Genomic DNA, 109,537 nt, shown 5'->3' on the forward strand with positions numbered 1-109,537 from the left:
AAACCCTTGGGCGTGTGGATGTGCGCGGCGCTGGTCGTGGGCAACATGATCGGCTCGGGCGTGTTCATGCTGCCCGCCTCGCTGGCGCCCTACGGCTGGAACGCGGTGATCGCCTGGCTGCTGACCATCGGCGGGGCCCTGTGCGTGGCCTATGTGTTCGCGCGCCTGGCCCAGGCCTTTCCGCGCGCTGGCGGGCCGTTCGCCTATACCGAGGAGGCGTTCGGCCGGCCGGCGGGGTTCCTGGTGGCGTGGTCCTACTGGATCTCGGTCTGGGTCGCGAACGCGGCCATCGCCATCGCGGCCGTCAGCTATTTCAGCGTCTTCGTCCCCGTGCTGGCCAAGACCCAGGGCCTGGCCGCCCTGCTGACCGTGGCGGTGGTCTGGGTCGCCACCGCCATCAACTGCCTGGGCGCGCGCTCGGCCGGCTGGACCCAGCTGGTGACCACGGTCCTGAAGCTGGTCCCGCTGGTCGCCGTGGCCGGCCTGGCCGCCGGCGTGCTGTTGCAAAAGGGGCCGGCGGCGGTCACGCCGTTCCACCCCTCGGCCCTGTCGGGCAGCGCGATCACGGCCGCCGCGGCCCTGACCCTGTGGGCCTTGCTGGGCGTCGAGACGGCGACCATCCCGGCCGACAAGGTCGTGGACCCCGCCCGCACCATCCCCCGCGCCACCCTGGCCGGCACGGCCTTCGCGGGCCTGATTTATCTGCTGGTGTCGTCGGGCGTTCTGCTGCTGACCCCGCCCTCGGTGCTGACCGGCTCCAACGCGCCGTTCGTCGACTTCGTGGCGTTCCACGTCGGCGGCGACTTCAAGCTGGTCCTGGCCGCCTTCGCCTCGATCAGCGCGCTGGGGGCCCTGAACGGCTGGATCCTGGTGCAGGGCGAGATGCCCGCCGCCATGGCCCGCGAGGGCGTGTTCCCCGCCTGGTTCGGCAAGCTGTCCGCCAACGGCACGCCGGTGCGCGCCCACCTGGCCTCGAGCGGCCTGGTCACCGTCCTGGTGCTGATGAACTACGCCAAGTCGATGGCCGACACCTTCACCTTCATGGCCTTGCTGGCCACGGCCGCGACCCTGTTCGCCTATCTGTTCTGCGCGCTGGCGGTGCTGCGCCTGCAGGCCCAGGGCCGCCTGGACCGCTCGCGGACCCTCGGCGTCATCGCCGCGATCGCCGCGGTCTATTCGGTCTGGACCTTCTACGGCGCCGGCTGGTCGGTGACCTTTTGGGGCCTGGTGCTGATGGCCGCCGGGGCCCCCGTCTACGGGCTGGTCAGAAGAGCCGCGCGATCGTGAGGTCCAGCCAAGCCTTACAGGTTAAGGAAAAGGGTGAAGAACCGCACAGACCGCCCTGGCCCGGCTTATGCATTGTGCATCGCAGCGCAATTTGATTGTGCGATAGCGAAACAACTGTCATGTCAGCGTGGTTAGTCTCACGTTGAGTACGTCCAAGGAGGTCGCCATGACCGAGAATCACTACTACGTCCGCCCGGTCTCCGGCGTGTGGCACGTGACCTGGAACGACTCGGCCGAGCTGATCGGCTGCTATTCCTCGCAACATGAAGCCGAAGCCCTGGCCCAACTGCTGGCGCGTCACATGCGCGAGCAGGGCCGCAAGGCAGAAATCCACGTTTTCGACCCCGAGCTTCGTACGCCTTCTTGGGGCCGCAATCGCGCGGCTCATCAGGCGGCGGCGTAACGGTTTGACGAATCGAGCGCGGTGATCGCCGCGCTCTCGCCCAAGGGGGCGTCCGGTCTTCCCGGCGAAAGCCGGTTCGAAACGCGGGGTGGTGGGATTGGCGCTGCAACGACAGCGCGCCCCGGCGTCCTTCGTCCCAGGCATCGCCGGGAAGGCCGGAGTTCTCTCAAGCCAGCCAACTTTCGAGCGCGCGGGCGACGATTCGTGTCGCCGCGTCCGGGCCGAAGGTCGCCGGATCCAGGCACAGCTCCAGCCATAGTCCGTCCACGGTCGCCGTCAGGGCGATGGCCGCCAAGCGCGTCTCCCGCGCCCCGGCGTCGGCCAGCAGCGTCTCCAGCCGGATCCGGAAGGCCGCGTAGGACGCCGCGTGGATCGCCGCCATGCGCGGCTTGGTCTTCACCAGGCTCCAGAAGCCGATCCAGGCGGCCAGCAGGCGCGGGTCCAGCACCGGCGGCGCGAAGCTGGCGGTGAGATAGGCCAGCAGGCGGTCGCGCGGGCCGGGTCCAGCGGCCTCGATCGCCGCCTCCAGCGCCGCGTCGATCCGCTGGCCGACGGCCTCGTAGGCGGCGGCGATGAGGTCGTCGACGCCCTCGAAATAGTGCCGCAGCAGGCCGGGCGAGACGCCGGCCTCGGCGCAGATGGCCCGCACGCTGGTTCCCCCGACCCCCTCGCGGGCCAGGACGGCCTCGGCGGCGGCCACCAGCGCCTGGCGCCGGACGTCGGGATGCTCGCGGGTGAAGGCGGCGCGCCTGGACGCCCCCTCCGTCACGACGCGTATCCGCGCCGCGCCACCTCGCCCGCTTCGCGAGGGAGGAGAGGCGGCATCCTCCCCCGTGCAGCGGGGGAGGTGGATCGCTGCGGATACGCAGCGAGACGGAGGGGGCGCTCAGCCAGGCTCACCACCCCTCCGGCGGCCGCTCCAGCCGGCTTTCCGGAACCAGGGCCCGCATCTTTCGACCGAAGCTGCGCAAGCTGACCTCGCTGGTCGCCAGCGGTCCGGCCGTGAACGTCCGCGAAGCCATGCCCTGCTGCACGCGGGCCACCAGCTCGGTGTCCTCGGCGTTGACCTGCCGGTTGATGCGCCAGTTCAGATAGCGCGCCGCCTTCATCTCGCGGCGGTCGTCGGGCAGGGCGTAGGCGATCTCGCGGATCATCGTCCGGGTCGCCGAGACCGGGATGAACTGCATGAAGTCCACCTGGTCCGGATAGATGTCGAAGGCGAAGTTCGGCCAGAGCTTGAAATAGGTCCACAGCCGCTTGCGATCGTCCGGCAGGTGCGGGACGTCGGGCAGCAGGTCCTGGTACAGCCGCTCGGACGGGTTGCGCGACGGCTCGTCGATCAGCTGGCCCCACATCTTGTCGACGAAGGTCTTGGCCTCGACGCCGTAGCCCTTGCCGAACAGCCGGGTCAGGCCGGGATGGGCGACCGGGATGTGCAGGCCGTCGGAATAGTTGTCGCTGATGTTCTTCCAGTTGACCTCGCGCGGCCGCAGGGTGACGCGGCCGAACGGCTGCAGGTCCTCGAAGCGGTAATGGGCGACCTCGTCCTCGTAGGGGGCCATCATGGTCGCGACGCTGGGGCCTTCACCCTCGATCCGCACGAAGACGAAGCCGCGCCAGATCTCGGTCTCGATCTTGGCCAGGCCCTGCTCATGCATCTGCAAAGCGGGATAGTCGTCGCACATCGGCACGCCGATCAGCCGGCCCTCCAGGTCGTAGGTCCAGGCATGGTAGGGGCAGACGATCCGGCCGCAGTGGCCCACCGGGCCGTCCAGAAGCCGCGCGCCCCGGTGGCGGCAGACATTGGCGAAGGCCCGCGCCCCGCCGTCCTTGCCGCGCACGACCACCAGGCTCTCGCCGACGAAGTCGAAGGTGTGGAAGTCGCCCGGCTTGGGGATGTCGTTCAGATGGCAGACGATCTGCCACGACGGCCGGAAGATCTTCGCCTGCTCCTCGCGGAAGAAGCGCTCGGAGCCGTAGATCCAGCCCGGCAGGCCCCAGTCGGACTGGGGGTCTTCGTTGGAGATCTGGGTCACCGGCCCCCTCCGCGCTTCGCGCTCCTCCCCCAGAGGGGGAAGAGGGGCGTTGTTCTGCCCCCTCCGGGGGCGGACGGCCGCGCAGCGGCCAGGTGGGGGCAAGTGCTGGCCGTCATCACCGCCCCGCCACCGACAGCTTCACCGCCGTGGCGAAGTCCTTGTCGCGCAGGATCTCGCGCGCCGCGTTGCGCCCCGGATTGCCCGAAACCCCGCCGCCGGGGTGCGTACCGGCGCCGCACATGTAGAGGCCCTTGATCGGCGCGCGGTGGCTGGCGTTACCCAGGAACGGTCGCGCCGCCCACAGCTGATCCAGCGACATGTGGCCGTGCATGATGTCGCCGCCGATCAGGCCGAACTTCCGCTCCAGGTCCAGCGGCGACAGGATCATCCGGCCCAGCACCGAGGCCTTGAAGTTCGGGGCCCATCTGTCGACCGTGGCGATGATCAGGTCGGCGGCGGCCTCGCGCGCGTCGTCCCAAGACGCGCCGTTCGGCAAGGTCGGGGCGAACTGCTGGCAGAACAGGCTGGCCACGTGCTGACCGGGCGGGGCCAGGCTGGTGTCGATGGTCGAGGGGATCAGGATCTCGACGATCGGCGCGCTGCTGATGCCACCCGCCTTGGCGTCCCGATAGGCCGCGTCCATGTAGTCCAGGCTGGGGGCGATCACGATGCCCGACTGGTGGTGTTCGGCCATCGCCTTGCCCGGCAGGCAGGTGAAGTCCGGCAGCTCCGACAGGGCCACGTTCATCCGGAAGGTGCCCGAGCCGTTCTTGTAGCCGTCGACCCGCTTGCGGAAGTCGCCGGTCAGGGCGGAGGGCGGCACCAGCTTCTTGTAGAGCAGGGCCGGGTTGACGTTGGCGCTGACGATTGGGGCCATGATCTGGCGGCCGTCGGCCAGCTGCACGCCCACGGCCTTCGATCCGTCGACATGGACGCCCTCGACCGGGGCGTTCAGCAGGATCTCGACCCCGGCCGCCTCGCACGCCTTGCCCATGGCCTGGGTGATCGCGCCCATGCCGCCGACCGCGTGGCCCCAGGCGCCCTTCTTGCCGTTCACCTCGCCGAAGGTGTGATGCAGCAGGACATAGGCCGAGCCGGGGGTGTCAGGGCTGGCGAAGTTGCCGACCACGGCGTCGAAGCCGAAGGCGGCCTTGACCGGATCGCTCTCGAACCAGCCGTCCAGCACGTCGCGGGCGCTCTTGGTGAACAGGTCCAGCAGGTCGCGCTTACGCTCGCGCGACAGCATGGCCAGCCGCCCGCCCTGGCGCAGGGCCCGCAGCAGGCCGGCCAGGCCGTCGCCCAGGTTCGGCGGCGTCTCTTGCGCGAGATCCCGCAGCACGTCGCCGATGTCGTCCAGCATGGCGTAGTAGGCCGGCAGCACCTCGGCGTCGCGGCGGCTGAACTTGCGGAACTCGTCCTGGGTGCGCGCCAGTCCGCCGCCCAGCTTGATGTATTTGTCGTCCGACAGCGGCAGGAAGTTGGAGATCGGCCGCTCCAGGAAGGTCAGGCCATAGTCGCGCAGGCCCATGTCGGCGATGACCTTGGGATTGAGCAGGCTGACCGTGTAGCTGGCGACGGAGTTGCGGAAGCCGGGATGGAACTCCTCGGTCACCGCCGCCCCGCCGACCACGCCGCGCGCTTCGCAGACCGTGACCTTCAGCCCGGCCTTGGCCAGGTAGAAGGCGCAGACCAGCCCGTTATGCCCCCCGCCGATAATCACCGCGTCGCGGGTTTGGGTGGTGGCCATGGTCGCTCTCCCCGGAGTGTGGGGCGAGGTTGCTATACGATCGTATAATAGGCAAGGGCGGATGCTTTGAAGCACTGTCATCCCGGCCAAGCGCGTAGCGCGCCGAGCCGAGACCGCCACAGGCTCGGCGTTTCCGGCGGTCCCTGCTCTCCACTTCGCTACGGCCGGGATGACAGATTCGGATTTCTACGCCGCCTTGACGCTGGGTCGGTCGCTGACCCGCGCCTTCCAGTCGGCCAGCGCGGTACAGTCCTCCGGCACGTCGATCTTGGCGAAGCCGGCGAAGACCAGGCCGCCCAGCACGGTGATGTCGGCCATCGAGAACTGGTCGCCGGCGACATAGGGACGATCGCGCAGCACCTGGTCGAAATAGCGCATGCCGGCCACCGCGCGTTCGCCCTGGCGGCGGCCGAACGCGTCGCGGCCGGTCCATTGGGCCTTCTTGCCATCCTCGATCTTCGCGCCCAGGCCCGGGGTGGCATAGTGGAAGTAGTCGGCGACCGCGTCGATCAGCTCGGCCTCGGCCCGCTTCTGCATCATGTGGATCACCGCCTTGTCGCGCGGGGTCGCGCCGGTCAGCACCGGCTTGCCGTCGAGATTGTCGACATATTCGGTGATGGCCGTGCATTCGGCGATGAACACGCCGTCTTCCAGTTCCAGCACCGGCACGGTTCCGGAGGGGTTCTTGGCCAGGAAGGCGTCTTCCTTGTGCTCGCCGCCCGGCAGGTCGACCTTCACGAACTGGACCTGGTCGGTCAGGCCCTTCTCGGCCAGGGCGATGCGGACGCGCAGTGGGTTCGGGAAGCCGGGGACATCATAGATCTTCATGGGTCTCTCCTCAATGTCTACCTATCGATAGGTAGGCGGTCGATTGGTAGAGGCTTCCATCGCCCGGAGTCAACGTCTATCTACCGATAGGCAGGAGCGCTGATGACCACGACCGACACCCGCGAGACGATCATGAAAGCGGCCCAGGCCGCCGTGCAGGCCAAGGGCTACAACGCCCTGAGCTTTCGCGAGCTGGCCAAGGCGGTCGGCATCAAGAGCGCCAGCATCCACTACCATTTCCCGACCAAGGGCGACCTGGGCGCGGCCTTGGCGCGGCGCTATACCGACAACGCGGTCGGCTATTTCGAGCAGCTGATCACGGCCCCCGCGCCAGTCGAGGCGATCTTCGCCGACTATGTCGCGGTGTTCCGCGCCGCGCTGCTCAACGACAACCGCATGTGCCTCTATGGGATCATGGCGGCCGAGTACGGCGACCTGCCGCCTGAGGTGCGGGTCGCGGTCGACGCGTTCAGCGCGGCCAATGTCGACTGGCTGGTCCGCCTGCTAGGCCCGCGCCACCCGACGCTGTCGGACGCCGCCCTGCGCGACCGGGCCCTGGCCATCTTCGCGGCGATCGAGGGCGCCCAGCTGGTGGCCCGCGGGCGGGGCGACATCACGCTGTTCGACCAGATGATCGCGGCCTATCGGGCGGCGGGGCTGATGCCGTAGCCCACCAAAATCCCCCTCTCTGAGAGAGAGGGATTTTAAGCGACATCCGCCTTCCCGCGCGCCGTCAGCCAGTACATCACGGGCGTCGCCACCCGGCTGAGCAGCGTCGAGGTGATCAGCCCGCCGATGATGGCGATGGCCAGGGGCGAGTAGAGGCCCGAATGCTCCACGGCCAGCGGCAGGAGCCCGCCGATCGCCGTCACCGAGGTCAGCAGCACGGGCAGGAAGCGGACCTCGCCGGCCTTCTCGATGGCGTCGTGCAGGGTCATGCCCTCGCGGCGCAGCTGTTCGGTGAAGTCGACGAGCAGGATCGAATTCTTGATCTCGATGCCGATCAGGGCGACCACGCCGATCGTGGCGGTGAACGACAGCGAATTACCGGTCAGGGCCAAGGCCAGCACCGCCCCGAACACCCCGAACGGGATGATGCCGGCGACCACCAGCGCGGTCTTGAACTTCTGGAACTCTAGAACCAGCACCGCCAGGATCCCAAACACCGCCACCAGCACCGCCGCGCCGAGGCCGGCGAAGCTTTCCGACGCGGCCTCGGCCTCGCCGCCCAGCGTCATCCGGTAGCCGGGTGGCAAGGGCAGGTCCCGGTTCAGCCGCGCCACGGCGTCACGCGTGACGCCCGACGCCAGGAAGCCCGTCTTGACGTAGGCGCTGATGGTCACCGTCCGCTCACGGTCGAAGCGGTCGATGCGCGAAGGGCTCGACTTGAGCTTCGGCGTGGCGATGGCGTCCAGCGGCGCGGCCAGGCCGTCGGCGGTGGGGACATAGACGCCCTTCAGGGCCGACAGCGGATTGCGCGCGGCGCCGTCGGCCTGGACCATCGGCAGCCGCACCCTGACCGCGTAGTCGTCGCCGTCCGGGTCGCGGAAGCGGGCGGTCTCTTCGCCGGACAGGGCCAGGCGGGCGATGCGGCGCGGCGCGCCGGCCGGCACGCCGAGGGCCGCGGCCTTGGTCTCGTCGACGCCCAGGTCGAGGTCGGTGCGGTCCAGGCGGATCGGGTTGGTGACGTCGCGCGCGCCTGGCGTGGCCTTCAGGATGGCTTCCGCCCGTCCGGCCAGGGCCTTCAGCACGTCGAGGTTCTGCCCCGTCAGGCGCACGGCGACCGGCGCGTCGATCGGCGGGCCGTTCTCGAAGGTCAGGACGCTGATCCGCGCGCCCGGGAAATTGGCGAAGTCCTTGCGCAGCCGGTCCAGCACCTTCTCGCTCCTGCCCGGCTCCCAGCGCTTGAGGCTGACGAACACCTCGGCGAAGGTCGTCGAGCTCTCGCGTTGCGACCGGTTGTAGAAGATCTGCGGATTGCCGCGCCCCAGATTGGCGGCCTGCCAGACGACGTCGGGCTCGGCCTTCACCCGCTGTTCGACATAGCGCAGCGCCCGGTCGGTGCGCGCCAGGGACGAGCCGTCGGGCGTCTCGACGCGGATCAGGAACTGCGGGGTCTCGGCCGACGGGAACAGGCTGGAGCCGATCAGCTTCACCAGCGGCAGGGTGGTCAGACACAGGGTCAGCAGGATCGCCAGGGTCAGCCATGGCCGCGCCAGGGCCCGGTGCAGCACGGGACGGTAGAAGCGATGGATGCCGTCATTGACCGCCCGCAGCAGGACGTTGCCCTCGGGGTCTGAGTGTTTGTCCAGAACTCGGCTGGCCAGGAACGGAATGATGGTCATCGAGACCAGCAGCGAGGCGGCGATGGTGCACAGCACCGTTACCGGCAGCGACCGGATATAGGCGCCCGAGCCGGCCGGCAGGGCCATCAGCGGCAGGAAGGCCAGCATCAGGGTCGCGGTGCAGCCCAGGACGGCCAAGCTGATCTGGCGCGTGCCGTTGATCGCCGCGTCGACCCGGTCCTCGCCCTCGCGCACCCGGCGGGCGATGTTCTCGGTGATGACGATGCTGTCGTCGACCAAGAGGCCCAGGGCCAGCACGAAGCCAGCGATCGACAGCTGGTTCAGGGTGAAGCCGAACGCCTGCAGCATGGAGAGACCGATCAGCAGGCTCAGCGGGATCGAGACCATGACCACGACCCCCGCGCGCGGCCCCAGCGGCAGCAGGGTGATCAGCACCAGCGCCAGGGCGATGCCGAAGTCGCGGAACAGGTTGTTCAGGCGGTGCTTGACGTTTTCGGCCTGGACGAAGCCACGCTGCAGCTTCACCCCGGCGGGCAGGGTCTTCTCGTAGTCGTCCAGCACCGACTGCACGGCCTTGGTGATCCGGGCGACGTCCTGGCCGTCCTTCTGGGTCACGGTCAGGAACACGGCGCGCTGGCCGTTGAAGCGGGTCAGGTGCGAGGGCTCAGCCTGCGCCCAGGCGACCTTGGCGACGTCGCGGACGCGGGTGACCTGGCCGCCGACCGCGCGGACGGGGGTGTCGCCTATGGTCTCCAGGGCGTGGAAGGCCCCGCCGGACTTGACGTTGAAGCGTCGTTCCCCTGCTTGAACGGCGCCGATCGGCGCCTCGGCTCCGGCCTGGCGCAGCGCGTCGGCGACGGCGGTGGCGGGCAGGCGCAGGGCCGACAGGCGGGCCAGGTCCAGCGTGACCTGCACCTCGGACGGCGGCGCGCCCCAGTACTTGGCTTCGCGCACGCCCGGTACGCGGTCCAGCCGCTCGCGCAGGCGGTCGGCGGTCTTTTCCAGGCGGCGCATCGGCATGATGTCCGAGGTCAGGGCGACCTGGACGATGGCCACTTCCGAGGTCCGCACCCGTTGGATGTCGAGCAAGGTCAGGCCGGCGGGCAGGTTTCCGCGAATGGCGTTCACCTCGCGGACCACCTGGTCGTACTTGCGCTCGGCGTCGACGTCCCAGGTGAAGTGGACGCGGATCGAGGCCGAACCGTCCAGGCTGGTCGACTCGACCTTGTCGATGTTGTCGAGGCCGTCGACGGCGTCCTCGATCGGGTCGACGACCAGCTGCTCCATCTCGGAAGGCTCGGCGCCGGGCAGGACGGCGCGGATCACCACGATCGGAGTCGGGAAGTGCGGGTCCTCGGACCGGGGCACGGTGTTGAGGGCATTGATCCCCAGCATCACCAGCAGGCCGAAGGCCACAAGGGTGAACTGCCAGCGACGGACGGCGAAGGTCGCGAGGTCGAACTTCACGGCTACTGGCCCAAAGGCCCGGCGAGCCGGGTGGGGTCGATGACGCGAACGGCCTCGCCGTCCGCGACGAAGCCGGCCCCGGCGGTGATCACCTGGGTCCCGTCGGTCAGGCCCGCGACCAGGGCGTCGTCGCCGTCGAAGCCGCCGAAGGTCACCGGCGTGCGCCGCGCCTTGCCGCGGTCGAAACGGAAGACGAAGGCGCGCTGGCCGCTGGCCTCCAGGACGGCCTCGGCTGGGATGCGAGCATAGGCCGTGGCCTGGCCGGGCGCGGCGCGGACCGCCAGGCTGGCGTGGGCGATCTGGCCGCTGCGCAGGGCCGGCGGCGGAGCCGAGAGCTCGATCTCGACGGTGATCGCGCCGGTGCGGGTGTCGGCGGCTTCGCCGACCCGGGTGACGCGGCCGGAGAGGGCCTGGCCGTTCAGATCCTCGACCGTGACCTGGGCGCTATCGCCGACCCGGACGCGGGCGGCGTCGCGGGCGGCCAGCGGCAGGCGCAAAACGAGCGGGCTGGAAAGATCGGCGACCCGCGCCACCACCTGGCCGGCGGCCACCACCTCGCCCGCCTGGGCGCGGCGCTCCAGCACCACGCCCGAGACCGGTGAGGCCAGGCTGGCCCAGCGGCGGTCGAAGCGGGCGGCGTCATAGGCGGCCTGGGCGGCCTTCAAGGCGCTGGTCCGGTCGTCGAGGCGCTGGCGGCTGACATAGCCCTTGTCGAACAGGGTGCGGTCGCGCTCGACGTCGCGCCGGGCGCGCTCCAGGTCGGCGGCGGTCTGCTGCTGGCGGGCGTCGACGCCCGCCGGATCGATGGACGCGATGGCCTGGCCGGCGCGGATGCTGTCGCCGGCCTCGACCCGCATCGCGGTCAGGACGCCGGGAATGCGGAACGACAGCGCCATCTCGCGACGGCGCTCCAGCGTCCCCGCGCCGCTGACCGAACCGGCCGCGCCGGGCGCGGCGACGCGCGCGGCCTCGACCGGCGTGGGAGCGGTTGGCGCGTCGGTCTTGGGCTTGCCGCCACAGGCGCTCAAGCTTGCCGCCAGAAGCAACACCGCCAGGGGAGAAAGCGGGGTCCGCCACATAAGCTGTTCCAAATCGATCAGTGATAAGTTATCAGTGATCGACAATGCTCTCTTGTCAAGCTCGGACAGCGATGGTCAAGGACGTTCGATGAAGTCGCCGCCCATGCGTTCCACACCTATGCGTACCGTCACGGCTCCGAAGACCCGTTCGCCCCGCAAGCCCAAGGGCCAGGGCGGCGAGCGTCGCGAGGAGATCCTCGACGCCGCCCAGAGCCTGTTCGCGCAGAAGGGCGTCCATGCGGTGTCTACCCGCCAGATCGCCGAAATCGCCGGCATCTCGCAGCCGGCCCTCTACGCCTATTTCGCCACCAAGGACGACATCGCCGCCGAGCTGTGCGTACGGGCCTTCGCGATCCTGGGCCAGCGGATGGCCGCCGCCCGCGTGGGCTACACCCCGACGCCGGAGAACTTCGAGCGCTGCCTGCGGGTCTATATCGACTTCGGCCTGGACCATCCCGATGCGTACCGCGTGGCGTTCATGCTGGAGAAGAGCGTCGACGGGTCGTTTCTGGAAAAGACCGGCCATAAGCCAATGATCGCCGGCAAGGAGGTCTTCCACGTGTTCGTCGAGATGGTCGGCGAGCTGCACGCGGCGGGCCTGATGGCCGGCGACGACGTGCTGGCCGCGACCCAGAGCCTGTGGGCCGGCCTGCACGGCCTGGTCTCGCTGCTGATCGCCCGGCCCGAGTTCCCGTGGATCGACCGCGAGCAACTGATCGCGACCCATGTGGCCATGCTCCGCCGAGGCGCGTTGAAATAAGGTCCCTGGACCTCTAGATCAGCGCCTCGTCTTTCCGGGAAGGATCCCCCATGGCCACGCTCCTGCCGCTCCAATCGTTCAGCCTGCAGGAGACCGACGACGGCTATCGCCTGCTGGTCTCGGCCATCGGCGGCGAGTCGCTCTACGTCTCGATCACCCCCGACCAGATGGACGACATCATCGACAGCCTCGAGAACGCCATGGGCGGCGAGGGTGAGGTCGAGGGCGAAGAGGACGACGTCGAGTTCTAGGCCGTAGAACCTGTCATCCCGGCCAAGCGCGCGGCGCGCCGAGCCGGGACCACGGGAAGCTCTGGGTTCTTTGCGGTCCCGGCTCTCCGCTACGCTGCGGCCGGGATGACAGTCATTTATCCTCGCCGTCTAAGAACACGTAGATCGCCGCGATCTTCCCGTCGCGGACCAGGATGAAATCGTGGCCCGCATAGCGCGGCGGCTCGTCGGGCGGGCCCGAGACCCACGACAGGCGGCCGGCGTCGTGGCTGGCCTGGGCCGGCGAGGTCTCGGTGTAGCGGAAGGTCGGATGGCCGGCCCGGATGATCCCGGCGATCCTGTCGATCGCCTCGCGGCCCTGGTGAGCCTCGCCGCCGGGGCCGTAGAACACCGCGTCCTCGGCGTAGAGGTCGTCGATCGCGGCTCGGCGGCGGGCCGGATCGCCCTCGCCGAACACCTCGTGCAGATTGCGGGTCAGCAGTTGTTCGATGGTCATGGCGCTGCTCCTCAGACCTGGGTCATGCCGCCGTCGACGAACAGCTCGGCGCCGGCGATGAAGCTGGCGTCGCTGGACGCCAGGAAGGTGACGGCCTTGGCGATCTCCGACGGGTCGGCGACGCGGCCCAGCGGGATTTGGCTGGCCATGAAGTCTAGCAGGCCCTGCTGGGCGGCGGCGTCCGGTCCGGCCAGTTCGACCAGGCCCGGCGTCTTCACCGGTCCGGGCGAGACGACGTTGACGCGGATCTGGCGGTCCTTGAGGTCGGCGGTCCAGCCGCGCGCCAGGTTGCGGACCGCGGCCTTGCTGGCGCTGTAGACGCTGAAGGCGGGCGTGCCCTGCACCGCGGCCGTCGAGCCCATCAGCACGATCGCGCCGCCGTCGCGCAGGAGCGGTAGAGCCTTCTGCACGGTGAAGATCACGCCCTTCACGTTGCGGCCGAAGATGTCCTCGTAGTGCTCTTCGGTGATCGCGCCCAGCGGGAGCATCGAGCCGCCGCCGGCGTTGGGGACCAGGATGTCGATGTGGGCGTGGCGCCGCTGGATGACGTCGTAGAGCGTGTCGAGGTCGGCCAGCTTCGAGGCGTCGCCACGGACGCCGGTCACGTCGCCGCCGATCGCCTTCACGGCCGCGGCCAGTTCAGCCTCTCTTCGACCCGTCACATAGACCGAGGCGCCGAGGTCGGCGAAGCGCTTGGCCGTGGCCAGGCCGATGCCGCTGGCGCCGCCGGTCACCACGACCACCTTGCCGTCGAAAGTCTTGCTCATCGTCTGTCTCCTTGGGTTGGCCGGCGGGTGTCCGTCGGTGACAAAGGAGATGCATCCGGAACGAAAACCGGAGTAGACGGGTAAATCGGCTCTCAGCGTTCCATTAGTGAGACAATCGTGACCGTCGACCTCAACGACTATGTCCTGTTCGCCGAGGTGGTGGCCCATGGCGGCTTCGCGGCGGCGGGCCGGGCGCTGCGGCAGCCGAAGTCGACGATCAGCCGCAGGATCGCCGCCCTCGAAGCACGCCTTGGCGTGCGCCTGATCGAGCGTTCGACGCGCCGCTTCCGGGTGACCGAGGTGGGAGAGGCATTCCACGAGCGCTGCCGCACCCTGGTGCTCGACGCCCAGCAGGCCGACGCCGTCGTCGCCGAGGCGCTATCCGAGCCGCACGGCCTGGTGCGATGCAGCTGTCCCGTTGGCCTGGTCGAGGCGCTGTCGGCGACCTTCCAGGGCTACATGGCGCGCTATCCGAAGGTGCGGTTGCAGATCGTCGCCGTCGACCGGCCGGTGGATCTGATCGCCGAGCGGATCGACGTCGCTATCCGCGTGCGTCTGGCCCTGGACACCGACGCGGCGCTGACCCTGCGCACCCTCGGCCGTTCGACGCGGGTCCTGGTGGCGGCGCCGGCGGTGGCGGTCCGCTGCGCCGGCTGGCCGCTGGATCGTCTCGCCGAGCTGCCGACGATCAGCCCGACCGACCAGATCGGCGAACTGGAGTGGGAGTTACTGGACGGCGAGGGGCGAGCGCGCCTTATCCGGCATTCCCCCCGCCTGACCTGCGGCGACTTCGGCGCGCTGCGCGACGCGGCGGCGGCCGGGCTGGGCGTGGCCTTTCTGCCCGATCACGTCTGCCGCGAGGACCTGGAGCGTGGCCGATTGGTGCGGGTTTTCCCCGACTGGGGTTCGCGACCGGGGATCGTCCACGCGGTCTTCACCACCCGGCGCGGCCTGCCGCCGGCCGTGCGCGCGCTGATCGACCAGTTGGCCGAGGCGTTCCGGCGCGGCGGGCTTACGGACTAGCCAGCATGCGCAGGGCCGTCAGCGCCCTGGCCAAGGTCGCGCGCTTTCCCGCCGCGCCCAGCGAGATCCGCAAGCCGTCTCCCGAGGCGCCCGGCGCGCGAAAGGCGCCGGCGTCGACGAGGGCAAGGCCCTTGTCCTTCGCGATCGGCGTCGCCACGACCCCCGGCAGCCAGACGTGCAGGCTCTCGGGCCCGCCGACCGCCGCCGGCAGCAGCTCGGCCGCCAGCGCGCGCCGCGCCGCCGCCTCCTCCCGCACCCCCGCCAACACCCGAGCGGCCGTTCCGTCGCGGATCCAGCCGGTGACCACGGCCGCCATCAGCGGCGCGGGCATCTGGGCGATGGCGTGCAGCGTGGCCGCCAGGCCCTCGGCCCGTCCCGGCGGCGCGACGACATAGGCCAGGCGCAGGCCAGGCGAGAGCGTCTTGGCGGTCGTGGCGACGTGGAACACCCCCTCGGGCCAGAGGCTGGCCAGGGCGGGTAGGGGCGTGGCCGGCAGCAGGCCGTAGGCGTCGTCCTCGATGATGGCTGCCCCCGCCGCCCGAGCGACCTCGACGATCGCCCGCCGCCGCGTCAGGTCCATGGTCGCCGCGGTCGGGTTCTGGAAGGTCGGGGTGCAGCAGATCAGGCGCGGCCGATGCTCGGCGACCCGGCGAGCCAGGGCCTGCGGTTCCAGGCCCGGGCCGTCCAGCGGACAGGCCACGACCTTCAGCCCGCGCCGGGCGGCGGTGGCCAGCAGGCCCGGATAGGCGAAGGCCTCGGCGATGATCGTGTCGCCCGGCGCGGTCAGGTGGTCCAGCAGGGCCGACAGCGCCGTCTGGGCCCCGCTGGCGACGATCACCCTCGTGGGATCGACCTCGCCCAGGGTCGGCGCCAGCCAGGCCGCGCCAGCCGCCCGCTGGGCCAGGGAGCCGGCGCCGGGGTGATAGTAGGCCATCAAGGTCGCGGGATCGGTGCGGGCCAGGATCGCGCCGGTCGTCTCGCGCAACAGGGCGGCCAGGTTCAGCCCCGCTGGCGGAGGCGGCAGGTTCATCGACAGGTCGACCAGCCCGGCCTCGTCCTCGTTCGTCCGGAGGCGGATGAAGGTGCCGCGCCCGGTCGTTCCCTCGATCAGGCCGCGCTCGTGGGCCAGGGCGTAGGCGCGGGTGACGGTGGTGAAGTCGACGCCGACCAGCCGGGCGACCTCGCGCTGGGCCGGGATCTGGTCGCCGGCCTGCAGCTCGCCCTCGGCTGTCGCGTTCTCAAGAGCCTGGGCGATCCGGCGGTAGGCGGGGCCGTCCAGGGCGTCGATCCGGCGCAGCCAGGCGGCGGCGGGATTCGGTGATCCCTTAGTTGTCGTCACGGTCCGATATCCATACATTGTCTTCATAATGTATGGATCAATCGCGCGATTGTAGGAAGGGGGCTTCGATGCCCGACAAATTCCCGAAGATGGCCCACGAACCTGTCTACGACTCCCCGACCCCCATCGAGGCGGGCCTGAAGTGCTGCTGCCCGCGTTGCGGCGAGGGTAGGCTGTACCAGGGCTTCCTGAAGCTGGCGCCCAAGTGCAACCGGTGCGGCCTGGACTACGGCTTCGCCGACCCGGCCGACGGTCCGGCCTTCTTCGTGATGAGCGGAGTCGGCATCGTGGTCACCGCCGCCTTCGCCTGGGTCGAGGTGATGTACCAGCCGCCGATCTGGGTGCATCTGCTGACGACGTTCCCGGCCCTGATCATCGGCTGCCTAGCGACCCTGCGGCCCGTGAAGGCCTGGCTGGTCGCCGCCCAGTACATCAACAAGGCCGAGGAAGGCCGCTTCGCGAGCCTGGGGCGGCATGAGTATGATTCGAGGCGGCTGTAGCTAAAAAATCCGCTCTTCCCGGCGAAAGCCGGGATCCAGATCTCATGCATCTTGGATGATGAGATGGGCTCTGAGGTTTAAGAACCCACCCCGGCGCTCTTCCATCTGGACCCCGGCTTTCGCCGGGGAGAGCGGGTTGGAACTAAACCCCCAGCGACCCCGCCACCTGCCGCGTCGCCGCGTTGAGCCGGTTCCAGACATTGATCGCCGAGATGCTGATCAGCAGCCCGGCCAGGGCCTTTTCGTCGTAGTGCTTGGCGGCTTCGTTCCAGACGTCGTCCGGCACCGCGTCGGGCTTGTCGGCGACGCGGGTGACGGCCTCGGCCAGGGCCAGGGCGGCGCGTTCGGCGTCGGTGAAGTAGGGGGTGTCGCGCCAGCCGGCGACGGTGGCCAGGCGCTCGGGGCTCTCGCCCGACTTGGCCGCGGCGCGGGCGTGCATTTCCAGGCAGACGCCGCAGCCGTTGATCTGGCTGACGCGCAGATGCAGCAGCTCGTGCAGGGTCTCGGGCACGCCGTCGACATGAGCGGACTTGCTCAGAGCGACCAGGGCCTTCATGGCGTCGGGCAGCAGGAAGGCGGGTTGGGTCATACGGGCTTGCATGGGGCTCTCCATGGGGTTTGTTGCATCTCGACGCCCGTCGCCGGTCACATCCGGCGGTTTGCGTTCGTCGAAGGTGTGACGAAGCCCGACGGAGCGATGTGACCGAATGTCCGAGAAAAATTATCTGGCCGACAAGTTCGAGGCCGACCGGGGCCGCCTGCGGGGCGTGGCCTACCGCATGCTGGGCTCGCTGCCGGAGGCCGAGGACGCGGTGCAGGAGGCTTGGCTGCGCCTCTCCCGCGCCGACACCAGCGGCGTCGACAACCTGTCGGCCTGGCTGACCACCGTCACCTCGCGCGTGTGCCTGGACATGCTGCGCTCCAAGAAATCGCGCCGCGAGGACGCCCTGCTGGACGGCGGGCCAGAACCCTCGGTCAGCGGCGAGGAAGCCATCGAGCGCGAGACCATTCTCGCCGACTCCGTCGGCCTGGCCTTGCTGGTCGTACTGCAGGCCCTGAGCCCTGCCGAGCGCATCGCCTTCGTGCTGCACGACCTGTTCGACATGCCGTTCGACGAGATCGCCCCGATCGTCGAGCGCACGCCGGACGCCGCCCGCCAGCTGGCCAGCCGGGCTCGCCGCCGGGTGCGCGGCGGCGAGGCGCCGCTGGACGCCGCCCAGGTCGCCCAGAAGAGCGTGGTCGACGCCTTCCTGACCGCCTCGCGCACGGGCGACATGCAGGGGCTGCTGGCGGTGCTGGATCCGAACGTCGTCGTCCGCGCCGACGTTTACGCCGGCGGCGGCCAGACCCGCGAACTGCGTGGCGCCGAGAAGGTCGCCAACTTCTACGACGGCCTGGCCAAGGCCGCGCGCACGGCCCTGGTCGACGGCAAGATCGGCGCGGTCGTGGCGCCACGCGGCAAGCTCTATCTGGTGCTCGACATCAAGGTGGAAAACGGCAAGGTCGTCGAGATCACGGCCGTCGGCGATCCCGAGCGCCTGGCGATGATGGCGTTCGGCCTCACCGATCTGTGAGGCAAACCTTCCGGCATGCTCGCTCCGCGCGTAGAGTGCGGAGCGAGATGGTCAGGAGCGGATCATGCCGAAACCCGCCAAACCCGCGCCGGCGGACTGGGTCGACCGGTTCGGCGGCAAGCTCGTCCTGGTCCTGCTGGACAACAAGTTCACGCCGTCGATCAAGCAGGGGCGCAGCCTTTGGGGGCTGCACGACACGCTACGCTACACGCCCAGCGACGCCGACCATTCGATCACCGTCCCCAAGGGCTTCGTGACCGACCTGGCGTCCATTCCCCGCGCGGTCTGGATCCTGCTGCCGCCGGACGGACCGTGGGTGAAGGGCGCGGTGATCCACGACTTTCTCTACGCCACGCGCGGGACCGGGATCTGGAAGACCCACCCTTCCGGCAATACGCGTCCCGAGCCCTACAGCCGCCGCGAGGCCGACTGGATCCTGCGCGACGCCATGAGGAACCGGGGCGTCGACGTCGTCCGCCGCAACATCATCTGGCTGGCCGTGCGGATCGGCGGCGGAGGCGGCTGGGGCAAGGACGACTCGCGCCAGAAAAAGGTGACGCCAGCGGACGAGGCGTTCGTCACGGAGTAGGGGCGCTGCGGCCGATCGACATTAGCCGAAGACCACCAAAACCTTACGTCATTCCCGCCCTTGTGGCGGAAACCCCTCTGTCGGCCGCAGGTGCGGGAGGGGCGAACCGCTGGCGGTTCGCTTGCGCCTCACGTGCCAGCTGAACCAGGGGTTCCCGCCACAGGGGCGGGAATGACGGAGCTATAATATCTGAATGCTGATCGGTCGTTGATCCCTACTTCAGCAGCAGCTGTCCCCGGCGGTTCAGCTCGTCCTTGATCTTGCCCGCCGCCATGCCCAGCAAGCCGGGCAGGCTGAGGTCGAGGCGGGCGTGGTCGTCCAGCACCTGGACGAGGCCGGTGATGGTCTGGCCCATGGCCACGGCCGAGAAGTTCAGCACGTCGCCGGCCCAGCTCTGCGAGAAGCGGCTGGGGTCGCCGCCGGGGATCTGGCCGGCCAGCTGCGAGAGGCCGCTTTCCAGGCGGCGCTTGGCCTCGGCCGCGCCCAACTGGTGTGGGATGTTGATGCTGACGGTCTTGGCCATGGGCGATCCTTCGAGAAAGCGCACCGGCGAAACGCGGCCGGTGTTGATGCAGTTCTATACGTCCGATTCTGGCGCATGGCGCGGTCAAGGTCGCGTCCATCAGATGAGGACGCCGACATGACCGACTTCGCCATGACCCAGCCGTTTGTCCAGCCCCGCCGTTTTGTCCGTCCCCGTTTCGTGCGTCCGGGCCGCCCGGGCGGCGTGCTCGGCGCGATCCATTATGCTGGCGTGTTGCTGGTCTGGCTGGCCCTGTTCGTCGTCGACCGCCCCCTGGCCCTGAAGGTGATGGCCGAGCGCCGGGCCGACTCGCCGATTCCGCGTCGCTGGGGGTGGTGATCCCCGACGAACGGTGACAAGCCTTCGGGCATGTCGATCGTCGTTTCCGCCCGCCCGGTCTCGCATCCGCTGAAGGCCCCGTTCCGCATCTCGCGCGGGGTCAAGACGACCGCCGACGTGGTCGAGGTGCTCGCCTCGGCCGACGGCCATGTCGGGCGCGGCGAGAGCGTGCCGTATGGCCGCTACGGCGAGACGGTCGACAGCGTGTTGGCCCAGCTTGTACCGGCGCTGGTGTCGGGCGATCCGGACGCCGCGTGCGCGGCCCTGCCGCCCGGCGCGGCCCGCAACGCGCTCGACTTGGCGCTCTGGGACCTGCGCGCCAAGCGCACCGGGGTCAGCGTCGCGACGGCCACCGGCCTGGCCGTTCCGCCGGCCCTGGTCACCGCCGTCACCGTCAGCCTCGACACGCCCGAGGCGATGGCCGAGGCCGCCCGCGCTGTCTCCGACGCGCCGCTGATCAAGATCAAGCTGTCGGCCGAGGACCCCGCCGCTCGCCTGCGCGCCGTGGCCGCCGCCGCGCCGAATGCCCGCTTCATCGTCGACCCCAACGAGGGCTGGACCTTCGCGATCCTGAAAGACCTCAAGCCCCTGCTGGCCGACCTGCCGATCGCGCTGGTGGAGCAACCGCTGCCGGCCGACGCCGACCATGAGCTCGAGGGCTGGGACCCGCCGTTCACGGTCTGCGCCGACGAGTCCGTCCATGTCGGCGGCGATCTGGCGGCTCTGCGCGGCCGCTACCAGGCGGTGAACCTGAAACTCGACAAGACCGGCGGCCTGACCGAGGCGGTGGCGATGCTGCGAGCGGCCAAGGGGCTGGGCTTCCAGCTGATGACCGGCTGCATGGTCGCCTCGTCCCTGGGCGTCGCCCCGGCCCTGCACCTGGCGGGCGCGTGCGACTTCGCCGATCTCGACGGGCCGTGGTGGCTGGCCGCGGACCATCCCGGCGGCCTGCGGGTCGAGCGCGGCCGGATCACGCCGCCGAAGCCGGGGTTCTGGGGCGATGGCTTGAAAGCCCAGGGCCTCTGGTTGGACTGAACTCTCCTCCCCTGTGGGGGAGGGGGACCGGCGAACGCCGGTGGAGGGGCCCTGCGCGATGGCCAACGCACCACCGCTTCGCGGACCCCCTCCGTCTCGATGCGTATTCGCATCGATCCACCTCCCCCTAATGGGGAGGAGGGAGCTCTACTTTCCCAGCTTCTCGATCAGCGCCATCGCCGCGGCCGGATTGCGCACCTTGGCCCCGGCGATGAAGTAGGCGAACACGTCGCCGCGTTCGGCCCATTTTCGCGCCTGCTTGACGATCCCGTCCAGCTCGGCCGACGTCATGCCGGTCGGCTCGTCCGGCTTGCTGGACATCAGGCGGGCATAGGTGAAGTCGGCGGTCGGCTGGTCGATGCAGGGCCAGGTCGGCTCCTCGTCGTCGACGGCGTAGACGATGGCTGCGCCATACTTGGCGGCCAGGTCGTAGAACTCCTGGCAGGCGAAGGTCGGGCTGCGGACTTCCAGCGCGTGGCGCAGCGGCAGGCCCTTCAACTCCTTTGGCAGCAATTTCAGGAAACCCTCGAAATCGACCGGGTCGAACTTCTTGGTCGCCATGAACTGCCAATTGATCGGGCCCAGCTTCGGACCCAGCTCGTCCATGCCCTGCGACAGGAATTTCTCGAGCGAGTCGTTGTTCTCGGACAACACTTTGCGGTTGGTGCAGAAGCGGCTGGCCTTGACCGCGAACACGAAGTCGTCGGGGGTCTCGTCGCGCCACTTCTGCCAGCTGTTGGGCTTGAAGGTCGAGTAGTAGGTGCCGTTGATCTCGATGCTGGTCAGCTTGGACGCGGCGTATTTCAGCTCGTCCTTCTGCTTGACGTCATCGCCGTAGAAGGTCCCGCGCCAGGGTTCGAAGGTCCAGCCGCCGATGCCCGTCCGGATCACGCCCTTGACCATGTTTGTTCCCTTCCTGTTCACGGCGAACCTAGGGGAACTTCGGCGCGGCGTCGAGGGGGATTCAGGTCGCGACCGGCTGGCCGAACGTGATCCAGAAACGATTCAAGTCGCGGATGATGAACTCGCGCATGCCGTACTCGGTGTCGTGCGGCGGCTCGAACACCTCGACTCGATCCTTGAGGCTGTCGAACAGGGCGTCCAGGCCGTCGTCGACATTGAGATAGAGGTCGACCTCGCGGCGATGGGCGTCCGAGGCCTTGCCGCCCGCGCTGAACATCACGGCCCCGTCGCCCAGGGTCAGGCGCGCCCAGCTCCAGGCGCCGTCCAGATTGTGGAAGCCGGTCAGCACGAAGCCGAGGTCGCGATACCAGTCCGAAGCGGCCCGCACGTCGGGCACGTGGATCATCGGGGTGATGGAGCCGGGCATGGGGAACCTCCGCGAGGGGAGGTTAGCGCGAATTCAAGCCCGGGCGAGACGATTGTTTCCCTTCTCCTCCCCCTTTGGGGGAGGGGGACCGGCGAACGCCGGTGGAGGGGCCCCGTGAGGCGGCGAACTCACCACCGCTTCGCCGACCCCCTCCGTCTCGCCGCGTATTCGCGGCGATCCACCTCCCCCTAGTGGGGAGGAGAGGATCCGTGTCGGTCGAGCTCGACCTGATCGTGGGAGCACCTTTTAGTCTGCTTGACCCAGGCGCCGCCGCCATCGAGACAGGCGTCGACGGCCAGCCATTCCCGCACGGTCGGAACGACCGCGACGGCGGCCGCCATGGCGAAGGCGACCGCGAACCAGATCACGCGCCGCCGCTTCACCTCAGCACTCCACCCGGTTCACCGACAGCCCGACCGCCAGGCCGCCCATCGAGGTTTCCTTGTAGATCTCGTTCATGTCCTCGCCGGTGCGCTTCATCGTGGCGATGACCTTGTCGAGGGAGACCGAGTGCTGGCCGTCGCCCAGCAAAGCCAGGCGAGCCGCGTCGATAGCCTTGATGGCGCCCATGGCGTTGCGCTCGATGCAGGGGATCTGCACCAGGCCGCCGATCGGGTCGCAGGTGAGGCCCAGATTGTGCTCCATGCCGATCTCGGCGGCGTTCTCGATCTGGGCGTTGGTGCCGCCCAGCGCCGCCGCCAGGCCGGCCGCGGCCATCGAGCAGGCCACGCCCACCTCGCCCTGGCAGCCGACCTCGGCCCCCGAGATCGAGGCGTTGCGCTTGTAGAGCGCGCCGATCGCCGCGGCGGTCAGCAGGAAGACGCGGACCTGCTCGGGCGTCCCCTTGTGGAAGCGGACGAAGAACCGCAGCACCGCGGGGACCAGCCCCGCCGCGCCATTGGTCGGAGCGGTGACGACGCGGCCGCCGGCGGCGTTCTCCTCGTTGACCGCCATGGCCCACAGATTGACGAAGTCCATGGCCGCCAGCGGGTCGCTCATCTGGCGCTCCATCCGGCCCAGGATGGTCTGGTGGATCTGGCGGGCGCGGCGCTTGACGGTCAGGCCGCCGGGCAGCACGCCGTCCTGGCGCATGCCGCGATCGATGCAGGCCTCCATGGCCGCGAAGATGCGGTCGAGGCCGGCGTTCATCTCGCCCTCGCTCATCCGGGCCAGCTCGTTGGCGGCCATGACCTCGGCGATGGTCAGGTTCGCCTGTTCGGCCCGCGCCAGCAGGTCGGCGGCGCTCTCGAACGGGAAGGGGATGGCCGGACCTTCCTCGGGCGGGGCGTTGCTGCCCATCTCACGCTCGTCGCGCACGAAGCCGCCGCCGATCGAGAAATAGGTCCGCTCGGCCAGCATGACGCCAGCGGCGTCGAAGGCGGTGAAGGTCAGGCCGTTGGGATGCTGGGGCAGGCGCTCGTGGCCCAGCCAGACGATGTCGCGGGCCTCGTCGAAGGCGATCGTGTGGTCGCCGCCCAAATTCAGAGACTGGGTCGCCTGGGTCTCCAGCAGGGCGGCCTCGCCGGCGTCGGGATCCAGCTGCGCGGGCACGAAGCCCATCAGGCCCAGGATCACCGCCCGGTCGGTGGCGTGGCCGCGCCCGGTCAGGGCCAGGGAGGCGTAGAGCCGGATCTGGACCCGCGCGACCTCGGACAGTTTCCCGGCCTCGCGCAGCCGGCCGACGAACCGCCCGGCGGCCGTCATCGGCCCCATGGTGTGGCTGCTCGACGGGCCGACGCCGAGTTTGAACAGGTCGAAGACGGAGGCGGTCATGGGGTGTTTCGCAAACTCAACGTGTCATCCCGGGCGGAGCGCAGCGTAGACCCGGGACCGCCGGAAGCGCCGGCGCATGCGGCGGTCCCGGCTCGGCGCGCTACGCGCTTGGCCGGGATGACAGTTTCAACGGACTACTTCCGCTGCGCGGCGGTCTTGTCGCGCAGGGCCTTGAACTCCGAACCCGCCTGCCACTTCGGCCAGACGCGGGAATTGGCCAGGTCCGCGCCGATCTCGTAGACGAGGCCCAGGTCCATGGCCTGGCCGCTGAGATCCCAATCGGGCGACCACTCGTCGGCCGGCTGGTGGTAGCGCTTGTCGGTATAGTCCTGCTCGGCCTTCTCGCCGGCTTCCTTGCCGCCCTTGACCAGGTCGTTGCCCGAGCCGATCGAGATGGCCGGCACGCCGCGCTTGGCGAACGGGAAGTGGTCCGAGCGATAGAAGTGGCCGGCCTGCGGCGCGGGGTCGGGCGTGAAATAGCGGCCGTGCAGCTTGGCCTTGGCCACCAGCATGTCCTGCAGGTCGACCTTGCCGTCGCCGGACGTGCCGACGTCCTTGGCCGGGCCGGCGGCCGACAGGGCGTCGATATTGATGTCGCCGACCGTGGTGGCCAGCGGGAACAGCGGGTTGGCGCCGTAATATTCCGAGCCCAGCAGGCCCTTTTCCTCGGCGGTCACGGCCAGGAACAGGATCGAGCGCTGCGGCGCCGGGCGGCTCTTGAAGGCGCGGGCCAGCTCGAGGATGCCGGCGATGCCGTCGGCGTTGTCGACGGCGCCGTTGTAGATCTTGTCGCCGCGCGCGTCCGGAGCCCCGACGCCCAGGTGGTCCCAGTGGCCGCTGTAGATGACGGTCTCGTTCGGATATTTCGTGCCGACGATACGGCCGGCGATGTTCTTGGAGACGATCGTCTCGTGCTTGACCTTGTAGTCGGCCGAGAAGGTCGCGCCGTTCAGCGTCACCGGCTTGAAGTCGCGGCTCTGAGCCTGCTTCTTCAGGGCGTCGAAGTCGAGGCCGGCCTTCTTGAACAGCTCGACGGCGGTGTCGCGCTGGATCCAGGCCTCCAGCGACGGGTGCTGCTTGGCCGGCTCCTTGCGGACGATGTCGAACATCACATTCGTGTTGGAGTTCTTGACCGTGTTCCAGCCGTACGAGGCTGGGGCGGTCTCGTGGACGATCAGCACGCCGGCGGCGCCCAGGCGGGCGGCCTCCTCGTACTTGTAGGTCCAGCGGCCGTAATAGGTCATCGCCTTGCCGCCGAAGTCGCCGGATCCGGTCTCGAAGTCCGGGTCGTTGATCAGCACGACCAGGATCTTGCCCTTCACGTCCAGGCCCTTGAAGTCGTCCCAGTTCCGCTCGGGGGCCTTGACGCCATAGCCGACGAAGACGATCGGGGCGTCCTTGATCGAGACGGCGTCGACATTGGTCATGGCGGCGCGGACGGCGATCTGCTCGCCCTGGGTCCAGGCCTGCTTGTCGCCGCCGACCGTGACGCCGGCGTTGACCGGGCCCTGGATCTCGAACTTGCCCAGCGGGACGTTCTGGGTCCAGGCGCGCTTGCCGTCCTTCTGGACATCGCCGGCGGGCGAGAGGCCGATGGCCTTCATCTGCTCGACGATATAGCCGACGGCCTTCTTCTCGCCCGCGGTGGCCGGACCGCGACCCTCGAACTCGTCCGAGGACAGCACTTTGATATGGGCCGATAGCTTGGCGGGGTTGATCTTGGGCGCATCCGCCGCCAAATTTTTCGCGAAAGAAGGGGGCGCCAGCATGGGCGCGGCGAGAAGGGCGGTGGCGAGCAGCAGGCGTTTCATCTCTGGCCCTCTGGAAGGGGAAATCTTGTCGTTGGCGCGGACCCTAGTGGGGGTTTTCGAACGTGGCTAGGTGGTTTGGCGGGCGGTAGCGCTATCGCCTTCAAACCGTCATCCCGCGCTTTATGCGCGGGACCCATTTGCCCGCCGTAGGTGCGGGGCAAGGTCAGCGTTCACATGCCGGCTGAACCATGGGTCCGCGCGTAAAGCGCGGGATGACGGGTTTGGGATTAGGGCTTTGAAACCCGTCGCCCCTCCACCGCCCACCGCTCCAGCCGCTCGCCGTCCCAGACGTGCAGGGCGTCGTAGAGGTTGATGGTCGGGTCGCAATGGCCCGGCTGCAGCCAGACCACGTCGCCGACCTTGGGCGCGTCGGCCGGGAAGGCGCGGGCCGGGTCGGCGTCGGCGGCGGCCACCGCCTTGTCGAAGCCCAGCGGCTCGCGACCGGCCGCTTTCAGCACGTCGAGCGTGGCGGGATGGGCGATCATGCCGTGCTCGTCGCCCATCGGCCGCCACAGGGAGCCCGGCGCGGCGCCGGCGATCACCCGAGCCGGCGGGCCGTCCATCGACATGGCCTTGAAGCCGGCGTCGCAGACGACGTGGCTCTTGTGCCGGGCCGAGACGACCGTGGCGGCCACGAACAGGGCCGGTTCGAACGGCCAGTCGCCGCCGCCCGGCGCGCCGCAGGCGTCGTACTCGACATCCATGACCGCGTAGGAGCCGGCCTGCAGCTCGGTGAACACGCCCGAGGCCAGGTCGAAGGCGTGGGTGCCGGTGCCGCCGCCGGTGACCACGGACGGGCCCAGGCCGGCGGCGGTCAGCTCGGCGACCAGGGCCTTCAGCGTGGCGAAGGCGGCCTCGTCGGCGCCGCGGCGCAGCGCGCCGTCGTCCAGGTGCTGCAGGTGTCCGAGATAGGCCTGGATGCCGGCGAACCGCAGGCCCGGCGAGGCGTCGGCGGCGCGGGCCAGCGTCAGGGCCTCATGCGGATAGACGCCGGCGCGGTGGGTGCCGAGGTCGAGGTCGACGACCAGGTCCAGCGTGACCCCGGCCGCCACCGCCGCGTCCGACAGCCGGTCGATCTGGCCCTCGTCGTCGGCGACGGCGCCGATGGTGACGCCGGTGCGCGCGAGGGCCGCGAGACGGGCCGCGCCCCACGGCGGGACGGGAGCGGTGACCAGCACGTCCCGGATCCCGCCGGCGACATAGGCTTCCGCCTCGCCCACCGTCTGGCAGCACAGGCCCACGGCCCCGCGTTCGACCTGCGTCCGGCCCAGGGTCGAGCACTTGTGGGTCTTGCCGTGAGCCCGCAGGCGCACGCCGGCGGCGTCGCACAGGGTCTGCATGCGGTCGATGTTGCGCAGCAGGGCGGCGCGGTCGACGACGAGGAGGGGAGTCTGGGGGAGGGCGGCGGCGGGCGGCAGGTTCATCGGATATCCCCCTCGATACAAGTTGTCATTCCGGCCAAGCGCGCAGCGCGCCGAGCCGGGACCGCCGCAAGCTCGGCGTTTCCTGCGGTCCCGGGTCTGCGCTTCGCTACGCCCGGGATGACAGGATTTTTTTGTCCCCTAGATCTCACCCTTGAGGATGCTCGCGAACAATCCCGGATCCACATTGCCGCCCGACAGCACGATCGCCGCCGTCTTGCCCTTCAGGTCGACCTTGCCGGTCAGCGCCGCCGTCAGCGCCACGCAGCCGCCAGGCTCGACGACCAGCTTCAAGGTCGAGAACGCGTAGCGCATCGCCTCGGCGACCTCGGCGTCGGTGACCGCCGCGATCCCCGACAGGTTGCGCTGGTTGATCGGCCAGGTCAGCTCGCCCGGGATCGGGGTCAGCAGGGCGTCGCAGATCGAGCGGGCGCCCTGGTCGATGGTCTCGCGCCGCCCGCTTTCCAGCGAGCGGCGGGTCTCGTCGAAGCCGGCCGGCTCGGCGCCCCAGACTTCCGTGGACTTCGAGAGCCCCTTCACCGCCGTCGAGGTTCCGGCGATCAGGCCGCCGCCGCCGATCGGCGACAGCACGCGATCGAGTTCGACGCCCTTGGCGCGGGCCTGCTCGACGATCTCGAGCCCCAGCGTGCCTTGCCCCGCGATGATGTGCGGGTCGTCGTACGAGGGCACGACCACGCAGCCGCGCTCGGCGGCGATCTGGTCGGCGATGGCGACGCGGTCCTCGGTGAAACGGTCGTAGAAGCGGATCTCGGCCCCGAAGCCCTTGGCGCCCTCGACCTTCACGGTGGGCGCGTCGGACGGCATGACGATCAGGGCGGGCAGGCCCAGCAGCTTGGCGGCCAGGGCCACGCCCTGGGCGTGGTTGCCGGACGAAAAGGCCACGACGCCGCGCGTCTTCTCCGCGTCGGACAGCTGGCTCAGACGGTTGTAGGCGCCGCGGAACTTGAACGCGCCGGCCCGCTGCAGAGTCTCGGGCTTCAGGAAGATCCGCCCGCCCAGACGCTCGTTCAGCGCGGGGCTCTCGATCAGCGGCGTCTCGACGGCCAGGCCCTTCAGGCGTCCGGCGGCGGCTTGGATGTCGGCGAGGGAGATGGTCATGGCGCAGGTTTAGGAGCTTGGGTGTGGATTTCCAATCCAGCCAACCCCAATAATCGCCTGCCGAGACCCTTTGCGGTCCGTACCGTTCGAGCCATATAGGACGCGGGCTGAGACTGTTCAGGACGACTCGATGAAGACCGCGATGTTCGCCGCCGTGGCCGCCGTGGCCGCCGCCGCGCTGGGCGTGGCCGCGCCGGCTTGGGCCGGAGAGGCCTTTGTCGGGGTCTACAAGCACGACGTCACCTTCATCGGCGACGCGGTCGGCCTGGGCGCCGCCGGACGCGAGGACGGGGCGGACATCCACCTCGGCTACCGCACGGGCCGCATCGAGAGCCTGCGCTGGCTGGGCAAGCCGCAGGTCCATACGATGGTGTCGATCAACACCAAGAACACCTCGAACTTCGTGGCCGCTGGCTTCGACTGGAAGATCGACCTGGGTCAGCCGGGCGGCTTCTATTTCCGTCCCGGCATCGGCCTGGCCTATACCGACGGCAAGGCCGGCCTGCCGCCCGCCAACGCCCCGGGCCTGACTCAGGCCGAGCGCGATCGCCGCACCTATCTCTATTACCACCGCATCGATTTCGGCTCGAAGGTGCTGTTCGAGCCGGAGCTGGCCCTGGGCTATCAGTTCAGCCCGCGATGGTCAGGCGAGCTCAGCTACACCCACCTGTCGAACGGCCAGATCTTCCATCAGGGCAAGAACCAGGGGCTTGACGACGCGGGGGTCCGGCTGGTTTACGCCTTCTGACTTCGCGCGGGAGCCGGTTTGACGGTTCGCGCGGCGCCGCCCACAACTGACTAAACGTCCGTAGCCGAGTCCTGTCGAAGGGCCGCGTGACGTCACCGGGCAGGTGACAAGGCATATCTCTACCATGGCCAATGTGACCGTCGTCGGCGCCCAGTGGGGCGATGAAGGCAAGGGCAAGATCGTCGACTGGCTCTCCAACCGGGCCGATGTCGTCGTGCGCTTCCAGGGCGGCCACAACGCCGGCCACACGCTGGTCGTGGACGGCAAGGTCTACAAGCTGGCCCTGCTGCCGTCGGGGGTCGTGCAGGGCAAGCTGTCGGTGATCGGCAACGGCGTCGTCGTCGACCCGTGGCACCTGCTGGGCGAGATCGACAAGATCGCCGAGCAGGGCGTGGCCATCACGCCCGAGCTGCTGATCCTGGCCGACAACGCCTGCCTGATCCTGCCGCTGCACAAGGACCTGGACCAGGCCCGCGAGGCCGCCTCGACCCAGAAGATCGGCACCACCGGCCGCGGCATCGGACCGGCCTACGAGGACAAGGTCGGTCGCCGCGCCATCCGCGTCGCCGACCTGGCCGATCCGGAAGCCCTGAAGCCGAAGATCGAGCGCCTGCTCAGCCACCACGGCGCCCTGCGTCGCGGCCTGAACCTGCCGGAGGCCTCGGCGCAAGAGCTGTTCGACGCCCTGATGGCCCTGGCTCCGCGCATCCTGCCCTACGCCCAGCCGGCCTGGCGGGTGCTGGATCAGGCCCACAAGGCCGGCCGCAAGATCCTGTTCGAGGGCGCGCAAGGCGCCCTGCTGGACGTCGACCACGGCACCTATCCCTTCGTGACCTCGTCCAACACGGTGGCTGGCCAGGCCTCGGCCGGCTCGGGCATGGGCCCGTCGGCGACCGGCTTCGTGCTGGGCATCGTCAAGGCCTACACCACCCGCGTCGGCGAGGGCCCGTTCCCGGCCGAGCTGTTCGACGAGGTCGGCCAGCACCTGTCGACGGTCGGCCGAGAGGTCGGGGTCAACACCGGCCGCGCCCGCCGCTGCGGCTGGTTCGACTCGGTGCTGGTGCGCCAGTCGGTGGCCATCAACGGCATTCATGGCGTGGCCCTGACCAAGCTGGACGTGCTGGACGGCCTGAAGACCCTGAAGATCTGCGTCGGCTACAAGATCGGCGACAAGGTCGTCGACTATCTGCCGGCCGGCCTGCGCGACCAGGCCGCCGCCACGCCGGTCTACGAGGAGATCGAAGGCTGGACCGAGAGCACCGCCGGCGCCCGCTCGTTCAAGGACCTCAACGCCAACGCCATCAAGTACGTGCGTCGCGTCGAGGAGCTGATCGGCGCTCCGGTGGCCCTGCTGTCGACCAGCCCCGAACGCGACGACACCATCCTCATGCGCGATCCCTTCCAGGGATAGCGTGGCCTCATGCGCGATCCCTTCCAGGGATGGCGTGGCCTCATGCGCGATCCCTTCCAGGGATAGCGGGGTCCGACGCGAGCGCCCTTCCAAGCTGACCGCCGAAATAAGTGCGACACGGCGTCACACGGTAAACGCTTGGTGAACTATGTTCGGCCTAGCTTCCCGCGACTTTTCGTGTTGCGGGAGGAGCGCCCTTGGCACTCCGGGACTTCCTCGATGACGGCCTGGAGGGCGCGACACTTCTCATGAGTCGTCGCAGCCGCGTGGCGCGCCTGCTGGTCACGACCCTGGTCGGCGGCTTGCTGGGCTTCCACTTCGGGCTCGCGCCGGTGCTGCTGTGGGCCGGCGTCAATGTCGTGCTCGAGGGCTGGCTGATCTATCTGCAGCTGACCTTCAAGCCGCGCGAGGTGGGCCGCACGAACCTGCTGGTCCGGCTGGGACCGCCGGCCGCCTTCGCCGCGGCCTGGTCGGTCATGGCCTGCTGGAGCGCGCTGCACGGTCCGTTGCCGATGCGGTTCGCGGCCGTGATCATCCTGTTCGGCCTGGTGGTCGAGGGGCTGAAATACGCCACCGTCAGCTGGACGGCGATGCTGGCGATCATGCCCGCGCCGTTCGTCGCCCTGATCCTGCTTCCACTGATGGCGCAGAGGTTCAACGTCTGGGACAAGGCGGTGGTCCTGGTGACCCTGGCGGGCCTGGTCGGCTACGCCGTCGACGCGGTCCGGCTGATGCGCGGCACGGCCAAGGCGCTGGAGAAGGCCCAGGCCGAGGCCCTGGAGGCCAGCCGCGCCAAGTCGGCCTTCCTGGCGATGATGAGCCACGAGCTGCGCACGCCGATGAACGGCATACTGGGCTTGGCCTACGCCCTGCGCGGCGCCCGGCTGGACGCGCGCCAGGCCGAATATCTGGAGATGATCGAGCAGTCGGGCCACGGCCTGATGACCATCCTCAACGACATTCTCGACCTGTCGAAGATCGAGGCCGGCAAGCTGGAGCTGGAAGTCGCGCCGTTCGACATCCGCAAGCTGGCCGCCCAGATCCGCCTGGTCTGGAGCGAGACCGCCCGCCTGAAGGGCGTGGAGCTGGCGCTCGACGTCGATCCCGCCACCCCGGCCTGGCTGGCCGGCGACGCGGCGCGAATCCGTCAGATCCTGATGAACCTGGTGTCCAACGCCCTGAAGTTCACCGAGACCGGCCGAGTGACCGTGCGCATCGCGCCGGGCGCCGGCTCGGAAGCGGATGGGGGGATCGCGCTGTCCGTGTCGGACACCGGCGTCGGCATGAGTGACGAGCAACGCGCGCGCCTGTTCATGCCGTTCGCCCAGGGCGACCGCACCATCGCCCGCCGGTTCGGCGGCACCGGGCTGGGCCTGGCGATCTGCCGCCAGCTGGTCGACATGATGGACGGCGACATCGGCGTCGCCAGCGTTCCGGGCGAGGGTTCGACCTTCACCGCCCATCTTTCCCTGCCGGCCGCGCGAAACCCCGGCGACGTCGCCGGTCCCGCCGCGGCGCTGGACCTAACCGGCGCGCGGGTCCTGGTGGTCGACGACAACGCGATCAACCAGACGGTCGCCCGAGCCATCCTCGAGGCCGTCGGCGCGTCGGTGGTCACGGTCGGCGACGGTCACACGGCCCTGGCCCGTCTGCGGATCGAGGACTTCGACGTCGTGCTGATGGACGTCCACATGCCGGGGATGGACGGGGTCGAGGCCGTGCGGCGAATCCGTTCGGGCGAGGGCGGCCGGGTCGACCTGCCGGTCGTGGCCTTGACCGCCGACGCCATGGCCGGCGACGCCGAGCGCCTGCTGGCCCAGGGCTTCGACGACGCCCATCCCAAACCGATCCAGCCGGCGGGCCTGCTGGCGACGGTGGCGGGGCTGCGGCGCGCGGCGCCGGCGCCGCTGAAGCTCGCGGTCTAGAAGACTCGCCCTACTCACTTCCGGTTGCGTGCGCCTGATCGGACCCGGTTCCGTCAAGGTTTGTTAGCAGGCGGCGGCGTATGACCGTCCGTCTCGTTCAAGGGGGTTTCGTGTCCGCACTCGCGCGCCGTCGCAAGCTGAAGCCTGTCAACAAGGCCGACCGCGTGATGCGCAGCCTGCGCGCCCTGGAGCGCACGGCCTCGACCAGCCGCGTGCTGAACCTGATCGCCATCGAGGCCGAGAGCGCCCACCGGCCGGAATACGCCCAGCACCCGCTGTTCAAGAACAAGATCCTGAACACGGCCCTGATCATCAAGCACCGCCTGCGCAACGACGACATCTATCTGTTCGACGAGGCGCGGCCGACCGCGACCAAGATCGTCATCCCGTTCGACCGCCAGGACCTCGGCCTCGGCGGCCAGTCGGTGTTCGTGGGCCAGCGCGGCTGGACCGACGTGCTGATCGAGGCCTGCAACGCCTCGGGCGACATGCATCGCGACCTGTCGGCCTTGCGCGCCATCGACGCCCTGCCGTCGCTGGACCCGTTCCTGCTGCGCGAGCACCTGCGCCGCCAAGGCCTGCGGGTGGCCAGCTGCTACTTCGCCCTGTCGCCGGCGGACTACGAGGCCATGCAGGGCTTCGTGACCATGGAGATCGCCAAGCTGATCGAGCTGGCCTATCGCGACGTCGGCGGCATCGGCCGGGCCCACGCGGCGCGGCTGGTCGAGGCCCTGCTGGCCACCGACGTCGACGAGCGCCTGGAGCCCCTGCGCGAGACGCTGGTCATGGAAGGCGACAGCTTCAAGGAGGGCGTCTTCAGCTGGAAGGGCTTCCTCTATTACAAGTGGATGCTGACCAAGCTGTGGCCCAAGCTGACCGACGTCGGCGCCGAGATCGGCCGCATCGTCGTCACCGGCGGACGCGACGCCGAGACCGCCCGCTATCTGGACGAGGCCCGCCGTCGCCTGCAGGGCGGGATAATGGTCGAGCGCTCGGCGATCCTGCGCACGCTGAAGGTTTATGACGACGCCTTCGACAACCTGGTCGACAACGGCCGGCCGCAGGTGTTCCGCGACTTCCTGCTGCGCGCGCCCGAACTGTTCCTGAGTCTGGGCGAGCGGGTGGGGGTGATCTCGCACATCTCCAGTTTCTGGCGCTATCGCTTCCCCGAGGGCGAGGCCCTGACCGCCCATATCGACGAGGCCGTCGACATCTTCATGGACTTCGAGGGCGGTCTGTCCGTGCCACTGCTGAGCTAGGGGGCTCTAGAATCTAACTCTAATCTCCGTGTCATCCCGGCTCTCCGCTTCGCTGCGGCCGGGATGACACGCGAAAGGGCGGCTCGAATTGCGTCTGAACCCGAGGCTCTCGCAGTGGCTGGAAACCCCTGACAAACTGACGCGGTTAACACTGGAAAATTATCAAGCGGATTTTTACGTTCTGGGCCTAGTGATCGGGGTCTAGTCTCGAGGAGCCACGCGTCCGTGTTCGACGGGAACGCCCGCACAATCCAGCGCATCGCCGCCAAGGTGCAGCGAGTCATGGTCGTGGATCCCAATCCGGCGACCGCCCGACTGCTGGCCGAACACATGCGTCCGTTGGGCGGCGTACAGATCTTCGCCGCGCCGTCGGCGGAGAAGGGCTACGCCATGGCCCGCGCCACCGACCCGCAGCTGATCTTCGTCGAGCACGCCCAGAACGGCGTCGACGGCTTGGCCTTCACCCGCAAGATCCGCCGCAGTGACCTGGTCTGCCGCGAGGCCCCGATCATCATGTGCACCGCCGAGGCCACCGCCGAGGCGATCTTCGGCGCCCGCGACGCCGGGGTGCACGAGTTCATGCGCAAGCCCTTCACGATCAAGGACCTGGAGCGTCGCCTCGAGGCCGTGACCCTGAAGCCGCGCGACTGGATCGAGGCCGTGGCCTATGTCGGGCCCGACCGCCGCCGCTTCAACTCGGCCGACTACAAGGGCCCGCGCAAGCGCAAGGCCGACGCCGCCGGCACCCCCGCCGCCCGCCTCAGCCAGGCCCTGCGCATCGTCAAGTCGGCCGCCATGGCGCTGGACATCGATCCGGCCCAGGCCCGCCGCGCCCTCGCGGCCCAGGCCGTGGAGCTCAAGAAGGTCGGCGAGTCCGTCAAGGACACCCGCCTGCTGGAAGCGGCCGCGGCGCTCGAGACCTGCATGGGCGCCGACCTGGCCGGCGCCGCCGGCCGCGCTGAACTGGTCAAGCGGATCGACGCCCTAATGGGCTTCATGGCCGCCGACGATACCGGCCGAGCGGCCTGATCCAATTGCGGCGTCATTAAGGCGTCGCGAAAGCTACACCTGACTGTCGCCCATCCGTCGCGGACGAGCCATACGCGGCGTCTACAGCCTCCCCGAAACCAATGAATCGCGCGCAGTCGCGATGGGGCGTTCAGGGGATATCCATGCTTATTCGCGATCGAGCGGCGCTGCTGCGCCGGGCCAGCCTGTTGTCGCTCATCCTGGGCGCGACGGCGGGCGCCGCCCACGCCGACGACAACGCCGTCAGCGACGTCATCGTCACCGCCCGTCGCCCGCTGGCCGAGAGCCAGGCCGCGGCGCTGCAGATCCAGAAGAACTCCGACTCGCTGGTCAGCGTGCTGTCGGCGGACGCCGTCGGCGCTCTGCCCGACCAGAACATCGCCTTCGCCGTCGGCCGCCTGCCGGGCGTGGGCGTCGAGCGCGACCAGGGCCAGGCCCGCTATATCAATCTGCGCGGCGCGCCGGTCTATTGGACGACCCTGTCGTTCGACGGCCTGAGCGTGGTCAGCCCGGAAGGCCGCGCGACCCGCTTCGACAACATTCCCTCGGCCATCGCCAGCCTGATCACGGTCGAGAAGGCCATCGTGCCGTCGATGCCGGGCGACACCGTCGCGGGCAATGTCGACATCCGCACCCGCCGCGCCTTCGACTACAAGGGCCAGAAGATCACCGGCAAGCTGGGCGTCGGCCGCGTGAAGCTGGGCGGCGGCGACGAGTACGACACCAACCTGGTCTATTCGAACGTGTTCGGCGACCGGTTCGGCCTCGTGGCCCAAGCCTCGTACTACTCGCGCGAGATGGCGACCGACAACTGGGAGACGGACCCGTATCTCAGCAACACCGTCGACCCGACCAAGCACTTCGCCCGCGAACACGAGAACAAGCACTACCGCCTGACCCGCGAGAACATCTCGGCGTCCATTCGCGCCGACTACAAGTTCGACGACAACAACTCGATCTTCGCCAGCACGATCAACACCTATTATCACGACGACGAACTGCGCGATAACTTCATCTTCCGCCTGGACCAGGGCACGGACGCGGCTGGCAACAGCTACACTAGCGCGGCCTATATCAACGCCAACAATCCGGTCTTCGGCACGAGCTATGGCGCGCGGATCAACGGCCGCATCGACTATCGCAACTCCAAGGAAGCGATGTCGACCAATACGGTCGGCGGCGAGCATCGCTGGAACAAGTTCAGCGCCTCGTGGCGGCTGAACTACACCTACACCCAGGACGGCCGCGACACGCCGGTGACGATGGCCTTCCAGAGCCCGTCCAGCTTCCTGCTGCGCCCCACCGTCGAGTACGACTTCCGCGACGGCGACGTGAACACGGTCAAGCTCTACCAGACCGGCGGCGTGACCGGCGCGCGCACCCGCGGCGCCCAGGTGACCAACATCGAGGACTTCCAGTTCCCGCTGACCAGCGCCGGCAATCTGAAGGGCGGCGACTACACCAACGCCTACACCGCCAAGGCCGACTTCGACTACGACGGCGAATTGGCCGGCCACGAGACCAAGTTCGAGTTCGGCGGCCTGTGGACGGACCGGACCAAGAAGTCGCGCGAGAGCAGCTTCACCCGGGCCTTCTCCGGCGCCGGCGTCCCGACCTGGGCGCAGTTCGCCAGCAACATCGGCTATCTGGGCAGCCAGAACCTGAACTACACGTTCCGCTACACCAACAAGGACTACACCACGAACTTCGTGGACGAGCTGGTCCGCACGGGCCAGGCGACCAAGAACGACACCACGGCCAACTACTGGCGGGTGGGCGAGACGATCACGGCGGGCTACGCCATGGCCACGACCCGGTTCGACTGGGGCAATATCGTCTACGGCGCGCGCGTTGAGCACATCGAGAACGAAGGCCAGGCCTACGTCGCCTTCCCGACCGGCCAGCGCCTGGTCAAGGTCAAGAGCGACGACACGCTGTACTATCCCAGCGCCCATCTGAACTGGAACCTGCGCGACGACCTGAAGCTGCGGGTCGGCGTCACGACGTCGGCCTCGCGCGCCGACTTCGACGACCTGCGCCCGAACTACACCTTCAGCGACGCCAACCAGACGGTCTCGGGCGGCAATCCCGACGCCAAGCCCGAGCGCCAAGTCGGCCTCGACACCTATCTGGAATGGTACGCCGGCCGCGAGACCTTCGTGTCGGCGGGCGTGTTCTACAAGGATCTGAAGGACGTCCTCGTCCAGACCTCGCGCACGTTCGGCGACACCGCGCTGAACAGCAACGGCGTCGACCGTTCGGGCTATGCCTACAGCAGCATCGGCAACGCCGGCGAAGGCCACTTGCAAGGCATCGAGCTGTTCTTCAGCGGCACGGCCGAGACCTTCGTCCAGGATCACGGTCTGCCGTCCTGGCTGGGCGGCTTCGGCACGCGCCTGTCGGGCACGTGGACATCGTCGAAGGTCACCCTGCCGTCGGTCGGAGGCGTGCCGGCGCGCACCATCTCGGTGCTAGGGACCTCGGACGCCGTCTACAACGTCCAGGCCATTTACGAGAAGTACGGCATGACCCTGCGGCTGGCCTACCAGTACCGCACGCCGTGGGGCCAGTCGGTCGGGGCCTATCGCACCGTCAATGGCGGCGTCTATCCGACCGACAACGGCGACATCTTCTGGGACAGCGACGAGGAGCTGGACTTCTCGGCTCGCTATCAGGTCAACAAGAACATCGAGGTGTTCTTCGACGCCAGCAACCTGACCAACCAGGGCTCGCGCCGCTACGGCGACCAGTCGCGCTATCCGATCGAGTTCGAGAAGTTCGGTCGCCGCTATGTGGGCGGCCTGCGCTTCAACTTCTAAGGCCGCGAGACAATCCGTGTGACGAGAACCTCCGCGGTGCGCCGCGGAGGTTTTTCGTTATGGGCCGGGGTCGGTGCGCAACACGACAGTCTCGAGGCCAATACCCGTGTCATCCCGGAAGCCTCGCAGAGGCTGTCCAGGACCCAGGGGCCAAGCGCAGTGCGGTCGCCCCTGGGTCCCGGCGCTTCGCGCTTACGCGCTCCGGCCGGGATGACACGGAAATAGTTGTCTCTCGTTGTGGCGTTGGCCTCAGCGCTTGCCCGCCGGTCTTGCCAGCCAATGGCGCAGCGCTCCGTTCACCGGCCCGGGCGCCTCCATCGGCGTCATGTGGCCGGCGTTGGGAATGACCAGCAGGTGCGAGCAGCCGATCGCCCAGGCCATCTCGCGATGGCCGGCGGCGGGGGTGATCTGATCGTTCTCGCCGACGATGACGACCAGCGGCACGCGCAGCGCCTTCAGCGCCGCCTCGCCGTCCTCGCGCTCCAGGCTGTTCTGGCGCAGGAACACCTCGCGGCCAAGGCGCTGGGTCATGTCGACGATGCGGGTGGTCAGGTCGGCGTCGTCCAGGCGCGAGGCGTCGACATAGCTCTTCATGATCGCCTGGCCGATGCCCAGGAACGTCCCGCCCTTGGCGGCGGCCTTGTTCAGCGCCTTGCGCTGAGCGGCGCGCTCGGGCGTGTCGACGCGGATCGAGGTGTCCAGCAGCGCCAGGCGCTGGATCCGTTCCGGCGCGATCCGCGCGATCTCCTGAGCCACGTAGCCGCCCATCGAAAACCCGGCCAGGGCGAAGGTCGGCTCGGCCTTTTCCAGCACGCTCTCGGCCATCTCGCGCAGGGTGGCGTAGGGCGCGAGGTCGGGAACCCAGGGCCGGGCGACGTCGGCGAGGCCGCTGATCTGATCGCGCCACAGCTCGGCGTCGTTCAGCAGGCCGGGCAGCAGGATCAGCTGGGGAAGGGGGGCGGAAGTCATCTCGGCCTTATAGCCTCCATCCTCTCCCGTGAAACGGGGGAGGGGGACCGCGAAGCGGTGGAGGGGGCGCTGGCCAGGAACAACCCGTTACGCAACAACACGTCACACAACAAAAAGGGGCGCGTGAGCGCCCCCTCCGTCTCGCCGCGTATCCGCGGCGATCCACCTCCCCCGCACGCGGGGGAGGATGCGTTTCTAAGCTTCCACCATGTTCTTGGCGATCGCCGCCTCGCGCATGGTCTTTTGCAGCTTCTCGAACGCCCGGACCTCGATCTGGCGCACGCGTTCGCGGCTGACGCCGTACTGGGCGGCCAGCTCTTCCAGGGTGGTCGGGTCGTCCTTCAGGCGGCGCTCGGTCAGGATGTGACGCTCGCGGTCGGTCAGTTCGACCATCGCCTCTTCAAGAAGCGACATCCGCAGCGACTTTTCCTCGTTCTCGGCGACCATGGTCTCTTGCGACACCTGATCGTCGTCGGCCAGCCAGTCCTGCCACTCGCTCTCGCTATCCGAACGCAGCGGCGCGTTCAGCGAGGCGTCGGGGCCGGACAGGCGGCGGTTCATCGAGATGACCTCGCTGTCCAGCACGCCCAGCTTGGTGGCGATGGCGCTGACCTGCTCGGGGCGCAGGTCGCCGTCCTGGAAGGCGGCGATCTGGCTCTTGGCCTTGCGCAGGTTGAAGAACAGCTTCTTCTGCGCGGCGGTCGTGCCCATCTTCACCAGCGACCACGAGCGCAGGATGTATTCCTGGATCGAGGCGCGGATCCACCACATGGCGTAGGTGGCCAGGCGGAAGCCCTTGTCGGGCTCGAACTTCTTGACGGCCTGCATCAGGCCGACATTGCCCTCCGAGATCACCTCGCCGATCGGCAGGCCGTAGCCGCGATAGCCCATGGCGATCTTGGCGACGAGACGCAGGTGCGACGTCACCATCTTGTGGGCGGCTTCGGAGTCCTGATGCTCTTTCCAACGCTGGGCGAGCATGAACTCCTCGTCCTTGGGCAGCATCGGGAACTTGCGGATCTCGGTGAGATAGCGCGACAAGCCGCCGTCCGGCGACATCACCGATAGAGAATTCACGGCCATACTATTCATATCCCCTTGCGTGCGGATCCGCTCGCCGTTCGCGCGCGATCATCCCCCACACGGAGGACTAGATAGTTCACGAAGCGGCGGTTTGAAGAGTGGTAACGCATTTGTAATGTCCGAGTTCAGCGCTTGGGTATTGTACGAATGAGGCGTCACTTTGCTCCGGCGCGCGACTGGGCCAATCTCGCCTCCTATCGAGGGGAGTCGCTCATGATCCGTTTCGTTCTTCGCGTGCTGATCGCCGCCGCCGGCCTGTGGCTGGCCGCCCGTATCGTGCCTGGCGTCACCGCCGACGGCTGGACCACCCTGATCATCGCCGGTTTCCTGCTGGGGATCGTCAACGCCATCGTCCGGCCGGTGGTCACGGTGCTGACCTTCCCCCTGACCCTGGTCACCCTGGGCCTGTTTCTCTTGGTGGTGAACGCGGCGATGATCGGGCTGGTGGCCTGGTTCCTGGACGGCCTGGCCGTGAGCGGCCTGTGGGCCGGCGTCCAGGCGGCCATCGTGACGGGCATCGTCAGCTGGATCGGCCAGGTTCTGCTGGGCGACGCGCGGAAGGTCGAGCGGGAGTAATTTTAGTCCGCTCTCCCCGGCGAAAGCCGGGGCCCAGATCTCATGGTGCTTGGGCTGACAGGAAGAACGCCGCGCTCATAGAACCCACGCCGGCGCTCTTCCAGCTGGGTCCCGGCTTTCGCCGGGAAGAGCGGATTTTTCTAGAGCCCTCGCGGCCACGGTAAACGCCCCCGCAAACACTGTGACGCCGCCGTGAAGTTTTCGCGAAATGAAGTGTCGCAAGCGGCGCCATTAGCAGGTCGTTAGGCGCGAAATGGTCCCTGCCTCCCGCAAGTGGAGGCGTACCATGTTCACCCTGCGGGATACCGTTTCTTCCCTGGCGCCGGCGCGTCAGGACGATCTCGGCAAGGCCTTGTACGACCGGTTCCGCGAGGAGCCGGACACCCTGATCATCCCGGTGCTGGACGGCGAGGACCGGCCGATCGGCATCGTCGAACGCAACGCCTTCTTCCTGCGCATGGCCGCCGAGTACGGCCGGGCCCTCTACGCCAACCGTCCGATCTCGACGCTGATGGATCGCGAGCCGCTGGTCGTCGACGCCGACGCCGAGCTAGCCTCGTTCACCACCGACAGCCTGTCGTACCGCGCCTCCGACCTGCTGCGCGGCTTCATCGTCACCGAGGGCGGGCGCTATCTGGGCGTCGGCACGGTGCTGGGTTTGCTACAGGCCGCCAACGAGACCAACCGCCGGGGCGTCGAGGCCCTGGCCACCGCCAAGGCCGACGTCGAGCGCGCCCAGACCTTCATGACCGCCATCGTCGAGGCCATGCCCTCGATGGTGTTCGTCAAGCGGGCCGACGACCATCGCTACGTGCTGCTGAACCGGGCCGGCGAGAAGACCCTGGGCTTCGCGCGCGACGAGGTGATCGGCAAGACCGACGCCGACTTCCACGCACCCGAGCTAGCCGCCCTCTATGTCGAGCACGACCGCGACGTGCTGGAGTCGGGCGAGGTGCGAGTGATCGAGGAGGATCACGTGCCGCGCAAGGACGGCGGCGTGGCCATCCTCCGCACCAAGAAGATCGCCCTGTGCAACGCCGACGGCCAGCCGGAATATCTGCTGGGCGTCTCCGAGGACATCGCCGAACGCAAGCGGGCCGAGGCCCAGATCGCGCGCCTGGCCCACTACGACCCGCTGACCGACCTGCCCAATCGCGTGCTGTTCCAGAAGCACCTGTCCGAGGCCCTGGCCCGCCGGGCTCGCAAGGGCGACCAACTGGCCGTCCACTTCATCGACCTGGACCGCTTCAAGACCGTCAACGACACCCTGGGCCATCCGCTGGGCGACGCGCTGCTGCGCGAGGCCGCCGAGCGGCTGCGCGGCTGTGTGCGCGAGGGCGACACCGTGGCCCGGCTGGGCGGCGACGAGTTCGCCGTGGTCCAGACCGGTCTTTCCGACATGTCCGGCGCCACGCGCCTGGCCGGCCGCGTCGTCGAGGCCATGGTCGCCCCGTTCGACCTGCAGGGCCATCAGGTGGTGATCGGCGCCAGCGTCGGCGTCGCGGCCGCGCCCTCGGATGGCGAGGACGCCGACGAACTGCTGAAGAAGGCCGACATGGCCCTCTATCGCGCCAAGGCCGACGGCCGCGGGGCCTTCCACTTCTTCGAACGGGCCATGGACGAGCAGCTGCAAGCGCGCCGGGCCCTGGAGCTGGACCTGCGCCGCGCCTTGACGGCCGGCGAGTTCGAGCTGTTCTACCAGCCGCTCTACAATCTGGGCGACGAGCGGGTGACGGGCTGCGAGGCCCTGCTGCGCTGGCGCCATCCCGATCGGGGCATGGTCTCGCCGGCCGACTTCATCCCGCTGGCCGAGGAGATCGGCCTGATCATCCCGCTGGGCGAGTGGGTGCTGCGCGCCGCCTGCGCCGAGGCCGCCAAGTGGCCCGACCATGTCCGCCTGGCCGTGAACCTGTCGCCGGCCCAGTTCCGCGACCGGGGCCTGGTGCGCACCGTCGTCTCGGCCCTGGCCGCCTCGGGCCTGCCGGCCCAGCGCCTGGAGCTGGAGATCACCGAGTCGGTGCTGCTGCAGGACAGCGCGGCCAACATGACCATGCTGCACGACCTGAAGGCGCTGGGCGTGCGGATCTCGATGGACGACTTCGGCACCGGCTACAGCTCGCTGAGCTATCTGCGCAGCTTCCCGTTCGACAAGATCAAGATCGACCAGACCTTCGTCCGCGACATTCTCGAGGACAGCGACGCCATGGCCATCATCAAGGCCGTGCTGGACCTGGGCGCCAGCATGGGCATCGTCACCACGGCCGAGGGCGTCGAGACCCTGGAACAGCTGAACGCCCTGCGCGGCCAAGGCTGCGCCGAGATCCAGGGCTACTTCATCAGCCGGCCGGCCCCGGCGGCGGAAATCGCCCGCCTGCTGGGCATCACCGAGACCTCGGCGGCGGCGGACGCGGCGCCCATTGTCGCCTTCTCCCAGAGGGAGAAGGCGGGACCCGCGTCATCGACGCGGGAGGATGAGGGGTTACGGCGGTTGACGGTGTAATCGCTCGCCCTCCCATCGCTTCGCGATGGGCCCCGCCCTCTCCCTCCGGGAGAGGGATTTCTAAACCACCCGCCCCAGCGCCGCCCCCAGCTCCTCGACCATCTCCGGAGTCGTCGCCCACGAGCACATGAAGCGCACCGTGCCGTCCAGGAAGCGGTAGACGAACCAGCCTTCGCCGCGCAGGCGCTCTAGGGTGGGTTCGTCCATCTCGACGAAGATCCCATTGGCCTCGACCGGGTGCCGGATCGGGAACGGCATCAGGGCGGCCAGCTTTTGGGCCATGGCGTTGGCATGGGCCGCGCGGGCCGCCCAGGGACCGGTCTCGCCGTCAGCGCCCAGCAGGCCCAGCCACGGCGCGGCCAGGAAGCGGCCCTTGGAGATCAGCTGGCCGGCGTGCTTGAGGCGGGCGTCCAGGCGGCGGGCGTGGTCGGGGTTCAGGAACACCACGGCCTCGGTCGGGGTCGAGCCGGCCTTGGTGCCGCCCATGACCAGAATGTCGACGCCCATCCTGGCCACGCGCTTCAAGTCGAAGCCGGCCGCCACCGCGTTGGCCAGGCGGGCGCCGTCCAGGTGGACGCCGCAACCCTTGGCCTTCGCCGGCGCGATCAGGCTTTCGAGATGATCCGGCGAATAGACCGTGCCGTACTCGGTGGCGGTGGTCAGGGACAGGGCCGCGGCCGGCTGGTTGTAAGAGACCTCCGGCCGGGCCAGGGCGGCCTCTAGTGCGGTCAGCTCGATCCGCCCGGACGCGCCCGGCAGGCCGATCAGGCCCACGCCCTGGCCGAAGAAGCCGGGGGCCCCGGTCTCGTCGGTGCAAATGTGGGCGTGCTCGTGGGCCAGCACCGCCTCGTGCGGCTGGGCCAGCAAGGTCAGGGCGAAGGCGTTGGCCGCCGTGCCCGAGGCGGTGAACCGCACCTCGGCGTCGGCGTCCAGCGCGGCCCGGATGCGGTCGGCCGCCGCCTTGCTGACGTGATCGGTCCCATAGCCGGACGCGGTTCCGGCATTGGCGGCGACCAGGGCCTCCATCACCTCGGGCATGGCGCCCGCGACGTTGTCGGAGGCGAAGTCGTAACGGGCCATCGGACGCGAACTCCTGGAGAGGGGCCGCGCCCGGATGCCATGGCGAAGCCTGGTCGTCTAGGCCGCCACCGCGAACCGCGCCCGCACCTTTGGCCACAGCATGTTGACCGCCAGGCCGGTCAGCACCAGCGCGGCGGCGATCAGCTTCCAGGCCGGCAGGCCTTCGCCCAGCAGCAGGGCCGAGGCGCCCATGCCGAACACCGGCACCAGCAGGGCCATCGGCGTCACGGTGGCGGCTGGGTGGCGGGCCAAGAGCCAACCCCAGACGGCGTAGCCGAACATGGTGTTGCCGACGGCCTGCCAGGCGACGGCGGCCCAGGTGACGGCGTTGGCCGAGGTCACGCCCTTGACGATCGCCGGCCAGCCTTCCAGCCACAGCGACATCAAGAAGAGCGGCGGGATCGAGAACAGGCTGGCCCAGACGACATAGCCCAGCATGTTCACCGGCCCGGCCTGGCGCGCGACGATGTTGCCGCCCGACCAGCTGAGCGCCGCCAGCAGGATCAGCAGCACGCCCAGCGGCGTGGCCGAGCCGCCGCCGTGCGCGGCGATCAGCACGATGCCCGAGGCGGCCAGTAGCAGGGCGGCGATCTGGAAGCCCTGGACCCGCTCCTTGCTGATCCACATGGCCATGCCGATCGTGAAGAACACCTGGGTCTGCACGACCAGCGAGGCCAGGCCGGGCGAGATGTGGCCCTTCATGGCCACGAACAGCAGGCCGAACTGGCCCGCGCCGATCAGCACGCCGTAGGCCGCCAGGTTCTTCCATGACACGGCCGGCCGCTTGACGATGAAGGCCATCGGCATGAACACCAGGCAAAAGCGCAGGGTGGCGAACAGCAACGGCGGCAGGTGGTCCAGGCCGATGCGAATGACCACGAAGTTGGTGCCCCACACCGCCACCACGGCCAGGGCCAGCAGGAAGTGGCGCAAGGGCAGGGGGGCGTGGGTCATGGCCGTTCCAATCGCAAGCTGGACTGGCGTGGGGATTGAACCCATGCCTTCCGCGTCGCAATGGAAACATTGTCTCGGTGACAATGGGAACGGCATCGGCGGCCGCTGAGCGCCCCCTCGTCACGCCGCGTATCCGCAGCGCGCCACCTCCCCCGTTTCACGGGTGAGGAGGAAGCAGTTGCCCTCCTCCCCTGCGTAGCGGGGGAGGTGGATCGGCGCGGATACGCGACGAGACGGAGGGGGCGTTCTAGCGCCCCCCGATCCCCAGCCCCCGGACCACGGTCGAGAACAGCAGGGCCCGCAGCTTGGTCGGATCGATGGTCGGCGCCAGCTTGCCGGTCAGCTGCAGCATCAGCACGCCGTGCAGCATCGACCAGAACATGTGGCCGATCAGCTCGGCGTCACCCGCCAGCAGGCCGGCTTCGATCATCGCCTCGACGTGGACGGTCATGGTGCGGCGGGCGCGGACGATGGCGGCCTGCAGCTCGGGATAGTCGCCCTCGGTCGGCTGGTTGAGATCGAACATCAGCCGATAGGCCTGGGGCTCGGCCAGGGCGAAGGCGATATAGGCTTCGCCGGCGCTACGCGAGCGCTGCAGTGGGTCCATCGGCCGGGCCATCGCCGCCTCCAGCGCCGTGGCGAAGCGGGCGAAGGCGGCGGCGCGGACGGCGGCCAGGATGGCGTCCTTGTCCTTGAAGTAGCGGTAGGGGGTCATCGGGCTGACGCCCAGCGCCTGGGCCAGCTCGCGCATGGTCACGGCCTCGGCGCCGCGCTCGGCGAAGAGCGCTTCCGCGGCCACGCAAAGGCGGCGACGAAACGCTTCGACGTCTTCGGACGACAGCACGCGCGGCACGACAGAATCCCGGTTGACTCGACCATTCGCTTACAACATAAATTTACAGTGTAAACAATCATCATCGGGAGAACGGCCATGGACGGCGAAGTGCGTATCAATCCGTTTCTCAGCGGCAATTTCGCCCCGGTGCGCAGCGAGGACGACTTCGACCTGACCGTCGAGGGGGCGCTGCCGGCGGGGCTGTCGGGCACGCTCTATCGCAATGGCCCCAACCCGCAGTTCGACCCGCGCGACGGCAACTATCACTGGTTCGTCGGCGACGGCATGCTGCACGCCTTCACGGTCGCGGACGGCAAGGTCAGCTATCGCAACCGCTGGGTCCGCACCAACAAGTGGACCCTGGAGAACGCCGCCGGCCGGGCCCTGTTCGGCAGCTGGGGCAATCCGATGACCACCGACCCGTCGGTGCTGGGCGTGGTCAGCGACGGCGTCGCCAACACCAACATCATCCAGCATGGCGGCCACCTGTTGGCGCTGGAAGAGGCCCACGCGCCGTTCGAGATGAGCGGCCCGGACCTCGCCACGGTCGGCGCCTACGACCTGGGCGGCAAGGTCACGGCCCACCCCAAGGCCTGCCCGCTCACCGGCGAGCTGGTGTTCTTCGCCTATGCCGACGACGCCATGCCGCTGTCGAACAAGATCAGCTGGGGCATCGCCGACGCCGAGGGCAAGCTGCGCAAGCGCGAGACCTTCGAGGCGCCGTACTGCTCGATGATCCACGACTTCATCGTCACCGAGCACTACGTCGTCATCCCGGTCCTGCCGCTGACGGGCAGCCTGGAGCGGGCGATGGGCGGCAAGCCGGTCTTCGCCTGGGAGCCGGAAAAGGGCGGCCATCTGGCGGTGATCCCGCGCGCCCAGGGCGTGGCCGGCCTGCGCTGGATCGACGTTCCGGCGGCTTACGTCTTCCACGTGATGAACGCTTTCGAGCAGGGTGAGACGATCGTCGCCGACGTCATGCGCTACGCCGCCGCGCCGCTGTTCCCCAACGCCGACGGGACCAAGGGCGAGAACGCCGCGGCCTACCTGACCCGCTGGACCATCGACCTGGCGGCCGGGACGGTGGCGGAGGTCCAGCTGGACGACACGGCCGGCGAGTTCCCGCGTTTCGACGAGCGGTTCGCCGGCGCGCCCTACCGCCACGGCTGGTTCGTCGGCCAGAGCCTGAAGCCCGGCGATTTCCGCTCCAACATCGTCGCGCATGTCGACCTGGTCGACGGAACCCGGAAGACCTGGACCTTGCCGCAGGGCGACGCGATCTCGGAAGTGGTCTTCACCCATGCCGGACCGGACGCGGCCGAGGGCGAGGGCTGGCTGACGGCGGTGATCTATCGCGGCGCCGAGGACGTTTCCGAGTTCGTGGTGTTCGACGCGCGGAAGGTGGAGCAGGGGCCGATCGCCAGCGCCAAGGTTCCTCGGCGGGTGCCGTTCGGGTTCCACGGGCAGTGGGTGGCGGCCTAAGCCATAAAAACTGTCATCCCGGACAAGCGCGTAGCGCGCCGATCCGGGACCGCCAGAAGCGCCGCGCTTGTGGCGGTCCCGGCTCTCCCCCCGGCTTTCGCCGGCCGGGATGACACGGTTGCATAAGTTCAAACAATTGTTTGACTTTCCGCGCGTCCAACCACCTACTCCCGCCCAACCTTTCGGGAGGCTCCGATGCCCTGGGATTTCCTCGTCGCCAAGTCCGACCTGCGCCGCACGGAATTCCGCGACGCCGAGACTCCGCCGCTGGCCGATGGCGAGGTGCGTCTGGCCATCGAGAGCTTCGCCCTCACCGCTAACAACATCACCTACGCCGTGTTCGGCGAGGCCATGAAATACTGGGACTTCTTCCCCGGCCCCGAGGGGTTTGGCCGCGTGCCGGTCTGGGGTCATGCGCATGTCGAGGCGTCGAACCATCCGGAGGTCGCGGTCGGCCAGCGGTTCTACGGCTACTGGCCGATGTCCACGCACCTGACGGTCCAGGCCAAGGTCGGCAAGACCGGCTTCACCGACGCCTCGCCGCACCGTCAGCACCTGGCGGTGGTCTACAACCAGTATCAGGCGGTCGGGGCGGCGGATGCGCTCGAAGCGCACAAGGCGCTGCTGCAGCCGCTGTTCATCACCTCGTTCCTGATCGAGGATTTTCTGGACGAAAGCGCCCTGTTCGGGGCCCGCTCGGTGGTGCTGTCCAGCGCCTCGTCCAAGACCGCGATCGGCCTGGCCTATCTGCTCAAGCGGCGCGGGACGGCCAAGGTCGTGGGCCTGACCTCGCCGCGCAACGTCGGCTTCGTCGAGGGCCTGGGCTATTACGATCAGGTCGTGACCTATGACGGGCTGGCGACCGCGCCGATCGAGCGGCCGGCGGTGTTCGTCGACTTCGCCGGCGACGCGGGCGTGCGGCGCGCGGTGCACGAGACGTTCGGCGACGACCTGGCCTTCTCGTCGGCGGTCGGCGGCACCCACTGGGAGGCCGAGCGCGCCGGCGGCGACGTGCCGGGCCCCAAGCCGGTGTTCTTCTTCGCCCCCGACCGCATCGCCAAGCGCCGCCAGGACTGGGCTCCGGGCGAGTTCGAAACCCGCTATGGCGCGGCCTGGGCGGGTTTCGTGGCCGATGCGCCCCGGTGGCTAACGGTCGAGCGCGGCCAAGGCCGCGAAGCGATCAAAGCGGCCTATCTGGCGCAGGTGGACGGCGGGACGTCGCCGGAGACGGGCGTGGTGCTGGCGCCTTAGGCGCCGGCGCGACCAGATCTCTCCTCCCCATTAGGGGGAGGTGGATCGCTGCGAATACGCGGCGAGACGGAGGGGGTCCGCGAAGCGGTCAGGCGTTGGCCACCTCACAGGGCCCCTCCACCGGCGTTCGCCGGTCCCCCTCCCCCAGAGGGGGAGGAGAAGGGGCGCTAAGCCGCCACCCGGCCCTCGTCCTCCAGGCTCACCCCCAGCGTCTCCCGCAGCGCCCGCGCGCCGTCCACGGTCAGTCGCACCGCCCGGCCCTTGGGCTCCAAGGCCAGCCAGCCGCGCGCGGTCATCGCCTCCAGCAGCTTGACGCCCAGCGGTCCGGCCAGGTGGTGGCGGCGCTCGGTCCAGTCCAGGCATTGGCGCGCCACGCCCCTCGGCGAGCGCAAGGCGTCGACCGCCACGCCCAGATCCTCGAACCAGGCCCGGCCGTCGGCCGTCACGTCATAGAGCTTGTCCGCCGCCGGCCGGATCAGGTCGCGCTGGACCAGCGCCTCGCAGACCCGCACGCCCAGCCGCCCGGCCAGGTGGCCATAGCAGCACCGCGCGTCCCGCAGGGCGCGGGCCTTGGGCGAGCGCGGGACGTCCAGCGAGCGGACCGGTGAGGCCAGCGCCGACAGGGCTTCGAGGACGTGGGCGACCTCGGCGTTGGCCAGGCGGTAGTAGCGGTGACGGCCCTCGCGCTCGACGGCCAGCAGGCCGCCGTCAACCAGCTTGGCCAAGTGGTTGCTGGCCGCCTGGGCCGTGACCCCGGCGGCCCAGGCCAGGGCGCTGGCGGGCTGGGCGCGGCCGTCCAGCAGGGCCTGCAGCATGGCGGCGCGGGTCGGGTCGCCGATCAAGGCGGCGGGGGTGGCGATGTTGGCGTCCATGCTCCACATCCTAGCCGCATCGGCGTCCGAATGGTTCATCGCGGCGTGTAACATCGAAGGCGGCGAGCGGGCATCACACGGACCATGAACACTCCGTCTTCCCGCCTCCCGCTGATTACAGGCGCCGCCAGCTTCGGCTTCTTCGTCACCCAGCTGGACGTGACCATCGTCAATGTGGCGCTGGACGCGATCGGCGCGGCGTTCCACGCTCCGACGGCCCAGCTGCAGTGGGTGGTCGACGCCTATATCCTGGCCCTGGCGGCCATGCTGCTGTCGGCGGGGGCGATCGGCGACCGGGTCGGGCCGCGCCGGGCGTTCGTGGCGGGCCTCGTCCTGTTCGGCCTGACCTCGGCGGCCTGCGGCTTCGCGACCAGTCCGTTGGTCTTGATCCTGGCTCGCGTGGCGCAAGGCGCGGCGGGCGCCTTGCTGATCCCGCCCTCGCTGGCCCTGATCGCTCACGCGGCCGCCGGCGACGACCGCCGGCGCGCCTCGGCGGTCGGCTGGTGGACCGCCGCCGGCGGGGTGTCGATCGCCGCCGGACCGGTGCTGGGCGGCCTGCTGGTCGAGACCCTGGGCTGGCGCTGGGTGTTCTTCGTCAACCTGCCGGTCTGTGCGATCGGGGCGGCGTGGACCTTGCTGGCCGTCCCGCCGACCGCGCCCAAGCCGAAGGTCCCGCTCGACATTCCCGGCCAGGCCCTGGCCGTGGCGGCCGTCTCGCTGCTGGTCGGCGGGCTGATCGAGGGCGGCCCCAAATCCTCTCATGGGGGGGCCTGGAGCGCCGGGACGCTGGTCGCCCTGGCCGCCGGGCTGCTGCTGGCGGCGGCCTTCGTGGCGTTCGAGCGGCGCGCCCGGCATCCGGCCATGCCGATGGCCGTGTTCCGGCGCCGCCCGGCCTGGACGGCGGTGGTCGTCGGCTCGATCCTGAACTTCAGCTATTACGGCCTGATCTTCGTGCTGGGCCTCTATATGCTGCGGGTCCTGCACTGGACGCCGGCCAAGGCGGGGATCGCGTTCCTGCCGCTGACGGCGACCTTCATCGTCTCGAATCTGATGAGCGGGAGCCTGGTCGTCCGCTACGGCGCGCGGACGGTGACGGCCGGCGGCGTGCTGGTCGCCGCCTTCGGCTACGCCCTGACCGCGCGGCTGGGGGCCGGGAGCACGATGGCCGACATGCTCCCGGGCTTCGCCGTGATCCCCGCCGGCATGGGGCTGGCGATCCCGGCCCTGACCAGCGGCCTTCTCGCCAGCGTCGACCGCCACGAGGCCGGCGCGGCCTCGGGGACCCTGAACGCCTGCCGCCAGGTCGGCGGCGCGGCTGGGGTGGCGATCTGCGGAGGCCTGGCCGGCCTGGACATCGTCACGGGCCTGCGAACCTCGGCGTTCGTGGCGGCGGTCCTGCTGGTCGCGGCGGCCGCGCTCTGCGCCCGCGTCCAAAGGGCGACTTGACCCGGACGCGCGTCGGTCGCCTGCTGGCCTCTCGACGAATCCCGTCCGGCCGAGGCCCCGATGCACGAATCCAGCAAGTCCGTCTTCCACAAGATCAAGGATTCGCGCTACGCGACCCGCTACATCGTCGGCGACGGCATTGATATCGGGGCCGGCGAGGACTCGATCGGCCAGTACTACGAGTTCTTCCCGCTGATGAAGTCGTGCCGGGGCTGGGACATGCCCGACGGCGACGCGCAGCTGATGGCCAGCGTGCCCGACGCCAGCTTCGACTTCGTCCACTCCTCGCACTGTCTCGAACACATGCGCGATCCCAAGGAGGCGCTGGAGAACTGGCTGCGGATCCTCAAGCCGGGCGGGCATCTGGTCTGCCTGATCCCCGACGAGGACCTCTACGAGCAGGGCGTGTTTCCCTCGACCTTCAACACCGACCACAAGCACACCTTCACGATCTTCAAGAAGGCCTCGTGGTCCAGCGCCAGCATCAACTTGACCGAGCTGCTGGCCAGCCTGGCGGCGGATGTCGAGATCAAGAAGATCGAACTGATGGACGCCACCTTCCGCTACGAGTTCAACCAGCGGATCGGCGTGGACCGCTTCGACCAGACCCGCACGGCGGTCGGGGAGTGCGCGATCGAGTTCGTGTTGCGGAAGAACTCCTAAATCGGGAGGAGCTCAAAATACCCGCTCTCCCCGGCGAAAGCCGGGGCCCAGATCGAGCCCATGAGCGTCTAAATGTTGGACAGGGCGGAACTTCGGATCATCCCCAGCTGCTCAGGCTGAATCTGGGCCCCGGCTTTCGCCGGGGAGAGCGGATTTTTTGTGTCTCCAAACAGCAAAACGCCCGCCCCGGTCTGCCGGGGCGGGCGTTTCAACTCAAAGCCTAGCCAAGCCTCACACCAGCGAGCCGTGGCACTGCTTGAACTTCTTGCCCGAGCCGCAGGGGCAGGGGCTGTTGCGGTTGGTGCGGTCCCAGCCGTCCGGCAGGGCGGCCACGGGCAGGGCCTCGCGCTGCTGAGGCGACAGGCCGTCGGGAATGGCCCCGGCGACGGCGGCGTTCTCGCCGGTCAGCGGGTCCAGGTGGACCTCGACCAGGCCTTCCGGCGTCTGCGGGATTTCCGGCTCGGCATAGGCGATCTCGACCGTCATCAGCCAGCGGGTGGTGTTGGTGCGCAGGTCGCCCAGCAGCTTCTCGAACAGCGAGAAGGCCTCGGTCTTGTACTCGTTCAGCGGATCGCGCTGGCCGTAGCCGCGCAGGCCGATGACGTTGCGCAGGTGGTCCAGGTGCATCAGGTGCTCGCGCCACTGCAGATCGATCATCTGCAGCAGGAAGTTCTTCTCGACCGAGCGCATCTGCTCGGGGGTGATGATCACCTCGCGCTGGGCGGCGTAGTCGTCGGCCGCCTTGGTCAGGCGGTCGCGGATCTCCTCGTCGGCGATGCCTTCCTCGGCCGCCCACGCCTCGATCGGCAGGTCGAGGCCCAGGATCGACTGGACGCGTTCCTTCAGGCCCTCGATGTCCCACTGCTCGGCATAGGCCTTGGGCGGCAGGTGGCGGGCGACCAGGTCGTCGATCGTGTCGTGGCGCATCTCGGCGATGATTTCCGAGAGGTCGTCGCTTTCCATGAACTCCTGGCGCTGCTCGAACACGGCCTTGCGCTGGTCGTTGACGACGTCGTCGTACTTCAGGAGGTTCTTGCGGATCTCGTAGTTGCGCTGCTCGACGCGCTTCTGGGCTGTGGCGATGGCGTTGTTCAGCCACTTGTGGGTGATCGCCTCGCCTTCCTGGACGCCGAAGGTGCGCATGATCGCGTCCAGGCGCTCGCCGGCGAAGATGCGGAGGAGATCGTCCTCGCACGACAGGAAGAACTTCGAGCGGCCCGGGTCGCCCTGACGGCCGGTGCGGCCGCGCAGCTGGTTGTCGATGCGGCGGCTTTCGTGGCGCTCGGTGCCCAGTACGAACAGGCCGCCGGCCGCCAGGGCCTGCTCGCGGGCGCCGGCGATCTCGGCCTCGAGACGGGCGCGCTCGGCGACCTCGTCCTCGTGGGTGATCTCGAGACCCATGCCCTTCTGCTGCTGGCGCCAGCTGAACAGACGCATGTCGATGCTGCCGCCCAGCTGGATGTCGGTGCCGCGGCCGGCCATGTTGGTGGCGATGGTCACCGCGCCGGGCACGCCGGCGTCGGCGACGATCAGGGCTTCCTGTTCGTGGAAGCGGGCGTTCAGCACCTGGTGCGGGATGCCCTTCTGTTTCTTGCCGTTGTTCTCGAACGCGTAGCTGGACAGCAGCTTGGACAGCTCTTCCGACTTCTCGATCGAGACGGTGCCGACCAGGATCGGCTGGCCGCGCACGTGGCAGTCGGCGATCTGCTTGAGGATGGCCTCGTTCTTCTCGCGCTCGGTGCGATAGACCTCGTCGTCGTCGTCGATGCGCTTGATCGGGCGGTTGGTCGGAATTTCCGAGACGCTCATCTTGTAGATGTCGTCGAATTCCTGGGCCTCGGTCGAGGCCGTGCCGGTCATGCCCGACAGCTTCTTGTAGAGGCGGAAGTAGTTCTGGATCGTCACCGAGGCCAGGGTCTGGTTCTCGGGCTGGACGTCGGCGCCTTCCTTGGCCTCGATGGCCTGGTGCAGGCCTTCCGACAGGCGGCGGCCGGTCATCATGCGGCCGGTGAACTCATCGATCAGGATGATTTCGCCGCCCTTGACGATGTAGTCCTTGTCGCGCGTGTACAGGACATTGGCGCGCAGGGCCTGGTTGACGTGGTGCACCACCGAGACGTTGGCCGCGTCGTAGAGGCCCGCCGAGTCCTCGGCCAGGTGGCCGCCCGACATCAGGATCTCCTCGATCCGCTCCTGGCCGTCCTCGGTCAGGATGACCTGCTTCTGCTTCTCGTCGTGGTCGTAGTTGGACTTGTCCTGGATCAGCTGCTTCACCAGCACGTCGATCGTCTTGTAGAACTCGCTGCGGTCCTCGGTCGGGCCCGAGATGATCAGCGGCGTGCGGGCCTCGTCGATCAGGATCGAGTCCACTTCGTCGACGATGACGAAGTTGTGGCCGCGCTGGACCATTTCCTCGACGCTGTAGACGAGGTTGTCGCGCAGATAGTCGAAGCCGAATTCGTTGTTGGTGCCGTAGGTGATGTCGCTGCGGTACGCGCGCTGACGCTCGCCCTGGCTGAGGCCGTTGACGATCACGCCATAGGTCAGGCCCAGGAAGGTGTAGATCTGGCCCATCCAGTCGGCGTCGCGGCGGGCCAGGTAGTCGTTGACGGTGATGACGTGGACGCCCTTGCCCTCGAGGGCGTTGAGGTACGTCGGCAGGGTGGCGACAAGCGTCTTGCCTTCACCCGTGCGCATTTCCGAGATGCCCGAGAAGTGCAGCACCATGCCGCCGACCAGCTGGACGTCGAAATGGCGCATGCCCAGCACGCGCTTGGAGGCCTCGCGCACCACGGCGAAGGCTTCGTTGAGGATGTCGTCGAGCGTCTCGCCCTTTTCCAGGCGCGCCTTGAACTCGGCGGTCTTGCCCTTCAGGGCCTCGTCCGAGAGGGCGGCGTACTCGGGCTCGTAGGCGTTGATCTTCGCCACGCGCGCGGTCAGGGCCTTGACCTTGCGTTCGTTGGAGGAGCCGAAGAACTTTTTGGCGAGACCAAGCATGCAGAGGGAATCCGGTGGGGACGGTTTGACGAGGAGGCCGGCGCTAAGGCTTCGAGGGCCTCGACTACGGTAGATGAAGTCGCGCTGGATCAACGGATAAATCCGTTATTCCGGCGCGGCCGGAGACTTAAGCACCGGTCATCTTGGTGTCAACGCGAAGACCCCACGCGCAATGGGGCTTCAAACCTGACCAAGGGCCTTGCGGCGACAGTTTTCGCATGCCCGAACGCTTTGAGTCGCGAAGCCGTTTCCACTCGGCCAAAAAGCACGCTAGAGCCGTTTTGAGCAAAGCCGGAGATCTTGGCCTTGAAGACCACTTTCCGCCTCGTCAGCGTGATCAGCGCCGTCGCCTTCGCCCTTCTGGTGGCCGCCTGCGGCCAGAATAAGGTCGCCGAGCGGCCGCCGGAGCCGGGCGACACCGCCGTGGCCCGCGTCAACGGCCAGGTGATCTGGGCGTCGGACGTCAAGCGCGAGGCCGTGGCCCAGGGGCTGATCAGCGAGGGCGAGCCGCTGGACATCTCCAGCGAGGTGTTCCGCCAGCGCCTCGACGAGGTCATCGACCAGAAGCTGCTGGCCTCCGAAGCCACCAAGCGCAAGCTGGACAAGGAGCCGGTGGCCCAGCGCCGCCTGGCCGCCGCCCGCGAGCGCATCCTGGGCGACATGCTGGTCGAGGGCGTGGTCGAGAAGGCCGTCACCGAGGACGCCATCCGCAAGCTCTACGCCGAGCAGCAGAAGCTTTCGAAGCGCTCGGAAGAGATCCGCGCCCGCCAGATCATCGTCGGCACCCAAGCCGAGGCCGAGAGCGTCAAGAAGCTGTTGGCCACTGGCGCCTCGTTCGACGCCCTGGCCATGGAGCGCTCGACCGACCAGGCCACCCGCTTCAACGGCGGCGACCTGGGCTACTTCACCCTGGACGTGATGCCCGAACCCTATGGCGTGGCCCTGAAGGACGCCGCCAAGGGCGCGCTCGTGGGGCCGTTCGCGGCCGAGGGCGGCTGGGTCATCGTCAAGGTCGAGGACAAGCGCACCGAGGAGCCGATCACCCTGGAGGCCGCCCGGCCGCAGATCGTGCGGTTCCTGACCTATGACCAGGTGCGCGACATCCTCGAGAAGCTGCGCGGCTCGGCCAAGGTCGAGATGCTGATCGGCAAGACCCAGGACGCGTCCGGCGCGACGGGCGCCCAGGAACCGGCCTCGGCGCCGCCGGAACCCCCGGCTGGCGCGCCCGCCTCGGCTCCGCCGCCCGCTCCACCCGCCCCCGCGAAGAAATAAGCAGTAAGAAGCGGCCATGACCAAGACTCCCCAAAGAGCGGGCAAGACTTCCGGCAAGAAGGCGGCCGCGAAGGCTCCCCAAAGCGCGGCCGGCGCGGCCGCGCCCAACCCGGTCGAGCGCGCCGGCGCCGCCATCGAGCGGGCCCTGGTCGATCCGCTGACCTCGGCCCTGAAGCGCGCCGGCCTGCGTCGCGCGCAGAAGTCGGCCGGCGAGGTCGCGCCCGCGCCGGCCAAGCCCGCGGCCAAACCTGTTTCCACGGGCGCCGGCAAGCCGGGCCTGGCCATCTCGCCGCTGGCCGTGCCGTTTCCGCTGATCCCGCCGATCCCCGGCGTCGAGATCGCCACCGGCCGCGCCGGCTTCTACAAGCACGAGCGCGAGGACCTGCTGCTGATGCGCTTCGCCGAGGGGACCTCGGCGGCGGGCGTCTTCACCCGTCACGGCGTCGGCTCGGCTCCGGTCGACTGGTGCAAGCGCCAGCTGGCCGCCAGCGGCGGCGCGGACGTGCGGGCCCTGGTGGTCAACGCCGGCTGCGCCAACAGCTTCACGGGCCGTCCCGGCGCCGACGCCGTGCGTCGCGTGGCCACGGCCGTGGGCAAGCGCCTCGACTGCCGCCAGCGCGACGTGATGATGGCCTCGACCGGCGTCATCGGCGTGATCCTGGACGACGCCAAGATCACCGCCCGCCTGCCGGAGGTGGAAGCGCGCCTGACCGCCGACGCCTGGGCCCAGGCCGGCCGGGCGATCATGACCACCGACACCTTCCCGAAGGGCGCCTACGCCACGGCCCTGATCGACGGGGTCGAGGTCAAGATCGCCGGCATCGCCAAGGGCTCGGGCATGATCGCGCCCGACATGGCCACCATGCTGGCCTTCGTGGCCACCGACGCGGCCATCGCCCCGGCGGCGCTGCAGACCCTGGTCAGCCTCTACACCCGCACCACCTTCAACTGCGTGACGGTGGACGGCGACCGCTCGACCAACGACACCCTGCTGCTGTTCGCCACCGGCCAGTCGGGCGCGCCCAAGATCAGCCGTCCGGGCGACAAGCGCCTGGCCGACTTCCGCGAAAAGCTGGAGCACGTGCTGCTGGACCTGGCCTTGCAGCTGGTCCGCGACGGCGAGGGCGCGACCAAGTTCGTCAAGATCACCGTCAACGGCGCCGAGAGCCCGGCCAGCGCCCGCAAGATCGCCCGCACCATCGCCGAGAGCCCGCTGGTCAAGACCGCCTTCGCCGGCGAGGACGCCAACTGGGGCCGCATCGTCATGGCCGTGGGCCGCGCCGACGAGCCGGTCGCCCGCGAGCGGATCAGCGTCAAGTTCGGCGAGCTCTACGCCGCCCGCGACGGCCTGGTCTCGGCCGAATACGACGAGGCCAAGATGAGCGCCTACGTGAAGAACCAGGAGTTCGAGGTCTCGGTGGACGTCGGCGTCGGCAAGGGCTCGGCCACGGTCTGGACGTGCGATTTGACCAAGCAGTACGTGGCGATCAACGGGGATTATCGGAGCTAGGTTCCTGTTCTTCTATACACCCTCTCGGTGTCATCCCGGCCGCGGCGAAGCGGAGAGCCGGGACCCAGGGGCGACCGCACTGCGCCGACCCCTGGGTCCCGGATAGCCTCTGCGAGGCTTCCGGGATGACATATTTGGGGGCTTTGATCTTGTCCCAGCACCAACCTCCCCGGAGCTCAACCCATGGCCGACCCCACGCCCGACCAGGAAGCCGCCCTGCTGGCCGACCTCGCCGCGACCTGCCGCGAGCACGGCTATGTCGTCGAGGCCATCGACCGGGGCCTGGAGGTCTCGGGCGAGGACGAGGATGAGGGCGCGTTCTATCTGCTGCCCGACCACGGCTGGCTGCAGGTGCGCTGCCTGGTGCTGGCGCCCGAGGATCTGGACGAGGCCCGCGACCTGACGGCGCTATTCGAGACCCTGGCCCGCGCCCAGTTCCGCCTGATCGGCAGCCGCTTCGGCTACGACGCCGAGACCGGCCTGTGGCTGGTCGAGGATCTCTATCCCGGCTTCGAGGTGGCGCGCGTGCCGGCGGTGCTGGAGCAGCTGACCTTCGTTTGGGACGCGCTGGAGGACCTGTTCCTGGCCGCCTTGGAAGGGACCGTGCCGGGCGAGGACGCCTTTGACGCCGCGTTCGACCTGGAAGCGGCGACGCCGCCGAACTAAGCTCGCGCGATCCCTTGCGGCGCAAGGGGAACCGCTTGTTCGGCCTGCCGTTCCTGAGCGGTGTTCACCTGGGTGGAGGGCGTAGAGATGTCTGTGAAGCGATCCGTGATGATGGCCGCCCTGGCCGCCCTGTTGCTGGCCTCCGGCGCCCACGCCCAGATGAAGCCGCCCGCCAAGCCGGACGAGCCCGGCGGCCGCTGGGGCGAGGCCAAGAAGAAGGCCGTGGACATCGGGACGCAACCGGCCCGCGACGTCGGCATGTCCAAGCGCGAGATTCCGCCGATCCTGCAGAAGGCCTTCGAGGATCCCTACAGCCTCAAGGGCCTGAAGGGCTGCAAGGCCCTGGCCGGCGAGATCACCGAGCTGAACGGGGTGTTGGGCGCCGACTACGTGGTCGGCAACGAATATACCGAGAACCGCGCCGGCAAGCTGGCCGAGGCGGGCGGCAAGACGATCATCAACAGCATCATCCCGTTCCGGGGCCTGGTGCGCGAGGTCACCGGCGCCGCGCCGGCCGACCGCCACATGAACGCGGTGGTCGACGCCGGCCTGGCGCGGCGCGGCTTCCTGCGCGGCGTCCACCTGAAACAGGGCTGCAAGACGAAGTTCTGACGGGAACCGACGCCCGTCGACAGGGTTTCCACCAGGCCTCGGCGCGCCCCCGCGCCGAGCGTAACTCCCATTTGAAAGACGCCGATGGACCTCGAGATCGGCTGCCGCCTGCGCTTCGACGTGCGCGAGCCCACGACGTTCGTGCTGGCGATCCAGGTCGCAGACGGCGCGGGCCAGGCGCTGCGGGACGAGCGCATCGACCTGCCCGACGGCGTCGAGGCGGAGTTCTTCGTCGACGCCTTCGCGGCCAACCGGTTCATCCGGTTCCTGGCCCAGACGGGCTTTCTCGACTTCGGCTACCAGGCGCGGGTGCGCAAGGAGACGGTGGTCGATCACCGACGCTTCATCGCCGATGCGTCGGTGCGGGACCTGCCGTTGAACGTCCTGCCGTATCTGGCGCCCAGCCGCTATTGCCAGTCCGACCGGCTGGAGGCCTTCGCGCGCCAGACCTTCGGGCGCCAACCGGGCGGTCTGGGTACGGCCCAGGCGATCGCCGACTGGATCGGCGACCACATCGCCTACGAGGCCGGATCCAGCTATGGCCACACCTCGGCCCTGGACACGCTGATCGACCGCAAGGGCGTCTGCCGCGACTTCGCCCATCTGGGTGTCGCCTTGGCGCGGGCGCTGGACATGCCGACCCGGTTCGTCGCCTGCTACGCGCTGGACCTGGAGCCGGCCGACTTCCACGCGGTGTTCGAGGTGTTCCTGGACGGGGCTTGGCGCACGTTCGACGCCACCCGCAAGGTGTCGATCACCGGCCTCGTGCCGATCGCCTTCGGCCGCGACGCCGCGGACGTGCCGTTTGTCTCCACGTTCGGCGACGCCCGGTTCGTGGAGATGACGGTCGAGGTCCGGCGGGCCTAGCGGCGGGGCGCGGTCGAGAGCGCCGACACGTCCCGCGGCGACAGGCGCTGGACGTCGGAGATCGGGCAGCGGCGGGCGCCGGCCGCCGTCTTGGCGATCATCTCGGCGGCGTCGCCGGCGCAGACCAGGTTGCTGCCGTCGTTGGTTCGGACACTGATCTTCTGGGCGGCGTTCAAGCCATCGCAGTCATTGGCCATCTGCAGCCGATAGATCCCGCCCTTGGCGTTCTGGACGTAGAGGGTCCTGTCGCCCGAGCGGTTCGCGGCGGCGACGTAACGGCCGTCGAAGCAGCGCAGGGTCCGGTCGCCCGGACGCGCGTTGGAATAGGCGTTCGCCTGGGCGACGTCGTCAAAGACCTGGGGCTGCTGCTGGGCCTGCTGGGCCATCACGGGCGCGGCGCCGAGCGCCAAGACGGCGCCGATGGCGAAGAGGGCGGTCTTCATAGTCTTACCTCGCGGCTGGGTCTGATCAGAAACCGGGAACAACCTCTGGTCAGGAACGCACGGCGCACGCGCGGTGGCAAGTCTGAGTATTGACTTCTACCCGCGCTTGCCTCGATCGCCGCAATCGCGTTCACATCCCCGCTCGGCAGTACTTGGGGGCGGGTTTGACGGAAGCCTTGATCGTTCGCGGGTTGAACAAGACGTTCGCCAAGCCCGCCGTGTCCGACCTGGACCTGACCGTCCACGCCGGCGAGCTCTATGCTCTGCTGGGGCCCAACGGGGCGGGCAAGACCACCACCCTGCGCATGGTCGCCGGCCTGACCCAGCCCGACAGCGGCGAGGTGGCGATCTTCGGCGTCGACGCCCGCAAGGATCCCGCCGCCGCCAAGGCCCTGGTGGCCTGGGCCCCGGACGAGGCGATGATCTACGACAAGCTGACGCCGCTGGAATATCTGGAGTTCGTCGCCGGCCTCTGGAACATCGAGCCCAAGGCCGCCAAGGCCAAGGCCGAAGCGCTGCTGGCCACCTTGGGTCTGGCCGACGAGGCGCGGCGGCGGTGCGAGGGCTTCTCGCGCGGCATGAAGCAGAAGGTGGCCCTGGCCGGGGCTCTGATCCACGATCCCAAGCTGCTGATCCTGGACGAGCCGCTGACCGGCCTCGACGCCGCCGCCGCGCGCCTGGTCAAGGACATGCTGCAGGCCCGCGTCGACGCCGGCGGTACGGTGATCCTGACCACCCACATTCTGGAAGTGGCCGAGCGCATGGCCGACCGCATCGGCATCATCGCCGGCGGCCGCCTGATGGCCGAGGGCACGCTGGACGAGCTGCGCAACAGGGCCGGCGAGGCCAGCGGCAAGACGCTGGAAGACGTGTTCCTGCAGCTGACCTCGGAGGCCCATCCGGTGGGGGCGCACGCGTGAGTCTGCCGTTCAAGCCGGCCAGCACGCCCTGGCTGCTGGCCCACGAGCTGCGTCTGGCCTGGCGCGGCTTCAAGGCCGGCCGCCGGTCCAGCGGACCGGGCGCGGTCATCGCGTTCGGGCTTGTCGGCGCGATGATCCTGATCGGCGGGATCTTCATGGGCCTGGGCCTGCGGGGTGTCGCCATGCCCGTGAACCCGCTGTCGGTGATGATCGCCGACCTGGTGCTGGCCGTGATCCTGACCCTGATGCTGTCGACCACCCTGGCCGCCTCGGCGGACGCGCTCTACGAGCGGGGCGATCTCGATCTGCTGTTCTCCTCGCCCCTGGCCCCGCGCAAGGTCCTGTTCGTTCGAGCCCTGGGCCTGGCGGTCCATGCCGGCCTCTGGTTCATGATCCCGGCGGCGTTGCTGCTGACCCCGTCGATCGTGCTGGGACATCCGGCCTGGCTGGGCGTCTATGTCGTGCTCGCCTCGGCGGCCCTGGCGGCCTCGGGCGTCGGCCTGCTGCTGGCCATGGCCCTGTTCGCCCTGATCGGCCCGCGCCGCACGCGCACCGTCGCCCAGGTGATGGCGGCCCTGATCGGCGCGGCCTTCTTCCTGGCCAGCCAGTATCGCAACCTGATGGGCAAGCAGGCCAGCGAGAGCCTGTTCGCCCGCATCGCCCTGGACGCCCGCGACGGCCGCTTCAAGCTGCCGCCGTTCGCGGACCTGCCGCTGCGCGCCGCCGCCGGCGAGCCGCTGCCGCTGCTGATCCTCGTCGTCTTGGGGGCGGGGATCTTCCTGTTCGCCGCCCAGACCCTGGGCCGCCGCTTCGCCGACGCGGCCGCCGCCACCCAGGGCGCCGAAACTCGCAAGGGCGCCAAGGGTCCCACGAAAGCCTTCGCCGCCGGCGCCTTCCAGGCCACGGTGCGCAAGGAGCTGCGGCTGATCAGCCGCGACGCGGCCCTGCTGTCCCAGGTGCTGCTGCGGATCCTCTACATGGTCCCTCTGGCCTTCGCCCTGGCGCGGACGGCCTCGCACCAGCCGGCCTGGGTGCTGTCGGGCGGCGCGGCCGGGGTGGCGTTCCTGGCCGGGCAGGTGGCCGGGAGCCTGGCCTGGATCATGATCTCGGCCGAGGACACGCCCGACCTGCTGGCCATCTCGCCGACGCCGATGGCGGTGCTAAACCGCGCCAAGCTGGCCGCCGCCCTGATCCCGGTCGCGGTGCTGCTGGTGGTCCCGATCGGCGTCCTGGCCTGGTTCCAGCCGCTGGCCGGCCTGTGGACCGCGATCGGCGCGGGCCTGACGGCCTGGACCGCCGGACTGATCAATGTCTGGCATCAGAAGCCCGGCAAGCGCGCTGACTTCCGCCGTCGGCGCGGCGGCTCGTTCTTCGCGGCCCTGGCCGAACTGTTCGTCGCCGCCCTGATCGGCGGCGCGACGGCCCTGGCCGTGGCGGGGATGCTGGTCTGGGCGGTGATCCCGCTGATCGTCGCCGGCGCGGTGATGATGGCCTTGCGCCGCACGGACGAGCAGATCGCGGGGACGCTTCGGGCGGCGGCCAGCAGCGGGAACTGAAGGGGGGAGCGCCCCCTCCGTCACGTCGCGTATCCGCGCCGCGCCACCTCCCCCGCTGCGCGGGTGAGGAGGAAACCCTCCTCCCTCGTGAAACGGGGGAGGTGGCCCGGAGGGCCGGAGGGGGCGCTGCGGCCCTCACGCCTCCAGCAGCGCCCGGATCCGGCACACCACGCCCTCCGGCTGGAAGTCGATCGTCGCCGAGCCCGACAGCTCGGCGGCCAGGCCGCGTTCGATCAAGCGCGAGCCGAAGCCCCGGACGGTGGGGGGCTTGACCGGCGGGCCGCCGGTTTCGGTCCAGACCAGGTCCAGGCGTTCGGCCCCCGGATCGGGACAGAGGTCCCAGGCCAGCCGGATGCGGCCGTCGGGCGTCGACAGGGCGCCGTACTTCACCGCATTGGTGGCCAGCTCGTGCAGGGCCATCGACAGGGACAGCGCCGTCTTGGGCGACAGGCGGATCGCCGGGCCCGACAGGTCGAACCGCGCGGGACCGCCGTGCAGCTCGGCCACCCGGGCGGTGACGTCGTGCAGCTCGGCGCCTTCCCAGTTCTCGCGGGTGAGCAGGTCGTGGGCCTCGGCCAGGGCGACGATGCGGCTGGAGAACGCCTCCTGGGCCTGGTCCAGCGCCCGGGCGCCGGTGAAACTCTGGGCGGCGATGGCCTGGATGGTGGCCAGGCTGTTCTTGACGCGGTGGTTCAGCTCGTTGACCAACAGCCGCAGGTGCAATTCGGCCCGCTTGCGGTCGGTGATGTTGACCACGGCCCCGACGAAGCGGCGCGGCTTGTCGTCGGGGCCGAAGAACACCTTGCCCTTCACGCCCAGCCAACGCTCGACGTGGTCGTCGCGGCCGACGCTGCGGAACTCGATGCTGTAGTCGGCGCGCACCGCCGGGTCCAAGGCCTGGCGTATGGCGTCGCGGACCTTGGGCTCGTCGCTGGGATGCACGCGGGCCAGGAACGACGTGACGGTGGGCAGCTCGCCCGGCTTGACGCCGAACATGGCGAAACAACGCTCCGACCAGACCAGCTCGTTGGTGTCCATGTTGAAGTCCCAGGTGCCGACGTCGGCCGCGTCGATGGCCAGCCGCAGGGTCTCTTCCTGGCGCAGCAGCCGCTCGACGGCCTCGCGCCGCTCGGTGACGTCCGAGACCACGCCGACGAAGCGGACCACCTGGTCGCCTTCGAAGAAGGCCTTGCCGAAGGTCTCGACCCAGCGCAGCGCCCCGTCGTCGCCGCGATAGATGCGGTATTCGAGATTGATCGCGCCGCCGCCCTTGGGATCGGTGGCGGCGTCCACGGCGGCGCGGACCCTCTCCAGGTCGTCCGGATGCAGCCGCTGCTCGAAGGTCTCCTGGGTGGGCGCCTCGTCCGCGGTCAAGCCGAAGATCGCCCGGGCTCGCGCGTCCCAGAACCGCTGACCCAGATAGGGCTTGTGATCCCAGCGGCCCATGCCGGCGGCCTGGGCGGCGAGGTCCAGGTCCAGGCGCGCGGCGGCCAGCTCGGCCTCGACCCGCTTGCGCTCGGTGATGTCGACGATGACGCCGGTGTTGCGCGACGGCTGGCCGTCCTTGTCCAGATAGGCGCGGCCGCGGGTGAAGACCCAGCGCACCGAGCCGTCGGCCTGGACCAGGCGGTATTCCTCGGAGAAGTCGCCGCCCTCGTAGGCGGCCTTGAGGGCGATGTCGCGGATGCGGTCGCGGTCGTCGGGATGGACGGCGGGGGTGAAGCTGTGGGCGGGCAGGCCGGCGCCGGCGAACTCGGGCGAGACGTTGTGCAGCTCGGCGTAGCGGGCGTCGGCATAGACCTTGTTGGCCCTGATGTCCCACTCCCAGGCGCCGACCCCGGCGACCTCGCGCGCCAGGGCATAGCGCTCCTGGGTGGTGCGTAGCGTCTTCTCGGCCTTGACCGACCGCGAGATCTCGACGGCGGTGACCAGCACCCCGCCGACCCCGTTGGCGGCCGTCGCGTCGGGAACGGGGCTGTAGCTGACGGTGAAATAGCCCTTCTCGGGCTTGCCGTCGCGCAGCACCCACAGGGGCAGCTTCTCGAAGGCGAAGCCGCCGCTGGCGCCGCTGAGAATGTCCTCGTGCAGCGAGCGGATCGAGGTCTGGAAGTCGGGGGGCGTGTCCTTGAGCAGCACGCCCAGCGCCTGCGGGTGATGCACGTCCAGGGCCGGGGCGTAGGCGTCGTTATAGATCAGGACCAGCTCGGGGCCCCAGCGCAGCGCCATGGGAAAGTTGGTGGCCAGGATCATGTCGGTGGCCAGGCGCAGGGCCGGCGACCAGGTCTCGCGCGCGCCGAGCGGCGTCCGCTCCCAGCCGAACGCACGCACGCGCTCGGCCATCTCGCCGCCGGCGATGCGTGTCAGAACAGGCGTGTTGGGCGGTTTGCCCTCGCCCATCGCTTGGTCCCCCATCCGGTCAGATGACCGGCCCTGGATCAAGGTGAACCCATAGACGAGGCGGACACAAGCTTCGCCTTGGCGAAAGAACGCAGATACGCGAACGGGGCGACTTTCGCCGCCCCGTTGGTACAACCTATTGTAATGTGGCCGATTTAGTCGATCGGCGACCAACGCTTCTCGGCCGGAGCGGCCGGGCGCTTGGGACCGCGGAACTCGTTCCGGGGACCCGCCGCCTTCTGGCCCTGGCCTGGACCCTGACGCTGCGGACCGCGGCCGTGGGCCTTTTGGGCGCCCTCGGCGCGGCCGCCGCCGCCATTGCCGCCACCGTTGGCGCCGCCATGGGCGCCATTGCGGTTCCGGGCGCGCTTGCGGCGCAGCTCGGACGGGACGTCGTTGCGGGGATCGACCTTGCGCGGATCGACGTACTTCTCGGGCGGCGCCAGCTTGTCGGCGACAGCCGCGGCGGCCGCGAGGCCCTTGTCGTTGCGGCGGTCGAAGGTCGGGATCACCTGGCGGGTGGCCTTCTGGATGTCCTTCAGCAGGCTGCGTTCGTCATCGGCGCAGAAGCTGATGGCGATGCCGTCCTTGCCCTTGCGGGCGGTGCGGCCGATCCGGTGGACATAGGCCTCCGGCACGTTGGGCAGCTCGTAGTTGATCACGTGGCTGACGTCGTTGACGTCGATGCCGCGCGCGGCGATGTCGGTCGCCACCAGGGCCCGCATCTCGCCGGCCTTGAAGGCGGCCAGGGCGCGCTCGCGCTGGCCCTGGGTCTTGTCGCCGTGGATCGAGGCGGCCTCGATGCCCGCGGCGTTCAGATACTTGGCCACCCGGTCGGCGCCGCGCTTGGTGCGGGTGAAGACGATGGTGCGCGAGAAGCTCGAGTCGGCGAACAGCTCGGCCAGCAGCGGACGCTTGCGCTGGGCTTCGATGAACAGGACGCGCTGGTCGATGCGCTCGACCGTCGTGGCCTGCGGGGCCACCGAGACCTGCACCGGGTCCTTCAGCAGCTCGCCGGCCAGCTTGCCGATCTCGCTGGGCATGGTGGCCGAGAAGAACAGGTTCTGGCGGTTTTTGGACATCTGGGCGGCGATCTTGCGGATCGGCACCACGAAGCCCAGGTCCAGCATCTGGTCGGCCTCGTCGAGGACGAAGATCTCGACGCCCGAGACGCTGGCCGACTTCTCGGCCATGTGGTCCATCAGGCGGCCGGGGGTGGCGACCAGCACGTCGACGCCGGCGGCCAGGGCCTTCATCTGCGGGCCATACTTCACGCCGCCGTAGACGGTGTGGACCGAGAGGCCCATGTGGACGGCGTAGGCCTTGAAGTTGTCGGCGATCTGGGTGGCCAGTTCGCGGGTCGGCGACAGCACCAGGCAGCGGAAGCCGCGGCGCGGGGCCGGCATGCGGTTCTCGGCCAGGCGCTGCAGGATCGGCAGGGCGAAGGCGGCGGTCTTGCCGGTGCCGGTCTGGGCGATGCCCAGCAGGTCCTTGCCTTGCAGGACGACCGGGATGGCCTGGGCCTGGATCGGCGTCGGCTCCTTGTAGCCCTTCTCGGCGAGGGCCTTCAGCAGCGGCTTGGCCAGGCCAAGGTCGGTGAATTGAGTCACGTGTGTTCAGTCTTTCATGCGCCAAGCCGAGCACGCGCGATCCTCGCACGGCTTGCTGCTTGGCAAGTCGTCTGGGGAGCGCCCCGCGTGCACGGGCGGTCGAATGAGAAGCTCTTCAGGGCGCTCGACAGGCTGGTCCGAAAGGGACCCTCACGCGGCTGGAGCGCCGATAGCGCTGACTTGAGCGCAGGGCCCATATCGTTTGTTGCAAGTGCGAAGTCAAGGAAATACGGGGAATGCGGCTCTTGCCAGCGTCGCATCGTCGCGCCACACCCGCCCCATGACCAAGCCCACCGTCCTCGTCGCCGCCGCCGCCCTGATCGATGTCGATGGCCGGGTGCTGATCTGCCAGCGGCCCAAGGGCAAGCAACTGGCGGGCCTGTGGGAGTTTCCGGGCGGCAAGGTAGAGCTTGGCGAGACGCCCGAAGAGTGTCTGATCCGCGAGCTGCAAGAAGAGCTGGGGATCAAGGTCGCGCAAGCCTGTCTGGCGCCGTTCGTTTTCGCGTCGCACGGTTACGAGTCTTTTCACCTCCTGATGCCACTCTACTTGCTGCGTCGATGGGAAGGCCAAGTGACGCGCAAGGAGCATGAGGCGCTGGCATGGGTGAAGCCCGACAAACTCGCGGACTATCCGATGCCGCCGGCCGACATTCCGCTGGTCGCCTGGCTGCGCGATCTGCTCTGAGCCGCTTCTGGCGCGACGACAGCGGCGCGACCGCGGTCGAGCTGGGCATCATGGTCGCGATGGTCGCCCTGGCCGTCGTGGCGACGATGTCGGCCTTCAGCGGCGGCATGAACAAGGTCTTCGACAAGATCTCGACGGCGGTGACGGGGACCTAAGGGCGGCGAGCCGTCACGAAAGATCCGCTAACCCGCCTTGTCCCCCGCCGACTGCTCCTGGACCCCCAGCGCGTCGGCCAGTCGCATCTTGGCCGAGCCGGGCCGCAGCGGCTTCTGCTGGCTGTCGTGCGGCGCCCAGCCGGTCACCGAGACGATCTCGAACGTCGCCGGGACCTTGCCGTCGGCCTCCGCGAAGCGTTCGACATAGAGCTCCATCGCCCGGAACAGCACCTTGCGCGGCAACGGCCGGCGCGAGCGGTCCAGCAGCACGCTGGTCTCGCCCATGGCGCGGAGATCCTTCAGCAGGCCGATCGGGTGGGCGTAGCGGACCTTGACGCGATCGACGTCGGCGACGGGCAGGGCGAAGCCGGCCCGCTGCAGCAGTCCGGCCGCGTCGATGGCGTCGGCGAACGGCGAGACCCGCATCGACGCGCCGTCCAGCAGCTCGGCTTCGGCGGCCAGCAGGCACTGGCGCAGCTCAGTCAGGGTCGCCCCGCCGAAGATCGCGCCCAGAAACAGGCCGTCGGGCCGCAGCGCGCGGCGGATCTGGATCAGGGCCCCGACCAGGTCGTTGGTCCAGTGTAGCGACAGGGTCGAGACGACGAGATCCAGGGTCGCGTCGCCGAACGGCAGGCGCTCCTCGTCGGCCACCACGCGGAGCGTGTCACGACCGCCCAGCATCCGGCCCGAGAGGTCGGCCTCGATCAGCGTGTCGATGTTGGCGCGCGCGTCGCTGTCGCTCAAGGCCTTGAAAAAATGGCCGTTTCTCGCGCCGAGGTCGACGGCGGTCGGAAAGCGTCGCAGGATCGTCTCCAGCCGCATGACCACGTCCTGGGCCGTCCGGGCCTTGAGAAAGTCGGCGGACGCGTAAGCAGGCGCGGCGCGCTCGAGGCGGGCGCGGTGCAAGGTGCGGTCGAAGAGCAGGGGCGAGGCGGTCATGCGCGCGGAACATGGCGATTCCGGATCACGATGGAAAGCCGGTCCTCGCCTCGTGGGTATCGGGCGCGGTCTGCTGGACCTGCTGCTGCCCCCGTCCAGCCTGGACGGCCAGGCGGCGCTGAGCGGCGGCCTGGACGCCTCGGCCTTCGCGAAGGTGACCTTTCTGGATGACCCGGTCTGCGACGGCTGCGGCCTGGCCATGCCCTATGCCGACGCGGCGCTGGAGCGCTGCCCCGGCTGCCAGGCCAAGCCCAAGGCGTTCCAGCGAGCCCGCGCCGCCTGCGTTTACGACGAGCACTCGCGCGAGCTGATCCTGAAGCTGAAGCACGCCGACCGCACCGATCTTGCGGGCCTGTTCGCCCGCTGGCTGTCGCGGGCCAGCGCCGAGCTGCTGGCCGAGGGCGACGCCATCGTCCCCGTGCCGGTCCACCGCGCCCGTCTGCTGAGCCGGCGCTACAACCAGGCCGCCGAGATCGCCCGGCCGCTGGCCCGGATGGCGGGGCTGGCCTATCTGCCCGACACCCTGACCCGCAAGCGCGACACCGCCAGCCAGGGCGGCAAGTCGGCCTCGGGCCGGCGGCGCAATGTCGCCGCCGCCTTCGTCGTCCCCGAAACCAGGCGCGGGCAGGTCGCCGGCCGGCGGATCGTTCTCGTTGATGACGTGTTGACCACGGGCGCCACGGCCGAGGGCTGCGCGCGAGCGCTTTTGGCGGCCGGGGCGGCGCGGGTGACCCTATCTGTCGTCGCGCGCGTTACAGAAATGCAAGCGCGTCCTATATGAGGACGCACACGTCACGAGTCGAAGCCAAGTCACGAGTCGAAGCATGGCCCACGTCACCATCTACACCCGTCCGTTCTGCGGCTACTGCGCCCGCGCCATCGCCCTGCTGGGCGACAAGGGCGCCGACTTCACCGAGGTCGAGGCCGGCATGGATCCCAAGCTGCGCCAGGAAATGATGGAGCGCTCGGGGCGCACCACCTTCCCGCAGATCTTCGTGGGCGACCAGCACATCGGCGGCTGCGACGACATGATGGCCTTGGATCGCGAGGGCAAGCTGGATCAGATGCTGGCCGCATGACCCTGCGCGTCGGCCTCGTCCAGACCCGCACGCCCGCCACCCACGCGGCGGCGCTGGCCCATGTCGCGCCGCTGGTTCGCCAGGCGATCGGGGAGGGCGCCCAGTTCGTCCTGACCCCGGAATGCAGCAATGTCGTGCAGAAGGATCGGGCCAAGCTGCTGCCCACCCTGACGGCGCTGGAGGACGATCCGGTCGTGGGCGGCCTGCGCGCCATCGCGGCCGAGACCGGGACCTGGATCGACGTCGGCTCGGCCCTGGTGCGGCGCGGGGACGGAAAAGCGGCCAACCGCCAGGCGGTCATCGACCCCACCGGCGCGATCGTGGCCGTCTACGACAAGCTGCACATGTTCGACGTGGACTTGCCGACTGGCGAGACGGCGCGGGAGTCGGCGACCTATACGCCGGGCGAACGGGCGATGGTCGTCGACACGCCTTTGGCGAAGTTCGGCCTGACCATCTGCTACGACATGCGCTTTCCGGCCCTGCATCGGGCCCTGGCCCTGGCCGGCGCGACGGTGCTGACGGCTCCGGCCGCCTTCACCCGTCCGACCGGCGAGGCGCACTGGGACGTGCTGCTGCGAGCCCGGGCCATCGAGACCGGCTCGTTCGTGATCGCCGCGGCGCAAGGCGGCTTCCACGAGGACGGTCGCGGCACCTGGGGCCGCTCGATCGTCGTCGGACCGTGGGGCGAGGTGATCGGAAAACTTGACCACGACGAGCCCGGCGTGTTGATGGCCGATCTCGACCTGTCCGCCGCCGTCTCGGCGCGGGCGGCGATCCCGGTCCTCCAGAACGCCCGGCCTTTCGTCGGGCCGTGAAGCCCACCATTTAGAGACCATGATCAAGTACGCGCTTCAGTGCGATGCGGCCCATCAATTCGAGGGCTGGTTCGGCTCGTCGGCGGACTATGACGACCAGGCCGCGCGCGGCCTCGTCGAGTGCCCGCTGTGCGGCTCGCGCGGCGTGTCCAAGCAGATCATGGCCCCGGCCGTGGCGGGCACGAAGGCTCAGCGCGCGGCGCCCGCCGTCGACCCCAAGATGCGCGAGATGATGATGACGGCGATGGGCGAGGTCCGCCGCCACGTCGAGGAGAACTTCGACAATGTCGGCGACGCCTTCGCCAAGGAAGCCCGCGCCATCCACGAGGGCAAGTCCGAGGAGCGCAGCATCTATGGCGAGGCCACGCCCGCCGAGGTCAAGGCGCTGGTCGAGGACGGCGTCCCGGTGGCCCCGCTGCCGCCGGCGGCCCTGAAGAAGACGGACGTGAACTAGCCAGCGTCGCGATAGAGAACCCCTCTCTCTATGAGAGAGGGATCATGTAACAAAAAGGGCGCCGGATCTGCGCCCGGCGCCCTTCGTGTTTCGCGGTGAAGCGCTAGCCGACTAGCGGTATTCGTAGTGGCACTTGCGCTTCTTCTTGCCGATCTCGTGACCGGCGACGCCGCCGACGCCGGCGCCGAGCAGGGTGCCTTCGGTCTTGTTGCCGTGACCGGCGATGGTGTTGCCCAGCAGGGCGCCGCCGAGGGCGCCGATCACGGCGCCGTTCTTGGCCTTGGATTTGTTACAGACCAGGACGCGGCGGCTGCGCGACTGGGCGTCCGCGGCGGTGACGGCCACCGAGCTGACGGTAAAACCGACAACGGTGGCCAGGACGATGGCTTTCAGGCGGGCGCGCATGGCGGCTCTCCGGTAGTTTCTTGGTTAAGATCCCTCGGGTCGTAAACGCCCAAGCTGGCGGCCGGTTGCCAGAAAGTCGGCAAGTCGACCGTCAGCTCGCTCGGGTCTTATCAGCTTTCGACGCGATAGCGACCGTCGGCGTCGGGGCAGACGCGGACATAGCGAGTCTCGACCCGGCCGTTGTACTCGGTCGGGGCCGGGGCCAGGCGGCAGCGTTCGCTGGCGGAGGCGTAGCGGCCGTCGCTGTAGCGATAGGGCTGGGTCTGGTCGTAGCTGTAATAGGCGCCGCGCGTGTCGCACTTGGCCGAGGCGTTGCCGACCGCCGCGCCGACGCCGGCCCCGACCAGGGCGCCCAGGACGGTGCCTTCCGGACGGGCGTTGCGGGCCGCGACGTTCGAGCCCAGGGCCGCGCCGGCCAGGGCCCCGATCACCCCGCCCACCGTGGCGTTGCGCTTGGCGTCCTGGCGACAGTCGCTGGGGTAGGAGACGTTGGCGCTGGTGTCGATGCTGTAGGCGCCGGCATAGGGCGCGGCGTAGCGGGCGCCTTCGCCGGGATGGCGGCGATCATAGGCGCCGACGCCATGACGGCGGTCGTAGGCGTCGCGGGCGCTGTAGTAGCGGTCGCGATCCCGCTCCCACTGCTCGCGGCCGACGTCGTAGCCGCTGGCGTAGCTGACGCCGTCGGTGCGGAAGCGGTCGGCCTCCGACGGGTGGCGGCGGTCATAGGCGCCTTCGCCGTTGCGACGGTCGTAATCGTAGCGGGCCCGCTCATAGCTGGCGCGAGCGCGCTCGAACTCGGCCTGCTCGGCATAGTAGGCGGCGCTGTCGCGATACTGCGCGACCCGGTAGCGGTCGGCATAGGTCGGGTAGCGGCGGTCATAGGCGCCGACCCCGTAGCGGCGGTCATAGTCGTCGCGGGCCCGCAGATAGTTGGCGCGGTCGCGCTCGTAGGCCGCCTGGCGGTCCTGATACTCGCTGACCCGCTCATAATAGTTGCTGCGCTGGTCGTCGTAGTTGCGCAGGCTCTGCTGATAGGCCGAATCCTGGGCGAAGGCCGGGGCGATCGCGCCGCAGGCCATGGTGGTCGCCAGTATCGCGGCCAAGGTCTTGGAAGTCATGGTGTTCGTCTCCGTTCCCACGCGAACGGATCGACGTCCGACCCCCGACAGCGGGTCGTCAATCCAGGTTCATTGTCCCTGCGCAAACAAAAGCCCGCGCCGGTCCGAAGTTCCCCGAACGGCGCCGTTTCAATCCCTGGTCACGGTCATCATGTAGTTGATGTCGACGTCGCTGGAGCGGCTCCAGCGGCCGGTCAGCGGATTATAGGCCACGCCGAACGGACCCTGCATCTCGACCGGCTCACCGGCCAGGAAGGCGCGCAGCTCTTCGGGCTTCAGGAACTGCTTCCAGTCGTGGGTGCCCGGCGGCACCCAGCGCAGCACGTATTCGGCCCCGATCTTGGCCAGGGCCAGGGCCTTCAGCGTGCGGTTCAGGGTGGCGACGATCATCAGCCCGCCGGGCTTCAGCAGCCGCGAGCAGGTGCGCAGGAACTGGCCCGGATCGGCGACGTGCTCGATGACTTCCATGGTCAGGACGACGTCGAACGGCCCCGCGCCCTCGGCCAGCAACTGCTCGGCGGTGGCGGGGCGGTAGCCGATCGCAAGGCCCTGCTCGGCCGCGTGGGCGGCGGCGGTCTTGATGTTGTTCTCCGAGGCGTCGATCGCCGTGACGTCGAACCCCAGCCGCGCCATCGGCTCGCTCAGCAGGCCGCCGCCGCAGCCGATGTCCAGCAGGGACAGGCCCTCGAACGGCGCGCGGGCCGCGCCGTCGCGGTCGAACCGCGCCAGGGCCTGCTCGCGGATAAAGGCCAGGCGACAGGGATTGAACACGTGCAGCGGCGCGAACTTGCCGCGCGGATCCCACCACTCGGCCGCGATGGCCGAGAACCGCGCCACGTCGGCGGGGTCGATGCTCCAGGAGGGGGGGGGGGCGGCGGCTTGGGTCATGGCCTTCCTCTACCACGCCGAGTTTTTCGCGCCATGACCGGAGAAAAAAGACACCTCCGCGACATTGCCGTTGCGCGATCCCCCCGCTAGAAGGCGCGGGCTTGCGCGAGGGGGAGCGATCCGGCCGCGCGGGCGCAAGAAATAACCAAGCCTCGAGGTAGTGAAGACGTGTCACGTCTGGTGATGAAGTTCGGCGGCACGTCGGTGGCCGACCTGGAGCGCATCCGCCGGGTGGCGCGCCTGGTCGCCGCCGAGGTCGCGACGGGCAAGCAGGTGGCGGTGGTCGTGTCGGCCATGTCGGGCAAGACCAACGAACTGGTCGCCTGGACCGACGGCGCCGGCCGCGCCGCGCAGGGTCTTCCGGAGTCGGACGACGAGTACGACGCCGTCGTCGCCTCTGGCGAACAGGTCACGGCCGGCCTGCTGGCCATGACCCTGCGCAACATGGGCCACAAGGCCCGCTCGTTCCTGGGCTGGCAGGTGCCGATCCTGACGAACGAGGCCCACGGCAGCGCCCGGATCGAGGACATTCCGCCGGCCAACCTGGAAGCCTGTTTCGCCGACGGCGAGATCGCCGTCATCGCCGGGTTCCAGGGCGTGACCAACAATCAGCGCATCACCACCCTGGGCCGGGGCGGCTCGGACACCTCGGCCGTGGCTATCGCCGCCGCCGTCAAGGGCGCGTGCGACATCTATACGGACGTGGACGGGGTCTACACCACCGACCCGCGGATCGAGAGCAAGGCCAAGCGCCTGGCCAAGATCAGCTACGAAGAGATGCTTGAAATGGCCTCGCTTGGGGCCAAGGTGCTGCAGACCCGCTCGGTCGAGATGGCCATGGCCCATCGCGTCCCGGTGCGGGTGCTGTCGAGTTTCGTCGAGCCGGGGGAAGCGCCCGGACAAGGTACGATCGTCTGCGACGAGGAAGAAATCATGGAAAAGCGCATCGTCTCGGGCGTCGCCTACAGCCGCGACGAAGCCAAGATCACCCTGCTGGGCCTGCCCGACCATCCGGGCGTGTCCTCGCAGATCTTCGGTCGCCTCGCCGACGCCAATGTGAATGTCGACATGATCGTGCAGTCGCGCGCCCGCAGCGCCGACACCGCCAACATGGAGTTCACGGTCGGCAAGCGTGACGCCGCTCGCGCCGTCGAGATCGTCCGCGCCGCCCGCGAGGAGATCGGCTTCGAGGACGTCGCGGTGAACGAGGACGTCGCCAAGGTGTCGGTCATCGGCGTCGGCATGCGCAGCCACGCCGGCGTCGCCCAGTCGATGTTCGCGGCCCTGGCCGAGAAGAACATCAACATCCAGGTCATCTCGACCTCGGAGATCAAGATCTCGGTCCTGATCGACGCGGCCTACACCGAACTGGCCGTGCGGGCGCTGCACGCGGTGTACGGGCTGGATCAGCTTTAGGAATGCCGGCGGAGGGGACGCCCCCTCCGTCACGGCGCGTATCCGCGCCGCGCCACCTCCCCCGTTTCACGGGTGAGGAGGAGACCGCTTCATCCTCCCCCGCTCGCGGGGGAGGTGGATCGCCGCGAATACGCGGCGAGACGGAGGGGGCGCATCCTGAACTTGCAAGAAAACGTCGCGTTCGGACGTTATGAGGGCCGTGAGCCCACGGAGTCCCCATGTCCGACGTCTTCAAGTTCGACCCCGACGCCAAGACCGTCACCTTCCACGGCGACGCGGGCCTGGAGCTGCTCTACGACCTGCTGCTGCGCGCCAAGTTCGGCGACGGCTATGAGAAGCCGCTGCTGATCAGCCCGTGGCTGGCCGCCCTGCTGCGCCAGCTGGACCAGGCCCTGCCGGACGACGGTCAGTGGTTCCCCGAAAAGCCTGGCCAGCCGATCTTCGACACCGACGACCTGCTGGCCATGGGCGACGCGGTGATCGAGGAGGGGCACACGGTTGCCTGGTGGACCATGACCGAGCCGGAAAAGCGCGCCTACCTGCGCAATGTCGTCGCCGCCCCGCACCCGCTGACCGATCTCGAGGTCGAGTTCATCGAGAACGACATCGACGCGGCCCTGCAGCAGGCGCGACGCCTGGTGGCCGACGCCGATGCGCCGCTGTCCCTGCCGGGACACGGCTAGGCTCCCCTCATTCCGCTCTCCCCGGCGAAAGCCGGGGCCCAGATGGAACAGCGCTGGGGCGGGCTCCAAGGGCTCCGCGCCTTTCCAACCCACTCAAGCGCCATGAGATCTGGATCCCGGCTTTCGCCGGGAAGAGCGGGGGATAGAATAGGCCCATGGGCCACGACCTTTCCGCCCCCGCCGAACTGTCGTTCCGCCGCTATGGCGAGGACGCGCCGCCGCACGTCCATGCCTTCGACCAGATCGTGCTGCCGCGCCGGGGCGTGCTGGAGATGGAGATCGAGGGCCGGGGCGGGCGGGTCGATCCGGGCCGCGCGGCGGTGGTCCCGCCCGGCGCGCGCCACGCCTTCGCCGCCTCGGGCGAGAACCTGTTCGTGGTCGCCGACATCGGCGGCGCGCTGATGAAGCCATTCGAGCGCCTGCGCGAGCGGCCGTTCGCCCCGGTGACCGGCGCGGTGCGCGGCCTGCTCGACTACTTAGCCGGCGAGGCGCCCGGCGCGATCGAGGACGGTGTGGCCAGCCTGTGGACGCCGCTGCTGCTGCGCGGCCTGTCGGCGGCGCCGATCAGGGTCGATCCGCGCCTGGCCCGCGCCGCCGCCCTGATCGAGGCCCGCTACGACCGTCCGCTGACCGTCCGCGACCTCGCCGCCGAGGCCGGCATGAGCCAGAGCCGCTTCTTCGCGCGCTTCTCCGAGGCCTACGGGACGACGCCGCACGCGGCGCTGTCGAACGCGCGACTGCGGGCGGCGCAGCGGCTGCTGTCGGACACCAGCCTCTCCATCGCCGAGATCGCCGTGCGCACCGGCCACGGCGACCAGAGCGGCCTGACCAAGCGCATGAAGGCGGCGCTGGGCGTCACGCCGGGGGCCTGGCGGAAAGGGCGGGGCTGAGCGCCCCCTCCGTCTCGTCGCGTATCCGCGCCGATCCACCTCCCCCGTTTCACGGGTGAGGAGGGCGAGTCTTCTCCTCCCTCGCGTAGCGGGGGAGGTGGCGCGATGCGGATACGCATCGTGACGGAGGGGGCGCTCGGGAGTTTCCGCCAAACCTTCGAGAGCTTTCGCCAAGCCTCCGGCCGGAGGCGATGCTAAGCGAGGGCCATGACCTCCCCCCGCAACCTCGTCCTCGGCCTGCTGTGCGGCCTGATCGCCGGCGCGTTCTGGGGCGGGGTGTTCCTGGCGCCGAAGCTGCTCTCGGCCTTCACGCCGCTGCAGATGACGGCGGGACGCTACATCGCCTACGGCCTGGCCTCGGCGGTGCTGCTGGCCCCGGCCTGGCGGACGGTGATGAAGAAGATGGACGGCCGCGACTGGCGCGATCTTGTCCTGCTCAGCCTGCTGGGCAACCTGATCTACTATGTCGGCCTGTCGGTGTCGGTGCAGAGCGCGGGCGTGGCCTTGGCCTCGCTGATCATCGGCCTGCTGCCGGTGACCGTAACCCTGGTGGGCGCGCATCCTGGAAAGAGAGGGCCGGGGGAGGGGGTTCCGCTCCGCCAGCTGGCCGCGCCGCTGGCCTTGGTCGTGGCCGGCGGGGTCTGCATCAACGTCTCGGTGTTCACGCAGGGCCACGGGGGCGGGATCGGCCGACAGGTCGTGGGCGTGCTGGGCGCGACCCTGGCCCTGGCCATGTGGACCGCCTACGCCGTCTGGAACGCCCGCCGGCTGGCCGCGACCCCGAAGTTCACCAGCCACGAATGGTCGCTGCTGACGGGCTTGGCCACCGGCCTGCTGTCGCTGCTGCTGGTGGTCCCGGCCTTCCTGCTGGGCGGTAAGGTCCACGCCCCGGCCGCCTGGGGCGGGTTCTGGGCGGTCAGCTTCGCGGTGGCGATCGGGGCCTCGGTGATCGGCAACGGCCTATGGAACGCCGCCAGCCGCCTGCTGCCGCTGAGCCTGTCGGGCCAGCTGATCGTGTTCGAGACCCTGTTCGCCCTGCTGTACGGCTTCCTGCACGACGGGAGGTGGCCGCGCGGGCTGGAGACGGCGGCGATCGTGCTGATGCTGGCGGGCGTGCTGTGGTCGGTGCGGCTGCATCGGCCGGCCGCCCAACCTGTCATCCCGGCCGCGGCGTAGCGGAGAGCCGGGACCGTCACAGGCTCGGCGCTTCCGGTGGTCCCGGCTCGGCGCGCTTCGCGCTTGGCCGGGATGACAGTTTTTGAGGCCTAAAACTTTTTCCCAACATGACGCGAACCTGAACGGCGCGGTTCAAATCAGGTTCAGGCGCGGCCCCTTACAACAGACATCAACAGCGCCGCCCAATCTCACTTTCGGGAAAGGGGGCGACGCTCTTACGATGAGGAGCCCTGCCATGAAGACCATCGGCAAGTTCACCAAGACCGTCGTCGCCGTCGCCATCACCGGCGCGCTGGTCGCCCCCGCCACCGCCGCCTTCGCCGGCGAGAAGACCGACCGCGCCATCGTCGGCGCCCTGATCGGCGGCGTCGCCGGCGCGGCCCTGGGCCACGGCAAGGGCGACGCGGTCGCCATCGGCGCGGTCGCCGGCGCGGCGCTGGGCGCGACGACGGCCAAGGACAAGTACGACCGTCGCTACAGCAGCGGCTACCGCACCGCTCCGCGCTACGGCTACGATAACCGCTACAGCGATGGCCGCTACGGTTACGACAACCGCTACGCCTACGAGCGTCACGGCCACCGCTACGACCGCTACGACGACCGCTACGCCTACGGCTATCGCCGCTAGGTCCGGTTCGAAGCGTTAGAGTTCCGATCCCTCCTCTAGCGTGAACCTGCGCCGCCCGGTTGATCTGGGCGGCACTTTTTCGCGCCGCCACACCTAATCACTGTTCGGTTGTCCGGAGCCGCTGGTCCCGGTGCGAAATCTGCTATAGCCCCCATCTAGGGATGGAACGGTCTTAACCCCTGGCGCTTGAAGCTGGGCTAGACCGTGTGTTCAGGGTTAGGGAGCGCGCGCAGACGACATGGCGGCATCCGGCATGGCCGTTCGGGGACCACGCAGCCTGCTTCGGCAGATTCGCGAGGCCATGGCCGGCGGCGGTCCCGCCCAGGCCAAGCTCGACATGGTGGTGCGCACCATCGCCATCTCGATGGTGGCGGAAGTCTGCTCGATCTATCTGCGCCGGGCCTCGGGCGATCTGGAGCTGTTCGCCACCGAGGGTCTGGCCCGCGAGGCCGTCCACGTCACGCGACTGCAGCCGGGCGAGGGCCTGGTCGGCGAGACCATGCGCCTGGGCCGGCCGCTGAACCTGTCCGACGCCGCCAGCCACCCGCAGTTCTCGTACCGTCCGGAAACCGGCGAAGACCCCTACCACGCCTTTCTCGCCGTGCCGCTGCTGCGCGGCGGCCGCGCCATCGGCGTGCTGGTCGTTCAGAACCGCACCGAGCGGGTCTATGACGAGGAGGAGGTCGAGGACCTCCAGATCATCGCCATGGTCCTGGCCGAGATGGTCAGCTCCAGCGAGCTCCTGGGCGCCGCCGAGCTCAAGGACGTCGAGCTGGCCCCGCACAAGCCCGAGCGGCTGAAGGGCTCGCGCTTCGCCGAAGGTCTCGCCTATGGCGTGGCCGTGCTGCACGAGCAGCCGGTGGCCCCCGAGACCCTGCTGTCCGACGACGCCCTGGCCGAGGAAGCGCGGCTCTCCTACGCAATCGAGACGCTGCAGACCCAGATCGACGAGATGCTGGAAGGCCAGCACGGCCTGGTCGGCGCCAGCTACGAGGTGCTGGAAACCTATCGCATGTTCGCCCACGATCGGGGCTGGAACCGGTCGCTGCAGGAGGCGGTGCGCTCGGGCCTGACGGCGGAGGCCGCGGTCGAGCGGGTCCGCTCCGAGCACCGCGCCCGGCTGGGCCAGGCCCGCGACCCCTATCTGCGCGAGCGGCTGCACGACCTGGAAGACCTGAACGACCGGCTGCTGCGTCACCTGTCGGGCGACGTGCACCACGTCCGCGTCCTGCCCGACGACGCCATCCTGATCGCCCGGAACCTGGGTCCCGCCGACCTGCTGGAATACGATCGCACCAAGCTGAAGGGCATCCTGCTGGAGGAAGGCTCGGCCGCCAGCCACGCCGGCATCGTGGCCCGGGCGCTGGACATCCCCTGCGTCGGCCGTCTGGCCGGCCTGCGCGACCGAGTCAGCGAGGGCGATCCCGTGGTCGTCGACGCCGAGACCGCCGAGGCCTGGCTGCGGCCGCGTCCCGACGTCGTCAAGGCGCTGAAGGTCCGGATGGAGGTCCGCGCCCAGCGCAAGGCCGAGTTCGCCCGCCTGCGCGACACCCCGCCGATCACCAAGGACGGGGCCAAGATCTCGCTGCTGATGAACGCCGGCCTGGCCGTCGACCTTGATATCCTGGCCGAGACCGGGGCCGAGGGCATCGGCCTGTTCCGCACCGAGTTCCAGTTCATGGTCGCCGAGGAGCTGCCGCGCCTGGAAGCCCAGACGGCGCTCTACGAAAAGGTGCTGGAGGCCGCCGACGGCATGCCGGTGACCTTCCGCACGCTGGACCTCGGCGGCGACAAGCTGCTGCCGTACATGGAGCTGGAGCGCGAGGACAATCCGGCCCTGGGCTGGCGCGCGGTGCGCATGGGGCTGGACCGTCCTGCGCTGCTGCGCATGCAGATCCGCGCCCTGGTCAAGGCCGCCGCGGGCCGGCCGTTGAAGGTCATGTTCCCGCTGGTGGCCAATGTCGACGAGTTCCGCGCCGCCCGCTCGTTCGTGGACCAGGAAGTGGCCTGGGCCCTGAAGCGCGGCCGTCCGGCCCCGTCGCGCCTGGACGTCGGGGCCATGATCGAGGCCCCGTCGCTGCTGTGGCATCTCGACGCACTGCTGCCGATGACCGACTTCGTTTCGGTGGGCACCAACGACCTGATGCAGTACCTGTTCGCCGCCGACCGGGGCAATCCGAAGGTCTCGGATCGCTACGATCCGCTGTCGCCGGCCGCCCTGCGCGCGCTGAAGACCATCCAGCAGGCCTGCGCCGACACCGGCACGCCGGTATCCGTCTGCGGAGAAATGGCCGGCCGCCCGCTGGAGGCGTTCGCCTTGATCGCGCTGGGTTTCGAGGCGCTTTCGATGCCGCCGGCCGGCATCGGACCCGTCAAGCAGATGGTGCTGTCATGCGATCGCGAGGCGGCTCGGCGCAATGTCGAGGCCCTGCTGAAAGGGACCAGCGGATCCTTGCGCGGCGAGATCGAAACCTTGGCGCGGAAGCTCTATGTGGCGGTGTGACAAAAGCTTGACCGTTAACCAAGCGTCACCTTTTAGTACATTGAATCCCGCTACTTAGTTTGATATCCACAAACACTTGTTAAGACCTCCGTGCCATACGGAGTGGGGGAGTGCGCCGCGCTTCGCGTGCGGCGCGATTTTGGGGGCGTTTAGTCGTTCATGCCGCTGGATATGGGCAACGTGAGGCGTTTGCACCTCGTCACCGACGTCGATACGGACGATACGCCGGTGGCGGTTTCGCAACCATCGCTTGAGGGGGGCGCCGACATCGGCCTGGCCCTGAAGGCGGCCCGCGAGTTCCGCGGCCTGACCACCCAGGACGTCGCCGACGGCACCCGCATCCGCCAGAGCTATATCGAGGCCCTCGAGGACATGCGCCTCGACGACCTGCCCTCGCGCCCGTTCACGATCGGCTATGTCCGCGCCTATGCCGGCCTGCTGGGCCTGGACGGCGAGGCGGCCGTCGCCCGTTTCAAGACTGACGCTCCGGACGAGGGCGCCGAGCTGCGCGCCCCGGTCGGCGTGCGCCGCGAGCGCGATCCGCGTCTGGCCCTGATCTTCGCCGGCGGCCTGCTGGTGGTCGGCGCCATCCTGCTGTGGAATGTCGCCCAGCGCGCCATCGCCAAGGACGAGCCGCCGCCGCAGGTGGCCCCGGCCGCCGCCTCGACCCAGGTCCAGGCCCATGCCAGCAACAGCCAGGTCGCCCTGGGCGCGCCGCTGCCGGCCCCGGTCGAGTCGACCACGCCCGAGCCCTACAAGACCCCCGGCCTCGACGACGCCGCCGCCAATGGCGGTTCGGTCGACGCGGCCCACGCCGCCGCCAAGGCGCGCGAGACGGCCGACGCCAAGAACGGCGTCATTGATCCCAGCACCCAGTTCGTGCTGGGCGGTTCATTCAAGCCCAAGGGCGCGGTGCTGGGCGCCTCGCCCACCGAAACCTCGGGCGTCATCCTGCAGGCCCGCAAGGCCGCCACCCTGGTGGTGCGCGGCGCCGGCGGCCAAGTCTATTTCGCCCGCGCCCTGGCGGCCGGCGAGGCCTATCGCGCCCCGCGCATGGCCGGCCTGACCGCCGACGTCTCGGATCCGGCGGTGTTCGAGGTCTATGGCAATGGCGTCCTGACCGGCCGCCTGCAATCCAACCAGACCGCGCTCGACAAGCTGATCCCGGCCGCGCCGGCCGCGCCGAAGCCGGTGGCGGCTCCGGTCGCGGCGGCTAAGCCGCAATAATAATCCGCTCTCCCCGGCGAAAGCCGGGACCCAGATCGAGCCCGGGGCCTTGAAAGGCTCGCGCTGGGCCTTGGCGCGTCATCTCCAACCTCTCCGGATGAATCTGGGCCCCGGCTTTCGCCGGGGAGGGCGGGTTTGGGAAGGGAAGCCCTTCAGTTCCTGGCAGAGACCCTCTAAATTACCCCCATGGCCGCAGACCACACGCACGTCCGTCCCTGGCGCATGATCACGCGCCGGCAATCGCGCAAGATCCGCGTCGGCAATGTCGAGGTGGGCGGCGACGCGCCGATCACCGTCCAGTCGATGACCAACACCCTGACCAGCGACGCCGCCGCGACGCTGGAGCAGATCCGTCAGCTGGAGGAGGCCGGCGCCGACATCGTCCGCGTCAGCTGCCCGGACGTCGAGAGCACGGCCGCGTTCAAGACCATCGCCCGCGAGGCCCGCGTGCCGCTCGTGGCCGACATCCACTTCCACTACAAGCGCGGCATCGAGGCGGCTCAGGCTGGCGCCGCGTGCCTGCGGATCAATCCGGGCAATATCGGCTCGGCCGACCGGGTCCGCGACGTGATCCAGGCCGCCCGCGACCACGGCTGCTCGATGCGGATCGGCGTCAACGCCGGCTCCCTCGAACGGGAACTGCTGGAAAAGTACGGCGAACCGTGCCCCGAGGCGATGGTCGAAAGCGCCCTGAACCACGCCCGCATCCTGCAGGACCACGACTTCCACGAGTTCAAGATCTCGGTGAAGGCGTCCGACCCGTTCATGACCGTGGCCGCCTACTACCAGCTGGCCGAGGCCATCGACTGCCCGCTGCACCTGGGTGTCACCGAGGCCGGCGCGACGCGCACCGGCACGGTGAAGTCCTCGATCGGCATCGGCTCGATGCTGTGGGCCGGCATCGGCGACACCATCCGGGTCTCGCTGGCCGCCGATCCCGTCGAGGAGATCAAGGTCGGCTTCGACATCCTGAAGTCGCTGGGCCTGCGCCATCGCGGCGTCAACATCATCGCCTGCCCGTCGTGCGCGCGGCAGGGCTTCAACGTCATCAAGACGGTGGAGGCCCTGGAAGAGCGGCTGGCCCACATCTCCACCCCGATGTCGCTGTCGATCATCGGCTGCGTCGTCAATGGACCGGGCGAGGCGCTGATGACCGACATCGGCTTCACCGGCGGCGGGGCCGGGGCGGGCATGGTCTACATGGCCGGCAAGCCCGACCACAAGCAATCCAACGACGGCATGATCGATCACATCGTCGAGCTCGTCGAGAAGAAGGCGGCCGAACTTCAGGCCGCGAAGGACGCCGAGGTTCTGGCGGCCGAATAGGGAGACGCGCGATGCGCACGATGCTTCATGGGCTGGCTGTTCTCGCCGTGCTGGCCACGTCTTCCGCCGCCGGCGCGGCCGAAAAGCACCGCGCGCCGCCCGAGGCCGAGCTGGCCAAGCTGCTCGAGGGCCGCACCGCCGGCAAGCCGGTCGACTGCATCAATCTGCGCCTGAGCGGCGCGTCGCGGATCATCGACAAGACGGCCATCGTCTATGAGATGCCGGGCGGCGCCCTCTATGTGAACCGGCCCAACGGCGCCGACTTCCTGGACCGCGACGCTACCCTGGTGACCAAGACCAGCGGCACGGAGCTGTGCCGCATGGACATCGTGACCCTGGTCGATCAGGGCTCGCGGCTCCCGCGCGGCTCGGTCAGCCTCGAGGCGTTCACGCCCTATCCCAAGCCCGTCCGGTGAGCGAGGCGCGCTCCGCGCACGGCGCATTTTCGCTAGCCAGGACGCGCCGTGACCGCTAACGCCGCGTCATGATCCAAGCTCATCCGTCAGGCGGCTACATCCTGGAAGAACTGTCCGTCGGGATGGTCGCCGAAAAGCACGTGACCGTCACCGAGGCGCGCATCGCCCAATTCGCCGAGGCTTCGGACGACTTCAACCCCGTACACATGGACGAGGCCTACGCGGCCAAGACCGCCTATCGCGGCCGGATCGCCCACGGCCTGCTGTCGGCCTCGTTCGGCTCGGCCGTGGTCGGCACCATCCTGCCGGGCGCGGGCTCGATCTACCTGTCCCAGACCCTGGCCTTCCACAAGCCGGTGCGGATCGGCGACGTCGTCACCGCCCGCGTCACGGTCGCGGCCATCGACGAGGTCAGCGCCCGGGTGACCTTGCGCTGCGAGGGCCTGGTCGGCGACGAGCCGATCATGGACGGCGAGGCCGTGGTCCGTGTGCCGCGCCGCCGGCGGCCCGCGAAAGGCTGACGGTCCCATGGGGCGGGCGGACGACACGGCGAGCGTGGTGTCGCGGCCGCGCCAGCACGCCCTGCTCGTTCGGCTCTCGTCCGCGCGCGCCCTGGCCCGGCACTATCACGACGAACACGGCCTGGGCCTGATGGAGGCCGGCGCCCACCGCTCGGCCAGCGGCCGCGGCGAGGTCGAGGCCCAGGCGGGTCAGGTCATCACCGTCAATCCAGGCGAGATCCACGACGGTCGTCCTGTCGGTGAGACCGGCCGGCGCTGGTCGATGGTCTATTTCGACGCCGACTTCCTGGCCAGGATCTGGAGCGAGATCAGCCCGGCCGCCCGCGCCTTCGAGTTCCTCCGCCCCGTGGATGAAGACGCCGCCTCCGCGCGCCGCGTGCGACGCCTGCTGAGCCGCCTCGTCGTCGACGGCGAGGAGGCGCTGGCCGTCGAGGAACTGGCGCCGGCCCTGCTGGCGGGCCTCGGCCTGGAGAAGACGCCACCGCCGGGGCGCGGCGCGCCGGCCGGGATCCGGCGGTCCAAGGCCCTGATCGAGGCCGATCCCACCCGCGCCCTCGGCCTGGCCGAGCTGGCCGCCGAGGCGGGCCTGTCGCGCTTCGAGACCGTGCGGGCCTTCGCGCGGGCCTTCGGCATGACGCCCTACGCCTATCTGATCGAGCGGCGCCTGCTGGCCGCTCGGCGGCTGATCGTGGCCGGCGAGCCCCTGGCCGGCGCGGCGACCGCGGCGGGCTTCGCCGACCAGAGCCACATGCACCGCCTGTTCGTCCGCCGCTACGGCTTCACGCCGGGGGCTCTGGCGCGGGCCTGACGCGCAACATCGTCCAATCCGCCAGGCCGCCCAGCTGGCATGTCTTCCCGCGCCACAACCGGGAGCGACCATGACCATGCCGACGATCAGAACCTGCCACGACGCGGATGTCCCGGCGATGCTGGCTATCATCAACGAGGCCGCCCAGCGCTATCGCGGCGCGGTCCCCGACGACTGTCTGGGCGATCCCTACATGCCGGCCGAGGAGTTGGCCCACGAGATCGCCGCCGGCGTGCGGTTCTGGGGCGCCGAGGTCGATGGGGCGCTGGCCGGGGTGATGGGTCTGCAGCGCGTCGGTCCGGTGGACCTGATCCGCCACGCCTATGTCGTGACCGCCGCGCAGGGGCAGGGCGTCGGCGGCGCCTTGATGGGCCATCTGATGGCGCAGGCGTCGGGGCCGGTGCTGGTCGGGACCTGGGCGGCCGCGACCTGGGCCATCGACTTCTATCGCAAGCACGGCTTCCGCCAGGCGCCGCCGGACGAGGCCGAGCAGCTGCTGCGCCGCTACTGGACCGTCTCCGACCGCCAGATCGAGACCTCGGTCGTGCTGGTGGGGCCGGTGGAAAAGGCGATCTGACGCCGGCGCGACGGCTTGCACGGTGCGGTTTCGTATTTTGCGATTGACCTACCGAAAATAGAGCTTAAGCGCCGACCAACCCCGCCAAACACTGAAGCTTGGCGAGGAGCGCGGTGGAGGCGGTCATGTCGACCTACATCAAGGGCACGACCGGCGACGACATCCTGACCGGGGGCTGGACCAGCGACATCTTCGTGCCCGACCTTGGCGACGATGTCATCGATGGCGGTCCCGACAACGACTATATCGATCTGCGGGACGCCAGGAATGCGGTGAAGGTCGATCTCGCGATCACTGGACCGCAGGACACGGGCCAGGGTCGCGACACGCTTATCTCGATCGAGAACATCGTCGGTTCGGCCTTCGCCGACGCCTTGCGGGGCAACGAGGTCCGCAACGAGATCGACGGCGGCGCTGGGAACGACCTGATCGAGGGACGCGGTGGCCGCGACTTCCTGAACGGCGCGGCCGGCGACGACGAGATCCACGGCGGTGACGGCAATGACAGCCTCTACGGCGGGGCGGGCGACGACCTGCTGCTTGGCGACCAAGGCGAGGACTGGCTGATCGGCGACGACGGCGCCGATGTTCTTCACGGCGGCGACGGCGCCGACTACCTGACGGGCGAAGCGGGCGACGACGTCATCTTCGGGGACGGCGGAAACGACACGATTTCCCAGAGCGCGGGGCTGGATACTGTCGATGGCGGCGAGGGGTGGGATACGATCGTCTTCGCCTGGGGGGCGACCGCGGTCACGCTGGACCTGAAGAACACCGCGATCCAGAGCTTCGCCGCCGGCGAGCGGATCAGGCTGGTGTCGGTGGAGAACGTCGTCGGATCCCCTCTGGACGACAACCTGACCGGCGACGACGCGACGAACACCTTCACGGGCAACGCGGGCGCGGACCTTCTGGACGGCGGCGCCGGCGGCGATACGGCGGCCTTCGGCGGCCTCGCCTTTCAATACACGATCACCAAGGTCGCCGACACGTATCAGGTCAAGGACACCCGTTCCGGCTCGCCGGACGGCGTCGACACGTTGAAGAACATGGAGTTCGTCAAGTTCACGAACGCGCTCGTTCCCATCGGCGACGGCTGGTCGATGATGGTCGGCAATCTGTTGCGCATTGGCGCGGCGGACACGGCCGCGATCGTTCTTGATCTCTCGGGGCGCGTGGCCGTCGGTGCGATGGACGTGACCAAGGTCTTTTCCGAAGTGAAGGCGATGGCCAGCGCCACGACCTCGGTGGCCACGCTGGCCTACGAGTTCTTCACGGGGAAGATCCCTGGCCAGGCGGGCATAGACTATCTCGTTTCGCCGATCGGACCGAACGCCAACAGCCTCAACAGCGCCTACTACCAGTCGTTCAATCTCGAGAACCGCTACATCAACTTCGCGGTCAATCTGGGCAAGGTCGGCGAGGGCAAGGCGGGCTTCGCGGCCAAGTACGGATCGCTCAGCCTGTTCGACTCCACCCGCGAGGCCTACAAGACGATCTTCGGCGGAACGCCGACGGACGACAAGGTCCACGCCCTGATCGACAGCCGCGCCGACTATTTCGCCAGCTACGGCGGCGATGGCGCGGATGGGATCGGAACCAAGGCGGCGATGGTCGGCTGGCTGTTGGCCGAGGCGGTCAAGGCCGATATCGGCGTGATGGCCAAGTCCAACGACGCCTGGCTCATGGACCTCGCCGACGGCGGATCCCAGTTCGCGGTCGATATCCTGGATTCGGCCAAGGGCTATTACAGCTTCGAGTTCATCTACGGAGGGCAATGACCCTCACCTCGCGATCAGCGCGGCCCGCTCTCCCCGGCGAAGCCGGCCTAGCGCCGAGCCAGGAACCAGCGCCCCAGCGGCCGCAGCAAGGGCCGCGTCCAGGCCGGGACGAGGCCGCGCAGGCGCGTCGCCATTTCTAGCCGTTGGTTGGGCGCGGCCGCCGGCGCCGGCGGCCGCGCGCGCGACGGGACGAGGCGCAGCAAGGCCGCCTCGTTGGTCGCGCACAGGCAGATATTGGCCTCGGCGGTGATGCGGGCCAGGGCCTGGCTCAGGTCGTAGCCGCCCTGGCCGCTCTGGGCGAAGAAGCCGTTGATCGGCCCCAGGAACTCGACCGCCGGGAAGCCCGCGTGGGCCAGGATCTCCAGGAACTGCTCGCGCGGATACGGCCGCTCCAGGGTCTGGGTCTCGACCATGACCCGCATGTACTCGTCCTTGATCGCGCCTCGGCGGTTCTCGCTCTCGATGATCAGCACCACGCCGTCCGGCTTGAGGCCGCGCCGGATGCTCTCCAGCGCCGCGATCGGGTCGACGAAGTGGTGCAGGCACGATTCCAGGACGGCGGCGTCGAATCCGCCCGCCAGGGCCTCGGGCAGCGGCTCGCGCTCGAGGTCGACGGTGACGAACATGCCGTCCAGCGTCTCCGGCGAGAGGTCCAGATAGGGATCGTCGGCCAGCCGCTTGCGGGCCAGGGCCACGAACTCGGCCGAGATGTCGACGCCGACCGTCTGGTAGCCCAGTCGCGTCAGCCAGTGCGACACCCAGCCGCCGCCGCAGGCGACGTCCAGCACCTTGGCCCCGCGCGGCAGTTGCAGCAGGTGGATCGTGTTGCTGAAGTGGTTCAGGTAGCTGACGATCTCGGCCAGGCTGCCGGCCGGATCCTCGGGCGTGATCGCCGCCAGCGGTTTGGTCGCCGTGAACCCCTCGACCTGCTCGCGCGAATAACGCTGGAAGAAGGCGTCCAGGTACCGCCGCGCGCCGTCGGCCCAGTCGTAGTCGGGCAGCTCGGCGTTCACGTCGGCGAGGAGGGCTTCCCGGGTCCGCATCAGTCTACTCCAGCCCATACTGGGCGACGGCGGCAGGGTAGCGAGCGCCGGGGCAAAGGGCGAGGGACCGCGCTCACGCCGCCGGCGGGCGGATCCGGCTGGACGCGCTGACGATGCGGATCGGCGCGCCGTCGGCCAGGTCGAACACCATCAGCAGGTCGTAGCTGCGGAAGCGCACCTTGCTGGGGGCCAGGAAGCAGGCGGTCTCCTGACCGACGCCGCGCGGCGTCCAGGCGCCGATGGGGTGGTCGTCGATGGCGACGCCGACCGGCCGCGCACGCGGGCCGTCGGCGGCCAGGACCAGGCACAGCTCGACGTCGCCGACCGCGGTCGAGGTCGGCATCAGGACATAGGCGGTGCGGTCGGCGGACAGGGCGCCCTTGCCCGGCTCGGACTTGGCCCAGCCCGGGCCGAGCGGGCCCGCCGGCGCTGTCCTGTCGAACAGCACCGTGATGCTGCGTCCGTCGCGGCGGACGGTCGCGGTCGCGTCGTCGGCGCGGTTGGCGCGCGCGGCGAGCTGGCCCAACAGGGTCGCAGCCAGTAAGGCCACGAAGCCCCCCAGCGCGGCGCGTCCGAGCGGGCTCATGCCGCCACCGGCAAGGCCAGGGTCCAGGCGACCATCATGAAGCCGTTCAGCACGGCCAGCACCGAGGCGCAGGTCATGGCCGCCCTCGGCCGGTCCGCCAGCGTCCTGGCCAGCACCAGCCACAGCGGCGCGATGACCAGCGCGTAGCGGGAGAACGAGGCGACGCCGGTGGCCAGCGGGACCAGGGCCAGGAACAGGGCCAGCAGGAACAAAGGCCACTTGCGCGTCAAGGCCAGGGCCACGAGCAAGCCGATCGCCAGCCAGGCGGCCGCCAGGCTCAGGAGGTCGGCGTCCGGTGTCCGCGACGGGTGCAGCAGGCCGTCGAACAGGGCCGAGAACGGGGCGTCCAGGCTGCGCCGCCAACCCTTCTGGATATGCAGGAAGGCCAGGGCGTCGCCAGTGCGCTCTCGCAGATACAGCATGAAGGCCAGCAGCGCGGCGACGGGGATCAGGCCGCCGAAGCCGATGCGCAGGATCTCGGAGGCGCGGAGCGGCGTGGCCGGTTCGCCGGGCGCGGGACGCACCGCCGCGCGCAGCCGCTCGAGGACCATCCAGGCGTAGGGCAGCAGCAGGCCGACGCCCAGATTGCGGGTCAGCACGGCCAGGGCGGCGACCGTGCCGGCGGCCATCCACCGCTGGCGGCGCATCAGCAGCAGACTCCCGGTCACGGCCGCCAGGAACAGCGCCTCGGTATAGGCCGACGAGAAAATGTAGCTGCCCGGCGCCACGCACAGCAGCACGACGGCGAGGTCAGCGGTCTTCTTGTCGAATTCCGCCCGCGCCAGGCGGTGGATCAGGACCAGCGCCAGGAAGAAGCTGACATTGGCGATCGTCAGCATGGCCTGAAGGGGCGTCAGGCCGGTCAGCAGGGCCAGGCCCTTGGCCAGGGCGGGGAAGGCCGGGAAGAACGCCCAATTGGCCTGGCCGTCGGCGGTCGGCGCGCGCTGATAGCCGTTGAGGATCAGGTCCAGATACCAGCCGGTGTCCCACGCGCCCCAGATGTTGAGCGCCTGCTGGTGGCTGAGATGCATCGGGTTGCCCGCGGTGGTCAGCGGCCGAATATGCACTTGGGTCAGCAGGCCGACGACCAGCAGCGCCAGGCGGCTGGCCACGAAGGCGCAGGGCACGATGGCGTAGGTGCTCAGCGCGTCCAGCGCGGGACGCGGCGCCGAGCCGCGCATGAAGCCGGTCATCCGGCCCGCCTGCTCCTGGCTCACGCTTCCGCTCCGACGCCGCACTCAACCTTGGGGCTGTCTACACGCTGGGAAGCGCGACGCAAGCGCCGCCGGCGCCTCAGCCCGCGATCAGCGCCGCCCGCTCTTCGCTGGTCAGCGGCCGCCAGCGGCCTTCGGGCATTTCGCCCAGGGTCAGGGGGCCGATGCGGACGCGGAACAGGTCGACGACCTTCAGCTCGACAAGCTCGCACATCCGGCGGATCTGGCGGTTGCGGCCTTCGCGCAGGACGATGCGCAGGCGCTGGTCGGAAATGACCTCGACCTCGGCCGGGCGCAGCTCGCGGCCGTCCAGTTCCAGGCCGAAGCGCAGCAGCTCCAGCTTGTGCTCGGTCAGCTCGCCCATCACCGCGACCCGATATTCCTTTTCCAGATCCGACTGCGGGCCGATCACCGCCTTGGCCACGACGCCGTCCTGGGACAGCAGCAGCAGGCCGCGCGAGTCCTTGTCCAGCCGGCCGATCGGCGGCAGCAGGTCGCCCGACTGGGGGATCGGGGCGGGGACGCCGCCCCAGATGTTCTGGCGGGTCAGCAGGCGGGCGGCCGGGATCTGGCCGGGATCCGGCTGGGCCGAGACCACGCCGACCGGCTTGTGGATCATGTAGGTGTAGGCCGAGTCCAGCTTGGCCGTGGCGCGGTCGGCCAAGACGAGGGTCTGGCCCGGCAGGATCTTGCGCCCGACGTCCTCGACGACCTCGCCGTCGATCGACACCAGGCCGTCGGCGATCAGGGCCTCGGCCTCGCGGCGCGAGCAGACGCCGCTCTGGGCCAGCCACTTGTTGACCCGCTGGGGCTCGTCCTCGCCGTAGGTGCGGGTCCAACCCATTAGCCGAAGCTTTCTTCGAGGCTGGCCAGGCGCTCGGCCTGGTCCTCGGCGATCAGCGGGTTGATCACGTCGTCGAGGGCGTCGCCCTCCATGATCCGGGCCAGGTTGTAGAGGGTCAGGTTAATGCGGTGGTCGGTGACCCGGCCCTGCGGGAAATTGTAGGTGCGGATCCGTTCCGAGCGGTCGCCGCTGCCGACCTGGCTCTTGCGGGCGTCCGAGCGGGCGGTGTCCAGCGCCTCGCGCTGCATGTCGTAGAGACGCGCCTTCAGGTTCTTCATGGCCCGGGCGCGGTTCTGGTGCTGCGACTTTTCCGACGAGGTGACCACCACGCCGGTCGGCAAGTGGGTGATGCGCACGGCCGAGTCGGTCTTGTTGACGTGCTGGCCGCCGGCCCCCGACGAGCGGTAGGTGTCGATCCGCAGGTCGCTTTCCTTGATGTCGATCTCGACGTCCTCGGCCTCGGGCAGGACGGCGACGGTGGCGGCCGAGGTGTGGATGCGGCCTTGCGCCTCGGTGGCCGGCACCCGCTGCACGCGGTGCACGCCGCTCTCGAACTTCAGCCGGCCGAACACGCCATCGCCGGTGATCGAGGCGATGATTTCCTTGTAGCCGCCCATCTCGCCCTCCGAGATGCTGTCGACCTCGACGCGCCAGCCGTGCAGTTGGGCGTAGCGCTGGTACATGCGGAACAGGTCGCCGGCGAACAGGGCCGCCTCGTCGCCGCCGGTGCCGGCCCGGACTTCGAGAATGGCTGAAGCGTTCTCGTCCTTGTCCTTGGGGGCCAGCATCAGGGCCAGCTCGCGCTCCAGGGCGGGCAGCTTCTCGTCCAGCGCGTCGATCTCGTCGCGGACCATGGCGGCCATCTCGGGATCGGCGGCCATCTCGTCCAGCTCGGCGCGCTCGGCGGAGAGCTTGGCCAGGCGCTCGACGGCCTCGGCCACCGGGCGCAGCTCGGCGTGCTCCTTGGAGAGCTTGACGATCTCGGTCCCGTCCGTCGCGACGCCCATGCGGGCCTCCACTTCGCGGAAGCGGTCGAGAACCTGGTCGAGGCGGGCCTGGGGCAGTCGCAAGGGAGGGATCGCACGGCTGAATGAACGGTCGGTCTCTCTAGTGCTTTTCCCCGGCGAAGGGAATGGAGCGGGCGAAACCGGTTCGGTGGCTAAAGTATTTCGCATAGGTAGTTATTGAAAACGCTTATAGGCGTAGCTACCTCGCTGTGCAGCCCGGCCGGAGGGGTCGAGCCCAGCGAGGATCCGCCATGTCCGTTTCCATCCAGCACGTCGCCGTGACCTCGATCACGCGCGGCCTCAAGACGCTCTCGGCCCTGCTCGACAAGGCCAAGGCCCACGCCGAAGCGGCCGGGCTAGATCCGGACGCCTATGTCACCGCCCGCCTGTTCGAGGACATGCTGCCGCTGTCCGGCCAGATCCAGCGCGCCTCCGACACGGCCAAGGGCGCGATCGCCCGCCTCGCTGGTGTCGCGGCGCCCGCCATGGCCGACGACGAAACCACGTTCGCCCAGCTGCAGGAGCGCATCGCCAAGACCCTGGCCTATGTCGAGAGCGCGCCAGCCGCCGGCTTCGAGGGCGCGGCGACCCGCGAGATCACCGTGCCGGCTGGGCCAGGCGTCACCCTGGGCTTCACGGGCCTGGACTATCTGCTGGAGTTCGTGATCCCGAACTTCCAGTTCCACGTCGTCACCGCCTACGACATCCTGCGCCACAACGGCGTGCCGCTGGGCAAGCGCGACTTCCTGGGCATCGGTCCGGAACGCCTGAAGACGGCGGCTTAGGAGAAAGATCTCTCCTCCCCATTAGGGGGAGGTGGATCGATGCGAATACGCATCGAGACGGAGGGGGTCCGCGAAGCGGTGGTGTGTTGGCCGCCGCACAGGGCCCCTCCACCGGCGTTCGCCGGTCCCCCTCCCCCAGAGGGGGAGGAGAGCTCTTGCCGGTCGCCCGCTCAAAACGCCGGCTTGACCTCGATCGACACCAGCTGGCGCGGCGCCCGCGACGGCCGCAGGTCGCCATCCACCACCAGCCTGTACGGCCCCTCGCGGTCGTCCAGCTTGTGGCCGTTGACGGTGTCGGCGACCACCACCGGATTGGCGCGGTAGACCGGGTCGGTCTCGGCCAGCGACAGCACGCTGAAGAAGCCGTCGGCCGCGCGGGCGACGACCACCTGGTTCAGGTAACGGCCCATCAGGCGCTCGCCGTGCACCACCCCGGCCTGGGCCAGGATCGCGTCGAGCCGGGCGCCCTCATAGGTGACGCTGGCCCCCTTGACCATGATCGTCGCCTTGGCGCGGGGCAGGGCGGCCAGGTCCTTGGGGCCCAGCACCACGCTGTCGCGGCCGGCGACGGTGACCTTGAGATCCTGGGCCTGGGTCGCGGTGGCGAGCAGGGCGGTGAAGGCGAGGGCGAGCAGCAGGCGCATGGGGCTCCAAATCATTGTCATCCCGGCCGCAGCGTAGCGGAGAGCCGGGACCGCCGCGAACGCTGAGTTTTTGGCGGTCCGGATCGGCGCGCCGCGCGCTTGTCCGGGATGACAGTGTGGAAGACTACCCGTGCGAGCGCATCGCCGGCAGCATGGGCCCTTCGACCGCCACCTCGCGCGGCGCCGTCGTCGGCGCGGCCTTGTGGTCGACGACCAGCGGGTAGAGCGACACGACCAGCAGCACGGCCATGGCGACATTGAACGTCCGCAGCACGGCCGGCCGGTCCAGGAACGGCCGCAGGCCTTGGCCGAAGCCCGCCCAGGCGGCGCTGCACGGCGCGCCGACCAGCATGAAGGTCCCCGCCAGCAGCGGAATGACCAACCAGCCGCCACCCTCGGGGGCGTAGGTGGTCACCGCGCCCAGGGCCATGGCCCAGGCCTTGGGATTGACCCACTGGAAGGCGGCCGCCTGCAGGAAGGTCATCGGCTTGCCCAGGGTCTTGTCGCTGACCGAGCTGGACATGGCGATCTTCCAGGCCAGCCACAGCATGTAGGCCGCCCCGACCCAGCGCAGCACCTCGTGCAGCACCGGATAGGCGCGGAACACCCCGCCCAACCCCAGGCCCATGGCCAGCACCATGAAGCCCAGGCCGCAGCTGATCCCTAGGATGTGCAGCACGGTGCGGCGGAAGCCGAAGTTCGCGCCCGACGCCAGCAGCATCATGTTGTTCGGGCCCGGCGTACCGGCCGTGGCGAAGGCGAACAGAACGAAGGCGAGCAGCAGTTCCGGGGTCATCACGGCCTCCTTGTCTCGGGGCATGGCGTCAGAATGTCACCGTGATGATTTCCATTGTATCGAGTGTCAAATTGCATATTGTCATGATGACAATATAGGAGACGGTCGTGGCCGAGGTCTGGACGCCCCGCATTCCCGATGGCGAGGCGCCGCTGTACGAGCGGCTGATGACGGTACTGCGCGCCGATATCGCCTCGGGCGTGCTGGCGGCCGGCGCGCGCCTGCCGCCGCAGCGCGACCTGGCCTATCGCCTGGGCGTCGGGCTCGGCACGGTGACCCGCGCCTATGTCGAGGCCGAGAAGGCCGGGCTGGTCAGCGCCCATGTCGGCCGAGGCAGCTTCGTCAACGCGCCGACCGCCTATCGACCGTTCGAGCGCGACGGGCCGATCAACCTGGCCCAGAACATCGCCCTGTCGGCCCCGGCCACGTCACGGATCGCCGAGGCCCTGGCCCGCCTGCGCAAGCGCGCGGATCTCGCCGAGCATCTGGCCTACGCCCCGCCCACCGGCCACGAGGCCCAGCGCCGGGCGGGCGCGGCCTGGCTGGCGCGGACCAGCAGCTACGAGGCCGTCGACTGGCGGCGGCTGATCTGCTGCGGCGGCGCCCAGCAGGGTCTGTCCCTGGCGCTGGGCACCGTGCTGCGGCCCGGCGACGTGTTGTTGACCGAGGCGCTGGCCTATCACGGACTCAAGGCCCTGGCCGGCCACAGCGGCTGGCGCGTGAAGGGCTTGCCGATGGACGCCGAGGGCCTGCGCCCCGACGCGCTGGAGGAGGCGGTCCGGACCACCGGCGCCCGGGTCCTGGCCGTGCTGCCGACCCTGCAGAACCCCACCGGCCGGATCATGAGCCGTTCGCGCCGCGAGGCCATCGTCGCCATCGCCCGCAAGCACGACCTGACCCTGGTCGAGGACGACATCTACGGCGCCTATGCCGACGACGCCCCGCCGCCGTTCGCCATGCTGGCCCCGGAGCGGACCTTCCACGTCTCGGGGGTCTCCAAGACCCTGGCCCCAGGCCTGCGCGCCGGCTTCCTGGTCGCCCCGGCGGCCGAGGCCTTCGAGCGGGTGCTGGACGCGGTGCGGGTGGTGACCTTCGCTCCGCCGGCCTTCGGCGGGCTGATCGCCACCCAGTGGATCGAGGACGGCGTGGCCGACGCCATCCTGGCCGAGGTCCGCGACGAGGCCGCCGTGCGGCTGGTCATGGCCCGCGAGATTCTAGGCGCGGCGATCGAGGCTCCGCGCTCGGACACCGCTCCGCACGTCTGGCTGCCGATGAGCGAGCTGGAGGCCGAACGCCTGGCCGGCCGCGCCCTGCGCGGCGGGGCCGAGGTCACCCCGCCGTCCGCTCCGGTGATCGAGCCGGGCTTCGGCAGCGGCGTCCGCGTCTGCCTGGGCGCGACCCCGGACCGCGAGAGTCTGCGGCGCGGGCTGGAGATCGTGGCCGGGGCGCTGTCCAACGAGGTCGGCGAGCGGTCGCGGGCGATGGTTTAAGGCGAAAACTGTCATCCCGGCCAAGCGCGCAGCGCGCCGAGCCGGGACCGCCGGAAGCGCCGAGCCTGTCGCGGTCCCGGCTCTTCGCTGCGCTACGGCCGGGATGACAGTTTTCTAGGTCACCAGATCAACGTCTTCACCCAGGTCGACCCGTCCGGCGCGGGCGACACCACCTTCAGGACCACTTGGCTGTCCTTGGCCAGCCAGAAGGTCGCCGGCTTCCCTTCGGGGTGGTTGTAGTCGGTGGTCATCACCCAGCAGTCGACCTTGCCGCCGGCCGAGCTGGTCAGGGTCTGGCTGCCCGTGACCTTGAAGACATAGGGCGCCGGCGGCTCGCCGCCCGGATGGTGGAAGACGATCTGGGCCTCATAGCCGGCCGCCAGCGGCAAGGCCTGCAGGAACTCGCTGTCCGTCTCGAAGTTGAAGCTGGGCTGCGGCGAGGCCACGTCATAGGCGGCCTGGCTGTTGCCCTCTAGGTCCTTCAGGCCGACGATCCGGTCGGGCTTGAAGTCGAAGCCCTCGATCTTGGTCTGGCCGTCCTTGGTGGTGCGGCGCTCATGGGTGAATGGGCGGAAGGTCCCCAGCTCGAACCACGAGTCCAGCGTCTTGACGTTTCCCGGCTTGGCCCCGTCCCAGTGCTGGACGATATGCAGGCGCTTGACCCCGGCCTTGTCGGGCTCGATGCGGATCTCGCGGGTCCAGACGTCCATCGGCTGGATGGTGTCGCCGACCTGCCGGTAGCGTAGGTAGCGATGGACGGCCGGTTTGACCTTGTCGAACCGCGCCAGCGGCTGACCGACCGGCACAGGCGTGACGGCGGCTTGAGCGGACGCGGCCACGGAAAGAGCGAGCGCGGCGGCGAAGGCCGCGCGAAATACGAAACGCATGGGAACCCCTGATCACGGAACGCGGGCATGTGAGGGGAGGCGCGAGCCGTCCGCCAATTAAGCTTCGGTAATCCGGAGGACGCCCCCTCCGTCACGTCGCCTATCGGCGCCGCGCCACCTCCCCCGTTTCACGGGTGAGGAGGGAGCGGCTTATCCTCCCCCGTGAAACGGGGGAGGTGGATCGACGCGAATATGCGGCGAGACGGAGGGGGCGTTCGAACGCCTCTAAAGCGCCTTTTCCATGATCACGAAATGCAGGTCGTCGCGCTGAGGCACGCCGAAGCGTTCGTCGCCATAGGGGAAGGGTTCGGTTTCGCCGGTCAGGCGGTAGCCGCGGCGTTCGTACCAGGCGATCAGGGTGTCGCGCACCGAGATGACGGTCATCCTCAGGGTCTTGCCGCCGCGCGCCTTGGCGTAGGCCTCGCAGGCCTCGAGCATCGCCCGGCCCAGGCCGCCGTCCTGGCGCAGGGGCGAGACGGTGACCATGCCGACGTACCAGACGTCATTACCGGTCGGCTCCAGCCAGGCGCAGACATAGGGCTTGTCCCAGTCCTCGTCGCGAAAGGTCAGGATGGTCGAGCCTGGCTTGGCGGCGAGATCGGCGCGCAAGGTCGCCTCGTCGGTGCGCTGGCCGCCCAGCAGATAGCTCTCGCTGGTCCAGCCCTTTTGGGCCAGCTCGCCGCGATAGGCCGAGTTCACCAGCTCGGCGATGTCAGCCAGTTCGTGGTCCTTGTAGAGGGTCAGCAGCGGCATGGACGGTTCCCGAATGAAGGGCGCGGAAGCTAAAGCGGGAACGGCGCGCTGGAAAGAGATCTCTCCTCCCCCTCTGGGGGAGGGGGACCGGCGAACGCCGGTGGAGGGGCCTGGGCGTATCGGTCGCCCTACCGCTTCGCGGACCCCCTCCGTCTCGCCGCGTATTCGCGGCGATCCACCTCCCCCTAATGGGGAGGAGAGCCGAACTATCGTCCGCGCACCTTCTTCCACGCCCCGCCGGTCATCCGCCGCACCGCGCCCGCCTCGCGCTTGATCATCTCCCAGGGATGGAAGGCCAGCCCGACGGTGTCGGCCATGGCCGCGCCGCGCTCGCCCATCGGGCGCTCCGGGCCGGTGGTGGAGTCGACGGCGGTCTGGTGCTCGATCTCGGCGTTCAGCTCGGCCCCGACCAGAATGGCCATGATCGAGAACCACACCCAGACCATGAAGGCGATCACCGCTCCGAGCGGGCCATAGGTGGCGTCGTAATGGGCGATGCGGTTGACATAGACCGAGAACCCCAGCGAGCCGAACAGCCACCCGGCCGAGGCCGCCGCCGCCCCGATCCACACCCAGCGCCAGCGGGCCTGGGCTCGGCTGGGCGCGAAGCGATAGAGCACCGCGAAGGCCGCCGCGGTCATGGCCAGCACGATCAGCCAGCGGATCGGCGCCAGCACGCCGTCCAGGGCCGACAGGCGCGCGGCCTTCAGCAGGAACGGCGTGACGATCAGCACGCCCGAGGCGACGGCCGCGTAGAGCAGCGCGCAGAGGGTGAAGACGTAGCTGAGCAGGGTGCGCGGCACGAGGTGGCGCTTCTCGTCCTCGTCATAGGCGATGTTCAGCCCGTCGAAGAGCGCCCGCATGCTGGCGTTGGCGCTCCAGATCGACAGCAGGAGGGAGAAGGCGAAGGCCACGCCCAGCTTGCCCTCGCCCTGGGTGGCCAGGCGCAGCATCTGCTCGCCGACGATCTGGACCACGCTGGCCGGAAAGACGCCCTGCATGCTGCGCAGCTGCTCCTCCACCGTCCGCACGTCGGCGAACAGGCCGTACAGCGACACGAAGGCGCCGATGGCCGGGATCAGGGCCAGCAGGGTGTAGAAGGTCACGCCCCCGGCCACGGCCGGCAGGCGGTCGACGGTGATCTCGCGCCAGGTGCGCCACAGGATGTCGCGCCAACCCAGCAGCGGGATGTGCGTCGGATGGCGGGCCGCCCGGCCTCGGCGCGGCTCGGCCTGGTCGAACTCGGCGGGCGGCATGGCCCGGTCTTCCGACAGGCCCGGCGGGGCGACGATCGGCTCCTCGACGGACTCGGCCGGTTTCTTGGGCAGCACGAACGGCGCGGCGGCCAGCAGCACGATCCAGGGCGCCAGGTGGTACGGACGCGACTTCAACCAGGTCAGGATCGGACGCGGCGAAGCGTCGGTCATGGAAACGCCCTCCAACCTCCAGAACACCGCGCGGCGAGTCGTGTTCCGTCAATGACCTCGGCAGCCTTGCCATGACATGAGTCGGGACCGATGTTCCGCGCCATGAACGCCCGGATCGCCTCGATTTACCGCCACCCCGTCAAGGGCTTCACGCCCGAGCGGCTGACCTCCGCCATTCTGAAGGCCGGGGCGTGCTTTCCGTGCGACCGGCTCTACGCGGTCGAGGACGGGCCCAGCGGCTTTGATCCCGCCGCGCCGGACCACGTCTCGAAGATGAAGTTCACGGTGCTGGCCAAGATCCCGGCCGTCGCCAAGGCCCGCACCGCCTATGACGAGGCCAGCGGCGTGTTCAACGCCACGGCCGAGGGGCGGGAGGCCTTCGCCGGTGACCTGCGCACCGACGCCGGCCGGACGGGCTTCGAGGCCTGGCTGGCCGGCTTGCTGGGCGACGAGGTCAACGGCCCGCTGAAGGTGATCGAGGGACCGGGCGCGCACCGGTTCATGGACAGCCGCTCCGGCTATGTCTCGATCATCAACCTGGCCAGCGTGCGGGACCTGGGCCAGCGGATCGGCATGGCCCTTGATCCCCTGCGCTTCCGCGCCAATCTCTATGTCGAGGGCTGGCCGGCCTGGGCCGAGAACGACATGACCGGCCAGGTTCTGACCGTCGGCGGGGCGACCGCCGAGGTTCTCAAGCCGATCGTCCGCTGCGCCGCCACCCATGTCGACCCCACGACCGCCGAGCGGGACGTGGAACTGGTCAAGGCGCTGTTCGACACTTACGGCCACATGTTCTGCGGCATCTATCTGAACGTCACCGAGGGCGGTGAGGTGGCCGAGGGGGATGTGGTGGCCTAGCCTAACCTCCAAAACCGCTCTCCCCGGCGAAAGCCGGGGCCCAGACTCATCCGGAGCGGTTTGGGCGTTCGCGCCAACGGCCTCGCGAACTTGGCGCATGTTCATGGGGTCGATCTGGGCCCCGGCTTTCGCCGGGGAGATCGGATATTGGAACCCTCCATCCAAAGCGCTAAACCCCGCCTATGACCCTGACTCTCGTCAAAGCCTGGACCGCCGCCAAGGATCGTCTGAAGGACGCCGGCATCGATCAGCCGTCGATCGACGCGCGCCTGATGCTGGAGGTGGCCGCCGGCGTCACCCGCACCGAGATCGTCACCGATCCCTATCGCGAACTCACGGCCGAGCAGCTGGCGACGCTCGAGGACTATCTGTCCCGCCGCACGCGCCGCGAGCCGGTCAGCCACATCATCGGCCGCAAGGGCTTCTGGAAGATCCTGCTGCAGGTGAACAAGAACGTCCTGACCCCGCGTCCCGAGACCGAGGTCATCGTCGACGAGGTGCTGAAGGCCTTCCCCGAGAACATGGGCTTCTCGATGCTGGACCTGGGCGTCGGCTCGGGCACCATCCTGCTGGCGGTGCTGGCCGAGCGGCCGGCCGCCAAGGGCCTGGGGATCGACGCCTCCGCCGAGGCCCTGGCCGTGGCCCGCGACAACGCCGCCAACCTGGACCTCAACACCCGCGCGGCCTTCATGCACGGCGACTGGACGGCGGGTCTGGGCGACGCCAGCTTCGACCTCGTCGTGTCGAACCCGCCCTACATCCCGACCGCCGACATCGAGACCCTGGAGCCGGAGGTTCGCGACCACGAACCGCGCCTGGCGCTGGACGGCGGGGCCGACGGCCTGGACGCCTATCGCCTGCTGGCGCCGGAGATCCTGCGGGTGCTGAAGGCGGGCGGCATGTTCGCCGTCGAGATCGGTTTCGACCAGTCTCAGGCCGTCGAGACGCTGTTCCGCGAGGCCGGCGCCCACCAAGTAAAGACGGTCAAAGACCTGTCGACGCACGACCGTGTTGTCACCGGGGTGAAAAATCCCTTGGAAACCGGGGCGTGAACCGCTAGACGAGTCTTGTCTCCTTCCAGATCGCCAGGTGACGGGAAAAGCAGGCGTCTATGACGTCGGCGAGGCTCCCCTGGCAGGCGCGCCCGGTCCGCCGGTCGCCGCGCCGCAAGGCAGGGCGGGGGCTCTACGGAAACCAGTGTCTCTGAAAACCTACAGGGTTCGACCCGCTCAGAGACCAGCAAGGCCGGACGCGTCGGCGCAAGACTGACCTCCGGACAGGTTCAGAAGAGAACATGAGAGATTTCAAAGGCATGAAGCGCCAGCGTGGCCGCAACAATCGCGGCGGCAACGGCGGCAAGCCTCAGCAGCACAACGCAAACCGCGCGTTCGACTCGAACGGCCCCGAGGGCGTGAAGGTCCGCGGCGCGGCGCAGAGCGTCTACGAAAAGTACCAGCAGCTGGCTCGCGACGCCTCGTCGTCCGGCGACCGGGTGCTGGCCGAGAACTATCTGCAGCACGCCGAGCACTATTTCCGCGTCCTGCGGGCCATCCAGCCGAATCGTCCGGTCAGCGACATCGTCGGCAAAGACGTCTACGCGGCCTACGAGATCGACTTCGAGGCCGAGCCCGAAGAGGTCGAGGCCGTCGAGACGCCGGCTCCGGCCGAAGGTCAAGGCGAAGGCGGCGAGGGCGGCGAAGGCGGCGAGCAACGCCGCGACCGTTTCGAGAACCGCGACCGGGACCGCAATCGCGACCGCGACCGCAACTTCGAGAACCGCGACCGGGATCGCAATCGCGACGACCGTCCGCGTGACGGCGCCCGCGACGGCCCCCGCGACGGCGAAGGCCGCCGCGACCGCTGGCGCGACCGCGACGACCGCGACCGCAACCGCGACGACCGTCCCCGTGATGATCGGCCCCGTGATGATCGGCCGCGCGACGACCGTCCTCGGGACGACCGTCCGCGTGACGATCGTCCCCGCGAGGATCGCTTCCGGGACCGTGACGATCGCCCGCGCGACGATCGCCCGCGCGAAGACCGTCCGGTCGCCGCCGAGGGTGAAGGCCAGCCGCAGGGCGGAGATGCGCGTGACGGGGGCGAGGGCCGCGAAGGCCGTCGTCGCGGCCGTGACCGGGATCGCAATCGCGACCGCGACTGGCAGCCGCGCGGCGAGCGCGACCCGCTGGCCGTGATCGAACCGGAAGCCTCGCCGCTGCCGACCTCGAGCGCTCCGGCCAGCGACAGCTCGCCGGTGCTGCGCGGCCAGGACGGCGCCGTCAGCGAGGCTCCAGCCTTCCTGGGCCGCAAGACCGCCCGCGCCGCCGAACCGGCGCCCGCCGCCGAAGCGCCGGCTCCGGCCGCCGCGGAAGGCGAGGAGGCCAAGAAGCCCCGCCGCCGCCGCGCGCCGCGCAGCTTCGAGGCGGGCGAAGGCGCCCCGGCCAGCTCGGAACCCGAAGAGGCCTGATCGGCGCTCGCGAGCGCCCTTTGTCCGTGTCGAAATTCAGAATTCTCGCCAGGCGAGCATTTTAGAGTTTACAGAGAACGTGGGTATGTCACGCTCGCGCCCGATCGGGGTGGGGTGACATGCTCAAGATCTTGAAAGCGACGGTGGCGGTCTGCCTGGCCGCGACACTGAGCGGCTGCATCTCGGCCTTGCCGCCGACCGCGGCCATGGTCGGCGGCGGCGGGACATACAGATATGTCCCGGTTCGCTCCGACATCGCGCCGCAGTTCTACTACGCCAAGTCGGAAGCGGTCGCGGCCGCGGGCTCGACCGAGGCCGCCCGCCGGGCGGCGATGGCCGCGCGACCCTCGTTCGGGCCGTTTAGCCTGCCGACCGAACTGCAGCTGATGGACGGCGTGGCCTACGATTTCTTTCCGCGATGCGGCGACGCGATTTCGTGGACGAACCTCGTGCGGGCCGTGGCCATGCCGGGGGCGTCCGTCAAGTTGGATTGCCACTAGATGGCGCGCGAGGGATCGGGCGCGGACGCGCTGAGCGGCGCGATCAAGGGCGCGGCGGCGATCGCCGCCGTGGTCCCGGGCGTGGCCATCCTGCTGAAGGTGGTGCCGTTGCCGCCCCAGGCCGATCAGTTGCTGGGCGGGTTGTCGCTCGTGTGCGGGGTGGCCGTCGTCATCGCCGTCGTCACCCTCAGGAACCGGATCGCCAAGCTCAAAGCCGGTCTGGCCGCCGGGCTGGTGATGGGCGGCTGCCTGGTCGGCGTTGTGTCCGCGGTGCAGTACTACAATTTCGGCGGCGCCCACATCATCGCCTATGAAGACGTCGATCGGGACGGCAAGGCCAAGAGCGTCAGGCTGATCGCGCCGATCCATCCATCGCCGGAACTGTCCCGCATACTGGACGAGTTCAACGGCGACTATGGCGAGGCGCTGCACTCGCCGATCTACAGGAGCCGGGTCGCGGGCCTGATCGCGCGGGAGAACGGATCGGCCACCTGGCGGCTCGTGACCTATCTGATGCTGGCCCAGGCGTTCCTGATCGGCGCGCTCGTGGCCGGCGCCTGGCGAACCGCGGCCTTCTTCGAAGCCCGCGCGAAGGCCAAGCCCGAGGGAAGCCCATAGGACGCGATCCCGGCCCGCCACGCCGCCAGCGGGGATGCGACAAAGCGTCCTAGGTTCGGGCAACGTCGTTTGCGCGAAGCTCTGGCGGCGCGGCAACTTCGACGATAGTGTCGAAGGCGACAGTGCGGGGGCGCCGATGGCTGGAGCGCGTAAGCTTCCCCCGGGGGAACGATCCCGGGGCAAACGCGGAACAAGCACCGCCGCCGTCGACGCGCGCTACCGCGCCATTGTCGACACCGCGGTCGACGCGATCGTGGTCATCGACGAGCGGGGCCGGGTCGAGGCCTTCAACCCCGCCGCCGAGCGTCTGTTCGGCTACGCGGCCGCCGAGATGATCGGACGCAACATCCACCTGCTGATGCCCGAGCCGTATCACGGCGAGCACGACGGTTATCTGCAGCGCTACCGCGACACGGGCGAGCGGCGGATCATCGGCATCGGGCGCGAGGTCAGCGGCCGGCGCCACGACGGCACGACCTTTCCGCTGGAGCTGTCGATCGCCGAATGGCGCGACGGCGACCGGCGCTGCTTCACCGGCGTCATGCGCGACATCACCGACCGCCGACGGGCCGAGGAGCTGCAGCGCCTGCTGGTCAACGAGCTGAACCACCGGGTGAAGAACACCCTGGCGACGGTGCAGTCGGTGGCCGGCCAGACCCTGCGCAACGCCGCGGACCTGGGCGACGCCCGCGATTCCCTGACCACGCGCCTGCTGGCCCTGGCGCGCGGTCACGACATCCTGACCCGCGAGAGCTGGGACGGGGCCGAGCTGGCCGACGTCGCCGCTTCGGTGGTGGCCGCCCACGGCGACGCCGGACGGTTCACGCTGGAGGGCCCCTCGGTGCGCCTCGCGCCCAAGGCGGCCCTGGCGCTGTCGATGGCTCTGCATGAACTGATGACCAACGCGGCCAAGTACGGGGCGCTGTCCAACGAGGACGGGCAGGTGCGGCTGACCTGGAAACGAACCAAGACGGCGGACGCCGGCGAGCGGCTGCGCATGACGTGGGAAGAAATCGATGGGCCACCTGTCTCGACTCCGACGCGCCAGGGCTTCGGCACCCGCCTCATCACCGGCGGGCTGGCCCGCGAACTCGGCGGGCAGGTCCGCCTCGACTACCCGCCGGGCGGCGTCGTCTGCGAGATCGACGCCGAACTCGCCCGGACCGGCCAGTCGAACCGTTTCTTCCGCGGCGCGGCCTGACCCGCTGCGGATCCTGGTCGTCGAGGACGAACTGTTCGTGGCCATGCTGGTCGAGGACCTGCTGAGCGACCTGGGCTGCGGGATCGTCGGACCGGCCGCCTCGGCGCGCGAGGCGGTCAGCGCGGCCGAACACGAGACCTTCGACTTCGCCCTGCTGGACGTGAACCTCGGCGACGGCGAGACCTCGTTCCGGACCGCCGACATCCTGCGCGCGCGCGGCGTGCCCTTCGCCTTCATCACCGGTTATGGCGACCAGGGGATTCGGCCCGACCTGCGCGATGCGCCGATTCTGGCCAAGCCCATCGACCCGCGCCAGCTTGCCCGGGTGATCGACCGGATCCGGGGCGGGTAGGGGGCCGCCTCGATAAGGAGCAACCGCTTCCGAAGCCCAAGCCAAGTAGGGGCCTTGACCCGACAGCTCTCAGAGATAGGCCGCGCCGAACTCCGCCGGGGGCGGACGGACCGAGGGCGGCGGCGCGGGCTTGGGCGGCGCCGGCGGACGCAGCAGGCGGGCGACGCGTTCGACCACATCGGCCCCGCTGAACGGCTTCAGCATGCAGTCGCGCACGCCCAGGCCGATCCCTTTCTTGATGTCCTCCGGCGCCAGACGGCGGCCGGTCAGCAGCACGGGGCAGGGCTTTTCCCCGCGCTTCTTGAGGGCCTCGAGGATCTCGAAGGCCGACGGTTCGACCAGGCCGATGTCCAGGATCATCGCGGCCGGACGCACGGTGCGCAGCGTCTCCAGCACGGCCGGTCCGTTGCGAGCCAGGCAGACGTGATAGCCGGCCGTGTCCAGCCGGATCTGCAGCAGCTCCAGCACGGTGCGGTCGGTGTCGCCGACGATGATTTTCTGGCCTTGAGCGTAGATCATGCTGAACCCTCCCGCGCTCTCGTCCTAAAACAGGTCCAGGTCGCCGGCGTCCTCGGCGTCGTAGATGCCGCGCTCGACGCCGCCGAACGCGACCGACATGCGATCGGCCAGCGCCCCCAGGGTGATGTCGCCCAGCGCGGTGTCGACGCTGGCCGACACGTCGTCGGGGGCCAGGGCGCTCATCCGGCGGGCGAAGGCCGAGAGGCTGGTCAGCTGCTGGGCCAGCAGGTCGACCGTGTGCATGCCCTCGACCAGCACCTCGCGCTGCTCCTCGGGCACGGTCTTCATCATCTTGCCGATCATGCTGTCCAGATAGATGCAGCGCGCGCCGGCCAGTTCGATCTCCCAGGCCAGGACGTCGAGCATGGTCGCCATGCTGGCCTGCAGCGGGACTTCGGGGGCGACGGCGGTGACGCTCATGGGAACAGGCTCCTGGATCTGGCCCTCAACCTCGCCGCGCGCGCGTTTCCAAGATGTTTAATCTCGCGGGGGTGCGACAACGTCGCGCAGAAGCGGGCTGGCAGGCGGCGGACCCCCTTCCGTGCGGCGAAGGAAACAAGCTCTACCGGTTGCGCGCCGCAATGCCGCCGTCGATAAGGCTTATGTCGCGTTTGAAACATAGCCGAGCTTCATGGCCATCCTTAACCGTCTGACCCTTCCGTTGATCCTGGCCGCCGCCTGCGCGGTATCGGGCTGCGCCTACAACGCCGACCTCGGCCGCGAGCAGCTGCTGATCGTCGGCGACGACAGCCTGGCCGCCCAGGGCGAGAAGGCCTGGGCCGACACGCTGCGGACCAGCTACGTCTCCAAGGAGCCGCGCAAGAACGCCCGGGTCCAGGCGGTCGGTCAGCGGGTGATCACCGCCGCCGGCCTGGCCGGCCGGCCCTGGGACTACGCGGTGTTCCTGGACGAGTCGCCGAACGCCTTCGTGCTGCCCGGTGGCCATGTCGGGGTGACCGTGGGCCTGCTCAGCGTCGTCGAGAACGACGACCAGCTGGCCGCCGTGATCGGTCACGAGGCCGGCCACGTCGTCGCCCGCCACGCCGCCGAGCGCGCCTCGCAGGAGACGACCTCGAAGATCCTGCTGGGCATCGCCGGGGCCGCGGCCGGCAAGACCGACTTCGGCCGGCTGGTGAAGGACCACGGCGATCAGGCCGCCAAGTTCGGGGTGCTGCTGCCGTTCTCGCGCAAGCAGGAGCTGGAGGCCGACCGCCTGGGCGTCGACTTCATGCAGCGCGCCGGCTATCGGCCGCGCGAGGCCGTGGCGCTGTGGCGGAACATGCAGGCGCTGGACGGTGGCAAGACCGGCAATGAACTGAGCTCGACCCACCCGTCGGACGCGGTGCGGATTTCGGAACTCCAACGTTATCTCGCCAGCCGAGGCTGGTGAACCTTGTGTGGCCGATGAGCCACACCTACATGCCCCTCGGGACGCGTTGCGCTTGATCAAGGCGACGCGGCTCCATCCGCCTAGCAAGGGGACACCATGAACATCGATCTCTATTCGGACCGCGCCAAACAGGCCATCCAGTCGGCCCAGAGCCTGGCGCTCGCCCGGGGCCACCAGCAGTTCGCGCCCGAGCACATTCTGAAGGTCCTGCTCGAGGAGAAGGACGGCCTGAGCCGCGCCCTGATCCAGAGCGCCGGCGGCCGCGCCGACACACTGGACGGCGGCGTCGAGACCCTGCTGACCAAGACCCCGCGCGTCGACGGCGCCGGCGGCCAGCTCTACATGAAGCCCGATACCGCCCGCGTGTTCGCCGAGGCCGAGAAGGGCGCCAAGGCGGCCGGCGACGCGTTCGTCACCACCGAGCGCCTGCTGATCGCCATCGCCAAGGAAGGCGCGGACGCCGCCAAGCTGTTCAAGGAGGCGGGGGTCACGCCCAAGGCCCTGGAAGAGGCCGCCAACGCCATCCGCAAGGGCCGCACCGCCGACAGCGCCAACGCCGAGGAGGGCTATGAGGCGCTGAAGCGCTACGCCCGCGACCTCACCGCCGCCGCTCGCGACGGCAAGCTGGATCCGGTGATCGGCCGCGACGAGGAGATCCGCCGCACCATCCAGGTCCTGTCGCGCCGCACCAAGAACAACCCCGTCCTGATCGGCGAGCCCGGCGTCGGCAAGACCGCGATCGTCGAAGGCCTGGCCCTGCGCATCGTCAATGGCGACGTGCCGGAAAGCCTGAAGGACAAGCGCCTGCTGTCGCTGGACATGGGCAGCCTGATCGCCGGCGCGAAGTATCGCGGCGAGTTCGAGGAGCGCCTGAAGGCGGTGCTGGCCGAGACTACGGCGGCCGAGGGCTCGATCATCCTGTTCATCGACGAGATGCACACCCTGGTCGGGGCCGGCAAGAGCGACGGGGCGATGGACGCCTCCAACCTGCTCAAGCCCGCCCTGGCGCGCGGCGAGCTGCACTGCGTCGGCGCCACCACGCTGGACGAGTACCGCAAGCACGTCGAGAAGGACGCGGCCCTGGCCCGTCGCTTCCAGCCGGTGTTCGTCGGCGAGCCCACGGTCGAGGACACCGTCTCGATCCTGCGCGGTCTGAAGGAGAAGTACGAGGTTCACCACGGGGTGCGCATCTCGGACTCGGCCCTGGTCGCCGCCGCCACGCTCAGCAACCGCTACATCGCCGACCGCTTCCTGCCGGACAAGGCGATCGACCTGATGGACGAGGCCTCCAGCCGCGTGCGCATGGCGATCGACTCAAAGCCCGAGGAGCTGGACGAGATCGACCGCCGCCTGGTGCAGCTGAAGATCGAGCGCGAGGCGCTGAGCAAGGAAACCGACGCCGCCTCGAAGCATCGCCTTGAGAATCTCGAGGTCGAGATCGACGACCTGCAGTTCCGCTCGGACGAGATGACCGCCCGCTGGAAGGCCGAGAAGGAGAAGGTCGGCGGCGCGGCGCAGGCCCGTGAAGCCCTCGACCGCCTGCGCGCCGACCTGGCCACCGCCCAGCGCGCCGGCGACTTCGCCCGCGCCGGCCAGATCCAGTACGGCGAGATCCCGGCCCTGGAGCGCCGCCTGGCCGAGGCCGAGGCGGGCGAGGATCCAGGCAAGGCCCTGACGCCGGAAGTCGTCGACGCCGAGCAGATCGCCGCCGTGGTCAGCCGCTGGACCGGGGTGCCGGTCGAGAAGATGCTGGAAGGCGAGCGCGAGAAGCTGCTGAAGATGGAGGACGAGCTGCGCGGTCGCGTGGTCGGCCAGGACGAGGCCCTGGCCGCCGTGTCCGACGCCGTCCGCCGCGCGCGGGCCGGCCTGCACGACCCGTCCAAGCCGATCGGCTCGTTCCTGTTCCTGGGCCCGACGGGCGTGGGCAAGACCGAGCTGACCAAGAGCCTGGCCGAGTTCCTGTTCGCCGACGAGCACGCCATCACCCGGATGGACATGTCGGAATACATGGAAAAGCACTCGGTCAGCCGCCTGATCGGCGCGCCTCCCGGCTATGTCGGCTACGACGAGGGCGGGGCGCTGACGGAAGCGGTGCGTCGGCGTCCGTACCAGGTGGTGCTGTTCGACGAGATCGAGAAGGCCCACCCGGACGTCTTCAACGTACTGCTGCAGGTGCTGGACGACGGCCGCCTGACCGATGGCCAGGGCCGCACGGTCGACTTCCGCAACACGCTGATCATCATGACCAGCAACCTCGGCGCCGAATTCCTGGCCAACCAGGAAGAGGGGGAAGATGTCGAGGCGGTGCGGCCGATGGTGATGAACATGGTGCGCGGCCACTTCCGCCCCGAGTTCCTCAACCGGATCGACGAGATCATCCTGTTCAAGCGGCTGAGCCGCGCGCACATGAGCGACATCGTCCGCATCCAGCTGCAGCGGGTCGAGAAGCTGCTGACCGACCGCCGCATGACCTTGGCGATCGACGCCGAGGCCCTGAACTGGATCGCCGACAAGGGCTACGACCCGGTCTACGGCGCGCGCCCCCTGAAGCGCGTGATCCAGAAGGAACTGGTCGACCCGATCGCCCGCAAGCTCCTGGCCGGCGAGATCGAGGACGGCGGCGTCATCGCCGTCGGGGTCGAGGACGGCCAGCTGTCGTTCGGCAAGGCGACGCTGCAGTAGCGACCTTGGGTCCCTCTCTCTTTGAGAGAGGGAGGGGCCCATCGCCGGCGGCGATGGGAGGGTGAGTGGTTTCACCGCTGGCCGGAGAAATCTCGGACCCGCCCGCCGCTCGAGTTTCGGGGTCAAGTTTTCACTTGGCCCAATGGTCGTGACGTCGTGCTTGATTCTGAAAGGGTGTGACCACTCACCCTCCCACCGCTTCGCGGCGGGCCCCTCCCTCTCTCTCAGAGAGAGGGAATTTTCCCTACCTGACCCGCAACCCCGCCATCATCACATCCAGCAGGCGTCGCGCGCCGGCTTCCCAGCCGGGCTGTTCGTAGCCCTGCCAGATGCCGCTGGTCATGCGCAGGATGTCCTCGAAGCCGATGTCGGGACGGATATCGCCGGCCGCGTGCGCCGCCGCGACCAGGCGTTCCACGGTCGCCAGCAGTGTCGCGCCCGAGGTCTCGTAGAGGCGCGAGCCTTCGCCGGGGTCGGCGCGTAGGGCGGGGGCCACGACGCGCTTGGTGGCCATGTAGTCGACCAGCAGGTTCAGCCAGGCCGCCAATGCCTCGCCGGCCGAGTGTTCGGTCAGCAGCGCGTCGGCCGACACGGCCAGCTGCTCGATCTCACGGCTGTAGACCGCCGCCACCAGGGCCTCGCGCGTGGGGAAATGGCGATAGAGCGTGCCGATGCCGACGCCGGCCCGCCGCGCGATGTCCTCCAGCGGCGCTTCGGCCCCCGTCTCGGCGAACGCTGCCTTGGCCGCTGTCAGCAGCAGGTCGCGGTTGCGCAGGCTGTCGGCGCGCGGCTTCCGCGCCCCCTTCGCGCTGGGATTTTCGGAATCTTCGGACATCGGCCTTGAAAAGCGGAGGGTGCCTCCGAATATGTATCCGGAGCCATCCTCCATTTAACGCGGAGGAGCGGATCGGACAACAGCCCTCACAAGGAACAAGGCTCATGAGCCAACACTTCGGCGCCAAATCCACTACCGACGACGTCCTGGCCGGCGTCGATCTGACCGGCAAGCGCGTGCTGGTCACCGGCGTCTCGGCCGGCCTGGGCGTCGAGACCGCCCGGACCCTGGCCGCCCACGGCGCGAGCGTCGTCGGCGCCGCCCGCGACCTGGCCAAGGCCGAGCGCGCCACGGCCATCGTCCGGGAGGACGCCGCCACGGGCGGGTCGCTGGAGCTGGTGGCCCTGGACCTGGCCGATCTCGCCAGCGTGCGGGCCTGCGCGGACGCCCTGGTCGCGGACGGTCGGAGCTTCGACCTGGTCATCGCCAACGCCGGGGTGATGGCCCCGCCGTTCGGCAAGACCGTCGACGGCTTCGAGACCCAGTTCGGCACCAACCACCTGGGTCACTTCGTGCTGATCAACCGCATCGCCAGCCTGCTGAAGGCCGGTTCGCGCGTGGTGTCGCTGGCCTCGTCGGGCCACCGGTTCTCGGACGTCGATCTCGAGGACC

The 109,537-nt window shown here is 69.3% G+C and carries 107 protein-coding genes and 6 pseudogenes (2 of these 113 cut by a window edge); 65 read left to right on the top strand and 48 right to left on the bottom strand.

What is annotated here, in order from left to right:
* Both ABIC66_RS09045 and ABIC66_RS09050 read left to right on the top strand, forming a co-directional pair.
* On the top strand, positions 1-1,287 hold the 3' portion of the coding sequence (locus ABIC66_RS09045) for an amino acid permease (RefSeq protein WP_354069555.1). It extends 18 nt beyond the left edge of the window; the window shows 1,287 of its 1,305 coding nt (coding positions 19-1,305); its start codon lies beyond the left edge, outside the window; the stop codon is at positions 1,285-1,287.
* Positions 1,288-1,453: 166 nt separating this feature from the next.
* Entirely contained in the window at positions 1,454-1,690 is a 237-nt protein-coding gene (locus ABIC66_RS09050; RefSeq protein ID WP_354069557.1) for a hypothetical protein, read from the top strand.
* Between the two features lie 166 nt (positions 1,691-1,856).
* Here ABIC66_RS09050 and ABIC66_RS09055 read toward each other — a convergent pair whose 3' ends face one another.
* The 5 genes and pseudogenes from ABIC66_RS09055 to ABIC66_RS09070 all read right to left on the bottom strand — a co-directional run bounded on the left by ABIC66_RS09055 (position 1,857) and on the right by ABIC66_RS09070 (position 6,301).
* On the bottom strand, positions 1,857-2,459 hold the full coding sequence (locus ABIC66_RS09055) for a TetR/AcrR family transcriptional regulator (RefSeq protein ID WP_354069559.1): 603 nt from the start codon (positions 2,457-2,459) through the stop codon (positions 1,857-1,859).
* Positions 2,456-2,574: pseudogene (locus ABIC66_RS24195) on the bottom strand (hypothetical protein); the annotation flags it as partial. The pseudogene ABIC66_RS24195 and the gene ABIC66_RS09055, both read right to left, overlap by 4 nt.
* A gap of 12 nt (positions 2,575-2,586) precedes the next feature.
* Positions 2,587-3,759 (bottom strand): aromatic ring-hydroxylating oxygenase subunit alpha, encoded by a 1,173-nt coding sequence (locus tag ABIC66_RS09060; protein WP_354070297.1) that lies wholly within the window; start codon positions 3,757-3,759, stop codon positions 2,587-2,589.
* An 82-nt stretch (positions 3,760-3,841) separates the two neighbouring features.
* Complete coding sequence (locus tag ABIC66_RS09065) at positions 3,842-5,473, bottom strand: phytoene desaturase family protein (protein WP_354069561.1); 1,632 nt, start codon at positions 5,471-5,473, stop codon at positions 3,842-3,844.
* A 186-nt stretch (positions 5,474-5,659) separates the two neighbouring features.
* Positions 5,660-6,301, bottom strand: a complete 642-nt coding sequence (locus ABIC66_RS09070) for a glutathione S-transferase family protein (protein ID WP_354069562.1) — start codon at positions 6,299-6,301, stop codon at positions 5,660-5,662.
* 102 nt (positions 6,302-6,403) lie between these two features.
* Between ABIC66_RS09070 and ABIC66_RS09075 the strand changes: the two genes are divergently transcribed.
* Positions 6,404-6,970, top strand: coding sequence for a TetR/AcrR family transcriptional regulator (locus tag ABIC66_RS09075; protein WP_354069564.1), 567 nt, complete (start codon positions 6,404-6,406; stop codon positions 6,968-6,970).
* Positions 6,971-7,005: 35 nt separating this feature from the next.
* Here ABIC66_RS09075 and ABIC66_RS09080 read toward each other — a convergent pair whose 3' ends face one another.
* Both ABIC66_RS09080 and ABIC66_RS09085 read right to left on the bottom strand, forming a co-directional pair.
* Complete coding sequence (locus ABIC66_RS09080; protein WP_354069566.1) at positions 7,006-10,074, bottom strand: efflux RND transporter permease subunit; 3,069 nt, start codon at positions 10,072-10,074, stop codon at positions 7,006-7,008.
* Positions 10,075-10,076: 2 nt separating this feature from the next.
* Positions 10,077-11,165: an efflux RND transporter periplasmic adaptor subunit gene (locus ABIC66_RS09085; RefSeq protein WP_354069568.1), complete on the bottom strand. Its 1,089-nt coding sequence runs from the start codon at positions 11,163-11,165 to the stop codon at positions 10,077-10,079.
* Positions 11,166-11,271: 106 nt separating this feature from the next.
* On the opposite strand from ABIC66_RS09085, the gene ABIC66_RS09090 reads away from it, so the two are divergent.
* Positions 11,272-11,913 carry a TetR/AcrR family transcriptional regulator gene (locus ABIC66_RS09090; protein ID WP_354070299.1) on the top strand — a complete coding sequence of 214 codons (642 nt, stop codon included), beginning with the start codon at positions 11,272-11,274 and terminating at the stop codon, positions 11,911-11,913.
* Between the two features lie 50 nt (positions 11,914-11,963).
* Complete coding sequence (locus ABIC66_RS09095) at positions 11,964-12,164, top strand: hypothetical protein (RefSeq protein WP_354069570.1); 201 nt, start codon at positions 11,964-11,966, stop codon at positions 12,162-12,164.
* Positions 12,165-12,276: 112 nt separating this feature from the next.
* Here the strand turns inward: ABIC66_RS09095 and ABIC66_RS09100 are convergent, their stop codons facing one another.
* A complete protein-coding gene (locus ABIC66_RS09100) occupies positions 12,277-12,639 on the bottom strand; it encodes a nuclear transport factor 2 family protein (protein WP_354069572.1) in 363 nt (120 codons plus the stop codon).
* Positions 12,640-12,650: 11 nt separating this feature from the next.
* The gene (locus ABIC66_RS09105; RefSeq protein WP_354069574.1) at positions 12,651-13,406 is read right to left on the bottom strand and encodes an SDR family NAD(P)-dependent oxidoreductase; all 756 of its coding nucleotides are present in this window, start codon (positions 13,404-13,406) and stop codon (positions 12,651-12,653) included.
* A 117-nt stretch (positions 13,407-13,523) separates the two neighbouring features.
* Here ABIC66_RS09105 and ABIC66_RS09110 point away from each other — a divergent pair, with 117 nt between their 5' ends.
* Entirely contained in the window at positions 13,524-14,429 is a 906-nt protein-coding gene (locus ABIC66_RS09110; protein ID WP_354069576.1) for a LysR substrate-binding domain-containing protein, read from the top strand.
* On the opposite strand, the gene ABIC66_RS09115 is transcribed toward ABIC66_RS09110, so the two are convergent.
* On the bottom strand, positions 14,419-15,795 hold the full coding sequence (locus tag ABIC66_RS09115; RefSeq protein WP_354069578.1) for an aminotransferase-like domain-containing protein: 1,377 nt from the start codon (positions 15,793-15,795) through the stop codon (positions 14,419-14,421). The genes ABIC66_RS09110 and ABIC66_RS09115 overlap by 11 nt on opposite strands.
* A 62-nt stretch (positions 15,796-15,857) precedes the next feature.
* Here ABIC66_RS09115 and ABIC66_RS09120 point away from each other — a divergent pair, with 62 nt between their 5' ends.
* Positions 15,858-16,268 carry a DUF983 domain-containing protein gene (locus ABIC66_RS09120; protein ID WP_354070301.1) on the top strand — a complete coding sequence of 137 codons (411 nt, stop codon included), beginning with the start codon at positions 15,858-15,860 and terminating at the stop codon, positions 16,266-16,268.
* A gap of 142 nt (positions 16,269-16,410) precedes the next feature.
* Here the strand turns inward: ABIC66_RS09120 and ABIC66_RS09125 are convergent, their stop codons facing one another.
* Complete coding sequence (locus ABIC66_RS09125; RefSeq protein ID WP_354069580.1) at positions 16,411-16,869, bottom strand: carboxymuconolactone decarboxylase family protein; 459 nt, start codon at positions 16,867-16,869, stop codon at positions 16,411-16,413.
* 106 nt (positions 16,870-16,975) lie between these two features.
* On the opposite strand from ABIC66_RS09125, the gene ABIC66_RS09130 reads away from it, so the two are divergent.
* The 3 genes and pseudogenes from ABIC66_RS09130 to ABIC66_RS09140 form a co-directional block, all read left to right on the top strand.
* Positions 16,976-17,842, top strand: coding sequence for a sigma-70 family RNA polymerase sigma factor (locus ABIC66_RS09130; RefSeq protein ID WP_354069582.1), 867 nt, complete (start codon positions 16,976-16,978; stop codon positions 17,840-17,842).
* Positions 17,843-17,906: 64 nt separating this feature from the next.
* Positions 17,907-18,431: a DUF1353 domain-containing protein gene (locus tag ABIC66_RS09135; protein WP_354069584.1), complete on the top strand. Its 525-nt coding sequence runs from the start codon at positions 17,907-17,909 to the stop codon at positions 18,429-18,431.
* A gap of 46 nt (positions 18,432-18,477) precedes the next feature.
* Positions 18,478-18,606 (top strand): annotated as a pseudogene (locus ABIC66_RS09140) (hypothetical protein); the annotation flags it as partial.
* A 39-nt stretch (positions 18,607-18,645) separates the two neighbouring features.
* On the opposite strand, the gene ABIC66_RS09145 reads toward ABIC66_RS09140, so the two are convergent.
* Positions 18,646-18,954 (bottom strand): polyhydroxyalkanoic acid system family protein, encoded by a 309-nt coding sequence (locus tag ABIC66_RS09145; protein ID WP_354069586.1) that lies wholly within the window; start codon positions 18,952-18,954, stop codon positions 18,646-18,648.
* Between the two features lie 117 nt (positions 18,955-19,071).
* Between ABIC66_RS09145 and didA the strand changes: the two genes are divergently transcribed.
* Both didA and ABIC66_RS09155 read left to right on the top strand, forming a co-directional pair.
* Positions 19,072-19,293, top strand: coding sequence for a DNA damage-induced SOS-independent cell division inhibitor A (didA, locus tag ABIC66_RS09150; protein ID WP_354069588.1), 222 nt, complete (start codon positions 19,072-19,074; stop codon positions 19,291-19,293).
* Between the two features lie 30 nt (positions 19,294-19,323).
* On the top strand, positions 19,324-20,328 hold the full coding sequence (locus ABIC66_RS09155) for a dipeptide epimerase (protein ID WP_354069590.1): 1,005 nt from the start codon (positions 19,324-19,326) through the stop codon (positions 20,326-20,328).
* Between the two features lie 147 nt (positions 20,329-20,475).
* Here ABIC66_RS09155 and ABIC66_RS09160 read toward each other — a convergent pair whose 3' ends face one another.
* The 7 genes from ABIC66_RS09160 to ABIC66_RS09190 all read right to left on the bottom strand — a co-directional run bounded on the left by ABIC66_RS09160 (position 20,476) and on the right by ABIC66_RS09190 (position 27,782).
* Positions 20,476-21,231 carry a DUF72 domain-containing protein gene (locus ABIC66_RS09160; RefSeq protein WP_354069592.1) on the bottom strand — a complete coding sequence of 252 codons (756 nt, stop codon included), beginning with the start codon at positions 21,229-21,231 and terminating at the stop codon, positions 20,476-20,478.
* A gap of 61 nt (positions 21,232-21,292) precedes the next feature.
* Positions 21,293-21,658, bottom strand: coding sequence for a VOC family protein (locus ABIC66_RS09165; protein WP_354069594.1), 366 nt, complete (start codon positions 21,656-21,658; stop codon positions 21,293-21,295).
* A gap of 188 nt (positions 21,659-21,846) precedes the next feature.
* The gene (locus tag ABIC66_RS09170; protein ID WP_354069596.1) at positions 21,847-22,041 is read right to left on the bottom strand and encodes a hypothetical protein; all 195 of its coding nucleotides are present in this window, start codon (positions 22,039-22,041) and stop codon (positions 21,847-21,849) included.
* 1 nt (position 22,042) lies between these two features.
* Positions 22,043-23,431, bottom strand: coding sequence for an L-serine ammonia-lyase (locus tag ABIC66_RS09175; RefSeq protein WP_354069598.1), 1,389 nt, complete (start codon positions 23,429-23,431; stop codon positions 22,043-22,045).
* A 134-nt stretch (positions 23,432-23,565) separates the two neighbouring features.
* Positions 23,566-25,242, bottom strand: coding sequence for a M28 family metallopeptidase (locus tag ABIC66_RS09180; RefSeq protein ID WP_354069600.1), 1,677 nt, complete (start codon positions 25,240-25,242; stop codon positions 23,566-23,568).
* Between the two features lie 227 nt (positions 25,243-25,469).
* On the bottom strand, positions 25,470-26,666 hold the full coding sequence (locus ABIC66_RS09185) for a DSD1 family PLP-dependent enzyme (protein WP_354069602.1): 1,197 nt from the start codon (positions 26,664-26,666) through the stop codon (positions 25,470-25,472).
* Positions 26,667-26,804: 138 nt separating this feature from the next.
* Complete coding sequence (locus tag ABIC66_RS09190) at positions 26,805-27,782, bottom strand: threonine ammonia-lyase (RefSeq protein ID WP_354069604.1); 978 nt, start codon at positions 27,780-27,782, stop codon at positions 26,805-26,807.
* A gap of 130 nt (positions 27,783-27,912) precedes the next feature.
* Here ABIC66_RS09190 and ABIC66_RS09195 point away from each other — a divergent pair, with 130 nt between their 5' ends.
* The 6 genes from ABIC66_RS09195 to ABIC66_RS09220 all read left to right on the top strand — a co-directional run bounded on the left by ABIC66_RS09195 (position 27,913) and on the right by ABIC66_RS09220 (position 36,973).
* Entirely contained in the window at positions 27,913-28,530 is a 618-nt protein-coding gene (locus tag ABIC66_RS09195; RefSeq protein ID WP_354069606.1) for an acyloxyacyl hydrolase, read from the top strand.
* A gap of 124 nt (positions 28,531-28,654) precedes the next feature.
* Positions 28,655-29,941, top strand: coding sequence for an adenylosuccinate synthase (locus ABIC66_RS09200; protein ID WP_354069608.1), 1,287 nt, complete (start codon positions 28,655-28,657; stop codon positions 29,939-29,941).
* Positions 29,942-30,189: 248 nt separating this feature from the next.
* On the top strand, positions 30,190-31,866 hold the full coding sequence (locus ABIC66_RS09205; RefSeq protein ID WP_354069610.1) for an ATP-binding protein: 1,677 nt from the start codon (positions 30,190-30,192) through the stop codon (positions 31,864-31,866).
* A 167-nt stretch (positions 31,867-32,033) separates the two neighbouring features.
* Positions 32,034-33,125, top strand: coding sequence for a hypothetical protein (locus ABIC66_RS09210; RefSeq protein WP_354070303.1), 1,092 nt, complete (start codon positions 32,034-32,036; stop codon positions 33,123-33,125).
* A 282-nt stretch (positions 33,126-33,407) separates the two neighbouring features.
* Positions 33,408-34,154, top strand: a complete 747-nt coding sequence (locus ABIC66_RS09215) for a response regulator (protein ID WP_354070305.1) — start codon at positions 33,408-33,410, stop codon at positions 34,152-34,154.
* A 143-nt stretch (positions 34,155-34,297) separates the two neighbouring features.
* Positions 34,298-36,973 (top strand): TonB-dependent receptor, encoded by a 2,676-nt coding sequence (locus ABIC66_RS09220; protein ID WP_354069612.1) that lies wholly within the window; start codon positions 34,298-34,300, stop codon positions 36,971-36,973.
* 249 nt (positions 36,974-37,222) lie between these two features.
* Here the strand turns inward: ABIC66_RS09220 and ABIC66_RS09225 are convergent, their stop codons facing one another.
* Positions 37,223-37,942, bottom strand: coding sequence for an alpha/beta fold hydrolase (locus tag ABIC66_RS09225; protein WP_354069614.1), 720 nt, complete (start codon positions 37,940-37,942; stop codon positions 37,223-37,225).
* 9 nt (positions 37,943-37,951) lie between these two features.
* Here ABIC66_RS09225 and ABIC66_RS24200 point away from each other — a divergent pair.
* Positions 37,952-38,141, top strand: a pseudogene (locus tag ABIC66_RS24200) (hypothetical protein).
* Here ABIC66_RS24200 and rpoH read toward each other — a convergent pair.
* Positions 38,138-39,034, bottom strand: a complete 897-nt coding sequence (rpoH, locus tag ABIC66_RS09230) for an RNA polymerase sigma factor RpoH (protein ID WP_354069616.1) — start codon at positions 39,032-39,034, stop codon at positions 38,138-38,140. The pseudogene ABIC66_RS24200 and the gene rpoH overlap by 4 nt on opposite strands.
* A complete protein-coding gene (locus tag ABIC66_RS09235) occupies positions 39,031-39,135 on the bottom strand; it encodes a hypothetical protein (RefSeq protein ID WP_354069618.1) in 105 nt (34 codons plus the stop codon). Before ABIC66_RS09235 ends, rpoH begins: the two co-directional genes overlap by 4 nt.
* Before the next feature lie 103 nt (positions 39,136-39,238).
* Between ABIC66_RS09235 and ABIC66_RS09240 the strand changes: the two genes are divergently transcribed.
* Positions 39,239-39,601, top strand: coding sequence for a phage holin family protein (locus tag ABIC66_RS09240; protein ID WP_354069620.1), 363 nt, complete (start codon positions 39,239-39,241; stop codon positions 39,599-39,601).
* Between the two features lie 286 nt (positions 39,602-39,887).
* Complete coding sequence (locus tag ABIC66_RS09245) at positions 39,888-42,101, top strand: putative bifunctional diguanylate cyclase/phosphodiesterase (protein ID WP_354069622.1); 2,214 nt, start codon at positions 39,888-39,890, stop codon at positions 42,099-42,101.
* Positions 42,102-42,161: 60 nt separating this feature from the next.
* Here ABIC66_RS09245 and ABIC66_RS09250 read toward each other — a convergent pair whose 3' ends face one another.
* The 3 genes from ABIC66_RS09250 to ABIC66_RS09260 form a co-directional block, all read right to left on the bottom strand.
* On the bottom strand, positions 42,162-43,181 hold the full coding sequence (locus ABIC66_RS09250) for a threonine aldolase family protein (RefSeq protein WP_354069624.1): 1,020 nt from the start codon (positions 43,179-43,181) through the stop codon (positions 42,162-42,164).
* Positions 43,182-43,238: 57 nt separating this feature from the next.
* Positions 43,239-44,135, bottom strand: a complete 897-nt coding sequence (locus ABIC66_RS09255; protein ID WP_502910333.1) for an EamA family transporter — start codon at positions 44,133-44,135, stop codon at positions 43,239-43,241.
* 247 nt (positions 44,136-44,382) lie between these two features.
* A complete protein-coding gene (locus ABIC66_RS09260; protein WP_354069628.1) occupies positions 44,383-44,988 on the bottom strand; it encodes a TetR/AcrR family transcriptional regulator in 606 nt (201 codons plus the stop codon).
* A gap of 78 nt (positions 44,989-45,066) precedes the next feature.
* Between ABIC66_RS09260 and ABIC66_RS09265 the strand changes: the two genes are divergently transcribed.
* Both ABIC66_RS09265 and ABIC66_RS09270 read left to right on the top strand, forming a co-directional pair.
* Positions 45,067-46,452 carry a carotenoid oxygenase family protein gene (locus ABIC66_RS09265; protein WP_354069630.1) on the top strand — a complete coding sequence of 462 codons (1,386 nt, stop codon included), beginning with the start codon at positions 45,067-45,069 and terminating at the stop codon, positions 46,450-46,452.
* A gap of 195 nt (positions 46,453-46,647) precedes the next feature.
* Positions 46,648-47,703: a DUF2855 family protein gene (locus ABIC66_RS09270; protein ID WP_354069632.1), complete on the top strand. Its 1,056-nt coding sequence runs from the start codon at positions 46,648-46,650 to the stop codon at positions 47,701-47,703.
* 167 nt (positions 47,704-47,870) lie between these two features.
* Here ABIC66_RS09270 and ABIC66_RS09275 read toward each other — a convergent pair whose 3' ends face one another.
* A complete protein-coding gene (locus ABIC66_RS09275) occupies positions 47,871-48,575 on the bottom strand; it encodes an ArsR/SmtB family transcription factor (RefSeq protein WP_354069634.1) in 705 nt (234 codons plus the stop codon).
* Between the two features lie 84 nt (positions 48,576-48,659).
* Between ABIC66_RS09275 and ABIC66_RS09280 the strand changes: the two genes are divergently transcribed.
* A complete protein-coding gene (locus ABIC66_RS09280; RefSeq protein ID WP_502910334.1) occupies positions 48,660-50,021 on the top strand; it encodes an MFS transporter in 1,362 nt (453 codons plus the stop codon).
* Between the two features lie 60 nt (positions 50,022-50,081).
* Positions 50,082-50,684, top strand: coding sequence for a methyltransferase domain-containing protein (locus ABIC66_RS09285; protein WP_354069636.1), 603 nt, complete (start codon positions 50,082-50,084; stop codon positions 50,682-50,684).
* Positions 50,685-50,915: 231 nt separating this feature from the next.
* Here the strand turns inward: ABIC66_RS09285 and secA are convergent, their stop codons facing one another.
* Complete coding sequence (gene secA, locus ABIC66_RS09290) at positions 50,916-53,681, bottom strand: preprotein translocase subunit SecA (RefSeq protein WP_354069638.1); 2,766 nt, start codon at positions 53,679-53,681, stop codon at positions 50,916-50,918.
* A 300-nt stretch (positions 53,682-53,981) separates the two neighbouring features.
* Here secA and ABIC66_RS09295 point away from each other — a divergent pair, with 300 nt between their 5' ends.
* From ABIC66_RS09295 to ABIC66_RS09315, 6 genes and pseudogenes are all read left to right on the top strand, one after another.
* Entirely contained in the window at positions 53,982-54,953 is a 972-nt protein-coding gene (locus ABIC66_RS09295; protein WP_354069640.1) for a peptidylprolyl isomerase, read from the top strand.
* Between the two features lie 16 nt (positions 54,954-54,969).
* Positions 54,970-56,463, top strand: coding sequence for a bifunctional glutamate N-acetyltransferase/amino-acid acetyltransferase ArgJ (argJ, locus tag ABIC66_RS09300; protein ID WP_354069642.1), 1,494 nt, complete (start codon positions 54,970-54,972; stop codon positions 56,461-56,463).
* A pseudogene (locus tag ABIC66_RS24205) lies at positions 56,453-56,566 on the top strand (hypothetical protein); the annotation flags it as partial. The gene argJ and the pseudogene ABIC66_RS24205, both read left to right, overlap by 11 nt.
* 80 nt (positions 56,567-56,646) lie before the next feature.
* Complete coding sequence (locus ABIC66_RS09305) at positions 56,647-57,129, top strand: hypothetical protein (protein WP_354069644.1); 483 nt, start codon at positions 56,647-56,649, stop codon at positions 57,127-57,129.
* Between the two features lie 87 nt (positions 57,130-57,216).
* On the top strand, positions 57,217-57,741 hold the full coding sequence (locus ABIC66_RS09310; protein ID WP_354069646.1) for a hypothetical protein: 525 nt from the start codon (positions 57,217-57,219) through the stop codon (positions 57,739-57,741).
* Between the two features lie 84 nt (positions 57,742-57,825).
* On the top strand, positions 57,826-58,608 hold the full coding sequence (locus tag ABIC66_RS09315; protein ID WP_354069648.1) for a transglutaminase-like domain-containing protein: 783 nt from the start codon (positions 57,826-57,828) through the stop codon (positions 58,606-58,608).
* Here the strand turns inward: ABIC66_RS09315 and ABIC66_RS09320 are convergent.
* Positions 58,605-59,051 (bottom strand): DUF6491 family protein, encoded by a 447-nt coding sequence (locus ABIC66_RS09320; RefSeq protein WP_354069650.1) that lies wholly within the window; start codon positions 59,049-59,051, stop codon positions 58,605-58,607. The two genes, ABIC66_RS09315 and ABIC66_RS09320, sit on opposite strands and share 4 nt — an antisense overlap.
* Before the next feature lie 152 nt (positions 59,052-59,203).
* Between ABIC66_RS09320 and ABIC66_RS09325 the strand changes: the two genes are divergently transcribed.
* Positions 59,204-59,971, top strand: a complete 768-nt coding sequence (locus tag ABIC66_RS09325) for an ABC transporter ATP-binding protein (RefSeq protein WP_354070309.1) — start codon at positions 59,204-59,206, stop codon at positions 59,969-59,971.
* Positions 59,968-61,527, top strand: a complete 1,560-nt coding sequence (locus ABIC66_RS09330; RefSeq protein WP_354069652.1) for a hypothetical protein — start codon at positions 59,968-59,970, stop codon at positions 61,525-61,527. Before ABIC66_RS09325 ends, ABIC66_RS09330 begins: the two co-directional genes overlap by 4 nt.
* Before the next feature lie 135 nt (positions 61,528-61,662).
* On the opposite strand, the gene ABIC66_RS09340 is transcribed toward ABIC66_RS09330, so the two are convergent.
* Positions 61,663-63,924, bottom strand: coding sequence for a PAS domain-containing protein (locus tag ABIC66_RS09340; RefSeq protein ID WP_354069654.1), 2,262 nt, complete (start codon positions 63,922-63,924; stop codon positions 61,663-61,665).
* A 155-nt stretch (positions 63,925-64,079) separates the two neighbouring features.
* A complete protein-coding gene (locus ABIC66_RS09345; RefSeq protein ID WP_354069656.1) occupies positions 64,080-65,534 on the bottom strand; it encodes a DEAD/DEAH box helicase in 1,455 nt (484 codons plus the stop codon).
* Between the two features lie 280 nt (positions 65,535-65,814).
* Between ABIC66_RS09345 and mutT the strand changes: the two genes are divergently transcribed.
* Positions 65,815-66,219, top strand: a complete 405-nt coding sequence (mutT, locus tag ABIC66_RS09350; protein ID WP_354069658.1) for an 8-oxo-dGTP diphosphatase MutT — start codon at positions 65,815-65,817, stop codon at positions 66,217-66,219.
* Positions 66,135-66,374: a Flp family type IVb pilin gene (locus ABIC66_RS09355; protein WP_354069660.1), complete on the top strand. Its 240-nt coding sequence runs from the start codon at positions 66,135-66,137 to the stop codon at positions 66,372-66,374. The genes mutT and ABIC66_RS09355 overlap by 85 nt, the downstream gene beginning before the upstream one ends.
* A 27-nt stretch (positions 66,375-66,401) precedes the next feature.
* On the opposite strand, the gene ABIC66_RS09360 is transcribed toward ABIC66_RS09355, so the two are convergent.
* Positions 66,402-67,313: a methyltransferase domain-containing protein gene (locus tag ABIC66_RS09360; protein WP_354069662.1), complete on the bottom strand. Its 912-nt coding sequence runs from the start codon at positions 67,311-67,313 to the stop codon at positions 66,402-66,404.
* Between ABIC66_RS09360 and ABIC66_RS09365 the strand changes: the two genes are divergently transcribed.
* From ABIC66_RS09365 to ABIC66_RS09380, 4 genes are read left to right on the top strand one after another with little or no spacing between them, the layout of a single operon-like run.
* Positions 67,312-68,094: a ComF family protein gene (locus ABIC66_RS09365; RefSeq protein WP_354069664.1), complete on the top strand. Its 783-nt coding sequence runs from the start codon at positions 67,312-67,314 to the stop codon at positions 68,092-68,094. The two genes, ABIC66_RS09360 and ABIC66_RS09365, sit on opposite strands and share 2 nt — an antisense overlap.
* Positions 68,095-68,137: 43 nt before the next feature.
* A complete protein-coding gene (grxC, locus tag ABIC66_RS09370) occupies positions 68,138-68,392 on the top strand; it encodes a glutaredoxin 3 (RefSeq protein ID WP_354069666.1) in 255 nt (84 codons plus the stop codon).
* Positions 68,389-69,210, top strand: a complete 822-nt coding sequence (locus ABIC66_RS09375) for a carbon-nitrogen hydrolase family protein (RefSeq protein ID WP_354069668.1) — start codon at positions 68,389-68,391, stop codon at positions 69,208-69,210. The genes grxC and ABIC66_RS09375 overlap by 4 nt, the downstream gene beginning before the upstream one ends.
* A gap of 19 nt (positions 69,211-69,229) precedes the next feature.
* The gene (locus ABIC66_RS09380; RefSeq protein WP_354069670.1) at positions 69,230-69,664 is read left to right on the top strand and encodes a DUF1178 family protein; all 435 of its coding nucleotides are present in this window, start codon (positions 69,230-69,232) and stop codon (positions 69,662-69,664) included.
* A 111-nt stretch (positions 69,665-69,775) separates the two neighbouring features.
* On the opposite strand, the gene ABIC66_RS09385 is transcribed toward ABIC66_RS09380, so the two are convergent.
* The 3 genes from ABIC66_RS09385 to ubiG all read right to left on the bottom strand — a co-directional run bounded on the left by ABIC66_RS09385 (position 69,776) and on the right by ubiG (position 72,075).
* On the bottom strand, positions 69,776-70,069 hold the full coding sequence (locus ABIC66_RS09385) for a YMGG-like glycine zipper-containing protein (RefSeq protein WP_354069672.1): 294 nt from the start codon (positions 70,067-70,069) through the stop codon (positions 69,776-69,778).
* A 110-nt stretch (positions 70,070-70,179) separates the two neighbouring features.
* Positions 70,180-71,187 carry a YMGG-like glycine zipper-containing protein gene (locus tag ABIC66_RS09390; RefSeq protein ID WP_354069674.1) on the bottom strand — a complete coding sequence of 336 codons (1,008 nt, stop codon included), beginning with the start codon at positions 71,185-71,187 and terminating at the stop codon, positions 70,180-70,182.
* A gap of 129 nt (positions 71,188-71,316) precedes the next feature.
* Complete coding sequence (gene ubiG / locus ABIC66_RS09395; RefSeq protein WP_354069676.1) at positions 71,317-72,075, bottom strand: bifunctional 2-polyprenyl-6-hydroxyphenol methylase/3-demethylubiquinol 3-O-methyltransferase UbiG; 759 nt, start codon at positions 72,073-72,075, stop codon at positions 71,317-71,319.
* 168 nt (positions 72,076-72,243) lie between these two features.
* On the opposite strand from ubiG, the gene ABIC66_RS09400 reads away from it, so the two are divergent.
* Positions 72,244-73,491 carry an aspartate kinase gene (locus tag ABIC66_RS09400; protein ID WP_354069678.1) on the top strand — a complete coding sequence of 416 codons (1,248 nt, stop codon included), beginning with the start codon at positions 72,244-72,246 and terminating at the stop codon, positions 73,489-73,491.
* Between the two features lie 19 nt (positions 73,492-73,510).
* On the opposite strand, the pseudogene ABIC66_RS09405 reads toward ABIC66_RS09400, so the two are convergent.
* Positions 73,511-73,642, bottom strand: a pseudogene (locus ABIC66_RS09405) (hypothetical protein); the annotation flags it as partial.
* 67 nt (positions 73,643-73,709) lie between these two features.
* Between ABIC66_RS09405 and ABIC66_RS09410 the strand changes: the two are divergent.
* The 12 genes from ABIC66_RS09410 to ABIC66_RS09465 all read left to right on the top strand — a co-directional run bounded on the left by ABIC66_RS09410 (position 73,710) and on the right by ABIC66_RS09465 (position 86,027).
* Complete coding sequence (locus ABIC66_RS09410; protein ID WP_354069680.1) at positions 73,710-74,174, top strand: hypothetical protein; 465 nt, start codon at positions 73,710-73,712, stop codon at positions 74,172-74,174.
* Between the two features lie 155 nt (positions 74,175-74,329).
* Positions 74,330-75,064, top strand: coding sequence for an AraC family transcriptional regulator (locus tag ABIC66_RS09415; RefSeq protein WP_354069682.1), 735 nt, complete (start codon positions 74,330-74,332; stop codon positions 75,062-75,064).
* A gap of 207 nt (positions 75,065-75,271) precedes the next feature.
* A complete protein-coding gene (locus ABIC66_RS09420; RefSeq protein WP_354069683.1) occupies positions 75,272-76,240 on the top strand; it encodes a DMT family transporter in 969 nt (322 codons plus the stop codon).
* Between the two features lie 235 nt (positions 76,241-76,475).
* Positions 76,476-76,868, top strand: a complete 393-nt coding sequence (locus ABIC66_RS09425) for a YMGG-like glycine zipper-containing protein (protein ID WP_354069685.1) — start codon at positions 76,476-76,478, stop codon at positions 76,866-76,868.
* 238 nt (positions 76,869-77,106) lie between these two features.
* Positions 77,107-79,371 carry a phosphoenolpyruvate--protein phosphotransferase gene (gene ptsP, locus ABIC66_RS09430; RefSeq protein ID WP_354069687.1) on the top strand — a complete coding sequence of 755 codons (2,265 nt, stop codon included), beginning with the start codon at positions 77,107-77,109 and terminating at the stop codon, positions 79,369-79,371.
* 159 nt (positions 79,372-79,530) lie between these two features.
* Positions 79,531-80,598 (top strand): helix-turn-helix domain-containing protein, encoded by a 1,068-nt coding sequence (locus tag ABIC66_RS09435; protein ID WP_354069689.1) that lies wholly within the window; start codon positions 79,531-79,533, stop codon positions 80,596-80,598.
* Between the two features lie 186 nt (positions 80,599-80,784).
* On the top strand, positions 80,785-81,924 hold the full coding sequence (ispG, locus tag ABIC66_RS09440) for a flavodoxin-dependent (E)-4-hydroxy-3-methylbut-2-enyl-diphosphate synthase (RefSeq protein WP_354069690.1): 1,140 nt from the start codon (positions 80,785-80,787) through the stop codon (positions 81,922-81,924).
* An 11-nt stretch (positions 81,925-81,935) separates the two neighbouring features.
* A complete protein-coding gene (locus ABIC66_RS09445) occupies positions 81,936-82,340 on the top strand; it encodes a hypothetical protein (protein WP_354069692.1) in 405 nt (134 codons plus the stop codon).
* 68 nt (positions 82,341-82,408) lie between these two features.
* Positions 82,409-82,861, top strand: a complete 453-nt coding sequence (locus tag ABIC66_RS09450) for a MaoC family dehydratase (protein ID WP_354069694.1) — start codon at positions 82,409-82,411, stop codon at positions 82,859-82,861.
* Between the two features lie 7 nt (positions 82,862-82,868).
* Positions 82,869-83,669 (top strand): AraC family transcriptional regulator, encoded by an 801-nt coding sequence (locus ABIC66_RS09455; protein ID WP_354069696.1) that lies wholly within the window; start codon positions 82,869-82,871, stop codon positions 83,667-83,669.
* Between the two features lie 76 nt (positions 83,670-83,745).
* Positions 83,746-84,246 (top strand): GNAT family N-acetyltransferase, encoded by a 501-nt coding sequence (locus ABIC66_RS09460; RefSeq protein ID WP_354069697.1) that lies wholly within the window; start codon positions 83,746-83,748, stop codon positions 84,244-84,246.
* Between the two features lie 125 nt (positions 84,247-84,371).
* Positions 84,372-86,027, top strand: coding sequence for a hypothetical protein (locus ABIC66_RS09465; RefSeq protein ID WP_354069698.1), 1,656 nt, complete (start codon positions 84,372-84,374; stop codon positions 86,025-86,027).
* A 47-nt stretch (positions 86,028-86,074) separates the two neighbouring features.
* Here the strand turns inward: ABIC66_RS09465 and ABIC66_RS09470 are convergent, their stop codons facing one another.
* From ABIC66_RS09470 to prfA, 5 genes are all read right to left on the bottom strand, one after another.
* Positions 86,075-87,070, bottom strand: a complete 996-nt coding sequence (locus ABIC66_RS09470; protein WP_354069700.1) for a class I SAM-dependent methyltransferase — start codon at positions 87,068-87,070, stop codon at positions 86,075-86,077.
* A gap of 73 nt (positions 87,071-87,143) precedes the next feature.
* A complete protein-coding gene (locus ABIC66_RS09475; protein ID WP_354069702.1) occupies positions 87,144-87,620 on the bottom strand; it encodes a hypothetical protein in 477 nt (158 codons plus the stop codon).
* Between the two features lie 32 nt (positions 87,621-87,652).
* Positions 87,653-88,873 carry a mannosyltransferase family protein gene (locus ABIC66_RS09480; protein WP_354069704.1) on the bottom strand — a complete coding sequence of 407 codons (1,221 nt, stop codon included), beginning with the start codon at positions 88,871-88,873 and terminating at the stop codon, positions 87,653-87,655.
* 76 nt (positions 88,874-88,949) lie between these two features.
* Positions 88,950-89,714: a pseudouridine synthase gene (locus tag ABIC66_RS09485; protein ID WP_354069706.1), complete on the bottom strand. Its 765-nt coding sequence runs from the start codon at positions 89,712-89,714 to the stop codon at positions 88,950-88,952.
* Positions 89,714-90,784 carry a peptide chain release factor 1 gene (prfA, locus tag ABIC66_RS09490; protein WP_354069708.1) on the bottom strand — a complete coding sequence of 357 codons (1,071 nt, stop codon included), beginning with the start codon at positions 90,782-90,784 and terminating at the stop codon, positions 89,714-89,716. The genes ABIC66_RS09485 and prfA overlap by 1 nt, the downstream gene beginning before the upstream one ends.
* A 188-nt stretch (positions 90,785-90,972) precedes the next feature.
* Between prfA and ABIC66_RS09495 the strand changes: the two genes are divergently transcribed.
* Positions 90,973-91,506 carry a DUF1993 domain-containing protein gene (locus ABIC66_RS09495; RefSeq protein WP_354069710.1) on the top strand — a complete coding sequence of 178 codons (534 nt, stop codon included), beginning with the start codon at positions 90,973-90,975 and terminating at the stop codon, positions 91,504-91,506.
* Positions 91,507-91,676: 170 nt separating this feature from the next.
* On the opposite strand, the gene ABIC66_RS09500 is transcribed toward ABIC66_RS09495, so the two are convergent.
* Together ABIC66_RS09500 and ABIC66_RS09505 are read right to left on the bottom strand one after the other, a co-directional pair.
* Positions 91,677-92,150, bottom strand: coding sequence for a molybdopterin-dependent oxidoreductase (locus ABIC66_RS09500; protein WP_354069712.1), 474 nt, complete (start codon positions 92,148-92,150; stop codon positions 91,677-91,679).
* Positions 92,151-92,274: 124 nt separating this feature from the next.
* Positions 92,275-92,946 (bottom strand): LysE family translocator, encoded by a 672-nt coding sequence (locus ABIC66_RS09505; RefSeq protein ID WP_354069714.1) that lies wholly within the window; start codon positions 92,944-92,946, stop codon positions 92,275-92,277.
* Positions 92,947-93,053: 107 nt separating this feature from the next.
* On the opposite strand from ABIC66_RS09505, the gene ABIC66_RS09510 reads away from it, so the two are divergent.
* Complete coding sequence (locus tag ABIC66_RS09510) at positions 93,054-94,436, top strand: aminotransferase-like domain-containing protein (protein WP_354069716.1); 1,383 nt, start codon at positions 93,054-93,056, stop codon at positions 94,434-94,436.
* A 119-nt stretch (positions 94,437-94,555) separates the two neighbouring features.
* Here the strand turns inward: ABIC66_RS09510 and ABIC66_RS09515 are convergent, their stop codons facing one another.
* The 3 genes from ABIC66_RS09515 to ABIC66_RS09525 form a co-directional block, all read right to left on the bottom strand.
* Complete coding sequence (locus ABIC66_RS09515) at positions 94,556-95,323, bottom strand: DUF3108 domain-containing protein (RefSeq protein ID WP_354069717.1); 768 nt, start codon at positions 95,321-95,323, stop codon at positions 94,556-94,558.
* 225 nt (positions 95,324-95,548) lie between these two features.
* Positions 95,549-96,076, bottom strand: coding sequence for a GNAT family N-acetyltransferase (locus ABIC66_RS09520; protein ID WP_354069718.1), 528 nt, complete (start codon positions 96,074-96,076; stop codon positions 95,549-95,551).
* A 206-nt stretch (positions 96,077-96,282) separates the two neighbouring features.
* On the bottom strand, positions 96,283-97,503 hold the full coding sequence (locus tag ABIC66_RS09525) for a YihY/virulence factor BrkB family protein (RefSeq protein ID WP_354069719.1): 1,221 nt from the start codon (positions 97,501-97,503) through the stop codon (positions 96,283-96,285).
* A 102-nt stretch (positions 97,504-97,605) separates the two neighbouring features.
* Here ABIC66_RS09525 and ABIC66_RS09530 point away from each other — a divergent pair, with 102 nt between their 5' ends.
* From ABIC66_RS09530 to ABIC66_RS09565, 8 genes and pseudogenes are all read left to right on the top strand, one after another.
* Complete coding sequence (locus tag ABIC66_RS09530; RefSeq protein ID WP_354070310.1) at positions 97,606-98,361, top strand: MOSC domain-containing protein; 756 nt, start codon at positions 97,606-97,608, stop codon at positions 98,359-98,361.
* 182 nt (positions 98,362-98,543) lie between these two features.
* Positions 98,544-99,413 carry a peptide chain release factor N(5)-glutamine methyltransferase gene (prmC, locus tag ABIC66_RS09535; protein WP_354069721.1) on the top strand — a complete coding sequence of 290 codons (870 nt, stop codon included), beginning with the start codon at positions 98,544-98,546 and terminating at the stop codon, positions 99,411-99,413.
* Positions 99,414-99,450: 37 nt separating this feature from the next.
* Positions 99,451-99,659, top strand: a pseudogene (locus ABIC66_RS09540) (hypothetical protein).
* On the top strand, positions 99,656-100,828 hold the full coding sequence (locus ABIC66_RS09545) for a DUF4167 domain-containing protein (RefSeq protein WP_354069723.1): 1,173 nt from the start codon (positions 99,656-99,658) through the stop codon (positions 100,826-100,828). The pseudogene ABIC66_RS09540 and the gene ABIC66_RS09545 overlap by 4 nt, the downstream one beginning before the upstream one ends.
* A 119-nt stretch (positions 100,829-100,947) precedes the next feature.
* Positions 100,948-101,328 (top strand): hypothetical protein, encoded by a 381-nt coding sequence (locus ABIC66_RS09550; protein WP_354069725.1) that lies wholly within the window; start codon positions 100,948-100,950, stop codon positions 101,326-101,328.
* On the top strand, positions 101,329-101,946 hold the full coding sequence (locus ABIC66_RS09555) for a hypothetical protein (protein WP_354069726.1): 618 nt from the start codon (positions 101,329-101,331) through the stop codon (positions 101,944-101,946).
* 136 nt (positions 101,947-102,082) lie between these two features.
* Positions 102,083-103,147 (top strand): sensor histidine kinase, encoded by a 1,065-nt coding sequence (locus ABIC66_RS09560; RefSeq protein ID WP_354069728.1) that lies wholly within the window; start codon positions 102,083-102,085, stop codon positions 103,145-103,147.
* A gap of 10 nt (positions 103,148-103,157) precedes the next feature.
* Positions 103,158-103,499 carry a response regulator gene (locus ABIC66_RS09565; RefSeq protein WP_354070312.1) on the top strand — a complete coding sequence of 114 codons (342 nt, stop codon included), beginning with the start codon at positions 103,158-103,160 and terminating at the stop codon, positions 103,497-103,499.
* Positions 103,500-103,568: 69 nt separating this feature from the next.
* Here ABIC66_RS09565 and ABIC66_RS09570 read toward each other — a convergent pair whose 3' ends face one another.
* Together ABIC66_RS09570 and ABIC66_RS09575 are read right to left on the bottom strand one after the other, a co-directional pair.
* Positions 103,569-104,018 carry a response regulator transcription factor gene (locus ABIC66_RS09570; protein WP_354069729.1) on the bottom strand — a complete coding sequence of 150 codons (450 nt, stop codon included), beginning with the start codon at positions 104,016-104,018 and terminating at the stop codon, positions 103,569-103,571.
* Positions 104,019-104,042: 24 nt separating this feature from the next.
* A complete protein-coding gene (locus tag ABIC66_RS09575; protein WP_354069731.1) occupies positions 104,043-104,438 on the bottom strand; it encodes a DUF8776 family protein in 396 nt (131 codons plus the stop codon).
* A 211-nt stretch (positions 104,439-104,649) separates the two neighbouring features.
* On the opposite strand from ABIC66_RS09575, the gene ABIC66_RS09580 reads away from it, so the two are divergent.
* Both ABIC66_RS09580 and clpB read left to right on the top strand, forming a co-directional pair.
* Entirely contained in the window at positions 104,650-105,408 is a 759-nt protein-coding gene (locus ABIC66_RS09580) for a M48 family metallopeptidase (RefSeq protein ID WP_354069732.1), read from the top strand.
* Positions 105,409-105,504: 96 nt separating this feature from the next.
* Entirely contained in the window at positions 105,505-108,090 is a 2,586-nt protein-coding gene (gene clpB, locus ABIC66_RS09585; protein WP_354069734.1) for an ATP-dependent chaperone ClpB, read from the top strand.
* A gap of 244 nt (positions 108,091-108,334) precedes the next feature.
* Here the strand turns inward: clpB and ABIC66_RS09590 are convergent, their stop codons facing one another.
* Positions 108,335-108,925 carry a TetR/AcrR family transcriptional regulator gene (locus ABIC66_RS09590; protein ID WP_354069736.1) on the bottom strand — a complete coding sequence of 197 codons (591 nt, stop codon included), beginning with the start codon at positions 108,923-108,925 and terminating at the stop codon, positions 108,335-108,337.
* A gap of 104 nt (positions 108,926-109,029) precedes the next feature.
* On the opposite strand from ABIC66_RS09590, the gene ABIC66_RS09595 reads away from it, so the two are divergent.
* Positions 109,030-109,537 carry the 5' portion of an SDR family NAD(P)-dependent oxidoreductase gene (locus tag ABIC66_RS09595; protein WP_354069738.1) on the top strand. It continues 458 nt past the right edge of the window, so only the first 508 of its 966 coding nucleotides appear in the window; the start codon lies at positions 109,030-109,032; its stop codon lies off the right edge, out of view.

It is taken from the genome of Caulobacter sp. 1776 (assembly GCF_040545685.1).
Lineage (GTDB): Bacteria > Pseudomonadota > Alphaproteobacteria > Caulobacterales > Caulobacteraceae > Caulobacter.

Excerpts from the sequence above, each read along its gene's own strand:
- ABIC66_RS09070 (WP_354069562.1), bottom strand. The coding sequence starts at position 6,301 with ATGAAGATCTATGATGTCCCCGGCTTCCCGAACCCACTGCGCGTCCGC.
- ABIC66_RS09360 (WP_354069662.1), bottom strand. The coding sequence starts at position 67,313 with ATGACCGCCTCGCCCCTGCTCTTCGACCGCACCTTGCACCGCGCCCGC.
- ABIC66_RS09210 (WP_354070303.1), top strand. The coding sequence starts at position 32,034 with ATGCGCAGCCTGCGCGCCCTGGAGCGCACGGCCTCGACCAGCCGCGTG.
- ABIC66_RS09250 (WP_354069624.1), bottom strand. The coding sequence starts at position 43,181 with ATGGCCCGTTACGACTTCGCCTCCGACAACGTCGCGGGCGCCATGCCC.
- ABIC66_RS09125 (WP_354069580.1), bottom strand. The coding sequence starts at position 16,869 with ATGCAAGCCCGTATGACCCAACCCGCCTTCCTGCTGCCCGACGCCATG.
- ABIC66_RS09115 (WP_354069578.1), bottom strand. The coding sequence starts at position 15,795 with ATGAAGACAATGTATGGATATCGGACCGTGACGACAACTAAGGGATCA.
- ABIC66_RS09130 (WP_354069582.1), top strand. The coding sequence starts at position 16,976 with ATGTCCGAGAAAAATTATCTGGCCGACAAGTTCGAGGCCGACCGGGGC.
- ABIC66_RS09460 (WP_354069697.1), top strand. The coding sequence starts at position 83,746 with ATGCCGACGATCAGAACCTGCCACGACGCGGATGTCCCGGCGATGCTG.
- grxC (WP_354069666.1), top strand. The coding sequence starts at position 68,138 with ATGGCCCACGTCACCATCTACACCCGTCCGTTCTGCGGCTACTGCGCC.
- ABIC66_RS09280 (WP_502910334.1), top strand. The coding sequence starts at position 48,660 with ATGAACACTCCGTCTTCCCGCCTCCCGCTGATTACAGGCGCCGCCAGC.
- ABIC66_RS09435 (WP_354069689.1), top strand. The coding sequence starts at position 79,531 with ATGCCGCTGGATATGGGCAACGTGAGGCGTTTGCACCTCGTCACCGAC.
- prmC (WP_354069721.1), top strand. The coding sequence starts at position 98,544 with ATGACCCTGACTCTCGTCAAAGCCTGGACCGCCGCCAAGGATCGTCTG.
- ABIC66_RS09315 (WP_354069648.1), top strand. The coding sequence starts at position 57,826 with ATGGACCTCGAGATCGGCTGCCGCCTGCGCTTCGACGTGCGCGAGCCC.
- ABIC66_RS09500 (WP_354069712.1), bottom strand. The coding sequence starts at position 92,150 with ATGCGCCTGCTGCTCGCCCTCGCCTTCACCGCCCTGCTCGCCACCGCG.
- ABIC66_RS09320 (WP_354069650.1), bottom strand. The coding sequence starts at position 59,051 with ATGAAGACCGCCCTCTTCGCCATCGGCGCCGTCTTGGCGCTCGGCGCC.
- ispG (WP_354069690.1), top strand. The coding sequence starts at position 80,785 with ATGGCCGCAGACCACACGCACGTCCGTCCCTGGCGCATGATCACGCGC.
- ABIC66_RS09530 (WP_354070310.1), top strand. The coding sequence starts at position 97,606 with ATGAACGCCCGGATCGCCTCGATTTACCGCCACCCCGTCAAGGGCTTC.
- ABIC66_RS09465 (WP_354069698.1), top strand. The coding sequence starts at position 84,372 with ATGTCGACCTACATCAAGGGCACGACCGGCGACGACATCCTGACCGGG.
- mutT (WP_354069658.1), top strand. The coding sequence starts at position 65,815 with ATGACCAAGCCCACCGTCCTCGTCGCCGCCGCCGCCCTGATCGATGTC.
- ABIC66_RS09560 (WP_354069728.1), top strand. The coding sequence starts at position 102,083 with ATGGCTGGAGCGCGTAAGCTTCCCCCGGGGGAACGATCCCGGGGCAAA.
- ABIC66_RS09470 (WP_354069700.1), bottom strand. The coding sequence starts at position 87,070 with ATGCGGACCCGGGAAGCCCTCCTCGCCGACGTGAACGCCGAGCTGCCC.
- ABIC66_RS09180 (WP_354069600.1), bottom strand. The coding sequence starts at position 25,242 with ATGAAACGCCTGCTGCTCGCCACCGCCCTTCTCGCCGCGCCCATGCTG.
- ABIC66_RS09550 (WP_354069725.1), top strand. The coding sequence starts at position 100,948 with ATGCTCAAGATCTTGAAAGCGACGGTGGCGGTCTGCCTGGCCGCGACA.
- ABIC66_RS09365 (WP_354069664.1), top strand. The coding sequence starts at position 67,312 with ATGCGCGCGGAACATGGCGATTCCGGATCACGATGGAAAGCCGGTCCT.
- ABIC66_RS09375 (WP_354069668.1), top strand. The coding sequence starts at position 68,389 with ATGACCCTGCGCGTCGGCCTCGTCCAGACCCGCACGCCCGCCACCCAC.
- ABIC66_RS09200 (WP_354069608.1), top strand. The coding sequence starts at position 28,655 with ATGGCCAATGTGACCGTCGTCGGCGCCCAGTGGGGCGATGAAGGCAAG.
- ABIC66_RS09590 (WP_354069736.1), bottom strand. The coding sequence starts at position 108,925 with ATGTCCGAAGATTCCGAAAATCCCAGCGCGAAGGGGGCGCGGAAGCCG.
- ABIC66_RS09555 (WP_354069726.1), top strand. The coding sequence starts at position 101,329 with ATGGCGCGCGAGGGATCGGGCGCGGACGCGCTGAGCGGCGCGATCAAG.
- ABIC66_RS09285 (WP_354069636.1), top strand. The coding sequence starts at position 50,082 with ATGCACGAATCCAGCAAGTCCGTCTTCCACAAGATCAAGGATTCGCGC.
- ABIC66_RS09385 (WP_354069672.1), bottom strand. The coding sequence starts at position 70,069 with ATGCGCGCCCGCCTGAAAGCCATCGTCCTGGCCACCGTTGTCGGTTTT.
- ABIC66_RS09155 (WP_354069590.1), top strand. The coding sequence starts at position 19,324 with ATGTCGATCGTCGTTTCCGCCCGCCCGGTCTCGCATCCGCTGAAGGCC.
- ABIC66_RS09450 (WP_354069694.1), top strand. The coding sequence starts at position 82,409 with ATGATCCAAGCTCATCCGTCAGGCGGCTACATCCTGGAAGAACTGTCC.
- ABIC66_RS09225 (WP_354069614.1), bottom strand. The coding sequence starts at position 37,942 with ATGACTTCCGCCCCCCTTCCCCAGCTGATCCTGCTGCCCGGCCTGCTG.
- ABIC66_RS09420 (WP_354069683.1), top strand. The coding sequence starts at position 75,272 with ATGACCTCCCCCCGCAACCTCGTCCTCGGCCTGCTGTGCGGCCTGATC.
- ABIC66_RS09100 (WP_354069572.1), bottom strand. The coding sequence starts at position 12,639 with ATGACCATCGAACAACTGCTGACCCGCAATCTGCACGAGGTGTTCGGC.
- ABIC66_RS09220 (WP_354069612.1), top strand. The coding sequence starts at position 34,298 with ATGCTTATTCGCGATCGAGCGGCGCTGCTGCGCCGGGCCAGCCTGTTG.
- ABIC66_RS09120 (WP_354070301.1), top strand. The coding sequence starts at position 15,858 with ATGGCCCACGAACCTGTCTACGACTCCCCGACCCCCATCGAGGCGGGC.
- ABIC66_RS09245 (WP_354069622.1), top strand. The coding sequence starts at position 39,888 with ATGTTCACCCTGCGGGATACCGTTTCTTCCCTGGCGCCGGCGCGTCAG.
- ABIC66_RS09515 (WP_354069717.1), bottom strand. The coding sequence starts at position 95,323 with ATGCGTTTCGTATTTCGCGCGGCCTTCGCCGCCGCGCTCGCTCTTTCC.
- ABIC66_RS09355 (WP_354069660.1), top strand. The coding sequence starts at position 66,135 with ATGGGTGAAGCCCGACAAACTCGCGGACTATCCGATGCCGCCGGCCGA.
- ABIC66_RS09075 (WP_354069564.1), top strand. The coding sequence starts at position 6,404 with ATGACCACGACCGACACCCGCGAGACGATCATGAAAGCGGCCCAGGCC.
- ABIC66_RS09065 (WP_354069561.1), bottom strand. The coding sequence starts at position 5,473 with ATGGCCACCACCCAAACCCGCGACGCGGTGATTATCGGCGGGGGGCAT.
- ABIC66_RS09145 (WP_354069586.1), bottom strand. The coding sequence starts at position 18,954 with ATGGCCAAGACCGTCAGCATCAACATCCCACACCAGTTGGGCGCGGCC.
- ABIC66_RS09190 (WP_354069604.1), bottom strand. The coding sequence starts at position 27,782 with ATGACCATCTCCCTCGCCGACATCCAAGCCGCCGCCGGACGCCTGAAG.
- secA (WP_354069638.1), bottom strand. The coding sequence starts at position 53,681 with ATGCTTGGTCTCGCCAAAAAGTTCTTCGGCTCCTCCAACGAACGCAAG.
- ABIC66_RS09525 (WP_354069719.1), bottom strand. The coding sequence starts at position 97,503 with ATGACCGACGCTTCGCCGCGTCCGATCCTGACCTGGTTGAAGTCGCGT.
- ABIC66_RS09485 (WP_354069706.1), bottom strand. The coding sequence starts at position 89,714 with ATGGGTTGGACCCGCACCTACGGCGAGGACGAGCCCCAGCGGGTCAAC.
- ABIC66_RS09105 (WP_354069574.1), bottom strand. The coding sequence starts at position 13,406 with ATGAGCAAGACTTTCGACGGCAAGGTGGTCGTGGTGACCGGCGGCGCC.
- ABIC66_RS09545 (WP_354069723.1), top strand. The coding sequence starts at position 99,656 with ATGAGAGATTTCAAAGGCATGAAGCGCCAGCGTGGCCGCAACAATCGC.
- clpB (WP_354069734.1), top strand. The coding sequence starts at position 105,505 with ATGAACATCGATCTCTATTCGGACCGCGCCAAACAGGCCATCCAGTCG.
- ABIC66_RS09255 (WP_502910333.1), bottom strand. The coding sequence starts at position 44,135 with ATGACCCACGCCCCCCTGCCCTTGCGCCACTTCCTGCTGGCCCTGGCC.
- ABIC66_RS09215 (WP_354070305.1), top strand. The coding sequence starts at position 33,408 with ATGGTCGTGGATCCCAATCCGGCGACCGCCCGACTGCTGGCCGAACAC.
- ABIC66_RS09275 (WP_354069634.1), bottom strand. The coding sequence starts at position 48,575 with ATGGACGCCAACATCGCCACCCCCGCCGCCTTGATCGGCGACCCGACC.
- ABIC66_RS09390 (WP_354069674.1), bottom strand. The coding sequence starts at position 71,187 with ATGACTTCCAAGACCTTGGCCGCGATACTGGCGACCACCATGGCCTGC.
- ABIC66_RS09305 (WP_354069644.1), top strand. The coding sequence starts at position 56,647 with ATGGCCGACCCCACGCCCGACCAGGAAGCCGCCCTGCTGGCCGACCTC.
- ABIC66_RS09165 (WP_354069594.1), bottom strand. The coding sequence starts at position 21,658 with ATGCCCGGCTCCATCACCCCGATGATCCACGTGCCCGACGTGCGGGCC.
- ABIC66_RS09095 (WP_354069570.1), top strand. The coding sequence starts at position 11,964 with ATGGCCACGCTCCTGCCGCTCCAATCGTTCAGCCTGCAGGAGACCGAC.
- ABIC66_RS09265 (WP_354069630.1), top strand. The coding sequence starts at position 45,067 with ATGGACGGCGAAGTGCGTATCAATCCGTTTCTCAGCGGCAATTTCGCC.
- ABIC66_RS09310 (WP_354069646.1), top strand. The coding sequence starts at position 57,217 with ATGTCTGTGAAGCGATCCGTGATGATGGCCGCCCTGGCCGCCCTGTTG.
- ABIC66_RS09380 (WP_354069670.1), top strand. The coding sequence starts at position 69,230 with ATGATCAAGTACGCGCTTCAGTGCGATGCGGCCCATCAATTCGAGGGC.
- ABIC66_RS09160 (WP_354069592.1), bottom strand. The coding sequence starts at position 21,231 with ATGGTCAAGGGCGTGATCCGGACGGGCATCGGCGGCTGGACCTTCGAA.
- ABIC66_RS09175 (WP_354069598.1), bottom strand. The coding sequence starts at position 23,431 with ATGACCGCCTCCGTCTTCGACCTGTTCAAACTCGGCGTCGGCCCGTCG.
- ABIC66_RS09235 (WP_354069618.1), bottom strand. The coding sequence starts at position 39,135 with ATGCGTTACCACTCTTCAAACCGCCGCTTCGTGAACTATCTAGTCCTC.
- didA (WP_354069588.1), top strand. The coding sequence starts at position 19,072 with ATGACCGACTTCGCCATGACCCAGCCGTTTGTCCAGCCCCGCCGTTTT.
- ABIC66_RS09520 (WP_354069718.1), bottom strand. The coding sequence starts at position 96,076 with ATGCCGCTGCTGACCCTCTACAAGGACCACGAACTGGCTGACATCGCC.
- ABIC66_RS09270 (WP_354069632.1), top strand. The coding sequence starts at position 46,648 with ATGCCCTGGGATTTCCTCGTCGCCAAGTCCGACCTGCGCCGCACGGAA.
- ABIC66_RS09205 (WP_354069610.1), top strand. The coding sequence starts at position 30,190 with ATGAGTCGTCGCAGCCGCGTGGCGCGCCTGCTGGTCACGACCCTGGTC.
- ABIC66_RS09455 (WP_354069696.1), top strand. The coding sequence starts at position 82,869 with ATGGGGCGGGCGGACGACACGGCGAGCGTGGTGTCGCGGCCGCGCCAG.
- ABIC66_RS09135 (WP_354069584.1), top strand. The coding sequence starts at position 17,907 with ATGCCGAAACCCGCCAAACCCGCGCCGGCGGACTGGGTCGACCGGTTC.
- ABIC66_RS09445 (WP_354069692.1), top strand. The coding sequence starts at position 81,936 with ATGCGCACGATGCTTCATGGGCTGGCTGTTCTCGCCGTGCTGGCCACG.
- ABIC66_RS09340 (WP_354069654.1), bottom strand. The coding sequence starts at position 63,924 with ATGGGCGAGGGCAAACCGCCCAACACGCCTGTTCTGACACGCATCGCC.
- ubiG (WP_354069676.1), bottom strand. The coding sequence starts at position 72,075 with ATGACCCAAGCCGCCGCCCCCCCCCCCTCCTGGAGCATCGACCCCGCC.
- ABIC66_RS09575 (WP_354069731.1), bottom strand. The coding sequence starts at position 104,438 with ATGAGCGTCACCGCCGTCGCCCCCGAAGTCCCGCTGCAGGCCAGCATG.
- ABIC66_RS09410 (WP_354069680.1), top strand. The coding sequence starts at position 73,710 with ATGTCCGACGTCTTCAAGTTCGACCCCGACGCCAAGACCGTCACCTTC.
- ABIC66_RS09050 (WP_354069557.1), top strand. The coding sequence starts at position 1,454 with ATGACCGAGAATCACTACTACGTCCGCCCGGTCTCCGGCGTGTGGCAC.
- ABIC66_RS09090 (WP_354070299.1), top strand. The coding sequence starts at position 11,272 with ATGCGTACCGTCACGGCTCCGAAGACCCGTTCGCCCCGCAAGCCCAAG.
- ABIC66_RS09240 (WP_354069620.1), top strand. The coding sequence starts at position 39,239 with ATGATCCGTTTCGTTCTTCGCGTGCTGATCGCCGCCGCCGGCCTGTGG.
- ABIC66_RS09495 (WP_354069710.1), top strand. The coding sequence starts at position 90,973 with ATGTCCGTTTCCATCCAGCACGTCGCCGTGACCTCGATCACGCGCGGC.
- ptsP (WP_354069687.1), top strand. The coding sequence starts at position 77,107 with ATGGCGGCATCCGGCATGGCCGTTCGGGGACCACGCAGCCTGCTTCGG.
- ABIC66_RS09580 (WP_354069732.1), top strand. The coding sequence starts at position 104,650 with ATGGCCATCCTTAACCGTCTGACCCTTCCGTTGATCCTGGCCGCCGCC.
- ABIC66_RS09570 (WP_354069729.1), bottom strand. The coding sequence starts at position 104,018 with ATGATCTACGCTCAAGGCCAGAAAATCATCGTCGGCGACACCGACCGC.
- ABIC66_RS09425 (WP_354069685.1), top strand. The coding sequence starts at position 76,476 with ATGAAGACCATCGGCAAGTTCACCAAGACCGTCGTCGCCGTCGCCATC.
- argJ (WP_354069642.1), top strand. The coding sequence starts at position 54,970 with ATGACCAAGACTCCCCAAAGAGCGGGCAAGACTTCCGGCAAGAAGGCG.
- ABIC66_RS09195 (WP_354069606.1), top strand. The coding sequence starts at position 27,913 with ATGAAGACCGCGATGTTCGCCGCCGTGGCCGCCGTGGCCGCCGCCGCG.
- ABIC66_RS09185 (WP_354069602.1), bottom strand. The coding sequence starts at position 26,666 with ATGAACCTGCCGCCCGCCGCCGCCCTCCCCCAGACTCCCCTCCTCGTC.
- rpoH (WP_354069616.1), bottom strand. The coding sequence starts at position 39,034 with ATGAATAGTATGGCCGTGAATTCTCTATCGGTGATGTCGCCGGACGGC.
- ABIC66_RS09505 (WP_354069714.1), bottom strand. The coding sequence starts at position 92,946 with ATGACCCCGGAACTGCTGCTCGCCTTCGTTCTGTTCGCCTTCGCCACG.
- ABIC66_RS09415 (WP_354069682.1), top strand. The coding sequence starts at position 74,330 with ATGGGCCACGACCTTTCCGCCCCCGCCGAACTGTCGTTCCGCCGCTAT.